Source organism: Halomonas gemina, from assembly GCF_023554995.1.
Taxonomy (GTDB): Bacteria; Pseudomonadota; Gammaproteobacteria; order Pseudomonadales; family Halomonadaceae; genus Halomonas; species Halomonas gemina.
Map to the genome: position 1 here is coordinate 275,980 of NZ_JAMJPK010000001.1, position 112,484 is coordinate 388,463.

Annotated in this window: 105 protein-coding genes, 1 tRNA gene and 1 pseudogene (2 of these 107 only partly in view); 64 read left to right on the top strand and 43 right to left on the bottom strand. The window is 67.0% G+C overall.

The annotated features are described in order from the left end of the window. From M8009_RS01395 to M8009_RS01485, 19 genes are all read left to right on the top strand, one after another. Positions 1–178: the 3' portion of a phage tail protein gene (locus tag M8009_RS01395; protein ID WP_250058980.1), read on the top strand. 335 nt of this gene lie to the left of the window's left edge; the window shows 178 of its 513 coding nt (coding positions 336–513); its start codon lies beyond the left edge, outside the window; the stop codon is at positions 176–178. A 6-nt stretch (positions 179–184) separates the two neighbouring features. Next, positions 185–1,003, top strand: a complete 819-nt coding sequence (locus M8009_RS01400) for a hypothetical protein (protein ID WP_250058981.1) — start codon at positions 185–187, stop codon at positions 1,001–1,003. Then, positions 1,000–1,839, top strand: coding sequence for a hypothetical protein (locus tag M8009_RS01405; RefSeq protein ID WP_250058982.1), 840 nt, complete (start codon positions 1,000–1,002; stop codon positions 1,837–1,839). Before M8009_RS01400 ends, M8009_RS01405 begins: the two co-directional genes overlap by 4 nt. Before the next feature lie 4 nt (positions 1,840–1,843). Further along, complete coding sequence (locus tag M8009_RS01410; protein ID WP_250058983.1) at positions 1,844–2,866, top strand: Pvc16 family protein; 1,023 nt, start codon at positions 1,844–1,846, stop codon at positions 2,864–2,866. A 7-nt stretch (positions 2,867–2,873) separates the two neighbouring features. Further along, positions 2,874–4,247 carry an ATP-binding protein gene (locus M8009_RS01415; RefSeq protein ID WP_250058984.1) on the top strand — a complete coding sequence of 458 codons (1,374 nt, stop codon included), beginning with the start codon at positions 2,874–2,876 and terminating at the stop codon, positions 4,245–4,247. Then, positions 4,244–4,462 carry a hypothetical protein gene (locus M8009_RS01420; protein ID WP_250058985.1) on the top strand — a complete coding sequence of 73 codons (219 nt, stop codon included), beginning with the start codon at positions 4,244–4,246 and terminating at the stop codon, positions 4,460–4,462. The genes M8009_RS01415 and M8009_RS01420 overlap by 4 nt, the downstream gene beginning before the upstream one ends. Further along, the gene (locus M8009_RS01425; protein ID WP_250058986.1) at positions 4,462–5,085 is read left to right on the top strand and encodes a hypothetical protein; all 624 of its coding nucleotides are present in this window, start codon (positions 4,462–4,464) and stop codon (positions 5,083–5,085) included. The genes M8009_RS01420 and M8009_RS01425 overlap by 1 nt, the downstream gene beginning before the upstream one ends. Before the next feature lie 12 nt (positions 5,086–5,097). Then, positions 5,098–5,466, top strand: a complete 369-nt coding sequence (locus M8009_RS01430) for a hypothetical protein (RefSeq protein ID WP_250058987.1) — start codon at positions 5,098–5,100, stop codon at positions 5,464–5,466. Further along, positions 5,466–6,641: a phage late control D family protein gene (locus M8009_RS01435; protein ID WP_250058988.1), complete on the top strand. Its 1,176-nt coding sequence runs from the start codon at positions 5,466–5,468 to the stop codon at positions 6,639–6,641. Before M8009_RS01430 ends, M8009_RS01435 begins: the two co-directional genes overlap by 1 nt. Positions 6,642–6,651: 10 nt before the next feature. Further along, a complete protein-coding gene (locus M8009_RS01440) occupies positions 6,652–7,470 on the top strand; it encodes a phage baseplate assembly protein V (RefSeq protein ID WP_250058989.1) in 819 nt (272 codons plus the stop codon). Continuing rightward, the gene (locus M8009_RS01445) at positions 7,467–7,865 is read left to right on the top strand and encodes a GPW/gp25 family protein (RefSeq protein ID WP_250058990.1); all 399 of its coding nucleotides are present in this window, start codon (positions 7,467–7,469) and stop codon (positions 7,863–7,865) included. Before M8009_RS01440 ends, M8009_RS01445 begins: the two co-directional genes overlap by 4 nt. Positions 7,866–7,881: 16 nt before the next feature. Continuing rightward, positions 7,882–9,081, top strand: coding sequence for a baseplate J/gp47 family protein (locus tag M8009_RS01450; RefSeq protein WP_250058991.1), 1,200 nt, complete (start codon positions 7,882–7,884; stop codon positions 9,079–9,081). After that, positions 9,078–12,065, top strand: a complete 2,988-nt coding sequence (locus tag M8009_RS01455; RefSeq protein ID WP_250058992.1) for a baseplate J/gp47 family protein — start codon at positions 9,078–9,080, stop codon at positions 12,063–12,065. Before M8009_RS01450 ends, M8009_RS01455 begins: the two co-directional genes overlap by 4 nt. Then, positions 12,062–13,717, top strand: coding sequence for a hypothetical protein (locus M8009_RS01460; protein WP_250058993.1), 1,656 nt, complete (start codon positions 12,062–12,064; stop codon positions 13,715–13,717). The genes M8009_RS01455 and M8009_RS01460 overlap by 4 nt, the downstream gene beginning before the upstream one ends. Before the next feature lie 15 nt (positions 13,718–13,732). Beyond that, entirely contained in the window at positions 13,733–17,200 is a 3,468-nt protein-coding gene (locus M8009_RS01465) for a DUF6519 domain-containing protein (protein WP_250058994.1), read from the top strand. Between the two features lie 10 nt (positions 17,201–17,210). Next, positions 17,211–18,545 carry an eCIS core domain-containing protein gene (locus M8009_RS01470; RefSeq protein ID WP_250058995.1) on the top strand — a complete coding sequence of 445 codons (1,335 nt, stop codon included), beginning with the start codon at positions 17,211–17,213 and terminating at the stop codon, positions 18,543–18,545. Positions 18,546–18,554: 9 nt separating this feature from the next. Continuing rightward, the gene (locus M8009_RS01475; protein ID WP_250058996.1) at positions 18,555–22,505 is read left to right on the top strand and encodes an eCIS core domain-containing protein; all 3,951 of its coding nucleotides are present in this window, start codon (positions 18,555–18,557) and stop codon (positions 22,503–22,505) included. Positions 22,506–23,180: 675 nt separating this feature from the next. After that, positions 23,181–24,230 carry a calcium/sodium antiporter gene (locus M8009_RS01480; RefSeq protein ID WP_250058997.1) on the top strand — a complete coding sequence of 350 codons (1,050 nt, stop codon included), beginning with the start codon at positions 23,181–23,183 and terminating at the stop codon, positions 24,228–24,230. A 92-nt stretch (positions 24,231–24,322) separates the two neighbouring features. Then, positions 24,323–25,177, top strand: coding sequence for a mechanosensitive ion channel family protein (locus M8009_RS01485; RefSeq protein WP_250058998.1), 855 nt, complete (start codon positions 24,323–24,325; stop codon positions 25,175–25,177). 212 nt (positions 25,178–25,389) lie between these two features. Here M8009_RS01485 and M8009_RS01490 read toward each other — a convergent pair whose 3' ends face one another. The 17 genes and pseudogenes from M8009_RS01490 to M8009_RS01570 form a co-directional block, all read right to left on the bottom strand. Then, positions 25,390–25,884: a hypothetical protein gene (locus tag M8009_RS01490; protein ID WP_250058999.1), complete on the bottom strand. Its 495-nt coding sequence runs from the start codon at positions 25,882–25,884 to the stop codon at positions 25,390–25,392. Positions 25,885–25,941: 57 nt separating this feature from the next. After that, on the bottom strand, positions 25,942–26,544 hold the full coding sequence (locus M8009_RS01495) for a class I SAM-dependent methyltransferase (RefSeq protein WP_250059000.1): 603 nt from the start codon (positions 26,542–26,544) through the stop codon (positions 25,942–25,944). After that, a complete protein-coding gene (locus M8009_RS01500; RefSeq protein ID WP_250059001.1) occupies positions 26,541–26,768 on the bottom strand; it encodes an SHOCT domain-containing protein in 228 nt (75 codons plus the stop codon). The genes M8009_RS01495 and M8009_RS01500 overlap by 4 nt, the downstream gene beginning before the upstream one ends. Positions 26,769–27,417: 649 nt before the next feature. Further along, positions 27,418–29,736, bottom strand: a complete 2,319-nt coding sequence (locus tag M8009_RS01505; protein ID WP_250059002.1) for a heavy metal translocating P-type ATPase — start codon at positions 29,734–29,736, stop codon at positions 27,418–27,420. After that, positions 29,733–31,097 (bottom strand): APC family permease, encoded by a 1,365-nt coding sequence (locus M8009_RS01510; RefSeq protein WP_250059003.1) that lies wholly within the window; start codon positions 31,095–31,097, stop codon positions 29,733–29,735. The genes M8009_RS01505 and M8009_RS01510 overlap by 4 nt, the downstream gene beginning before the upstream one ends. A gap of 110 nt (positions 31,098–31,207) precedes the next feature. Then, a complete protein-coding gene (locus M8009_RS01515) occupies positions 31,208–31,420 on the bottom strand; it encodes a hypothetical protein (protein WP_250059004.1) in 213 nt (70 codons plus the stop codon). Between the two features lie 309 nt (positions 31,421–31,729). Further along, positions 31,730–32,068, bottom strand: coding sequence for a cation transporter (locus M8009_RS01520; protein ID WP_250059005.1), 339 nt, complete (start codon positions 32,066–32,068; stop codon positions 31,730–31,732). A gap of 222 nt (positions 32,069–32,290) precedes the next feature. Next, positions 32,291–33,061 carry a copper resistance protein B gene (locus M8009_RS01525; protein ID WP_250059006.1) on the bottom strand — a complete coding sequence of 257 codons (771 nt, stop codon included), beginning with the start codon at positions 33,059–33,061 and terminating at the stop codon, positions 32,291–32,293. Positions 33,062–33,070: 9 nt separating this feature from the next. Continuing rightward, the gene (locus M8009_RS01530; protein WP_250059007.1) at positions 33,071–34,882 is read right to left on the bottom strand and encodes a copper resistance system multicopper oxidase; all 1,812 of its coding nucleotides are present in this window, start codon (positions 34,880–34,882) and stop codon (positions 33,071–33,073) included. Positions 34,883–34,953: 71 nt separating this feature from the next. Then, positions 34,954–36,285, bottom strand: coding sequence for a sensor histidine kinase (locus M8009_RS01535; RefSeq protein ID WP_250059008.1), 1,332 nt, complete (start codon positions 36,283–36,285; stop codon positions 34,954–34,956). Further along, positions 36,266–36,931: a response regulator transcription factor gene (locus tag M8009_RS01540; RefSeq protein WP_250059009.1), complete on the bottom strand. Its 666-nt coding sequence runs from the start codon at positions 36,929–36,931 to the stop codon at positions 36,266–36,268. Before M8009_RS01540 ends, M8009_RS01535 begins: the two co-directional genes overlap by 20 nt. A gap of 9 nt (positions 36,932–36,940) precedes the next feature. Next, positions 36,941–37,438, bottom strand: a complete 498-nt coding sequence (locus M8009_RS01545) for a cupredoxin domain-containing protein (protein ID WP_250059010.1) — start codon at positions 37,436–37,438, stop codon at positions 36,941–36,943. A gap of 233 nt (positions 37,439–37,671) precedes the next feature. Continuing rightward, positions 37,672–37,761, bottom strand: a pseudogene (locus tag M8009_RS01550) (haloacid dehalogenase); the annotation flags it as partial. Then, positions 37,758–38,738: a 2-hydroxyacid dehydrogenase gene (locus M8009_RS01555; protein ID WP_250059011.1), complete on the bottom strand. Its 981-nt coding sequence runs from the start codon at positions 38,736–38,738 to the stop codon at positions 37,758–37,760. The pseudogene M8009_RS01550 and the gene M8009_RS01555, both read right to left, overlap by 4 nt. Before the next feature lie 34 nt (positions 38,739–38,772). Continuing rightward, a complete protein-coding gene (locus tag M8009_RS01560) occupies positions 38,773–39,756 on the bottom strand; it encodes a sugar kinase (RefSeq protein ID WP_250059012.1) in 984 nt (327 codons plus the stop codon). Positions 39,757–39,812: 56 nt separating this feature from the next. Then, on the bottom strand, positions 39,813–40,010 hold the full coding sequence (locus M8009_RS01565) for a hypothetical protein (RefSeq protein WP_250059013.1): 198 nt from the start codon (positions 40,008–40,010) through the stop codon (positions 39,813–39,815). Between the two features lie 350 nt (positions 40,011–40,360). Beyond that, positions 40,361–40,437: transfer RNA gene (locus M8009_RS01570), tRNA-Pro, on the bottom strand. 208 nt (positions 40,438–40,645) lie between these two features. Between M8009_RS01570 and M8009_RS01575 the strand changes: the two genes are divergently transcribed. Both M8009_RS01575 and M8009_RS01580 read left to right on the top strand, forming a co-directional pair. Then, positions 40,646–41,023: a CidA/LrgA family protein gene (locus M8009_RS01575; protein WP_250059014.1), complete on the top strand. Its 378-nt coding sequence runs from the start codon at positions 40,646–40,648 to the stop codon at positions 41,021–41,023. Then, positions 41,020–41,751 carry an LrgB family protein gene (locus M8009_RS01580; protein ID WP_250059015.1) on the top strand — a complete coding sequence of 244 codons (732 nt, stop codon included), beginning with the start codon at positions 41,020–41,022 and terminating at the stop codon, positions 41,749–41,751. Before M8009_RS01575 ends, M8009_RS01580 begins: the two co-directional genes overlap by 4 nt. Positions 41,752–42,063: 312 nt before the next feature. Here M8009_RS01580 and M8009_RS01585 read toward each other — a convergent pair whose 3' ends face one another. Further along, positions 42,064–42,420: a hypothetical protein gene (locus M8009_RS01585; RefSeq protein ID WP_250059016.1), complete on the bottom strand. Its 357-nt coding sequence runs from the start codon at positions 42,418–42,420 to the stop codon at positions 42,064–42,066. A gap of 206 nt (positions 42,421–42,626) precedes the next feature. Between M8009_RS01585 and M8009_RS01590 the strand changes: the two genes are divergently transcribed. The 5 genes from M8009_RS01590 (at position 42,627) to M8009_RS01610 (ending at position 47,211) form a co-directional block, all read left to right on the top strand. Further along, the gene (locus tag M8009_RS01590) at positions 42,627–42,800 is read left to right on the top strand and encodes a DUF2970 domain-containing protein (RefSeq protein ID WP_106230980.1); all 174 of its coding nucleotides are present in this window, start codon (positions 42,627–42,629) and stop codon (positions 42,798–42,800) included. Between the two features lie 120 nt (positions 42,801–42,920). Beyond that, positions 42,921–44,045 (top strand): cytochrome c oxidase subunit II, encoded by a 1,125-nt coding sequence (gene coxB / locus M8009_RS01595; protein ID WP_250059017.1) that lies wholly within the window; start codon positions 42,921–42,923, stop codon positions 44,043–44,045. Between the two features lie 47 nt (positions 44,046–44,092). After that, positions 44,093–45,724 carry a cytochrome c oxidase subunit I gene (gene ctaD / locus M8009_RS01600; protein WP_250059018.1) on the top strand — a complete coding sequence of 544 codons (1,632 nt, stop codon included), beginning with the start codon at positions 44,093–44,095 and terminating at the stop codon, positions 45,722–45,724. A gap of 30 nt (positions 45,725–45,754) precedes the next feature. After that, positions 45,755–46,351, top strand: a complete 597-nt coding sequence (locus M8009_RS01605; protein WP_250059019.1) for a cytochrome c oxidase assembly protein — start codon at positions 45,755–45,757, stop codon at positions 46,349–46,351. Continuing rightward, entirely contained in the window at positions 46,348–47,211 is an 864-nt protein-coding gene (locus tag M8009_RS01610) for a cytochrome c oxidase subunit 3 (RefSeq protein ID WP_250059020.1), read from the top strand. Before M8009_RS01605 ends, M8009_RS01610 begins: the two co-directional genes overlap by 4 nt. 41 nt (positions 47,212–47,252) lie before the next feature. On the opposite strand, the gene M8009_RS01615 is transcribed toward M8009_RS01610, so the two are convergent. Then, positions 47,253–47,447, bottom strand: coding sequence for a DUF2909 family protein (locus M8009_RS01615; RefSeq protein ID WP_250059021.1), 195 nt, complete (start codon positions 47,445–47,447; stop codon positions 47,253–47,255). Positions 47,448–47,499: 52 nt separating this feature from the next. Between M8009_RS01615 and M8009_RS01620 the strand changes: the two genes are divergently transcribed. From M8009_RS01620 to M8009_RS01635, 4 genes are read left to right on the top strand one after another with little or no spacing between them, the layout of a single operon-like run. Beyond that, positions 47,500–48,192 carry an SURF1 family protein gene (locus tag M8009_RS01620; RefSeq protein ID WP_250059022.1) on the top strand — a complete coding sequence of 231 codons (693 nt, stop codon included), beginning with the start codon at positions 47,500–47,502 and terminating at the stop codon, positions 48,190–48,192. Further along, positions 48,189–48,749: a hypothetical protein gene (locus tag M8009_RS01625; protein ID WP_250059023.1), complete on the top strand. Its 561-nt coding sequence runs from the start codon at positions 48,189–48,191 to the stop codon at positions 48,747–48,749. The genes M8009_RS01620 and M8009_RS01625 overlap by 4 nt, the downstream gene beginning before the upstream one ends. Beyond that, complete coding sequence (locus M8009_RS01630; protein ID WP_430886878.1) at positions 48,733–49,821, top strand: COX15/CtaA family protein; 1,089 nt, start codon at positions 48,733–48,735, stop codon at positions 49,819–49,821. The genes M8009_RS01625 and M8009_RS01630 overlap by 17 nt, the downstream gene beginning before the upstream one ends. Further along, a complete protein-coding gene (locus tag M8009_RS01635) occupies positions 49,814–50,734 on the top strand; it encodes a heme o synthase (protein WP_250059024.1) in 921 nt (306 codons plus the stop codon). The genes M8009_RS01630 and M8009_RS01635 overlap by 8 nt, the downstream gene beginning before the upstream one ends. Positions 50,735–50,820: 86 nt before the next feature. Here the strand turns inward: M8009_RS01635 and M8009_RS01640 are convergent, their stop codons facing one another. After that, complete coding sequence (locus tag M8009_RS01640) at positions 50,821–52,278, bottom strand: SLC13 family permease (RefSeq protein WP_430886879.1); 1,458 nt, start codon at positions 52,276–52,278, stop codon at positions 50,821–50,823. Between the two features lie 180 nt (positions 52,279–52,458). On the opposite strand from M8009_RS01640, the gene M8009_RS01645 reads away from it, so the two are divergent. The 9 genes from M8009_RS01645 to ihfA all read left to right on the top strand — a co-directional run bounded on the left by M8009_RS01645 (position 52,459) and on the right by ihfA (position 61,345). Then, on the top strand, positions 52,459–52,926 hold the full coding sequence (locus M8009_RS01645) for a DUF2489 domain-containing protein (protein WP_250059026.1): 468 nt from the start codon (positions 52,459–52,461) through the stop codon (positions 52,924–52,926). Between the two features lie 300 nt (positions 52,927–53,226). Beyond that, positions 53,227–54,039: an OmpA family protein gene (locus M8009_RS01650; RefSeq protein ID WP_250059027.1), complete on the top strand. Its 813-nt coding sequence runs from the start codon at positions 53,227–53,229 to the stop codon at positions 54,037–54,039. Positions 54,040–54,258: 219 nt separating this feature from the next. Continuing rightward, positions 54,259–56,160, top strand: a complete 1,902-nt coding sequence (thrS, locus tag M8009_RS01655; protein WP_250059028.1) for a threonine--tRNA ligase — start codon at positions 54,259–54,261, stop codon at positions 56,158–56,160. Positions 56,161–56,194: 34 nt separating this feature from the next. Further along, positions 56,195–56,737: a translation initiation factor IF-3 gene (gene infC / locus M8009_RS01660; protein ID WP_347709824.1), complete on the top strand. Its 543-nt coding sequence runs from the start codon at positions 56,195–56,197 to the stop codon at positions 56,735–56,737. 105 nt (positions 56,738–56,842) lie between these two features. Beyond that, positions 56,843–57,037, top strand: coding sequence for a 50S ribosomal protein L35 (gene rpmI, locus M8009_RS01665; RefSeq protein ID WP_016854829.1), 195 nt, complete (start codon positions 56,843–56,845; stop codon positions 57,035–57,037). A gap of 37 nt (positions 57,038–57,074) precedes the next feature. Continuing rightward, positions 57,075–57,428: a 50S ribosomal protein L20 gene (rplT, locus tag M8009_RS01670; protein WP_013332273.1), complete on the top strand. Its 354-nt coding sequence runs from the start codon at positions 57,075–57,077 to the stop codon at positions 57,426–57,428. Between the two features lie 131 nt (positions 57,429–57,559). Then, positions 57,560–58,579: a phenylalanine--tRNA ligase subunit alpha gene (gene pheS / locus M8009_RS01675; protein ID WP_250059030.1), complete on the top strand. Its 1,020-nt coding sequence runs from the start codon at positions 57,560–57,562 to the stop codon at positions 58,577–58,579. 34 nt (positions 58,580–58,613) lie between these two features. After that, complete coding sequence (gene pheT / locus M8009_RS01680; RefSeq protein ID WP_250059031.1) at positions 58,614–60,992, top strand: phenylalanine--tRNA ligase subunit beta; 2,379 nt, start codon at positions 58,614–58,616, stop codon at positions 60,990–60,992. 50 nt (positions 60,993–61,042) lie between these two features. Further along, complete coding sequence (gene ihfA, locus M8009_RS01685; protein ID WP_106230963.1) at positions 61,043–61,345, top strand: integration host factor subunit alpha; 303 nt, start codon at positions 61,043–61,045, stop codon at positions 61,343–61,345. Between the two features lie 73 nt (positions 61,346–61,418). On the opposite strand, the gene M8009_RS01690 is transcribed toward ihfA, so the two are convergent. Further along, positions 61,419–61,628, bottom strand: a complete 210-nt coding sequence (locus M8009_RS01690; RefSeq protein WP_250059032.1) for a DUF2788 domain-containing protein — start codon at positions 61,626–61,628, stop codon at positions 61,419–61,421. Positions 61,629–61,761: 133 nt separating this feature from the next. Here M8009_RS01690 and M8009_RS01695 point away from each other — a divergent pair, with 133 nt between their 5' ends. Both M8009_RS01695 and M8009_RS01700 read left to right on the top strand, forming a co-directional pair. Further along, positions 61,762–62,226, top strand: coding sequence for a flavodoxin (locus M8009_RS01695; RefSeq protein WP_250059033.1), 465 nt, complete (start codon positions 61,762–61,764; stop codon positions 62,224–62,226). 1 nt (position 62,227) lies between these two features. Next, the gene (locus M8009_RS01700) at positions 62,228–62,593 is read left to right on the top strand and encodes a hypothetical protein (protein WP_250059034.1); all 366 of its coding nucleotides are present in this window, start codon (positions 62,228–62,230) and stop codon (positions 62,591–62,593) included. A gap of 190 nt (positions 62,594–62,783) precedes the next feature. On the opposite strand, the gene ppnN is transcribed toward M8009_RS01700, so the two are convergent. Then, positions 62,784–64,145, bottom strand: a complete 1,362-nt coding sequence (ppnN, locus tag M8009_RS01705; RefSeq protein WP_284047676.1) for a nucleotide 5'-monophosphate nucleosidase PpnN — start codon at positions 64,143–64,145, stop codon at positions 62,784–62,786. Between the two features lie 140 nt (positions 64,146–64,285). Here ppnN and M8009_RS01710 point away from each other — a divergent pair, with 140 nt between their 5' ends. Next, entirely contained in the window at positions 64,286–65,203 is a 918-nt protein-coding gene (locus M8009_RS01710; protein WP_250059035.1) for a LysR family transcriptional regulator, read from the top strand. Positions 65,204–65,284: 81 nt separating this feature from the next. Here the strand turns inward: M8009_RS01710 and gcvP are convergent, their stop codons facing one another. Next, positions 65,285–68,179, bottom strand: coding sequence for an aminomethyl-transferring glycine dehydrogenase (gene gcvP / locus M8009_RS01715; protein ID WP_250059036.1), 2,895 nt, complete (start codon positions 68,177–68,179; stop codon positions 65,285–65,287). 144 nt (positions 68,180–68,323) lie between these two features. Further along, positions 68,324–68,716 carry a glycine cleavage system protein GcvH gene (gene gcvH / locus M8009_RS01720; protein ID WP_250059037.1) on the bottom strand — a complete coding sequence of 131 codons (393 nt, stop codon included), beginning with the start codon at positions 68,714–68,716 and terminating at the stop codon, positions 68,324–68,326. Between the two features lie 540 nt (positions 68,717–69,256). Here gcvH and M8009_RS01725 point away from each other — a divergent pair. Further along, positions 69,257–70,654: an alanine/glycine:cation symporter family protein gene (locus M8009_RS01725; protein WP_284047696.1), complete on the top strand. Its 1,398-nt coding sequence runs from the start codon at positions 69,257–69,259 to the stop codon at positions 70,652–70,654. A 75-nt stretch (positions 70,655–70,729) separates the two neighbouring features. Beyond that, positions 70,730–71,839 (top strand): glycine cleavage system aminomethyltransferase GcvT, encoded by a 1,110-nt coding sequence (gene gcvT, locus M8009_RS01730; protein WP_250059038.1) that lies wholly within the window; start codon positions 70,730–70,732, stop codon positions 71,837–71,839. 108 nt (positions 71,840–71,947) lie between these two features. Here gcvT and M8009_RS01735 read toward each other — a convergent pair whose 3' ends face one another. The 6 genes from M8009_RS01735 to M8009_RS01760 all read right to left on the bottom strand — a co-directional run bounded on the left by M8009_RS01735 (position 71,948) and on the right by M8009_RS01760 (position 77,173). Then, positions 71,948–72,577, bottom strand: coding sequence for an alpha-ketoglutarate-dependent dioxygenase AlkB family protein (locus M8009_RS01735; RefSeq protein WP_250059039.1), 630 nt, complete (start codon positions 72,575–72,577; stop codon positions 71,948–71,950). 38 nt (positions 72,578–72,615) lie between these two features. Beyond that, positions 72,616–73,158: a phosphatase PAP2 family protein gene (locus tag M8009_RS01740; RefSeq protein ID WP_250059040.1), complete on the bottom strand. Its 543-nt coding sequence runs from the start codon at positions 73,156–73,158 to the stop codon at positions 72,616–72,618. After that, on the bottom strand, positions 73,130–74,290 hold the full coding sequence (locus M8009_RS01745) for a glycosyltransferase family 4 protein (protein WP_250059041.1): 1,161 nt from the start codon (positions 74,288–74,290) through the stop codon (positions 73,130–73,132). The genes M8009_RS01740 and M8009_RS01745 overlap by 29 nt, the downstream gene beginning before the upstream one ends. 139 nt (positions 74,291–74,429) lie before the next feature. Next, positions 74,430–75,377: a M23 family metallopeptidase gene (locus tag M8009_RS01750; protein ID WP_250059042.1), complete on the bottom strand. Its 948-nt coding sequence runs from the start codon at positions 75,375–75,377 to the stop codon at positions 74,430–74,432. Continuing rightward, positions 75,323–76,195 (bottom strand): 1-acylglycerol-3-phosphate O-acyltransferase, YihG family, encoded by an 873-nt coding sequence (gene yihG, locus M8009_RS01755; protein WP_250059043.1) that lies wholly within the window; start codon positions 76,193–76,195, stop codon positions 75,323–75,325. The genes M8009_RS01750 and yihG overlap by 55 nt, the downstream gene beginning before the upstream one ends. A 72-nt stretch (positions 76,196–76,267) precedes the next feature. Beyond that, positions 76,268–77,173: a LysR family transcriptional regulator gene (locus M8009_RS01760; protein WP_250059044.1), complete on the bottom strand. Its 906-nt coding sequence runs from the start codon at positions 77,171–77,173 to the stop codon at positions 76,268–76,270. Positions 77,174–77,356: 183 nt separating this feature from the next. Here M8009_RS01760 and M8009_RS01765 point away from each other — a divergent pair, with 183 nt between their 5' ends. After that, complete coding sequence (locus tag M8009_RS01765) at positions 77,357–78,058, top strand: CoA transferase subunit A (RefSeq protein WP_250059045.1); 702 nt, start codon at positions 77,357–77,359, stop codon at positions 78,056–78,058. 84 nt (positions 78,059–78,142) lie between these two features. Beyond that, entirely contained in the window at positions 78,143–78,805 is a 663-nt protein-coding gene (locus M8009_RS01770) for a CoA transferase subunit B (protein WP_250059046.1), read from the top strand. A 183-nt stretch (positions 78,806–78,988) separates the two neighbouring features. On the opposite strand, the gene M8009_RS01775 is transcribed toward M8009_RS01770, so the two are convergent. The 5 genes from M8009_RS01775 to M8009_RS01795 form a co-directional block, all read right to left on the bottom strand. Then, on the bottom strand, positions 78,989–79,756 hold the full coding sequence (locus M8009_RS01775) for a VOC family protein (RefSeq protein ID WP_250059047.1): 768 nt from the start codon (positions 79,754–79,756) through the stop codon (positions 78,989–78,991). 106 nt (positions 79,757–79,862) lie between these two features. Beyond that, the gene (locus M8009_RS01780; RefSeq protein WP_250059048.1) at positions 79,863–80,039 is read right to left on the bottom strand and encodes a hypothetical protein; all 177 of its coding nucleotides are present in this window, start codon (positions 80,037–80,039) and stop codon (positions 79,863–79,865) included. Further along, positions 80,036–81,007 carry a bifunctional enoyl-CoA hydratase/phosphate acetyltransferase gene (locus M8009_RS01785; protein ID WP_250059049.1) on the bottom strand — a complete coding sequence of 324 codons (972 nt, stop codon included), beginning with the start codon at positions 81,005–81,007 and terminating at the stop codon, positions 80,036–80,038. The genes M8009_RS01780 and M8009_RS01785 overlap by 4 nt, the downstream gene beginning before the upstream one ends. A 103-nt stretch (positions 81,008–81,110) precedes the next feature. After that, positions 81,111–81,380 carry a GrxA family glutaredoxin gene (locus tag M8009_RS01790; RefSeq protein WP_250059050.1) on the bottom strand — a complete coding sequence of 90 codons (270 nt, stop codon included), beginning with the start codon at positions 81,378–81,380 and terminating at the stop codon, positions 81,111–81,113. Positions 81,381–81,513: 133 nt separating this feature from the next. Beyond that, the gene (locus tag M8009_RS01795) at positions 81,514–82,332 is read right to left on the bottom strand and encodes an inositol monophosphatase family protein (protein WP_250059051.1); all 819 of its coding nucleotides are present in this window, start codon (positions 82,330–82,332) and stop codon (positions 81,514–81,516) included. Positions 82,333–82,454: 122 nt separating this feature from the next. Here M8009_RS01795 and hybE point away from each other — a divergent pair, with 122 nt between their 5' ends. Together hybE and M8009_RS01805 are read left to right on the top strand one after the other, a co-directional pair. Continuing rightward, complete coding sequence (hybE, locus tag M8009_RS01800) at positions 82,455–82,889, top strand: [NiFe]-hydrogenase assembly chaperone HybE (protein ID WP_250059052.1); 435 nt, start codon at positions 82,455–82,457, stop codon at positions 82,887–82,889. Between the two features lie 122 nt (positions 82,890–83,011). Continuing rightward, entirely contained in the window at positions 83,012–83,782 is a 771-nt protein-coding gene (locus M8009_RS01805) for a 3-hydroxybutyrate dehydrogenase (protein WP_250059053.1), read from the top strand. A gap of 99 nt (positions 83,783–83,881) precedes the next feature. On the opposite strand, the gene M8009_RS01810 is transcribed toward M8009_RS01805, so the two are convergent. Next, a complete protein-coding gene (locus M8009_RS01810) occupies positions 83,882–84,421 on the bottom strand; it encodes a response regulator transcription factor (RefSeq protein WP_250059054.1) in 540 nt (179 codons plus the stop codon). Positions 84,422–84,464: 43 nt separating this feature from the next. Then, complete coding sequence (locus tag M8009_RS01815; protein ID WP_250059055.1) at positions 84,465–85,736, bottom strand: ATP-binding protein; 1,272 nt, start codon at positions 85,734–85,736, stop codon at positions 84,465–84,467. Positions 85,737–85,903: 167 nt separating this feature from the next. Between M8009_RS01815 and M8009_RS01820 the strand changes: the two genes are divergently transcribed. The 3 genes from M8009_RS01820 to M8009_RS01830 all read left to right on the top strand — a co-directional run bounded on the left by M8009_RS01820 (position 85,904) and on the right by M8009_RS01830 (position 91,662). Beyond that, positions 85,904–87,142: an efflux RND transporter periplasmic adaptor subunit gene (locus M8009_RS01820; RefSeq protein WP_250059056.1), complete on the top strand. Its 1,239-nt coding sequence runs from the start codon at positions 85,904–85,906 to the stop codon at positions 87,140–87,142. After that, the gene (locus M8009_RS01825) at positions 87,139–90,267 is read left to right on the top strand and encodes an efflux RND transporter permease subunit (RefSeq protein ID WP_250059057.1); all 3,129 of its coding nucleotides are present in this window, start codon (positions 87,139–87,141) and stop codon (positions 90,265–90,267) included. Before M8009_RS01820 ends, M8009_RS01825 begins: the two co-directional genes overlap by 4 nt. A 72-nt stretch (positions 90,268–90,339) precedes the next feature. Further along, complete coding sequence (locus M8009_RS01830) at positions 90,340–91,662, top strand: erythromycin esterase family protein (RefSeq protein WP_250059058.1); 1,323 nt, start codon at positions 90,340–90,342, stop codon at positions 91,660–91,662. Positions 91,663–91,682: 20 nt separating this feature from the next. Here the strand turns inward: M8009_RS01830 and ftsH are convergent, their stop codons facing one another. Continuing rightward, on the bottom strand, positions 91,683–93,521 hold the full coding sequence (ftsH, locus tag M8009_RS01835; RefSeq protein ID WP_250059059.1) for an ATP-dependent zinc metalloprotease FtsH: 1,839 nt from the start codon (positions 93,519–93,521) through the stop codon (positions 91,683–91,685). A 180-nt stretch (positions 93,522–93,701) separates the two neighbouring features. Here ftsH and dkgB point away from each other — a divergent pair, with 180 nt between their 5' ends. From dkgB to M8009_RS01855, 4 genes are all read left to right on the top strand, one after another. After that, a complete protein-coding gene (gene dkgB / locus M8009_RS01840; RefSeq protein WP_250059060.1) occupies positions 93,702–94,511 on the top strand; it encodes a 2,5-didehydrogluconate reductase DkgB in 810 nt (269 codons plus the stop codon). Between the two features lie 145 nt (positions 94,512–94,656). Continuing rightward, entirely contained in the window at positions 94,657–95,265 is a 609-nt protein-coding gene (locus M8009_RS01845) for a DUF6647 family protein (RefSeq protein ID WP_250059061.1), read from the top strand. A gap of 116 nt (positions 95,266–95,381) precedes the next feature. Continuing rightward, entirely contained in the window at positions 95,382–96,971 is a 1,590-nt protein-coding gene (gene prfC / locus M8009_RS01850; protein ID WP_250059062.1) for a peptide chain release factor 3, read from the top strand. A 183-nt stretch (positions 96,972–97,154) separates the two neighbouring features. Continuing rightward, positions 97,155–97,913, top strand: a complete 759-nt coding sequence (locus M8009_RS01855; protein ID WP_250059063.1) for a TatD family hydrolase — start codon at positions 97,155–97,157, stop codon at positions 97,911–97,913. Position 97,914: 1 nt separating this feature from the next. On the opposite strand, the gene ygfZ is transcribed toward M8009_RS01855, so the two are convergent. Further along, a complete protein-coding gene (gene ygfZ / locus M8009_RS01860; RefSeq protein ID WP_250059064.1) occupies positions 97,915–98,952 on the bottom strand; it encodes a CAF17-like 4Fe-4S cluster assembly/insertion protein YgfZ in 1,038 nt (345 codons plus the stop codon). 146 nt (positions 98,953–99,098) lie between these two features. On the opposite strand from ygfZ, the gene M8009_RS01865 reads away from it, so the two are divergent. The 7 genes from M8009_RS01865 to M8009_RS01895 all read left to right on the top strand — a co-directional run bounded on the left by M8009_RS01865 (position 99,099) and on the right by M8009_RS01895 (position 106,884). Beyond that, complete coding sequence (locus tag M8009_RS01865) at positions 99,099–99,296, top strand: hypothetical protein (RefSeq protein WP_250059065.1); 198 nt, start codon at positions 99,099–99,101, stop codon at positions 99,294–99,296. Continuing rightward, positions 99,296–99,721, top strand: a complete 426-nt coding sequence (locus M8009_RS01870) for an OsmC family protein (protein WP_250059066.1) — start codon at positions 99,296–99,298, stop codon at positions 99,719–99,721. Before M8009_RS01865 ends, M8009_RS01870 begins: the two co-directional genes overlap by 1 nt. A 67-nt stretch (positions 99,722–99,788) precedes the next feature. Next, a complete protein-coding gene (uvrB, locus tag M8009_RS01875; protein ID WP_250059067.1) occupies positions 99,789–101,813 on the top strand; it encodes an excinuclease ABC subunit UvrB in 2,025 nt (674 codons plus the stop codon). Positions 101,814–101,825: 12 nt separating this feature from the next. Further along, positions 101,826–102,650, top strand: coding sequence for an endonuclease VIII (gene nei / locus M8009_RS01880; RefSeq protein WP_250059068.1), 825 nt, complete (start codon positions 101,826–101,828; stop codon positions 102,648–102,650). A 180-nt stretch (positions 102,651–102,830) separates the two neighbouring features. Beyond that, positions 102,831–104,336 carry a fumarate hydratase gene (locus M8009_RS01885; RefSeq protein ID WP_250059069.1) on the top strand — a complete coding sequence of 502 codons (1,506 nt, stop codon included), beginning with the start codon at positions 102,831–102,833 and terminating at the stop codon, positions 104,334–104,336. Positions 104,337–104,453: 117 nt separating this feature from the next. Then, the gene (cls, locus tag M8009_RS01890; RefSeq protein WP_250059070.1) at positions 104,454–105,872 is read left to right on the top strand and encodes a cardiolipin synthase; all 1,419 of its coding nucleotides are present in this window, start codon (positions 104,454–104,456) and stop codon (positions 105,870–105,872) included. 94 nt (positions 105,873–105,966) lie between these two features. Further along, positions 105,967–106,884, top strand: coding sequence for a LysR substrate-binding domain-containing protein (locus M8009_RS01895; protein ID WP_250059071.1), 918 nt, complete (start codon positions 105,967–105,969; stop codon positions 106,882–106,884). 68 nt (positions 106,885–106,952) lie between these two features. On the opposite strand, the gene M8009_RS01900 is transcribed toward M8009_RS01895, so the two are convergent. Beyond that, positions 106,953–108,044 (bottom strand): bifunctional nicotinamide-nucleotide adenylyltransferase/Nudix hydroxylase, encoded by a 1,092-nt coding sequence (locus M8009_RS01900; RefSeq protein WP_250059072.1) that lies wholly within the window; start codon positions 108,042–108,044, stop codon positions 106,953–106,955. A gap of 142 nt (positions 108,045–108,186) precedes the next feature. Between M8009_RS01900 and M8009_RS01905 the strand changes: the two genes are divergently transcribed. Beyond that, positions 108,187–109,113 (top strand): YihY/virulence factor BrkB family protein, encoded by a 927-nt coding sequence (locus tag M8009_RS01905; RefSeq protein WP_250059073.1) that lies wholly within the window; start codon positions 108,187–108,189, stop codon positions 109,111–109,113. A gap of 79 nt (positions 109,114–109,192) precedes the next feature. Here M8009_RS01905 and M8009_RS01910 read toward each other — a convergent pair whose 3' ends face one another. After that, entirely contained in the window at positions 109,193–110,239 is a 1,047-nt protein-coding gene (locus tag M8009_RS01910; RefSeq protein ID WP_250059074.1) for a Glu/Leu/Phe/Val family dehydrogenase, read from the bottom strand. Between the two features lie 214 nt (positions 110,240–110,453). Here M8009_RS01910 and M8009_RS01915 point away from each other — a divergent pair, with 214 nt between their 5' ends. Further along, positions 110,454–110,726 carry an acylphosphatase gene (locus tag M8009_RS01915; protein ID WP_250059075.1) on the top strand — a complete coding sequence of 91 codons (273 nt, stop codon included), beginning with the start codon at positions 110,454–110,456 and terminating at the stop codon, positions 110,724–110,726. A 57-nt stretch (positions 110,727–110,783) separates the two neighbouring features. Here the strand turns inward: M8009_RS01915 and M8009_RS01920 are convergent, their stop codons facing one another. Continuing rightward, positions 110,784–111,725: a nucleoside hydrolase gene (locus M8009_RS01920; protein WP_250059076.1), complete on the bottom strand. Its 942-nt coding sequence runs from the start codon at positions 111,723–111,725 to the stop codon at positions 110,784–110,786. Beyond that, positions 111,722–112,484, bottom strand: partial view of a ribokinase gene (locus tag M8009_RS01925; RefSeq protein ID WP_250059077.1) — the 3' portion only. It continues 170 nt past the right edge of the window; only the last 763 of its 933 coding nucleotides appear in the window; its start codon lies off the right edge, out of view; it ends in the stop codon at positions 111,722–111,724. Before M8009_RS01925 ends, M8009_RS01920 begins: the two co-directional genes overlap by 4 nt.

A 112,484-nucleotide genomic window follows, 5' to 3' on the forward strand; every position in this document is an offset into this window, starting at 1 on the left:
GAACCTGCAGGGCGTACCGGCGATCAGCTACCAGCTGCGCCGGGCCTGGGTGTCTGAGTTCCAGGCGCTGCCCGAGTTCGATGCCAACAACATGAACACCGTGGGTATCCAGACCATCACGTTGCAGCATGAAGGTTTCGTCCGGGACGAGGCCGTGGCCGAGCCGTCAGAGACCTGATCTGTCATGGACCGGGCCCCCGAAACCCTGGCCAGGGCATATCCGCCAGCGCGCTATCGCGCGCTGGACGGGCATGCCGAACTCGCCGTGGCCGAGGCGGCGAGCAGCGCAGCTTCGCGACCGGCGCGGGTTACGACGATCCTGGCGGCGCTCTGTGCCGGGTTCGGGGAGGTCTCCGCGGATCGGGGAACGGCGCGACGGGTCTCAGCGGCGGGGCGGGAATGGCTGCTCCAGCGCGCGGCCCTGATGTTCCGTGGCCAGTGGGAATGGTATGAAGCACCGTGCGATGTCTGCGGCGCGCGTTTCGACCTGCGTCTTTCCCTGACCGACATCCCGCGCGCCGATGCGGGGCCGGGCTTCCCCGTCGCGGAGGTTTCCACGAGTCTCGGGCAGCGCCGTTTCGAGGCCCCGAATGGCGGCCACGAGGAGGCGCAGGCGGGCATGTGCGACGTCGAGGATCCGCGCCGGGTCTTTGCTGCGCTCTGTGGGCTGTCGGAGGCGGCAGAGGCCGAGGCGATCCGGTTCGACCTTCACGACCTTGCACGGATCGACGCAGCACTGGAGGCGGTCTCGCCCGATGTCGCGGATAGCGTCGACGCGGTTTGTCCCTATTGCGGGTCGGCCAGTCACGCCCGGATCGATCCGTTGACCTTCGCGTTTCCGGGTGTCGAGACGCCCCTGCGCGAGGTTCACTTGATCGCGTCCGCCTATCGCTGGACTGAACCCGAGATCCTTGATCTTCCGGTTGCCCGCCGCCGTGCCTATGCCGAGCTGATCCGCGCCGAACGGGGCACGCCGCCGTCACGAGGGAGGCGAGTCTCATGAGCTTCCTGGCCCGTCTCGCCGCCCGGTCCGCCCCGGCCCGCACCGGCATTGCGCCCAAGGGCATCGTTCGCCGTGCGGCGGCCGCGGAGGAAGAGGACGAGATGCAGACCCTGCGCCGGCAGCCGGAGGAAGAGAACGAGATGCAGACCCTGCGCCGGCAGCCGGAGGAAGAGGAGGAGATGCAGGCCCTGCGCCGGCAGCCGGAGGAAGAGGAGGAGATGCAGGCCCTGCGCCGTCAGCCGAAGGAAGAGGAGGAGATGCAGGCCCTGCGCCGTCAGCCGGAGGAAGAGGAGGAGATGCAGGCCCTGCGCCGTCAGCCGGAGGAAGAGGAGGAGATGCAGGCCCTGCGCCGACAGCCGGAGGAAGAGGAGGAGATGCAGGCCCTGCGCCGGCAGCCGGAGGAAGAGGAGGAGATGCAGGCCCTGCGCCGGCAGTCGGAGGAAGAGGAGGAGATGCAGGCCCTGCGCCGGCAGCCGGAGAAAGAAGAGCCCGTTCAGATGCTCCGCCGTGCCGGATCGCGGCTTGGGCTCGACCCGGAGACTGCGCCCTTCCCCGAGGAGATGCGCGACGAGGAGGAGCCTTCCACCCTTACCGCGCTGCGCCGAGAGGATGCGGTGGCGGACGGGACGCCGCCGGCGCTGCCACCGGCCTTCGATCCCGTCGCGATGCCGGGAACGCCGCCGACCGAACCACCACACGGTGACCGCTTCAAGCGCCCCGATGTCCATATCGATCAGCTCGACGTGCTGATCCACGAACCCGCCGCCGCGCCCGGCGCGGGGCGTAACGCCGACCGCAGCCGCGCCATCCGCGCGCGTTACCTCAGGAGGCTCTGACCCGATGCCGGTTCCAGTCTCGTCCCTCTCGGTCGCGGTGCAGGGCATCGCCGATTTTCTCGACAGTCATTTCGGGGAGGAGGTGACGATCACGGTGGCGCATCCGCTGCGCGCCTCGGAGATCGCGCGCGGGGCAGGGGTGACGGCCCATGTCCTGAACATCTTCGCCTATCGGGTGGCGCCCTCGGGCTTCCACGCCGATCTCGGTGCCGACCAGACTCAGTTCATCCGCATCAACACGCTGCTGACCCCATTCCCGGCGGATATCGACAACGCCGCCGACGATGCCGACATGCGGATCCTCGGCCATGCCATCCGGGCCCTGCAAAGCCATCCCGTCCTGCCGATCGCCACCGAGGAGCCGCTGCCCGGCGCGGCGATCACCGCGCCGCACGACCGCAAGGCGTATCGGCTCGAGGCGATCATGCTGGCCCCGCCGATGGAGGAGATCAACCATATCTGGACGACGCAAGGGGGCGAGCTGGCCTATCGGTTGTCGGCTGTCTACGAGTTCGCCCTGATCCCGATCGAGCCGCTGGAGCCCAGGGTCGAGGCCGCGCCGCCCGAGACGCTGATCATCGACACTCTGCCGAACTTAGCGGGGGCGCGGGCGGGTTTCCAGGATCTGGGGCCCGATAGCCACGTCGCCCCAGTGGGGGATGGCGTGACGCCGCCGCCGGTGAACTGGGCGCCGGTGCAGATGTTCGTCCTGGGGGGCACGCTGATCAATGCGATCTCGGTGCCCGGCACGGCGACCGAGGCGACCGTGGCCGTGGCAGGACCGGCTGGGGGCGAGGCGGCGCTGCAGGTGATCTGGCGGCTGGGTGACGACAGCGAGAGCCCGCAGGCAGTGCAGATCATTCCCGTCGGCGCTCCCCTTCTCGACAACCCGGAGGCACAGGCGGTGCTGACGCTGGCGGTCCCGGCCAGCGCGGTCACCGGGACGGTGCGGGCACAGCCGGCGGCCAGCGGGGCGCCCGTGCCAGATAGTCCCTTCGGTAACGCCTTGACCCTGACCGTGACGTGAGGTGGCGATGACCTGTCAACAGGAAAGCACGGAATTCGACCTTCGCGGCCTCGACATGGAATGGGCCCGGATCGGCATGATGCTGACGCTGGCGGAGGCGATGCGCAGCGGGGCCGAGATCGGCGAGGCGTTCTCGAAGGGGTTTGCCGAGGCCGGCGCGGCCGTGGCGGAGAACCGAGGGCGCGGCGTCTGGGCCGGTCTCGCCTCGCTGGTCGACCCCGGCCTGCTGCGTGGCTTCCTGCAGTTCGACCTCGATCTCCTGGCGCTGGCGCTGGCCCCGGTGGCGCGCCCGGCTTACGGCCCCCGCCTGCAATCGCTGCAGCCGCAGGTGAACGCGCCCTGGCCGAGTCTCGCCCTGGCGCAGGAAGTGCTGATGCTCGATGACGGGGCCGAGATTGGCGTGCTCTATAGCCGGCTGGACGCGACCGCGCCGCTCGTTGCCGCGGGGCTCGTGCGGGTCACCGGCGAGGGCCCCTATCAGATGATCCAGCCGACGCCCGTCGCGCAGCGTGCCGTGCTGACGCGCTCGGGCGAGGTCACAGCGCCGCCGGGGGCCAATCTGGAAACCCGCAGGGGGCGATGGCCAGATCTTGTCCTTCCCGAGAAAACCATGCGGTCCCTGCGCGACTTCACCGCCTGGCTGAAGCGACGCGACCAGATCGCCGGCTGGGGAGGCCGTGCGGTGGGTGGGCCGCTGGCGCTGTTTTCCGGCGCGTCGGGGACGGGCAAGAGCTTCGCCGCCTTGGTTATCGCCGGGGAACTTGCCGAGGCGACGGGCAGCCCCTGGGCGCTCTACACGCTCGACCTGGGCCGGATCATGTCGAAATATGTGGGCGAGACGGAAGAGAACCTGAACCGCCTGCTCGACGCGCTGGACGGCAAGTGCGCGATCCTGCAGATCGACGAGGCCGACGGGTTGCTGGGCAAGCGCGGCGAGGTCACCGATGCCCGCGACCGCTACGCCAACCTGGAGGTCAGCCACCTGCTGTCGCGCTTCGAGCGGCATGCGGGACCGGTAATCCTGACGACCAACCTGCGCGCCAATATCGATCCGGCCTTCCTGCGTCGCTTCCAGATGGTGATCGATTTCCCGTCGCCGGACGCGGACGCGCGTGCGGCGCTGTGGTCCACGCTGCTGCCGCCGGGGGCGCCGCGCTGCGCGACGCTGGACGTGGAGATGCTGGCGGGGGCCACACGGCTGTCGGGCGGCGCGATCCAGAACGCGGCGCACTATGCGGCCGTCCTGGCCGCCGAGCAGGACGCGCCCATCGCCCCCTGTCACCTCGCCCGCGCCGTCTGGGCGGAATTGGGCAAGGAGAACCGCCAGATCCGCCGCAGCGAGATCGGCGCGCTGGCCGCACACCTGGAGGAGGACGCATGACCCGCATCCGCCGCATGACCGTCACCCTGCCGCCGCGCCTGCGCCACTTGGCGGAGCACGAGGCAAGGCGCATCGCACGCGAGGCGGCTGCGCAACTGGGTGACGACGCGCCGCGCCGCCTGTCGGTCACGGTCGAGGGGCGCGGCACCTCGGGCTATGGGCTCGCCACCGCCGTCGGGCGGAGCGTTGCCACCAGCACCAAGGGGAGAGGCTGATGGCTGTGGCGACCAAGGGCGTGCTGTTCGAATACGGGCTGTCGATCCCTCCGCTGGCGCTGGTCTTCGACTTCAACCCGCAGTCGATCTCGCGTTCGCGCACGGTGACGATCAAGACCGGCGACGCGCCCGGCAACCGCACCGGCTACGACTTCCTTTCGCCGCTGGAGACCACACGCGTTGCGCAGGGCGTCGAACTGGCCGCCGAGGGGTTTTCCGTCGATATCCTGCTCGACGCCACCGACAGGATGGACGCGGGCGACGACGTGGCCGCGATGTTCGGGGTGCAGCCGCAGATCGACACGCTACGCTCGATGGTGGAGCCGAAATCGCAGGGACCTGGGGGCCTGCAGACCCTGTCCAGCCTCGGGATCGGCGGCGCGCGCGCTTTCGAGCGGCAGGAAACGGCTTCGGTCCTGATCTTCGCCTGGGGCTTGCAACTGCTGCCCGTCTTCCTGACTGGCGTTACCCAGAAGGAGGCGCTGCATCTGCCGAACCTGATGCCCTACCGCGCGGAGATGGGCCTGACGATGCAGGTCATCGAGAGTAACAATCCCTTCACCATGGCCGACAAGGTGCGTCAGACCGCGATGACTGCCCTGAACGCCGCGACCGGGTTCTGATGGAGGCGGGGCATGGCTTTCTTCAAGGGATCGGACTACGAGTTCACCCCGCTATTCGAGCGGTCGGAAACAGGTGCGGAGATCTTCCGCGGCCTGCGCGCCCGACGCATACGACATCCCGATCCGGTCCTCGAGCATACCGTGTCGCTGAAGGAGCGGCTCGATAGCGTGGCGCATGAGTATTACTCGGAAAGCCGGGACTGGCGCTGGCTGGTGGAGGCGAATCCCGACATCCTGTTTCCCGAGGACCTCTTGTGGGACACGCGCCCGCGGGCCTATGACGAGGACGGCGACATGACCGATCGGGGTACGACGGATGAGAACGGCCGCGAACGTATCGGCCAGGTCATCATCGTGCCCAGGCGCGGGGAGGCGGGCTGATGGTTTCGCTCTCTGCCATCGGCGGGCTTCTTGATCCAGGCTTCCGCAACCCGGCCTCCTGCCTGATCGAGGCGGGGGCGGGCTATCAGAACATCGGCGCCATCGCGCCCCTCGTGGCGACGGTCGATCTGCAGATGAGCCGCGAAGAGGCCGGGACAGGCACCATCGTCATCGAGGACCGCCGTGGCAGCGACGGCAAATGGGTGGCGTCCGATAGCGGGCTATTTACCCGTTGGGCGCCGATCCGAATCAGCGCCGATTTCGGCACGCGCCAGGACGTGATCCTGACCGGCTACATCCTGCGGCTGAGCCCCGAATATCCCGGCAACGCCGCGGAGGCCAAGCTGACATTGGAGGTGCAGGACGAAAGCGCGATCCTGTCACGCGAACAGATGCGCCGGGTCTGGGGCGAGGACACGCCCATGCCTGACCTCGAGATCCTGCGCGAGCTGGCCTCGGGCGTCGATCTGGCTGTCGATCCGATGTCGGGGCAGGGGCAGTCCAGCCGCGCGCTGTCGCAGGAGGGAACCCCGATCCAGTTTCTGCGCGAACGCGCGCGGGCCAACGGGTATGAACTGATCTTCCGCGAGGGCCAGGTCTATTTCGGCCCCAAGCGGCTGGATGGCACGCCTCAGGCACCGATCATGGTCTATGCCGGCCGGGACACGAATTGCCGGACCTTCAACCTGGGTGATGCCGGGGACAGTCCCGACCAGGTCCGCGCCGACCAGGCCCCGCGCGAGGAGGGTGCGACGCCCGAGGTCATCACGCTGATTCCGAACGAGCCTGTTCTGGGGACGACGCCCGCCGGGGCGGAGGGCGCCGGTCTGGGCGCGCCGTCGGTCTGGCGGGTGGGGGCGGAAGGCGACGAGACGGTCGAGGAACGCACCGCCCGCGCCCAGGCGCTGGTCAACGAGCATGCCTTCAAGCTGCGCGGCTCGGGCGAGTTGGACGGCTCGCTCTATGGCCATGTCCTTCTTCCCGGCGCGCTGGTGACCATTGACGGGCCGGGAACGCGATACGGCGGCCTCTATTACGTCGACACGGTTTCCCATGCCTTCAACACCGAGGGCTATACCCAGACTTTCGAAGTGATGCGCAACGCCACCGGCGAAAGCGCCGCGCCAACCAGCCCGCTGAGCGGCGCGGTCTCGGCCCTGAGTGGCCTGTTCTGAGGAGAGTGCGATGGATGAATTTCAGCTTCTCGAAGATGTCGCTCGCAGGCAGGCCACGAAATACTGGGGCAAGTACCGTGGCTTCGTGACGAATACCCAGGATCCGGAAAACCGGGGCCGGGTGAAGGTGACGGTGCCGTCCGTGCTGGGCGAGAGCGAATCGCAATGGGCGGAACCGGCCTTCCCCTATGGCGGGGGCGCGGCCTTCGGCTTCGTCGCGGTGCCGCCGGTCGACAGCGCGGTCCTGGTCGAATTTCTCGAAGGCGACGCCTCGGCGCCGATCTGGACGGGGGCGCTGTGGCGCACGGCCGCCGAGGTTCCCGAAGAACATGCCGGTCAGGAAACCAAGGTCTGGAAGACGGAAAGCGGCCATCGGCTGGTCTTTGATGATACGGACGGAGCGGAGAAGGTCACGCTCCATTCCGCCGCCGATGCAGTGGTTGAGTTGAACCACGAGGGATCCTTGGCCCTTACCGACGCCTCAGGCGCCCATGTCACCATCGACGCGGCGGCGGGCGAGATCGTCATCGAGGACGCCAACGGCAACTCGATCACGCTGTCATCGTCGGGCATCGCCTGCGCCGACGCGGCCGGGAACGAGATCGTCACGACGGCGGGCGGCATCGAGGTCAAGGGCACCACCGTCAAGATCGAGGGACAGTCGGTCAGCCTGGGCGGGGCGGGCGGCGAGCCGCTGATCAAGGGGCAGACCTTCATGGCGATGTTCAACTCGCACACGCATCCCTGCACGGCGCCCGGTTCACCCTCGGGCCCGCCGCTGGTGCCGCTGACGCCTGCCGCGCTGACCATCAAGACGGTGGCGTCATGACGATGCAGCACGAAACCCGGCTGCCGCGCGTGGCCTACATGAAGTTTCCGTTCCGGCTGGAGCGCGAGGGTCCGGCCATATCGACGCGGATGGACCATATCCGTGAGCAGGTGATGCAGGTGTTGTTCACCAGTCCCGGCGAGCGTGTCTTCCGCCCCGAGTTCGGCTTTGGCGCGCGCAGGCATGTGTTCGAACCCAACGCTGCGCCCTTGTGGGAACTGGCGCGCAACCGGCTGTTCGGATCGCTGGCCGAGGCGCTGGCGGGCGAAGTCGATCCCAAGACGTTGAAGGTGGAGGTGGGGCCGGGTCCCAACGAGCCCGAGGTCCTTCTGGTCACCATCACCTACACCATCGCCGCGTTGCAGAAGGAGGAAAGCCTCAGCTTCACCTTGTGAAGCGGGCATCAAGATCATGGCAGAGCTTCCCCCCCCCAAGCTCGAATTCGATCGCGGTTGCCCCGATTGTGGCGAGCGTCGCGCTGTGCTTCCGCCGCTGCTGCCCGGCGTTCCGGACGATTTCGACTGGAAGGCCCGCGACTACGACAGCCTGCGGCTTTTCCTGATGCAGGAACTGGCGCATCGCTTCCCGGCCCGCCGCCGCTGGACGCCGGCCGACATGGAAGTGGTCATCGTCGAGCTTCTGGCCGCCGCCTTCGACCGCGCCTCGCACGCGCTGGATGCGGTGCAGGGCGAAAGGTACTTGGCCACGGCGCGGCGACCGCAATCGGTCCGCAGGCTTCTGAAGCTGATCGGCTACGACGCCGCCGAACGGGTGCGCGACGAGGTGCTGGACCGCCTGCCGCCCCCGCCCGAGGGGGTGACCGAGACACGCGAGGAACAGCTGGAACGTCTGTGGCGGCTGGAGCCGGGGGTGATGGAGGCCGCGCGCGCCGAAGGTCCGCGCCTGATCGCCGAACAGCGCCGGATGGTGACGCTCGACGACCATGAGGCAGCGATTTCCGCACATCCGCTCGTCTCCCGCGCCCAGGCGCGGCTTGTCTGGACGGGGGCGTGGAACACCATCCTCGTCTCCGCCCTGCTGGAGGCCGACCGTCGCCTGGACGAGCCGCTGCCGCTTCCGGAGGAGGGCGGGGAGGCCGACCTCCTCTGGCGGCGGATCGAGGATTTTCACCATGACCAAAACATCCCCCTGCCGCCTGCCGGCGGGCCCGTCTCGCCCCGGCATCTCCTGCGGTCGCTGATCGAATTGCGCAGGATGATCGGGGCGGAGGTGTTCCTGGAAGATGCAAAACCGGCCGCCATCACCCTCACCCTCTCTATCCGCGCCAAGCCCGGCTACTTCCGCTCGGAGATGAAGCAGGCGCTGGCCGATGTCTTTTCCGCGGATGAAGGCGGCTTCTTCGAGCCCGGGCGGCTCGATTTCGGCGATGACCTGTTTGCCTCCGACATCATCGAGGCGGCCATGGCCGTCGATGGCGTTGCGGTGGCCTGTCTCAACCGGTTCAAGCGTGTGGGTTCCGGCTGGCCCGACCGCAGCGCGCAGGGCTTCATACCGGTCGAGGCCGATGAATATGTCCGCTGCCTGAACATCCGCGGTGAGCCGGAGAAGGGCTATTTCCGCCTGATCGTAAATGGGGGAGAGACCGGATGAACGGCAACCCAGACCGCCTGAACAAGCTTGCGGATCTCACGCGCTGGAACAGGGCGGGGCTACCGCGGTTCGAGTATGTCGATGGGGACGCGGCGGTCTGGCTCGAAGAGCTCCGGATCGCCATGATGGGTCTGGTCGCCCGTGGCGCGGAGATGGAGGAGCGCCTCCCCGACACCTGGCGCGGCCGCTTCTCCCTGGACATGGACCAATGGCCCGATTCGGCAGAACGAGAGGCCTTCGTAGAGGCGCTCGTCTGGAAGACCCTGGCCCGTGCGTTCCCCGACCGGCCCGAGACCGCGCGGCGGCGCAATGCCAGGCTACTCGACCAATATGCGTTGAACAGCGGTGAGTACGGCTGGGAGATCATGCGCGCGGCGGCACGGGCGTCCCATGTGCTGCTCGGTCATCTGAATGCTTACGCGAACGAGGGGTATCTGCCGACCGCTACCCAGTGGGAGAACCTCGTGAGGCTGGCCTCGATGGTCAATTACCAGCCGGCGCCGCCGACCTCGGCCGTGACCACGGTGGGATTGATCGTCGATCCGACGGATGGCGGAAAACCCGTGGAAATCGGCCGCGGGCTGGCGATGAAATATACGCCGCCCGAGGGTGGGGCACCCGTCCTCTTCGAGACGCTGGAGCCGATCAAGGTACACCCCGATCTGAACGCTGCCCGGGCGGTCGGCTGGAACAGCGACCCCGAGACGCTGAGCAATCCCGACCAGTGGATCGACGATCCCGAGGCGGAGATTGCGCCCGGCGCAGTCGCAGTCCTTCGGGGGTCGACCGGGGCGAAGGAAGCGACGATCCGCGAGGCGGCGCGCGACGAGGAAACGGGCATCGCGGTGATCCGCCTGACCGTGGACGGCACCCTGCCCACACGCGGCAGCGCCGTCCTGCACCTGGGCGCCAAGGCCGTGAAACGCGGTGCGCCCCGAACCACCGAGGGCGTGCTTGTCCTGAAGATCGCGACCGCCTCGAACTATCCGATCAACTCCGTGATCCGGCTCCATCACGACGGCACGAGCGCGGAATACCGGATCATAGGGAACGCCGACGGGCATCTGAAGCTGGACATGGGCACGGCGCTGGCGCTTGCCCACGGTCAGGAGGTCACCGTCGAGACACTGGTGCCCGTATCGAATACCGGCGGCGGCAATCTCGCGCCCGCATCGGTCGGGCTGACGGCCTTCTACATCAACACGCATGGCGTGCTGGATTTCGGGGACGGGACATTCAAGTATGCCGAGGATGAGGACGGCAACGAGCTGGACGATTATCTCGGTGTCGATTTCAGCGTGATCGCCGACGCTGTAGGCAGTTTCTATGTCCCAACCGAAGGGGCCAAGCGCGAAAGCGCGACCGTCGTGATGCTGCCAGATCCCGTCGTCCCGGTAAGCGATGCCCAACAGCGGATGGTCAGCTTCCACGGCAAGCCGCCCAAGTCGCTTGCCGTGGGCTCGGTCTACTACCGGCGGGCCCGGAAGAGGACGGGCGATCCGGAAGATCACGGAGTATCCGGGTTTGACGCGCCGCTGACGGTTGCCGGTGTCGCAGAGACGGCCGACGGCTACACGGTCCAGTTCTCGGAGTTGGTGGCGGACGATCTCGATCTTTTCCGGCCGGATGCGCATGACTTTCACGGCCCGATGATGCGCAGCCTTCGCCCGGTGGACCACGATCGTAACCCAAACCCGGCCTTCGAAGGGGCCGAGATCATGCTCCTGCCCGTGGCCGCCACCGCACGGGAACTGATCCGGCTGGGCAAACCCTGCCTGGTGGAGGACGAGCGCCACCTGATTCCGCCGGTTCGCGCCGTCCTGGTCGAAGCGGTGGAGGTCTCGGGGGCGTTGCAACTGTTGTTCGAGCCTGCCGACGGCCTGTCAGGTTTTCTCAAGGGCTGGACCACCCTGAACCTCAATGCGGTCGAGTGCAGCCACGGTGAAACGAAGAGTCCCAAGGTTCTTGGATCGGGTGACGCCGAGAAGGCCGCGCAGCGTTTCGTCCTCGGTGCGCGCGAGGTCAGTTTCATACCCTCGACGGTGGCGGAAACCGGCGTGGCGCCGGACATGGACATCTCCGTTGACGGAGTGCGTTGGTCCTATCGCGACCTGATCGACCCGACGGCGGACGGCACCGAAAGTTACGCGGTGTCGATGACGGAGGAAGGGCGGCTCGTGGTCCATTTCCGCCGCCGCCTGCCCACGGGCACGGACAATGTCGTCGTCAGCCGCTATCGCACCGGGGTCGGCCCCAAGGGGGCAGTTCCGGCGCGGGCCTTCGCCAAACCGATGAAGAAGCATCGCTACGTGCGCGCCCTGACGCAGCCCTTCGCGGCGACGGGCGGCGCGGATCGCGAACCGGTCGGCGATCTGCGTGTCAATGCGCCGGCGCGACTGGCCGCGAATGGCCGGGCAGTGTCGCTGAAGGATTTCGAGCGGCTCTGCCGACGCCGTTCGGACGTCTGGCAGGCCTGGGCGCGGCCGGTGGTTCAGCCGGGCGCCGGACGCCGCGTGGCCATCGTCATCGTGCCGGCGAATGGCGGGGCCATCGGCCCCACCTTGCGAGAGGTCCTGACGGAGTTCGCCGAGGCGCGCGCCTTGCCCGGTATTCGGGTCGATCTGGAGGCTTACGGCGCAATCCGCCTGGTCGTCACCGCCAGGATCCGTGTCGATATCGAGAAGTTCGACAAGACGGAGATACAGGCGGCGGCTCAGAGCGCGCTGATCGCCGAGTTCGCGCTTGAGCGCCGGGCTCTCGGCCAGCCCGCCTATATCTCCGAGGTGGCCGCGGCGCTGGAGCGGGTCGCGGGGGTGGAGACGGCAACCGTTCCCGGCTTCGCCGTCCAGCCCGCAACCGCCATCCGCCGCACGGCGATGACCGGCGGTGCGCCCTCGGCCTTCTTCCCCTTCGAGAACCAGGTCATCTTCGCCGCGCCGGAAACCGCCGGCGCCGACATGACCGTGCAGGTGGAGCCGATATGATGGAACCGTCGGATCTCAAATCCCGCGCGGGCCAGCTTCTCTACCGCGAATTGCCCGAGGAGTATCGCTACCGGGACCCGGCCCCCGAACCCGGCGAGTTGGGTGATCTGGAAGCCTATCTCCACGGTTTCGGTCACCTGCTTGACCTGATCCGCGCTACGACCGAACAGGCCTATGCCGATGCCTTCGCCGAACCCGCGGATAACGGCCGCGAGATCCAGGCCTGGCTGGTCCCATACCTCGCCGAACTGGTGGGCGCGGAGCTCCGCGCGCCCGACCCGTCGGCGCGGCGGCGGGAATTGAACGAGACGGTCGGCTGGTACAAGTCCAAGGGAACGCTGACCTCCATCGACGAGATTTCGGACGTGATCAGTGGGGCCGAGGCCGTGGTGGTCGAGGGCTGGCGCCGCACCCTGACCACGCCGCGCATGACCCTGCCGCCCTTCACCGTACCGGCCGCCTCGATGGGCGACGGCAGCCCGATGGCCGCCCCCGGCCTGCCGCAGGGGACACCGGATATCCGCTACGCGAACCGTGCGGTGATCGACGCGGATGGCGCCAATCCGCTCTACGCGTTCCGGGTGCCGCAGCGCGACGATTTCGGCCGCGAGATCGAGCCCCTCATCCTTCATTGGCGGCCCCGGAATCGGCGCGGAGTGCCCTGCTTCCCAGGCGCCTACGACGATACCTCGCTGCGCTCGCCCGACCTGCGCGCACCCACGGTCCGCGACGTCGGACCCCATCCGAACCGCACCATCGTCCATGTCCGCCCGCCCGAGGGGGTTTTCGCCAGCGGGCTGAACGGCAGCGACGTCGCGCCCACGGTGAACGATATCCAGATCGACCCGAACGAGACCGCGCAGCAACCCTTCGGACCGCAACAGGTCTTCGAGGCGCTCGGGTTGCTGGACGACGAAACGGCTGGGGCCCTGATGATCGACGGCGAGATCGTCTTGCCCGACAGGCTGGTGGTAGAGGGCAACCTGACGATTCCGGCGGGCAGCGACATCCTGTTCCATGACCTGATCTTCACCGGCGCGCTGACGCTGGATGGTCCGGAAACCCGCCTGACCATGCATCGCTGCGCCGCAGAGCGGGTGGTGCTGAATCACCCGACGGATGCCCCGGCGCTCTCCGCAACCGACTGCCTGTTCAACACGCTTCGGGGCGGAGTGGGATTTGCCCAGCTCATCTACTGCACGGTGATGGAGAGCACGGAGTTGGAGCGGCTCTGGGCGTCGGACTGCATCTTCAACGGGCCGATGGTGGATCTGGATTGTTCGGGCGACGACACCTGCATCCGCTACTCGCGCGTGCCGAGCCTGACCGAACTCGGTGATTGCGGCGCCGACAAGTCGCCCACGAACACCGATGACGATCCGAACTTCATCCGGCTGTGGTTCGAGGCGGGCGACGACTGCGTCTTGCGACCCGCGCTTTACGGCGAGCCGGGGGCCGGGGTGCTGGACCTGACCTCCTCGGACCGGCTGCGTGCCGAGGACGAGGGCGAGATGGGCGCCCATCATCACATGTTCCACGTCGCATCCGTCCACGCACTCGAACTGAAGCTGACCGATTACCTGCCGCTGGGGCAGGAGATCTCGGTCCGATATGACCCGTATCTTTCGCGCCCGCCGGTCCGGGCCGAATAGCCAGGAGGCCGACCGATGAAAGGCAATATCTCGCGTGACAGCCACCGTCCGGGGAAACGCTATTCCGGGGTCTTCCAGGTTCAGGGCGGCATGGTCACCGATGCCGATCTGGGCGAGCAGGCGAGGATCGCCCGCGGGCGCACCGACGGGCTGGGCCATGACGTCGCCGGCAGCGGCGTTCCGGTGGATGGCGGCGCGGTGGAGCTGGAGGGCCCGCGGCTGGTTCCCGGTGTCGTCTATGCGCAGGGGCGGTGCGGCGAGGTGCAGGCAGCCGGGGAGGTGTCTGGCCCATTGGAACTGTATGGCGTGCAGGTCGATTTCCCGCATGCCCCGCCGATGCCCGAGGACGGCGAACAGATCGTCTATGCCGATATCTGGGACCGGATGGTCAGCCGGTTGGAGGAGCCGCTGCTGTCCGATCCCGGCCTCCATGGGGCAGAGACGGCCTTCCGTGCACGCACGATGGCCCAGATCAAGTTTGCCCCGCTGGATCAGGCCGACGCGCTCGGTCAGCCGGACGGCCCGATCCCCGAAATTGGCACGGGCGAGATGACCGTCACCCCGGCTGACCCCGACACCATCGCCGACGAGTGCGACCCTTGCGCCGACACCGTGGCGGCCGAGCAGAGCGTGGCCAATGCGCTGTTCCGGATCGAGGTCGTGCATGTCTTCGGCGATCCTCAGAACCCGGACAGCATGCGCATCGCCTGGTCGGCGGAAAACGCTGCCGCCATCGCGCCGGCCACCGTCAACAGCGAGGATTTCGGGCGGGCAGGCGCGGTCTACGAGTTCTATTCCACCGTCACCGAATGTCATCTGGGTGTCCATGAGCAGAACGGAGATATGGCACGGTCGAGCTTCGCCACCAGTCTGACCGAAGGACCCGAAGACCCGGCCCCGCCGGAGGGTGGCGACTGGCCCTTCGTCCGTCGCTGGGACGGAATGGCGGTGATCGATTTTGCCAACGGCAATGTCGAGGACGAGGGCAACGGAACCGTCAGCCTGTCGGGCGGCACGGTCAGGCTGACCAATGACATCTTCACCGCGGAGATCGACTTTGACGGACGTGCGATCGTCACGGGCGACTACTGGCTGATCGAGTTGCGCCGCTTCGCCGATGAACCCGTGCGCGCCGTGCAGGCTCTGCCCGTCGGAATCCGCCACAGCTACTGCCCGCTGTTCCGGGTCACGGACGCTGCGATCGAACCACTGACGGACACTGAAACCCGCCGCTTGTCCTTCCCGGCGCTGGCGGACCTGCCGGCTACACATGTCGGATTCGTCAACAACTGTCCGACGCTATACGACGCCGCCGAGAACGTGCAGGAGGCGCTGAATAACCTGTGCTCGATCGAGGCGGCCGATATCGCCTTCGATCCCGCGGACTGCCCGCGCCTCTATGACGAGGTGGACAATGTTCAGGACGCGCTGATCAACCTCTGCCGCGTCGATTTCGGCAACGAACGACTTCTGCGACTCCTGCATGATTGGGGCGTGGTCTGCGGGGTGATCCCCCGACGGGTCGCGCAAGGCCCGGCGATGGTTGCCATCTCGGGAGGCGCGATCCTCGACCGGGATGGCGTGCTGGGCGATGTAGGGGCGCAGACGGTGGAGCTCAACGACATCCTGCGCAGCGACAGCTTCCATTTCGACGGGATCGAGGCCTTCCAGCGCGCGCTCCGTCAGCGCGACGTGTGCCTTGCCTTGTCCATCGGCGAGGGCGGCGTGATCCGCATCCATCTGGCGCCGCGCTCCCGTGCCTTCGGGCCGAGCGATCCGACCTTCATGTCTGTCCTCGCCCAGTGCCGCCAGACCCGGCCGCCCTTCGACATCAAGGATGACCTGACCAGTCGTAGCGAGGCCGAGCGCGCGACCCTCGACAAAGTGTTCTACGGTGCGGCCTATTCCAGGATGGCTGCCACGCAGCGGCTGAATTCCCGCGAACAGCAGATCGCGCGCGCCTATAACAACGCTCTCGTGGAACGCTACAGGTCTCACCTGAACGACGAGGCGGAGGCGGCGCAGCTCGACCGGAAAATCGCCGCGATCGACGAGGAGGTCCGCCCCGAGGAGGCCGATGGCGAGGTGCGCGAGACGCGTTTCATGATGCGCGAGGCGCTGGTCTACCGTGCCGTGCAGGAAACCGAGGCCGAACGCTTGCGCCGCTGCCTGTGTGACGCGCTGATCCCGCGCTGCCCGGAACCCGGCGAGCGCCCGTATCTAGTGCCCATCGCCTGCGTTGAGGGCTCGATGGAAGGCAATACGTTCTTCCTGAGCGATATCTGTGTCTGGTGCTGTCGGAAACAGGCAATGTCCTGGCGCATGGTTCAGTACTTCATCTCGGAGACGCGCGACCGGTTCGCCGGGAAACTGCGCGAGCTGTGCTGTCCGGAGAAAGATGATGGCGGCGTGGATTTCGAACGGCCGAACGATTTCGTGGCGGTGGCCGAACTTGACCGGCGACTGACGCCCGAGCGCGCCTGGATGGATGTGGAACGCGGGGCGCGGATCCTGACCGGTCGCAATCCGCCAAGCGACTACGCCGTCCAGCCCGATATCGGCAATCTCGGGCTCGACCGGGCACGGGGGGAGCTGGCCGGCAACGGCATCGAGGTGGCCGAGACCATCGATGCCGGCGATGCCGAAGCCATCGCCAAGATCAGGGGCGCGACCGTGGGGCTCGACGCCCGCGACCTGGTGGCCGACCGCGGCGAGTTGATGCCCGGGGACAAGGTCGCACTGATCATGCAAGAGGGCGTCGCCATCGACTACGTCAAGGTCGAGACGGGCGGCGGAAAGTTCATCTTCGAGCGTCCGGCGGCGCGCGGCGCGGATTTCAATCTTTCGGAGGAGGTCCTGGCCCAGGCCGCCGCCCTGGACGAACGCCTGTCGGGACGCATATCCGAGGCTGAAACCGCCGCCTCGGACCTGGAATCCGAGTGGATCGCCGCCTCGGCCAGCCGAAACGAGGAACTGGCCGCGCTGACGGCCGAAGCCGAGCGCGGCCTTGACACCGTGCGCACGGAGCATGCGGAGCTGTCCGGCCAGGTCGAGGCGTTGCGCGGGGAGCTTCAGCTGCTCGAAAGCGACCGCCTGACCGCGCAGGCGCAGATCGAGGCGGCGCGTGCGGATCTCCGGCAGATCGAGGCCGACCGGCAGACCGCACTTACACAGATTGGAACCGCGCGCGCTGATCTGGCCGCTTTCGAGCGGGAACAGCGGGTGCTGCTGGATCAGACGTCGCAGGAGCGCGATACGATCCTGACCGCGCTGCGCCGGGAGATGCCCGTCTCGGCGGTCGTGGGTGAAGAGACGAACTTCATCGCCGCCCTGACGCGCAGCGGTGTAACGAATGTCGCCGGGTTTGCCGAAATGTCCGATACGCAGCTTCGCGAGGTCGCCGGCAGTGCCGGGCTGAACCTGAACACCGCTCGACGGTTGCAGCGCGAAGCGGCGGTGATACTGGAGGGCAGGCCGAGATAGGAGGCGGATCATGAAGACCAGACTGCGCAGACGCATCGCTCGGCGTTCCGGTGCCGGAAAGCCCCGCCGTCATGCCGCGCCCGGAACCGCGGCCGCGCGAACGGAGGCCAAGAAGGGCGCGCAGGTTGAGGGCGACATACGGATCGGCGGTATCCAGGATCCGGCGGAGAAGGTCGCCGACCGGATGGCCGCGCAGGCCTTGGAAGGGGGGCCGGTTCTCTCCTCTCCTGCGTCCGCGCCATCAGTGCGTCGGAAATGTGCCGAATGCGAGGCCGAGGACAAGGAGAAGGCAAAGCGCAGTGCCGCCCCCGGCGCCGCCATCGCGTCCGGCCGCGCGACCGCGCCAGCCGGGCCGGCGGCCAGCCACGCGATTCGATCCCTGGGGGCGGGAGATCCCTTGTCGCCCGTGTCGCGCGCGTTCTTCGAACCGCGCTTTGGCAGGGATCTCTCGGGTATCCGCGTCCACGATGGCGCCGCCGCCGACAGGGCCGCGACCGCCATCGGCGCGAGGGCCTTCTCCTATGGCAGGGACATCGCCTTTGCCAAGGGCGAGCGAGAGAAGGGCGGCGCACCGCTCATGGCGCACGAACTTGCCCATGTCGCGCAGGCCGAACGCCAGGCACGCCGCGCTGTCCGGCGCGCGACACTTGCGGCATCTGACGGCACCGGCGACTACAAGGCGGTTCCCGCCGTGCATCACGCCCGGGTCAACGCCGCCCTGGACCTGATCGACAACGCTTTGAATGCAAGACGTTGCAGAGATTTCTTCGAGGACAATTGCACGGGTGGCGTCGCCACTTCGGCGCGTGACACCTTCAATGCCGCCACGGTCTACTACCTCGACGATCACAGCGAGCGTTTCGGTCTCAGCGATATCCGCAGCGTCGCCGCAGATCCCCATGTCGTGGCCTATAACGACTACGCCTACGATATCAGCCACTGGGAAATCGCCTCGACGCTGCTGCACGAGCTGTTCCACACTTGCGACATGGTCGAGGACAACCTCGACGAGGTGCTGGCCGAAACCTCGACCGAGACTTGCGGTTTCTACAGCCCATGGATCTTGGAAGCCAGCCCGACGCAACTCGACGTGGGTGACACGATGAACCTGCGCGGCTTCCAGTTCGGCCTGAAGCAAGACTCAAACCACCATATCGAGATGGGTGGGGTCGACATTGCGTCCTACGACCGGTGGGAATTCGACCGGAGTGCCTCTTGGGTCAATGTCGAGTTCGAGGTTCCCGAGGCCGTGAACACCAACCTCTTCTGGTCCAAGGATGTGGATCTGGTTGCGGTGAACCATGGGACGCGCAGCAACACCAAGACGATCAATGTAGACCCGTGAGGCGCGGCAATGGGCGACGTAAGCGCAACCATCCGCACGAAGAAGCCCGCAGGCCCCGCCAGGACCTCCAGGGTTCCGGTGCGTCGTCCGTCGCCGGCGGTTGTTCACCGGCAGGAGGCAGCCCGGGTCCAGCCCGCGCTGAAGGTCGGTGCCGCGAACGATCCCATGGAACACGAGGCCGAGGCCACGGCCGAACGCATCGTCACGATGTCCGCGCCCAGCCACGATACCGCGCCCCCGCCTGCTCAGGACGGCCTGCCCGCCGAGGCGCGGCGTTTCCCCAAGGTGGATCAGGAGAGCCAGCCTGACACCGACGCCTTCGAAAGCGAGCCCGCGATCCCCGCCGATCACCAGGATCCGGATGTCCCGTCGGGCGAGGATGTCGATACCGCTGGGCTTGCGAACGACGAGTTCGCCGAGATCGAGTCAGGCGAGCCGGACGATCCCGAAGGCGCGGCCCGGATGGCCCCGGGCGAGGCCGCGGCGGTAGGACCGCAGGGTGGCGACGCGCCTGCCAGTGTGACGCGCGCGGTTGCCCAGCCGGGGGCGGGTGGCCCGCTGCCCGCCTCTGTCCGCAGCTTCATGGAGCCGCGTTTCGGTGTCGATTTCTCCGATGTCCGTATCCATGATGCGCCCTCCGATCGCCGCGCGGCGGACCGGATCGGGGCCCGCGCCTTCACCCACCGCCATCATATCTGGATGGGCCAGGGCGAGAGCGTCGATAACCGCCGCCTGATGGCACATGAACTGACTCATGTCGTGCAGCAGACGCGTCGTGAGCCGGTCCGTGCCCCTGAGCGGCCAGAGATCGAGGGCGAGGACACCCATCCGAGCCTTCAGCGTGGCTGGGTCGCAGACAAGGCCGAGAAGATTGCCCGCAATGTGCCGGGTTACACGCTGCTCACGGTAATCCTCGGCAAGAGCCCCATCACCGGCAACCGAGTGGAACGCAATGCCGAGAACCTGATCGGCGGGTTCCTGGGACTTCTTCCGGGCGGCAACCTGATCTTCGAGCGGCTGAAGGAAACCCGCGCGCTGGAAAGGGCCTTCGAGTGGGTGTCGACGCGGTTGTCGGAACTCGACATCACCTGGAGCCGGATAAAGGGGCTGGTCTCGGACTTCATCGACGAGATGCCCGCCTGGTCGCCGCTGAAGATCGCCAGGCGCATCTTCAAGCCGCTCGTGGACGACATCATCACCTTCATCTCCGAGATAAAGGACAAGATCCTCGAATTCATCATCCGTGGCGCGCTGAAGCTGGCCGGACCTTACGGCGAAAAGGTCTGGGCCGTGATCGAGAAGGTCCGCGACGTGATCTCGCTGATCCTCAGCGATCCGCTGGGCTTCGCCAAGAATCTTGTCCGCGCGGTGGTGAACGGCTTCAAGCAGTTCGGCAACAATATCTGGCAACATCTGAAGAAGGGCCTGATGGGCTGGCTCTTCGGAACGCTTCAGGGGATGGAGATCGAACTGCCCGCGAAGCTCGACTTCAAGGGCATCATCAACATCTCACTGCAGATCCTTGGCCTGACCTATGCCAATTTCCGCAAGACGCTGGTCAATCGCCTCGGCCGCGGCGGTGAGAAGAAAGTGGCCTTCCTCGAAAAGTCCGTGGAGGTGGTGAAGATCCTCGTGAAGGAGGGCTTCCTGGGCATCTGGCAGCGGGTGATGGAGATGATCGAGGGATTCAAGACCACGGTCATTGACGGAATCCGCGACTTCGTCATCAACACGATCGTCATGGGCGCGGTCTCCTGGATTGCCGGGTTGTCGAATCCGGTGGGTGCCATCGTCAAGGTCGCTCTGTCGATCTACAACATGATCAAGACCTTCCTCGAACGTCTCGATCAGATCATGGCGATCGCGAATTCGATCTTTTCCTCCATCGGCGCTATCGCCAAGGGAATGGTCAAGGACGCCGCCGGCTTTATCGAGAAGACGATAGCGGGGGCCATTCCCGTCTTCCTTGCCTTCGTCGCGGCGCTGATCCCTGTAACGGGGATCACAAAGACGATCCGCACCATCATCAAGAAGCTGCAGGCGCCGGTGAAGAAGGCGATGAACAAGATGGTGAGCTTCTTGGTCAAGAAGGCAAAAAAACTGTTCTCCAAGATCCTTGGAAAGATCAACCGCAAGCGCAAGCTTCCTGAGGCGGGATTTGTCGTGGGCAAGGAGCCGCACAAGCTGAAGCCCGAGAAGAAGGGCAACACGTTCACGCTCAAGATCGCCTCGGACAACCCGCGCCCTGCCGACCAGGTTCAGGCGGAGATGAACAACGAAGGCAGGAAGGCCGCCGATTTCGGCGACGATTCCAAATGCGTGAACGCGTTCGTGAAGGCTTTCAAGACCGAGATCGACGAGGCGGAGACCGCGCTGGCGAAGGTCAAGCCCGAGCAGCAGAAGAGCTCGACCAAGAGGACCGGGGACAAGGCCGATGCCGAGGTGAAGGATGCGGGCGCAAAACTGGCAAAGCTCGGACCCTGCATCGCCGACAACCCGTTCCTGGAGGACGAGCCACAGGACGGCGCGATCATCCGCGCGCGCGAGCCTCGCCTGCCGGAGATCGAGGGCGATACCGGTTTGTATGCGGATCGGGGCAAGATCACCTCGCAATCCATTGATGCGGTGTCCGAAAAGGCGGGGCTGGGACCCAAGGGAAAGCAGCGCCTGTCGAACTATTACGAGAATGATCACATTCCCGAAAAGAGTCTCGGCTTCGAGGTGCAGACTTACGTTCAGGGCAGGATGAACGAGGAGATCGCCGAGGGCCAGCGCGACGGCAAGGCGATTCCCGATCCTCTGCTGGGCGAGATCGACACCCGTGTTACCGGCAAGGCGGGTCAGCAACTGCCCGCGATCACGATCTATCGCCCCGCGCACCGGCAGAAGACGGCGAAGGACGCGGGCCGGCGCAATCACGGCAAGATCATCTCGGATGCCAGCGCCGAGACTACGGCGGCCGACAAGATTGCCAAGCTCCGCGCCGGGATCAATGCCGAGATGCAGGCGGAGCTGGAAAACATCGCCGGGCTCTACAGCAGCGATCCGGCAGCGACGAAGGCGATCCGGGGCAAGATCCGCAAGGGAATACGCGCGCTCGGCGATCTCAACAAGTCGCTATACGGTTTCGAGCCCGGCAAGGCGCCCACCGTCAAGCGCGGCACGGACGGTGCGGAAGGCTCCGACTTGCCCATGGAGGGCGATCCCGCCAGCGGTCTGCCTGATTTCGCCAAGCTCGAGGGGGCGTACGCGAACTACAAGGCCAAGCCCAAGGGCGTTGGCAACTACCTGGAATACGACCATGTCGTCGAGGCCACGCTTGCCGAGAAGGCGCGCGATCTGACCCTCTCCGCCCCTGCATTCTCCGGCGGGCTGGAGGACGCGATAGCGGCGGGCGCCAAGGCTCGCGCCGATACCGCCGAGGCGGATGCCGGAGCGCCGCCGGAGCCCGGGACGGAATCTGCCAGTAGGGCACGGCCTAAGACCACGGAGCAGATCACAAAGGACGCGATGGCCCGCCTATCCGGTTTGTCTGGTCCGGCCTTTCCGGGAAAGGGAGTCGCTGGCTACGACCGCGAAACGGCGGGCACCGTCGCGCTCTACCGCCCGGTTCACCGCGAGGTCACGGCCCAGCAATCGGGGGTTCGGGGCAGCATCCTCGAAGGTGTCGACCTGACCCAGGCGCGCGAAAAGCTGGTGACCTGGGTGCTGTCGGATCCGGAGGATCGAGCCCAGAGAGAAGGCGCGATCTCAGATCTTCAAGCCGGTATCCGCAAGCGCTTCACCGGCGAGATCGAGGCTCATGCCGGGCATATCCGGGATGCCTATCAGATCGAGCTGAAGGAGTTCATGGCGATCAACCGCTCAAAACAGGCCGCCGCGAAGATGGGCGCGGTGAACGAGCGGGTCGGGGCAAGTTTGCGGACACTGCGGCAGGAATCGCTGTCGCTGATCCAATGAACGAGGTGACGGCGACCCCGGGAGCGGCAGGTGGAGGCGTGCCTTGTCTGAACTAGAAGCGAGCACAACGAAAAACCGCCACTCGGCATGATCCGTAAGTGGCAATTTCTCTTGATGTTTCTGGTCGGAGCGACAGGATTGGAACCTTCGACCTTTGCAAACCAATGCAAAAGCCTGCCATGACTGACGACGACATGGCCGAGAAAGCAGCCAAGCGTCGCTATCTGGACGCCGAGGAGGTCGAGGCGCTGTTTGCTGGCCTGGAAGCGTATCAGGAGAAGCGTCGACAGCAGCGGCGTAGTAGTCTCGTTAATGGAAAGGCCGAAAGGGGAGGGCAGAGGGGCGCCGGCTTGGGCGCGAGAAGCAGATCGATGATCGGGCTGTTGCTCTTTGGCGCTGGGAGCACAGTGAGACGATCAACAAGACAGCCGAGCACTTCGGCATCTCGACGCCCTCAGTCAAGCGAGCGTGGTGACGAGCAAGACAGGAGGGATGGTTAGAGTCGGGAGAGCGCTTGGTGAGCTGATTCGCTTGATGTTGAAGGGTCAGCTCGCCAGCGTTGGTGAGCATGACCCAAGATATGGTATCTGGAAGGGGCTACCGACGGCGGCCAAGGATGAGAAGCGGACGATACAGCCGTCGAGTCGCTTCACTCTTTGCAAAGGGGATACGGGCATGACCATCGCCGCTTTCGTGGTTGGGCTAGTGCTATTGATTGTTGGAGCCGAGGGGCTGGTCCGGGGGGCTTCCCGACTTGCCGCCCGCCTGGGCATCTCTTCACTGATCATCGGCCTGACGGTCGTTGCTTTCGGCACTAGCTCACCGGAGCTAGCGGTCAGCCTCAAGGCTGCCATCGACGACAAGGCCGGTCTCGCCATGGGCAACGTGGTGGGCAGTAACGTGTTCAACGTTTTGTTCATCCTCGGCCTCTCGGCGCTGATCGTGCCGCTGGCGGTCGCTCAGCAACTGGTGCGCTTCGACATCCCCCTTATGATCGTCCTCTCGGGGCTGGTGCTGTTGATGGCGCTAGACGAGGCCATCGGGCGCTTCGACGGTCTGGTGCTGGTATCCTGTCTTGTCGCCTACACGACCTTCCTGCTGCGTCACGGCAAGCGTGCCGCCAGTCCTGAATCCCCCGCCGGGACCTCACCGCCCTGGGGTATTGACCTGCTGCTGGTGGCGGGTGGCCTGGGCCTGTTGGTGCTCGGTTCGCGCTGGTTTGTCGAGGGCGCAGTGGTCTTCGCCGCCTACCTGGGCGTCAGTGATCAGGTGATCGGCCTGACCATCATCGCCGCGGGCACATCGCTGCCGGAGTTGGTGACCTCGATCATCGCGGCCCTGCGAGGTGAACGCGACATCGCCGTGGGCAACGTGGTAGGCAGCAATGTGTTCAACTTACTAGGCGTGCTTGGTCTCACCGGTCTCCTGGCCCCCACGGGCATCGCCCTCTCGCCGGCCATGATCGGTTTCGATCTGCCGGTGATGATAGCGGTGGCCCTTGCGTGCCTGCCGATCTGTTTTACCGGCGGCCAGATCAGTCGCTGGGAAGGCGGGGTGTTTTTCGGCTACTACGTGGCCTATACCCTCTACCTGATCCTGGCGGCGGCACGCCACGACGCCCTGCCCGGATTCGGCATGGCGATGCTTTACTTCGTATTACCGATCACAGCGCTGACGCTGGCTCTGCTAGCGTTCCGTGACCTGCGGTGGCCCCGAACACGCTGAAGGCGCTGCCGGTTCCGCCGATCGACGCCGCAGCGTCGCTATGCCAAGGTCATGTCTGACCATTGATCTGCAAGGAGGAGAGCCAAACCGCCATGCCTGAGGATTCCTACTGGATGGAACTGCTGAGCAACCGTGGGGTGAGTTCGGTAGCGCTGGTGGCTGTTCTTGTCACGTTGCGCATCCTCGCGGTGCGCGTCATACGCGGCCGGAAAGAGATTCTGTCCGATTCCCGCCGCGCGTGGCTGGCCCGCATTCGTAACGCCACCGTGGTCTTCGCCCTGGCCGGCCTGGTGCTGATCTGGCTGCCTTCCCTACACGCCTTCGCGTTGTCCATCACCGCCTTCGCCGTAGCATTGGTGATCGCCACCAAGGAGCTGATCCTTTGTCTGTCGGGTACCGTTCTCCGCGTCGTCAACCAGCCTTTCGAGATCGGAGACTGGATCGAGATTGGCAACCTGCGCGGCCAGGTGGTCGATGAGACCATGCTGGCAACGACCCTGCAGGAAATCGGCGGTCCCGTGGGACGCTTCGAATACTCAGGCAAGACCATCGTGGTTCCCAACAGCGTTTTCCTGACCACCCCGATCCAGAACCAGAACTTCTTCAAGAAGTGGGTGTATCTCGAAGTTTGCGTCGTCCTGGACCCCGACGTGGACATGCGATCGGTGCTGCCGGAACTGGAGCAGGAAGTAGCAACATTGCATGTCCCTCATACCGAGTTGGCCCAACGCTACAGTTCCCTGATTAGGAAGCGCACCGGCATCGATATCGCCGAGCCCCACCCTCGCGTGACCCTTGCCACCACGGACATCGGCAAACAGCGTGTCGGGGTCACGTTGTTCTGCCCCACACCCAGCGCCTTCGAGCTGGAGCAGGCCATCAACGATGCCGTGCTGCGCCGTTACTGGCGCCTGCGCAATATGGCGAGCGCCTCAGCAGGGGCATGACTAGAAACCTTCAGGCTTCTGTTGACGCAGGGTATATCTTCAGGATCTGCACACAATCCCTCGAGATGTGCACCTACCGTCACAGAAACTGAGCCTCTGCGGTAGATGGGCTCAACGGCCCGTTAGACCACAATGCTGCGTGGTTCTATAAGGTTCGGTGCATCGGGACGTGCCCCGACAGCACGTCAAAACGGACTCCAGGATAACGGGGTTCAAGGCTCACCCTTTCCGGTGGCGCGAACGCTCAGACTTACCTTTCCCTTGCCGGCAAGGTGCGCCATAAGATGGATTGCGCTTGCCTCGCTGATGTTGAGCTTGGTCGACAGGGCAGCTGCATCTGTTTCAACTTGTTCGTCCAGTGCCGCGAGCGCCTGACGTTCCAGGCTTTCCATCCACTCGCCGAACAGGGTGTGAAGTTCGGGCGTAGAAAAGACGGCCATCGAATTGGTCCTGTGGATGGCCGTCAGCATTTCTGAGCACATGCCCATGCACATTCCCATCATCTGCTGCATGGGGTTACTAGCCTCGCCGCTGGGCTGACTTCCCATCTGCCCCATCATCTTCTGCATCATGGCCATGGGATCTTCGCCGCCCGAGCCCATCTGATCCATCATCTTCTTCATCATGCCCATCATCATCGGGTTGGAAGCGCTGTGTTCGGACTGCGAGTCGTTGCTTGCATTGGTGTCTTGATCTTTGGGTTCCATGTTGAATCTCCTGGAGAATGATTTGTGGGGATTGGTCGGCGATGGCTCACTTTTGAATCAGTGGGTAAGGATGAAAACTGCCCCGTAATGGTAGGGCGGCAGTTCGACCAGCATTTCCAGCTTGAAGCCCGCCGGCTCGACCACCGTTCGGGTTTGTTCCGGCGACATACGCATTTCTGTCTTGGGGCCTCGTGGCTGGCCGAAAACGGTCGTTTCTTCACGGGGTAGGGGATACCAATTGACGATGGAGAGGCGGCCGCTTGGCTTTAAAGCCGCAGCGACCTCTCGAGCCAGCGCCGTCTTGTTCGGCGCACCGTGGAAGGTGTTGGCGATCAGTACATAGTCTGCCGGCGCATTCAGCAGACGGCTCAGCGCCATGGCGTCTCCGAGCAGCCAGTCGCAATTCGGCATCCCCTCACACGCCGCTTGCGCTTGCTCCAGCATCACCGGATCGAGGTCGAAACCGATGACGCGCCCTGAAGACAGCCGTCGAGCGATGGCGGCGGTGAAATAACCATCTCCACAGCCCAGATCGACGACCGTCAACCCTTGCCCGATGCGCAAGGCCCTGACGACGCCATCAGGATCGGGCCACAGGGCGTGCCACCAGTCCCTGTCCGGCATGACAGTAGAGGGGAATAAGCGGTCTTGGGGCGTCATTCGAGGTCCTTCTTCATTCGTTGGTACTCCTCCCGGCCGATCTCGCCGCGGGCGTAACGCCGGTCGAGAATTTCTTTTGCGCTTTCCTCTCTGTCGCGCATCCCGCGCCTGCCGCACATCGGTCGGCCCGGTCCGCGAAAGAGGAAGAGCAGCATCACGACAAGGAAGAGCAGCGGAAATATCCACATCAGCGGAAACCATTCCAACGGTCCATGCGGCCACATGATTACAGCACCTCTCGGATTCTTGCCCCCGCCGAATGGCACTTGGTCGATTGGCTGGGCGGATTGGGCTCTCCTAGCTGTCGGGCGTCCTGCTATTGCTAGAGGTCGTGCAGGATGCGAGGCAACTCGGTGTCGGCAAGGCAGGATTAGATGAACGGCCTGCGACGTTCAGCGAGGACGAATCCCGCTTAGCGTAGCACGCCCAAGTGGCACGAGACGTTGATTTGTCTCAAGCTCTTCGTGTTGATGACGTCCGTCACCGGGCAGCATTCAAGTCCCAGTTCACATAGGATGCGCAGGCGGTTTTCTTCCCCGACCACCTTGAGTGCCGAACAAATGCACGCATATAAATTCACACTCATATCTTAGGCCGAATTAGATCGATGTGAAACGTATCCTGTTGAGGCATAGTTCTACGCCACTATATAAAAAACGAAGACTTCCTTTCGATGTGATGGAGCAGGCAGGCACGAAAGCAGCCGTAACCAACGTCGTGGTGTGTCAACGATAACCGTCGTTTCTGATCAGATCCCGAACTCCGAATGCGTAGGCCCCGTAGCGATGTTGCCAACGGGGCACTCAATTGCCTCATCAGCTTCTGGGCAGCTGTCGACTCACCCTAAGGAGAAGCTAGCGATGTCGCAGGCCGTCAGTTAGGAGATTTTAGCTTCACCAGCCTGAGGCGCAGGGCATTGGCGATTACGCTGACCGAGGAGAGCGACATCGCCGCGGCGGCGATGATCGGTGACAGCAGCATGCCGGTGAAGGGATAGAGGATGCCGGCGGCGATCGGCACCCCCGCGGCGTTGTAGACGAAGGCGAAGAAGAGATTCTGGCGGATGTTGCGCATGGTGGCCCGCGATAGCCGGTGCGCCTCGACGATGCCCGTCAGGTCACCGCGCAACAGGGTCACGCCGGCGCTCTCGATGGCCACGTCGGTGCCCGTGCCCATGGCGATGCCCACGTCGGCGGTCGCCAGGGCGGGGGCGTCGTTGACGCCGTCGCCGGCCATCACCACCACACGCCCCTCGTCACGCAGGCGCTGCACCACGCGCCCCTTGTCTTCGGGCAGCACCTCGGCCTCCACCTCGTCGATCCCCAGCCGGCGCGCCACGGCCTGGGCCGAGGTGCGATTGTCGCCGGTGAGCATGACCACCCGGATACCGTCCGCCTGCAGGGCGCGAATGGCCGCCTCGGTAGTCTCCTTGACCGGGTCGGCGATCGCCAGCAGGCCCGCCAGGCGGCCGTCCACGGCGGCGAAGATTACCGTGGCGCCGTCGCCGCGCAGCCGCTCGGCCTCGTCTTCCTGCTCGGCCAGGTCCACGCTCTCGCTTTCCATCAGCAGGCGGTTGCCCAGGGCGATGCGCCGGCCGTCGACTCGGCCCACCACGCCCTTGCCGTTGGGGGCGTCGAAATCAGCGGCCTCCGTCAGCTCGATGCCATCTTCCTTGGCCTTGTCGACGATCGCCTGGGCCAGGGGATGCTCGCTGCCGCGCTCCACTCCCGCGGCCAGGCGCAGCATTTCCTGCTCATCGAAGCCCTGCGCGGCGACCAGCTCGGTCACCCGCGGCTTGCCTTCGGTCAGGGTGCCGGTCTTGTCGACGACCACGGTGTCGACCTTCTCCAGGCGCTCCAGCGCCTCGGCGTCGCGGATCAGCACCCCGGCCTGGGCGCCGCGGCCCACCCCCACCATGATCGACATCGGCGTCGCCAGCCCCAGCGCACAGGGACAGGCGATGATCAGCACGCTGACCGCGGCGATCAGGCCGAAGGCCATGGGCGGCGCCGGCCCCCACAGCGACCAGGCGATGAAGGCCAAGACCGCGACCAGGATCACCGCCGGCACGAAGACGCCGGCGACCCTGTCGGCTAGCCCCTGGATGGGCGCGCGGCTGCGCTGGGCGCTGGCCACCATCTGCACGATCTGCGACAGCATGGTGTCGCGACCCACCTTGTCGGCACGCATGATGAACGAGCCCTGGCCGTTGATGCTGCCGCCGATGACTCCGTCGCCGGCCTCCTTGCGCACCGCCAGCGGTTCGCCGGTGACCATCGACTCGTCGATGTTGGAGCGCCCCTCCAGCACCTCGCCATCCAGCGGCACCTTGTCGCCGGGGCGCACGCGTAGGCGATCGCCCACCTGGACCCGGTCGAGGGAGACCTCCTCCTCCTGCCCCTGGTCGTCAATGCGCCGAGCGGTGGCCGGGGCCAGGTCGAGCAGCGCGCGGATCGCCCCGGAGGTCTTCTCCCGGGCACGCAGTTCCAGGACCTGCCCGAGCAGCACAAGCACCACGATCACCGCCGCCGCCTCGAAGTAGACGGCCACCGAGCCATCGGCCTGGCGAAAGGCCTCGGGGAAGATGCCCGGTACGATCGTCGCCAGCAGGCTATAGACCAGCGCCGCGCCGGTGCCAATGGCGATCAGGGTGAACATGTTGAGGCTGCGCCGCACGATGGAGCGCCAGCCACGCACGAAGAAGGGCCAGCCGGCCCAGGCCACCACCGGGGTGGCGAGCAGCAGCTGGATCCAGTTCGAGACCTGGGGGGCGATCAGGTGATCGAGGCCAAACACATGGCCGCCCATCTCCAGTACCAGCACCGGCAGCGCCAGGACCAGCCCGATCCAGAAGCGCCGTGTCATGTCCTTCAGCTCCTCGGAAGGCCCAGTGTCGGCGGAGATCGTCTCGGGCTCCAGTGCCATGCCGCAGATCGGGCAGTCGCCTGGGCCTTCCTGGCGGACCTCGGGGTGCATCGGGCAGGTGTAGATCGTGCCGGGCGGCGCCGGCTCGGTGGGAGAGTCGTAGCCCTGCAGGTACGCGTTAGGGTCCCCTTCGAACTTCTGCCGGCACCTGGCCGAGCAGAAGTACCAGGTCTTTCCCGAGTGGGAGGCACGGTGTTCGGTTTTGTGAGGATCGACCTTCATCCCGCAGACGGGATCCGTCACCTCATGGACGTGTTCCTGGGTCATTCTTCTTCCTCCTTGCTGCTGCTTCCCTTCGCATCATGCAAATGGGCATGGTGGTCGGCGTCTTGCGCGGGGCGCCTGGAAAGGAACGCGTACTCCGCAAGCAGGATGACGACCATCGCCGCGGCGGCAACGTACAGCACCAGCGGGTCTGTGGTGGCCTTGACCCAGAGGAAGCCCGCCAGCACCACCAGGTCGAGAGCGATCGCGGTCAGCAGGATTGCCGGGCGTGCCGCCACGGCATCCCGAAGATGGCGCAACACGCCCCAGTGGATGGCGATATCCATCACCAGGTAGAAGATGATGCCCAGGGCGGCGATGCGACTCAGGTCGAAGAACGCCGTCAACAGCAGGCCGAGGACGATGGTATAGACCAGGGTATGCTTCTGGATGCTGCCCGGCATGTGGAAATGGCGATGGGGGACCAGCTTCATCTCGGTCAGCATCGCCAGCATGCGTGAGACCGCGAATACGCTGGCGATGATGCCGCCTGCCGTGGCCAGCATGGCGAGGAGCACGGTGAACCAGACAGCGGCTTCCCCCAGGGCGGGGCGAGCGGCCGCGGCCAGGGAGTAATCCTGCGTTGTGATGATCTCCGTCAGCGACAGGTTGCTGGCGACGGCGAGGCCCACCAGCGCGTAGATCACCACGCACAGGGCGATCGAGACGATGATGGCCCGGCCGACGTTACGGTGCGGATCATGGATCTCGGCGCCGCTGTTGGTGATAGTGGTGAATCCCTTGAAGGCCAGGATGCCGAGCGCGGTAGCCCCCAGGAACCCGGGGACGCTGGGCGCCGGTGCCTCGGCCGTTGCCCGGATACCGATGGTGTCGGCGGCCAGCACGCCCACCACGCCGAACAGGATGATGCCTCCGATCTTGATGACCCCTAACACCGACGCTACCCCCTGGATCAGCCTGTTGGCGGAGAGGTTGATCAGGAAGGCAGCGGTCAGCAGGCCGACACCCAGCGACGGCACCACGAGCGACCGGTTACCGCCATCGAACAACTCCAGGGTGTAGGAGCCGAAGGTTCTCGCCAGGAAGCTCTGGGCGATCACCATGGAGAAATACATCAGCAGCGCATGGAAGGCAGTGGGCAGCGTGGGCCCGTAGGCCTTCTGCAGGTACATGCCGATGCCGCCGGCCGACGGGTAGGCGTTGGACATCTTGACGTAGGAGTAGGCGCTGAAGCCGACGATCACGGCCGCCGAGAGGAAGGCCAGGGGAAACAGCTCGCCGGTCATCTCGGCCATCTGACCAGTCAGCGCGAATATGCCGGCGCCGATCATAACCCCGGTCCCCAGGGCGATGGCCCCGACAAGGGACAGGCTGTTCTTCTGGTACTGCGGCGATCTGTCCATGCATCTCCTTGCGTTTCGACGGTGGGGGATGGGGGCAGTGATATGCCGGGTCCGGTTTGCCAAGGGCAATCGGTTTCTCTTCATCCTAGAACCCTTGTGTTACCCAAGGGTCAATCGACGCCTTTCATGAGGGCGGCGGTGCCGATGAAGTGGCGAGAGGCGATCCACAGAATCAGCGGGGGGAGCACCAGCCACTGCAGCAGGGGCATGGGGCCGGTCCCCAGCCAGGGCAGGGTGGGCATCATCGGAGCGTAGCCCCAGCGCTGGGCAATGACGGTGGCGTGCCACTCCAGTCCCACCGTGATCATCAACCCTGTCAGCACGACGGCGACGCACTCCTTGTGCCCATAGCGCCGAAGTCAGTCACGGTGCCGCCGCCATAGCACTACTCCCCAATAGGCAGCCAAACCGATCACCGCATCGCCGGCCGCCGCTTGCATGCAGGCATTTACCGCGGCTCAGTGCGGCATCGAGGGCATGCCCAGGTACAGTGGCACCTGCAGGAATTCCCAGGGCACGTTCAGCAGAAACGTGAACAAGACCACATGCCACTCCGGCCACAAGAGCCATCGCCTCGGCCAGCGAACACGCGTCATGTCGCGTTCCTGCTCAACGACTCGCCTTCGTGGATATCAGTGACAGCTCCAGGGTTTCTGCCTGGCATTGTCCTTCACGTTCTGGTCGATGAAGCGGTAGTAGTCCTCCTTGATCCGGTTCCAGTGTCCCGGACTGATGTCGACGCCATGCCGGGCCAATATCGCCTCGATATCATCGATGCCCAACTTCTTGGCATCGTAGGCCAGGTGGAGCTTGCGGTGGCCAGGGTCGTAGGACACGCCGTCGAGGCCTGACAGCGTGTCGATCTCGCTCACCGCCGCCGAGATCTGCACTGCGGCGCCGGGCATTACCTTCAGCTTGCGAGTGACCAGGGACGCTTCCGAAACGCCGGGGCGATGATCGTGATGAGACATGGTCAACCTCCATTCTCGGCTAGTAGTTATTCAGTCATCGTCGCTGCGATCCTGCCTGCCACCGTGGTGGCGATGCAGGAAGAGGTGCAAGTGTGGCGGCGCTATCTGAATCCTGGCTGAACGGCGTAGCCGAGGCGGTTGACCCGGATCAATCCATGCGCCGATCGCCAGAGACGACGACGCCACCGGGTGGTGGCGTCGTGGGCGAGACGAGTCAGCGGGTCAGAACATCAGCCTGGCGCCGGCGACGACGCCGGTATCCTCGGTGGGGTCGCCATGATGGCGGGCGATGTCAGCGGTATCGCCATATTGCTTCTCCCAGTAAGTCCCGACGTAGGGGGCGAAGCGGCGGGTCACCTCGTAACCCAAACGCATGCCGACGCGCACCGAGTTGAGCCCCTCACCCACGCCAAACTCTTCAACCTCGCTGGCGGCCACGGCAATCTCGGTGCGCGGCTGCAAATAAAGGCGTTGCGTCAGGCGCAGGTCGTACTCGCCCTCGAAACTGGCCGAGACGTCGCCTTCGTCGCTGACCTGTAGCGCCACGTCGGTCTCGATGCCGTAGGGCATGACGCCCTGCAGGCCGATCACCCCGTAGCCGCGTTCGGCGTGGTCGTCGGAGAAGACGCCGCCCTGGTAGCCGACGCCGCCCTGAAGCTCCCAGAAGTCGGCGATGAGGCGGCTGTAGAGCAGCTCCAGCGATTCGAACTCGGCATCCTCGCCATCTCCCTGGACGTTCTCGCCCTCGGACTTCAGGTAGACTCGGTTGACGTCCCCGCCGAACCAGGCCTGGAAGTCCCAGACCAGCTCCTCGTGGCCCTTGTCGGGCGCGGCGTATTCGAGTCGGTCGAACAGCGCCATGGCCATGTTGTGCTCGGCCATGGGGGCGGGCCAGCCCTCCGGGGCATCATAGCCGTCCTGGGCCTGGGCGACGGAGAGCGTGGCCGTGGCCAGCAGGACACCGGCGGCGGTCAATGGGATTCTGTTATTCATGCCTTCTCCTTACGAAACCTTGACGACCCGGAACATGCCGGCATCCATGTGGTAGAGCAGGTGGCAGTGGAAGGCCCAGCTGCCCTCGGCGTCGGCGGTAATCAGCGCGGAGACACGCTCGCCGGGCTTGACGTTGAGGGTGTGCTTGCGGGGAATCAGCTCGCCCTGGCCGTTTTCCAGCTCCATCCACATGCCGTGGAGGTGAACAGGGTGCTCCATCATGGTGTCGTTGATCAGGATCAGGCGCAGGCGCTCGTCCTTCTCGAAGTGGATGGGGCCCGTTACCTCGCTGAACTTCTTGCCGTCGAACGACCACATGTAGCGTTCCATGTTGCCGGTGAGGTGAAGCTCCAGTTCACGCTGCGGCTCACGGCGGTCCGGCCAGGGGGTGAAGGCCTTGAGGTCGCGATAGACCAGCACCCGGCGCGCGTCAGAATCGATGCCGATACCGGCCTGGTTGTAGCGAGAGCCTGGCTGCGCCGCCCCTGCCGCCAGCATGCCATTGGCGTTCATCCTGTTCTGTTCACCTGACATGCCCCGCATGTTGGCGTGGTCCATTCCCTCCATGTCCGAGCCGTTCATGTCGGAATGATCCATGCCCTGCATGTTGCTGTGGTCCATGCCCTGCATGTCTGAGCCGCCCATCCCGGAGTGGTCCATGCCGCCCATGCCGTGGGCCCCCATGGCTTCCATGCCACGGTCGGCGATCTGGCGACGTTCAGGAATCTCCGCGGCCATGCCCTCGCGGGGAGCCAGGGTGGCCCGGGCGTAGCCGCTGCGATCCATGGCCTCGGCGAAGATGGTGTAGGCGGTGTCGTCCTCGGGGGTCACCAGGACGTCATAGGTCTCGGCCACGCCGATGCGAAACTCGTCGACAGGCACCGGCTGCACCGGCTGGCCATCTGCGGCTACCACGGTCATCTTGAGCCCCGGGATGCGCACGTCGAAGTAGGACATGGCCGAGCCGTTGATCACCCTCAGGCGAACCCGCTCCCCGGCCTTGAACAGTGCCGTCCAGTTCTCCTCGGGCGACTGGCCGTTGAGCAGGTAGGTGTAGGTACTTCCTGTGACGTCGGCGATATCGCGCGAGCTCATGCGCATCTTCGCCCACATGCCGCGCATCTCGGCGGTGGCGGCAAAGCCCTTCTCACGCACGTCGGCGAAGTAGTCGGCGATGGTGCGCTCCTGAAAGTTGTAGTAGCCCTCGGCGGTCTTGAGGTTGCGAAACACCGACATCGGATCCTCATAGGTCCAGTCGGTGAGCAGCAGCACATTTTCGCGGTCGTAGCGAAAGGGCTCACGCTCGGCGGCATCGATGATCAGCGGGCCGGCATGGCCAAGCTGCTCCTGGAGGCCGGAGTGGCTGTGATACCAATAGGTACCGTTCTGGTGCACCGGAAACCGGTAGGTGAAGGTCTCGCCCGGGGCGATGCCGGGGAAGCTCACCCCTGGCACGCCGTCCATCTCGGGCGGCAGGATCAGGCCATGCCAGTGGATGGACGTGGGCTCATCGAGCAGGTTGGTGACCTTAAGCACCGCATTCTGGCCTTCCTTGAGGCGGATCATCGGCCCAGGACTGGTACCGTTGATACTGATTGGCCGCGCTTCCTTACCGTCGATCAGGATCGACTCCCGGCGGATGGCCAGCGACACCTCGGGGCCCTCTTCGACTCCCTTGGAATAGACATTGGTCTGGCCCCAAGGGTTGGCCCAGGCAGGGCGCAGGCCAAGGGCGGCTGCCGAGCCGATGCCCAATGCGGCCCCACCCTTGAGCAACTGTCGTCGCGACAGTGGATGCGTAGTGACGCTGGAACGTGCCATGTGTGACTCCCGTCGATGTCTGAATGCGGCAGCATGACGGGGCAAGCTGAATCACGCCTGAAAATGCCAGGTTACGGCGCTTCCTTTGCGAAGGGCACGTGAATCTCCACGCTCAGGCCGCCCAAGGGGCTGCGCCCGAACTGGACCTTCCCGGCATAGCGTTTCAAGAGCTGGGTCAGGATCGAAAGGCCCAATCCATAGCCGGAACGTGACTCGTCCAGGCGCCACCCTCGCTCACCAAGACGGGCGAGATCATCATCTGCCACTCCGGGGCCGTCATCCTCGACCCGCAGGCTAAGGCCATCCTCCAGGGCTATCTCGCAGTGAACCTCCTCGGTCGCCCATTTGCCGGCGTTGTCCAGCACGATACCGATCATCTCCGAGAGGTCCTGCGACTCGATGGGGATGCAGTGGCCAGTGCCCTCAGACATCTCCAAGATGAAACGCTTGTTCGGGTAAAGGGTGCAGAACATCTCGATCAGTCGGTGGGCTTCCCGACAGGGATCGGCAAGGCGTCCGGCATTGGGACCCGCGATGCGCGAGCGGCGAAGCTCGACATCGAGCTGAGCGTGAATGTCCTCCAGGCGCTCCACCAGACGTTGGCGACGCGAGGCATCGATAGGGCGAGAGCCGCGCAGCACCTGAATGACCGCCGCCAGGGGCGTTTTCAAGGCGTGAGAGAGGTTGGCGACCGAATCCCGGGAGCGTTGCAGGCGGCCATCGATCTCGTCCATGAAGCGGTTGAGTTGGCCGACCAGACTGTCGAGCTCCGAGGGGATGTCCAGAGAGAGACGATCGCGCTCACCGGCTCGCAGCTCACTGAGCTGGTCGCGCAGCCGTGATAGCGGCACCATGCCGCGGCTGACAGCCAGCAGGTTGAGCACCACCAGCAATAGCAGCAGGCTGGCGGCGATGCCACCGACCCACCAGTGCAGACGATGGAGGCCGGCCTCCACCTGGGAGAAATCCTCCCCGATCAGCAGTACCCCCTGTTCGTTGTCGAGGGTGAAGGGCTGGCGAAAGACCAGCAGATGCTGACCTGCCTCGCGCACCTCGACCAGCGATTCGTCACTGTCCAGCAGTGACAGCAGCGCCTCCTGCCAGCGTGGATGAGAGGCCGAGACCTCATCGCCCAGACGCAGCACATAGAGGTGATGGAAAATCTCGAAACCGCGGCTGGCAGAATCCAGGACTCGGGCGGTGGCCAGGTGGTCGCGGCGCAGTTGCTCGATGGCGTGATTGGCCTCGCGCTCAAGCCGTTCCCCCAGGAAGTCCCGAGCCAGGTCGTTGAGCAAGATGCCGTGAAGTAGCCAGGTCAACCCGGTGACTAGCAGGGCGATTCCCGACAGCCACGCCAGCAATCGGATGCGCAGGCTGCGACGATCAATCCGCAACGAAGACATAGCCCTGGCCGCGACGGGTCTGGATGCTCGACTTGCCCAAGTAGCGGCGGAGCCGCGCGATGTAGACCTCGATGAGGTTGGGCGCCGCGGCATCCTGCGCCAGGGCGTAGAGCTGGTTGAGGAGGTGCTCCTTGGAGAGCACCCGCCCCGGATGATGCATGAAGTAGCGCAGCAGCACGAACTCGGTTCCCGTCAGGGGGTGCCAGGAGCCATCGGCCACCCGGACGCATTGGTTGGCCTCGTCCAAGGAAACGCCCCCCAGCGTGAGCTCACCGGAGAGTCGCCCCGACTTGCGGCGCAGCAGCGCCTTGACCCGGGCGATGAGCTCGGCTTCATGGAAGGGTTTGGTCAAGTAGTCATCCGCGCCGCCTTCAAGCCCGACGACCTTGTCTTCCCAGGTATCCCGAGCCGTCAGGATCAGCACTGGCAGGTCCCGGCCTGATTGGCGCCACCGCTTGAGCAGGTCGAGACCTGAGCCATCGGGAAGGCCCAAGTCCATGATCGCCAGCGCGTAGGTCTCGGTGCCCGTGAACGCCTCGGCTGCTCTCAGGGACGTGGCCAGGTCGACCCGGTAACCGTTGTCCTTGAGGGATTCGGCGAGACTCTCGGCCAGCAAGTCGTCATCTTCGAGCAGCAAGAGTTTCATGCGTCAGGCTCACCCGCCCAGGTTGATCTCCCCGAACATCCCGGATTCGTAATGGCCCGGGATGTTGCAGGCATAGACGAGCGTATCCACGTCAGCGGGAGCGGTCCAGATCAGCTCCGTGGTTTCGCCAGGCGCCAGGGTAATGGACGGCATCTGGCTGCCATGCGCGCCTTCCGCCATGTCATGCCCGCCGTGACCATCGTGCCCATCGCCATGACTATTTCCCATCGCCTGCATCATCTCTCGATGCTCTTCCTGCGCCTCGGCATCGCCGATCACGAACTCGTGTTGCAGGTTGCCGGTATTGGCGACCTCGAAGCGTACGGTCTCTCCGGCGGTGATGCTGAGTTCCTCGCGGTCGAACCACATGTCGCCGGCTTCGATCTGAATGGTGCGGTCGACCTCGGCCTCAGGCGTGGCCGAGTGCGAGCCGCCATGCTCACCGGCGGCAAGGGCGGAAGCGGTAGCCAGGCTAAGCGCCATGGCCAACAGTGACTTGTGCATCATGGAACCTCTTGGATCGTATCAGGTGAACCCTGGTTATACCGCAGGAACCTGAAATGAGACTGAACTCGAAACCCCTTGACCCTTGGGTTACGCGTAGATTTAGGGTCCCGGGTAATTAATCATCCCGGACTCGTCAGCTTTCGGTGTTCCTTTTCTATTCCATTTCGGCGGGGTTTTTACACCAATCCCTTGCAGTGCGGCCTGCCGAGTCAGAGATCTAGTGGGATGTGCCTCAGGATGTCGCCCATCACCTCGGCGAGCAGGATCTCGCTGTCGACCAGGGTGCCATCGGAATCGAAGAGCAGGCAAAGCGGTGGGGTCATGCAGGCCTCCGGGCGGTCTCGTTGACCAGGTTGATGGGGTGCTCGCCCCTGAGTGCCAGAAGGAGGTTGTCCACGGCGCGCTGGGCCATGGCGGTACGTGTCTCATGGGTCGCCGAGCCGATGTGCGGCAGGGCCACCACGTTGGTCATGTGCGGTAGCGGCGACTCCGGCGACAGCGGCTCCTGCTCGAAGACGTCCAGGCCGGCGGCGCGGATGCGGCCCATCTCCAGCGCCTCGATGAGCGCCGCCTCGTTGACGACCTTGCCGCGGGCGATGTTGACGAAGATCGCCGACGGCTTCATCAGGGCAAACTCTCGCTCGCCGATCAGGTGCTCGGTCTCGGCGGTGAGGGGCACGGTGACGCACACGAAGTCAGACTCTTCGAGCAGCTCGTCGAGTTCGCGGCGCTCGGCGCCCAGCTCGGCTTCCAGGAGCGGCTTGGGTGAGGCCATGGCATAGCGCACCTTCATGCCGAAGCCCAGGGCCCCGCGCCGGGCCACGGCGGCGCCTATACGCCCGAAGCCGATTAGCCCCAAGGTCTTGCCGTGCACGTCGCTGCCGAAGTGCTCGGGACCGATCCCGGCTTGCCAGTCACCGCGCTTGACCATTTCGGCAAGCTCCACGGCGCGCCGGGCGGCGGCCATGATCAGCAGGAAGCCGGTGTCGGCGGTGGTCTCGGTGAGCACGTCCGGGGTGTTGCACAGCAGGATGCCGCGACGGGTGAGCGCCTCGACGGGGTAGTTGTCGTAGCCCACCGAGATGGTGGCGATGGCTTCGAGCTTGGGCGCGGCGTCGAGCAGCTCGGGCGTGATGGCCAGGCTGGCGCCGATCAGCCCGTGGGCGTCGGATAGCGCGGCCCGGAAGGCAGGGTCGTCGGCGGAAGCCAGGCCGGGAAAGGCCTGGACCTCGAAGTCCTGGCCAAGCTGGGCCAGCTGGTCGTCGTTCAGGCGGCCATAGGCCAGGATGCGCTTCTTCATGGTTCAGGCTCCTTTGAGGCGAAGGGCGGGGTGTCTATTGGGCCGGCAGCTCGGCTTCAAGCGCCGTGAGACGGGCGCGACCGGGTAGCCCCTCCATGTCGCCCACCACCTGCACCGCCAGCGAACCGATCAGGTTACCGCGGCGGACCGCTTCTCGGGGCGAGCGGCCATCGAGCAGGGCGCTGACCACGCCCACCGCGAAGCCGTCGCCGGCCCCTACCGTATCCACCACCTCGGCCACTGCAAAGCCCGGCAGGGTAAAGCTTTCCTGCCGGCCCCCCAGGATGCCGCGATAGAAGCTGCCCTCGGGTCCCAGCTTGATGATGACGGCGTGGGCACCGCGCTCCAGGTAGAAGTCGGCGATGGCCTCGGGGCTGTCCCGGCCGGTGAGCCGGCGTCCCTCGGCCAGGCCGGGCAGCACCCAGTCGCTATGGGTGGCCAGTTCGTTCAGGGTGTCGCGCATCTCGGTCTCGCTCGGCCACAGGCTGGGGCGCAGATTGGGGTCGAAGGAAACACTGGCGCCGGCTTCGCGGGCTTGGGTGAGCATATATCGCGACAGCGCCCGGGCACTGGGCGAGAGCGCGGGCGGGATGCCGGTGGCGTGCAGGTGGCGCAAGGCCGGGAAGTCGACGGCCTCCGCATCGGCGGGGGCCAGGTGGCTGGCGGCGCTGCCGCGACGGAAGTAGGTGACCCTGGGATCGACCCCCGCCAGCGCGCGCTCCTTGAACAGCAGGCCGGTGGGGTGGTCGGGGTCACTGCTCAGATGCCGGCAGTCCAGTCCCTCGGCCTCCAGGGTGCGACGAATGAAGGTGCCGAAGCCGTCGTCGCCGACCCGGCTCAACCAGCCGACGTGAAAGCCCAGGCGGGCCAGGCCGATGGCGACGTTGGTGTCGGCACCGGCGATGCGACGCTGAAAGTGTTCGACCTCGGCCAACTCGCCCGGGCTCTCGGCAACGAACATGGCCATGGCCTCGCCGAAGGTGAGGAGCTCGGGGGCGTGAGAAACATGGGCGGGCATGGAGTACCTCGCAGTCAGTTGACTAGTGGCTGGCGTGTCATTGCCGGGAGCTGAGACTAGCTCATGGCGGCGGACGTCGGGTCGAACCGCGGATAGGAGGGTTTGATCTGGATGAGTGGGGAGGGCCAGTAGTCGCCGCCTCCGTATTCGCTGTCCAGGAAGGCGTTGATGTCATCCGCCTTGGGCTGGATGAAAGAGCGAGTGAAGTCGCGGTAATCCCCGGCCAGCTTGTCCCTGAACTCGAAAACGTCCATGTGCCCCCCCCCCCCCCACGGATCTGCGTGTTGCTGCGACAGACTGCCAGCTTCTTGTGGCTGGCTATTGCCTGGCCTTGGAGCTTAGCACCCTAAGTCTACCAAGGAGGAGACGAGTACAGTGGAGACGTTTCGGTTTTGTCAGTAGGTTGGGTGAAGTGGTCGGGGGCAGACACAGAGCTGGCGACGGGGAGATGATACTGGGGGCGAGCGACTGGATGGGTAGGTGAGGGTGCTCAGCGTTGCTGGCTGTTTCCGACGCGTGTCACCTATATGTCACCAAACGGCGGGCGCAACGAAAAACGGCCACCTGCTCTGTGAGCTAAGTGGCCGTTTTTACTGTATTTTTTTGGTCGGAGCGACAGGATTCGAACCTGCGACCTTTGCAACCCCATTGCAACGCGCTACCAAGCTGCGCCACGCTCCGATGATGTTTTCGGGTTAGTAGGCCGTCGGCCCTTGTCCCGAGAACGAGGCGTATACTAGCGCGTCGCGGGGCAAATGAAAAGTCCCTTTTGCGCTTCCGTATCAATTGCTTGGCCGGTTGTCGCGGCGAGGTCCCGAATTCCGCCGCTTCTGTCACACTGTCTGCAACCAGAAGCTGCTCCCCGGGGAGCAGCGAGAGGAGGGCGGAGATGCCGTTGATCATGGGAATGAGCATGCTGCTGGCCTGCCAGTTTGCCGGCGAGCTGGTGGCGCGGGGACTCACGCTGCCGATCCCGGGGCCGGTGATCGGCATGGTGATCCTGCTGGGAGCGTTGATGATCCGCGGCAAGGTACCGTCGAGCCTGCGCCTGACCGGGGAGGGACTGCTGCGCTACCTGACGCTGCTGTTCGTGCCTGCCGGGGTGGGTCTGATGGTGCACTTCGAGTTGATTGGTGCCGACCTCTGGCCGATCGCGGTGACTCTGGTGGCATCCACGGCGGTGACCCTGGCCGTGACGGCCTGGGTGCTGGAGCGTCTGCAACAAGGCCATGCCCGGCGCAATGATCGACCGAGGGGCAGGGCATGAACGTTGCCACCCTCGACCAGCTGTGGGTCTATCTCTCGGGCAATCCGCTGCTCTCGCTGCTGGCGACCCTGCTGGCCTTTGCCCTGGCGGTGCGGATCAACCGCGCCGTGGGCGGTACCCCGCTGTTGCACCCGGTCACGCTCTCCATCTTCATGCTGATCACCCTGCTGCTGGTGGTGGACATGGACTACCGCACCTACTTCGAGGGGGCCCAGTTCATCCACTTCCTTCTGGGGCCGGCCACGGTGGCCCTGGCCATCCCTCTTTATGACCATCGTGAGCGGGTGCGTCGCCTGCTTTGGCCGCTGCTGCTGGCCTGCGGGGCGGGAATCGTCACGGCGGTGGCGTCCACCCTGGGGTTGGCCATGCTGCTCGGGGCGCGCACCGAGACGCTGCTGTCACTGGCACCGCGCTCGGTCACCTCGCCGATCGCCATGGGCATCGCCGAGCAGATCGGCGGCATTCCCTCGCTGGCTGCCGGCCTGGTGCTGTTGACCGGCTCGATCGGCTGCGCCCTGGGGCCCTGGATCTTTCGCCTACTGCGGATCAAGGACCCGGTGGTACAGGGCTTCACGCTGGGGCTGGCAGCCCATGGCTTCGGTACCGCCCACGCCTTCGCTCGGCTGGGCGCCGTGGCCGGTGCCTTCTCCGGCCTGGCAATGGGGCTGACGGGCCTGCTGACCGCCTTCCTGCTGCCGCTGATGACCCGGCTCTTCGGATTCGGCTGAGGCAGGTGTCAAGGGGGTTGCAGCAGGGCTACAGGATAATCACCTGCCAAGATCGTCTGACCGATCCATGACTTAGCGAAAGAGGTGGTCGATGCCCAGGGTGCGCGGATCCACAGGGCGACTCGGCTGCTCAAGGAGTTCCGTCAGCGCCTCGGGGAAGAGATCTGCTGACGTCTCATCTCATTTCATCACGTGGCGTCGGCCGCGCCACCAATGGTGTGGCACGACAGGGAGCTTCCTGCCGTGCCGTCCACCTCCCTGAACGCTTCGTAGCGTCCCAGCGCATCGCGCCCGGTTGGCATCGGGAATCGCTCAGATCTCTTCCCAGAGACGCTTTCGGAAGTCATGGGTGAGCTCTGCCGCCTTCTGCATCCTTTCCATCTGGGCTTCGGTGACCTCCTTGATAAGCTGCTGGTAACGCTCCTGCATCTCGGCAGGCGTCTGTGGGGTCTCGCCATCGAAGGACTGGGCAATCTTCTGGCCGCTCTCGGCGAGAGCCTGGAGAAACTGGGCCTCGAACTGCATGGTCTCGGCCATGCTCTGCATCCAGGCCAGCTGCATGCGCGCCATCGGCGTAGTGCCCTGAGTGAACTGTTGCTGCCACCACTCCATCATCGGCTGGGCCGCGGCCAGGGCGGGGTTGGCCGTGGTGTCTTTGGACTTGGTCATTGTCGATCTCCTTCGAGTCCCTGGCGGGATGTTGGGTCAGGTTTGGCTCTCGTCTTGAGTATAGAAGATGAATGCGGTCTTGTGCGTTGCAGCGAAAATGGGCCGTCGCCTGGGTTGCCCGGCGTGGAATGCGTCCACGGGTCGATCCCGGAAGCTTGGTCTAGGGTGGATGGAAGCCCGACGCCAATGCACGGAGGAGAGACGGGATGTGGCAAGCGATCAAGTCAGTGCTGGCGGCCTTCCTGGGGGTGCAGAAGGATGCACGGCGGCGTGAGGATTTCGCCTCCAATCGCCCGGGTACCTTCATCGCAGCGGGCCTGCTCATGGGCGTGGTGTTCGTGGTGCTGGTGGCCCTCGTGGCGGTGCTGGCCGCCCGCTGAGCGCCCCTGCGTTGACGAGGCCGTTTACCTGCCGCTAGACGGCAGGCGTGACGTACTGTCGCACTCTTCTATACTGCTGCAAGCGCTCGCTAATACAACAATGACCCTGAGGAGGCGCCGATGCGCACGTCGCTCGTGTGGATGGCGGGGGGGCTGACCTCCGCAGCCTTGACCCCGACCGCGCTGGCCAGTGGCTGGAACATGCCGGTCGGCGTCACGGCACTCAGCCGTGACATCTACTCCCTGCACATGATCATCTTCTGGATCTGCGTGATCATCGGGGTCATCGTGTTCGGTGCGATGTTCTACTCGCTGTTTCGCTATCGCCATTCCCGTGGTGCCAAGGCGGCCACCTTCCATGAGCACACCAGCGTTGAAGTGATCTGGACGGCGATCCCGTTGCTGATCCTGGTAGGCATGGCGGTGCCCGCCACCGCTACCCTCAAGAACATGTACGACACCTCCGAGGCCGATCTCGACATCATGGTGACCGGGCAGCAGTGGCGCTGGCGCTACGAGTACCTGGGCGAGGAGGTCGCCTTCACCTCCAACCTGGGCACACCCCGCGAGCAGATCAGTGGTACCGACGAGAAAGGGGAGCACTACCTGCTCGAGGTGGACGAGCCGCTGGTGCTGCCGGTGGGACAGAAGGTCCGCCTGCTGCTGACCTCCGACGACGTCATCCACTCCTGGTGGGTGCCCGACCTGGCGGTCAAGCAGGACGCCATTCCCGGCTTCGTCAACGAGAACTGGGTGCGTATCGAGGAGCCCGGCATCTATCGCGGCCAGTGCGCGGAACTGTGCGGCAAGGACCACGCCTTCATGCCGGTGGTGGTCGAGGCCGTCGAGCAGGAGCGCTTCGAGGAGTGGCTGGCCGAGCGCAAGGAGGCCGCCGCCCAGGAGGCCCAGGGCGTCGATCGCGAGTGGGGCATGGACGAGCTGATGGAGCGAGGCGAACAGGTCTACGGCTCGGTGTGTGCCTCCTGCCACCAGCCGGACGGTCAGGGCAACCCGCCGGCCTTCCCGGCGCTGGCCGGCAACCAGCAGATGCTCGATGACCGCGACTGGCACGTCGATACCGTGGTCAACGGCGTGTCGGGTGCGGCGATGCCGGCCTTCCGTAGCACGCTGAACCCGGTGGAGATTGCCGCCGTGGTCACCTTTGAGCGCAATGCCTGGGGCAACGAGTCCGGCGACAGCGTGCAACCGTCGGAAATCGCCGAGCTGCTCGAAAAAGACGAGTAGCCGACGGCTTTCCGTTTCTCTACCGCGACGTCACAGGGAGATTTCCGATGGCTTCGACACTGCCCCCCAAGCCGACCCCCGAGCACAGCACGGCCACCGCCGGTGGCATGGCCGAGGTCGGCCATGCCCGGCCCCGCGGGCTGATGCGCTGGCTGCTGACCACCAACCACAAGGAGATCGGCAGCCTCTACCTGATCTTCTCGCTGAGCATGTTCTTCATCGGCGGGATCTTCGCCCTGGTGGTGCGGGCCGAGCTGTTCCAGCCCGGCCTGCAGCTGGTGCAGCCCGAGTTCTTCAACCAGATGACCACCATGCACGGACTGATCATGGTGTTCGGTGCGATCATGCCGGCCTTCGTGGGCCTGGCGAACTGGATGGTGCCGTTGCAGATCGGCGCCCCGGACATGGCGCTGCCGCGCCTGAACAACTTCAGCTTCTGGCTGCTGCCGGTGGCCTTCGCCCTGCTGCTCAGCACCCTACTTATGCCGGGCGGCGGGCCCAACTTCGGCTGGACCTTCTACGCGCCGCTCTCTACCACCTACGCGCCGCCGTCCACCACCTTCTTCATCCTCTCGCTGCATATCGCCGGTATCAGTTCGATCCTCGGTGCCATCAACATCATCGCCACCATCCTCAACCTGCGCGCCCCGGGGATGCGCATGATGGACATGCCGCTGTTTGTCTGGACCTGGCTGATCACCGCCTTCCTGCTGATCGCGGTGATGCCGGTGCTGGCCGGGGTGATCACCATGATGCTGATGGACATCAACTTCGGCACCAGCTTCTTCAACGCGGCCGGCGGCGGTGACCCGGTGCTGTTCCAGCACCTGTTCTGGTTCTTCGGGCATCCCGAGGTCTACATCATGATCCTGCCGGCCTTCGGCATCGTCTCGGCGATCATCCCGACCTTCTCCCGCAAGCGGTTGTTTGGCTATGCCTCCATGGTCTATGCCACGGCGGCCATCGCCATCCTCTCCTTCCTGGTCTGGGCCCACCACATGTTCGTGGTGGGGCTGCCGCTGGTGGCCGAGCTGTTCTTCATGTACACCACCATGCTGATCGCGGTGCCCACCGGGGTGAAGGTCTTCAACTGGGTGGCGACGATGTTCCGCGGCTCCATCAGCTTCGAGCCTCCGATGCTGTTCGCCCTGGCCTTCGTGGTGCAGTTCACGGTTGGCGGCTTTTCGGGGCTGATGCTGGCCATCTCGCCGGCCGACTTCCAGTATCACGACACCTACTTCGTGGTGGCGCACTTCCACTATGTGCTGGTGCCCGGTGCGCTCTTCGCGATCCTGGCCGGCGCCTACTACTGGCTGCCCAAGTGGACCGGTCACTACCCACACCTGCGGCTGTCCCAGTGGCACTTCTGGCTGTCGGTGATCGGCGTCAACCTGACCTTCTTCCCGATGCACTTCTCGGGGCTCGCCGGCATGCCGCGACGCATCCCCGACTATGCCCTTCAGTTCGCCGACTTCAATGTGGCCTCGAGCCTGGGCGCCTTCCTGTTCGGTGCCTCCCAGCTGCTCTTCGTGCTGGTGATCATCAAGTGCGTGCGCGGCGGCGAGAAGGCTCCGGCCAAGGCCTGGGAGGGCGCCGAGGACCTGGAGTGGAGCGTTCCTAGCCCGGCTCCGCTGCACACCTTCGAGACGCCCCCGGACTTCCATCCCCATCGGCACTGAGTGGCGTCGGCAGCGACGCGGGAGGCAGGCATGTCCAGACAAGAACAGCAGGCAAGGGGCCGGGAAGGGGTGCGACGGACGGTGAGTCGCACGCTGGTGGTGCTGGCCGGCATGTTCGCCTTCGCCTTCGCCCTGGTACCGCTCTACGACGTCTTCTGCGAGGTCACCGGCCTCAACGGCAAGACCAGCAACAGTGCCCAGATGCTGGTGCACGAGGAGGTGGACACCTCGCGGATGGTGACCGTGCAGTTCATCACCCGGGCGAGCGCCGGCTTGCCCTGGGAGCTCGACGTTCAGACGCGTCAGGTCCGGGTTCATCCGGGGCAGAGCAACGAGGTGTTCTTCACCTTCCGCAACCGGGGGGGAGATGCCAGCCAGGCCAGGGCGGTACCCAGCGTCTCGCCTTCGGAGGCCTCGGTGCACCTGCGCAAGCTCAGCTGCTTCTGCTTCCAGGAGCAGCGCCTGGAGGGCGGTGAGCGCCTGGAGGCGCCGCTGGTCTTCCAGCTGACCCGGGACCTGCCGGCCGACATCAAGACGGTGACCCTGGTCTACACCCTCTATCCCGTGCAGCCGGCGCAGGCAGCGGTGTCGCCCCGCAGGCCGAGAAAAGAAGGAGACAGCGCATGAGTGGTGGCAGCTACTATGTTCCCGAGTCCAGCAAGTGGCCCATCCTGGCGTCGCTGGCGCTGGGGGCGATGATGATCGGTACCGGCACGGTGCTGGTGCATGGTACGGCTGGCATGCCGGTCATGGCGCTCGGCCTGGTCGGCGTGCTGGCGGTAATGGCGCTGTGGTTCCGTGATGTCGTCCTCGAGTCGCGGGGCGGGCTCTACGACGACCAGATGGACCGCTCCTTCCGCTGGGGGATGGGCTGGTTCATCTTCTCGGAGGTGATGTTCTTCGCCGCCTTCTTCGGCGCGCTCTTCTACGTGCGGACCTTTGCGTTGCCATGGCTCGACGGCGAGGGCGCCAAGGGGGTGGCGGCGCTGCTGTGGCCGGATTTCACCGCCAGCTGGCCGCTGCTCAATCCGCCTGACGCTTCCATCGAGGGGCCGACGGAGACCTTCAGCCCCTGGCACCTGCCGCTGGTCAATACCCTGATCCTGGTCTCCTCCAGCATTACCCTGACCATCGCCCACGAGGGCATCAAGGAAGGCTTCCGCGACAGCGCCCGCTTCTGGCTCTCGGTGACCGTGCTGCTGGGGCTGTGCTTCATCATCATCCAGGGGGTGGAGTACTACGAGGCCTATGCCCATTACGGCATCACCCTGCAGGCGGGCATCTATGGCGCCACCTTCTTCCTGCTCACCGGCTTCCACGGGCTGCACGTGATCATCGGCACCATCATCCTGGCGGTGATGCTGTGGCGAGTGTTCCGCGGGCACTTCACGGCCGACGACCACTTCGGCTTCGAGGCGGCGGCCTGGTACTGGCACTTCGTCGACGTGGTATGGATCGGGCTGTTCATCTTCGTCTATGTGTTTTGAAACCCGGTGTGTTCTTAAACACCGGGGCGGCCGGATCGTGATCAGCCGCCGAGGTCGCCGAGATAGAAACCGTAGCCGAGCAGGGCGAGCAGGGTGGCGGCCAGGGCCACGCGGACCTTCAGGGAGACCAGCACGCGCCGTGAGTGGCTGCCGTCCCGGATCAGGAAACCGGCACCCACGGCCAGGCTCGTGACCATGGCCAGAAAGACAAGGGCAATCAATATCTTGAGTAACATTCACGGCTCCAGGAAAGGGTCAACGTCCGGCGCGCATGGCGGGCCTTCGGCGATGCGTCGGGTGGGCTGGTGGGGGTTCTGGTCCTGCCTGGTGGTGCTGGGCCTCGCACTGGGACTATGGCAGTGGGAGCGTGCCGCCGACAAGCGCGACTACCTGGCTCGCCTGGCGGACGCACCGCGAATCGAGGCGCCGGCAGAGGCGCCGCCGACCGGTTCGCAGCTGGTGCTGCAGGGCGAATACCTCGCCGAGCAGACCCTGTTCCTCGACAACCGCACCCATGAGGGGCGCCTGGGGGTGGCCCCCCTGACGCCATTTCGCGACGTCAACGGACGGATCTGGCTGGTCCAGCGTGGCTTCCTGGCGACCGGCCCCAGTCGAGCGGCTCCCTCGGTGGAGACGCCCGGCGGCGTGGTCACCCTGGAAGGCCGCTGGCAGCCGGAGGGCGAGTCAGCACCGCTGTTCGGCCCCAATCGGGAGGGGGCTCGCCTGCAGCGCATCGACCTCTCGGCCTGGGAGCTGGAGCCGGCATTCGCGCACCCCGGCTGGCTGCACCTCGAGCAGGGGCCGGGCCATCTCGAGTCCTGGTGGCAGCCCAGCGTGGTGCCGCCGGAGCGTCACCTGGGCTACGCCCTGCAGTGGTGGGGGCTGGCCCTGGCCGCCCTGGTGATCATGCTGGTGGGGGCGCGACGCCAGGCACGCCACCCCGAACTGAAGTCCCTACCGCCCAAGGAGATGCCTCGATGACTCACGCCGGACGTCAGCGCCTCAAGCTGTTGGCCTTCTTCGCGATCTTCGCCCTGCCGGTGGCCGTGGCCTGGGGCATGGTGGAGTGGCGGATCGGGATTCCCGAGAGCCGCACCGCCCATGGCGAGCTGCAACCCTCGCTCCCTGTCCTTTCACAGTGGCCGTTGACGGCGGTGGAGAAGGACGGAGAGAGCGACTGGCTGCTGGCCTTCGATTGCCCCGAGGCATGTGACGCCAATGCCGATCGCTGGTGGCGCCTGCATCGCGCCCTGGGCCGCGACGCCGCCCGGGTCAGTCGCCTGCGCATCGGCGGGGGCGGCGAACCCCTTCCCGGTGCGGCCCTGGCGCAGTGGACGACCGAGGTCGACTGGCGCACCCCCCATCGCCTCTGGATCCTCGATCCCGAGGGGCGGCCCGTGCTCGGCTATGCCCCGGAGGTCGACACCGCCGACGTGTTGGATGACCTGCGCCGCCTGCTGCGCATGAATCCCGAGCCACCCATGGCGCGTTACGACCATGCCTCGAGCGTGGTGGGGGGTGATGGCGATGACGAGTAGCGCCTTGGCCTGCGGCGAGGAGAGTCGCCGCCGTTGGCTGGTGGGGCTGAGCCTGGCAGGGGTCGTCTTCACCGCCGTGGTGGTGCTGGTGGGGGCCTGGACGCGGCTGGTGGATGCCGGCCTGGGGTGTCCCGACTGGCCGGGCTGCTACGGGGCCCTGGTGGTGCCGGACGCAGATCGCGCCCTGGCGCACTCTCCGGAGGTGCCGCTGGAGTCCGCCAAGGCCTGGGTGGAGATGGTGCACCGCTACCTGGCCTCGACCCTGGGGCTGGTGGTCATCGCCCTGGTGGTGCTCGGCGCGCGCTGGCGTCGTGAGGCCGGGTATCCCTGGGCTATCAGCCTGGCGCTGCTGGCAGTGATCCTGCTGCAGGGCGCCTTCGGGGCCTTTACGGTGACCCTCAAGCTATGGCCCCAGGTGGTGACGCTGCACCTGCTGGGAGGCCTGACGGTGATGGTGCTGTTCCTGTGGCTGCATCTGCGGCTGCGTCGGTTCACGAGCGGCGTGGGCAGGGTGATGCCGACGCGTCGCCTGACGCCACTGTGGGGGCTGGCCGTGATCTTGCTGGTGGGGCAGCTGGCGCTGGGCGGCTGGACCTCGAGCAACTACGCGGGGATCGCCTGCCAGGGCTTCCCCACCTGCAACGGCCAGTGGTGGCCGGCGATGGACTGGAGCGAGGGCTTCCACCTGACCCAGACGGTGGGCCCCAACTACCTGCATGGCCTGCTGCATGCCGAGGCGCGCAGTGCCATCCAGGTCGGGCATCGCCTCGGCGCCCTGGCCCTGGGCCTGAGCCTGCTGCTGCTCGGCATGCGCCACTTGCGGTCAGCGGGGATGCGTCCCTGGCTGGCGTTGCTGGGCGGGACCTATGGCATTCAGGTGGTGATCGGCATCGCCAACGTGCTGGCCTGGCTGCCGCTGTGGCTGGCCCTGCTGCACACCGCCGGCGCGGTGCTGCTGGTGGTGGCCATGACGTTGGCGCTGTGGCATTGGCGCTGGTCGACGCTGCCGGTGGCTTTAAGGCCACCGGGCCCCCGGGATACTGCAACGAAGGAGGAGTTGGCTCATGTCTGAAGTCATGATGGAGCGTGGGACGGTCGGCCATCTCGCCGGCTGGGGCTGGCGAGACCTCTACACGCTGTGCAAGCCCCGGGTCGTGGCGGTGATGCTGGTCTGCACCCTGGTCGGAATGCTGCTGGCGGCGCCGCTGCCGGACCCCGGGGCCGTGGTCTTCGGCTTGATCGGCATCGGCCTGGCCGCTGGTGGGGCCGCGGCCTTCAACCACGTTGTCGACCGTCGCCTGGATGCGCTGATGCTGCGCACCGCCCGCCGGCCGCTGGCCACCCAGCGCATGCCGACGCCGCTGGCCCTGGCCTGGGCGACCCTGCTCTCGACCTGCGGCATCGGGCTGCTGGCCTGGCAGGTCAACCTGCTGACGGCCTGGCTGACCCTGGGGTCGCTGATCGGCTATGCCCTTATCTACACCGCCTTCCTCAAGCATGCCACACCGCAGAACATCGTCATCGGCGGGGTGGCGGGGGCCGCACCGCCGCTGCTGGGCTGGACGGCGGTCACCGGGCAGCTGGGCCCCGAGCCGCTGCTGTTGATGCTGATCATCTTCGCCTGGACGCCGCCGCACTTCTGGGCGCTGGCGATCCACAAGCGCGACGAATACGCCCGTGCCGGGGTGCCGATGCTGCCGGTCACCCATGGCGAGGCCTTCACCCGGCTGCAGGTGTGGCTGTATGGCTGGCTGACCGTGGCGGTGACCCTGCTTCCCTTCACCATCGGCATGAGCGGGGGGCTCTACCTGGTGGGGGTGATGGCGCTCAACCTGCGCTTCATGGTGTGGAACTGGCGGGTCTGGCGCGGCCATGACCCCCAGGCCCCCCTGGCGGCCTTCTGGTTCTCCATCCGCTACATCCTGGGCGTCTTCGGCGTGCTGCTGCTGGACCACTACGGCGCCGCCTGGATGATGGCCGCCTGAGGCCTGGCCGGGCGGCTGATCGTCAGCCCTCCATGCAACGAGCCCGGCCATCTGGCCGGGCTCGTTGCTTCATGGTCATCGTCGGATCACCAGAGCGTGATGATCAGGAAGTAGGCCATCAGGGTCACCAGCACCGTGCTGATCAGGTTGAGCACGAAGCCGGCACGGATCATCGACTGGATCTTCATGTGGCCGGTGGCGAAGACGATCGCGTTGGGAGGCGTGGCCACCGGCATCATGAAGGCGCAGCTGGCGGCAATGGCGGCCGGCACCGTGATCAGCAGCGGCGAGATGTCCAGCGACAGGGCCAGGGCCCCGAGCAGCGGCAGGAAGGCGGCGGCGGTAGCGGTATTGGAGGTCACCTCGGTGAGGAAGATGATCACCAGCACCACCACACCGACCATCGCCAGCAGCGGGAAGGTGCCGAACACGCCGAGTTGCTGGGCGATCCACTCCGCCAGGCCCGAGCGACTGATGGAGCCGGCCAGGGCCAGGCCACCACCGAACAGCAGCAGGATGCCCCAGGGCAGCTCGCGCGCCGATTCCCAGTCCATCAGGCGCACGCCGGGCTCGCGGCCGGCCGGTACCAGGAAGAGTGCGATGCCGGCGATGATGGCGATGCCCGTGTCGGAGAGCCAGTCGAGACCCGCGTCATTGAGCAGCGGACGCAGTATCCAGGCCACCGCGGCGAGCACGAAGACGATGCCCACGCGTCGCTCGGCGGGGCTGGTCCGCCCGAGCTTGGCCAGCTCATCGCGGACCATGCCGGCACTGTCCTCGCCGGCGTCCAGGGCGAAGCCGCTTCGGGTCAGCCACCACCAGGCGCTGACCATCATGGCGACACTGATCGGCAGGCCGATCATCATCCACTGGGCGAAACCGATGTCGATGCCGCGGTCCTCGGCCAGGTAGCCGGCCAGCAGAGCATTGGGCGGCGTGCCGATCAGGGTGGCCACACCGCCGATGCTGGCGGAATAGGCGATGGCCAGCAGCAGCGCCGTGGCGTAGCGGCGCAGTTCTTCCGGGTCGCTGTCGTCCAGCAGGCTGACCACCGACATGCCGATGGGCAGCATCATGATGGCCGTGGCCGTGTTGGACACCCACATGCTGAGAAAGCCCGTGGCCAGCATGAAGCCGCCGATCTGCTGGCGAGGCTTGTGGCCGACCACTCGCAGCACGTGAAGGGCGATGCGCTTGTGCAGATTCCAGCGCTGCATGGCGATGCCGAGCAGGAAGCCGCCGAGGAACAGGTAGATGATCGGGTTGGCGTAGCTGGCGGCCGTCTCGCTCATGCCGCCGATTCCCAGCGCCGGCACCAGGGCCAGCGGCAGCAGCGAGGTGGCGGGGATCGGGATCGCTTCGGTGGACCACCAGGTGGCCATCAGCAGGGCGAGGCCCACGCAGGCCCAGGCCGGCTCGGCCATGCCGGCTGGAGCGGGGAGTAACAGGGTCATCAGCACCCAGAGCGGGCCCAGCCACAGGCCGATGCGTGCGGACAGGGGAGGTGCCGAGGGCTTGCCATGAGAGTCGTCGGTGGGGGACATCATCGCTCCTTGCCGGGGTGGGAGGGGACGAGATAAAACGTAAGATGCACGCGTCTTGCAGGGCAATGTGTCCGGCCGAGTTTCTTCAGTTCGGTCACAACCAGCACTGCTGTTAAGATGGAAAGTTACATTTATCGTGTATAATCTTTGTACATGTCATGAACCGACTGGGATACGCCCATGACCAATACCCTGGCACTGATGCTTCTCGGCCTGGCCCTGGCCACCATCGCCGGCCTAGGGGCCTACGCCTATACCCTCTGGAAGGAGGTGCAGCGGCGCAAGGCCTTCCGCGAGGAGGAACTCCAGCGCGCCCATCGCAACTGCCTGGAGAATCTCGAGATGGTGGCCTCGGCGCTGGTGCAGGAGCAGGTCGATATCACCGAGGGTAGCTGGCGCTGCAAGGTGCTGCTGGAGATCCTCGACCAGAAGCTGACCGAGCGCCCCGACTTCCAGGCCTTCGACGAGGTGCATCGCCGCACCCGCCACCTGCATACCCACTCCGCCCGCCAGGCGCTCAGTCCCCGCGACCGATTCCGTGAGGATCGCGAGCGCCTGGCCGTGGAAGAGGAGTTCAGGGAGCCCGTGCTCAAGGCGGCAGCGGCGGTGGTGGAATTTCGCCGCGGCTGGCCGGGTAGCCTGCACTGATCGCCTCGCCACAGCCTGCGCAGGACCGAGTCGCTCCAGTTGCGTGTGGTAACGCACCATCCTTTCATTGCAACCATCCAGGGTCTGCTGCAAGCTTGGCAAGTCTCGTAGATGGCTGATATGTGGCTGGAGGCCACGGCCATCGGAGGACCGCACTGGCCGAGACAGCATTTACGTGCTTTCTTTGTAAGTGCGGAAAGCGGGTCGGGGACCGCTTTCCTCGGGTCATTCCTCGGAACCCCGGGCGATCAAGGCATTGGCCTGTCGTGCCGGGATGATGTCAAGAAGAAGGAGTCTTACATGAAAAAATCCACGACTGGCTTGTTGCTCGGTTCCGCGCTGGTGGTCGGCCTGTCCGGCTGTGCCAGCTCTGCTTCCCAATCCAGCACGGCGTCTGGCGCCTCTGCTGATTCCTGGTACCAGCATCCCTTCGTCTGCGGCCTGGCCGGCGGCCTGATCGGCGGCGGCATTGGCTATGCTTCCAGCGGCGAGTCCGACGAGGACCAGGGGGCTGCCATCGGCACCACTGCCGGTGCCACCATCGGTGCCATGCTGTGTGCGGACACTTCACCGGCACCTGCCCAGCCGGCGCCCCGCGATACCGACGGTGACGGCGTGATCGATGCCGATGACCAGTGCCCGGGAACCCCGGCCGGCGTGGCCGTGGATGCCGTGGGTTGCCCGCTGGACTCCGACAACGACGGCGTGCCGGACTACCAGGATCAGTGCCCGGGAACCCCGGCCGGTGCCGAGGTCAATGCCCTGGGCTGCGAAGAGGACCTGGTGCTGCGTGACGTCAACTTCGAGTTCGACTCCGCGACCCTGACCATGGGTGCCGAGCAGATCCTTGCCGACGTCGCAGAGAAGCTGCGCGCCAACGAGAACGTCCGCGTGCGCATCGAGGGTCACACTGACTCCGTGGGCAGCGCTGCCTACAATCAGCAGCTGTCCCAGGAGCGCGCCGACTCCGTGGCCGACTACCTGGCCAGCCAGGGCGTCGCGCGTGACCGCATGCAGACCACCGGTTACGGTGAGTCCCAGCCGGTGGCCACCAACGATACCGATGCGGGTCGTGCCGAGAACCGTCGTGTGGAACTGGGCGAGTGGGAGTGATCCTGCCCTGACCCCTTCCATCGTCCCGGGCGTGTCCCGGGGCCGACGGCAGAACGAGAGAAGGCGCCTTAGGGCGCCTTCTCTCGTGTCAGGCGGCATGCACCGCCATGGCGCCGCAGGGTGCGCTTCTGCTAGGCTAGGCGTCGTTTTTTCCACGACCATTCTGCTGGCGACACGTGATCCCTGGTATGGATCACCACTGCGCACAAGGAACCCTTCATGCCCATCGTGACCCTGCCCGACGGCAGTCAGAGATCCTTCGACGCCCCCCTCACCGTGATGCAACTGGCCGAAAGCATCGGCCCCGGCCTCGCCAAGGCCTGCGTGGCCGGCAAGATCGATGGTGTCCAGGTGGACGCTGCCGATGTCATCGACCGCGACGCCGAGGTGGCGATCCTCACCGCCCGCGACCCGGAAGGCCTGGAGGTCATTCGCCACTCCTGCGCCCACCTCATCGGCCACGCCGTCAAGCAGCTCTATCCCGAGGCCAAGATGGCCATCGGCCCGGTGATCGAGGACGGCTTTTACTATGACGTCGACTTCGGGCGTTCGGTGACGCCCGATGACCTCGAGACGATCGAGGCGCGAATGAAGGCGCTGATCGACCATGAGTACGACGTGGTGCGCGAGTACGTCGACCGGGACAAGGCGATGCTGACCTTCCTGCATCGCGAGGAACCCTACAAGCAGGAGATCGTGCGCGAGATTCCCGAGGGGGAGACCATCCGTCTCTACCACCACGAGGAGTACGTGGACATGTGCCGGGGCCCGCACGTCCCCAATACCCGGCATCTGAAGGCCTTCAAGCTGACCAAGCTGGCCGGTGCCTACTGGCGCGGCAACGCCGAGAACCCGATGCTGACGCGCATCTACGGCACGGCCTGGCCCGACAAGAAGCAGCTCAAGGCCTACCTCACGCGGCTCGAGGAGGCCGAGAAGCGCGACCATCGCAAGCTGGCCAAGCGGATGGACCTCTTCCACCTCCAGGAGGAGGCACCTGGCATGGTCTTCTGGCATCCCAATGGCTGGACCATCTACCAGGCCCTGGAACAGTACATGCGCCGGGTACAGGTCGAGAACGGCTACCAGGAGATCAAGACGCCGCAGATCGTCGACCTCTCGCTGTGGAAGGCTTCCGGTCACTGGGGACACTACAGTGACATGATGTTCACCACCGAGTCGGAGAAGCGCGACTACGCGGTCAAACCGATGAACTGTCCGTGCCACGTGCAGGTGTTCAACCAGGGGCTGAAGAGCTACCGTGACCTGCCACTGCGTCTGGCCGAGTTCGGCAGTTGCCACCGCAACGAGCCCTCTGGCGCGCTGCACGGCCTGATGCGGGTGCGCGGCTTCACCCAGGACGATGCGCATATCTTCTGCACCGAGGGCCAGATCCAGGCCGAGGCCGAGGCCTTCATCGCCCTGACCATGAAGGTCTACCGTGAGCTGGGCTTCGATGACGTGGAGCTCAAGCTCTCCACGCGACCCGAAGACGACTTCCTGGGGGAACCGGAGCTCTGGGACCGCGCCGAGGCCGGTCTCGAGGCCGCGCTCGACGCCACCGGGCTCGAATGGGAGCTGCAGCCGGGGGAGGGGGCCTTCTACGGGCCCAAGATCGAGTTCTCGCTGCGTGACTGCCTCAACCGGGTCTGGCAGTGCGGCACCCTGCAGCTCGACTTCAACCTGCCGGGGCGGCTGGGGGCCCAGTTCGTCGACGAAGACGGCGTGCGCAAGACGCCGGTGATGCTGCACCGGGCGATCCTGGGCTCCTTCGAGCGCTTCCTGGGGATTCTCATCGAGCACTATGCCGGGGCCATGCCACTCTGGCTGGCACCGCAGCAGGTGGTGGTCATGACCATCACCGATGCGCAGCGCGACCATGCCGTGTCGCTGGTGGAGCGTTTGCAGAAAGTCGGCCTGCGCGTCAAGTCGGACTTGAGGAACGAGAAGATCGGCTTTAAAATCCGCGAGCATACGTTGCAGAAGGTCCCCTATCTCCTAGTGGTGGGAGATAAGGAAGTCGAGTCCGACTCGGTGGCCGTGCGTACGCGCAGTGGCGAGAATCTTGGTACGATGGGGGTGGATGCCTTCATCGACCGTGTTCGGGCCGAGCGGCAATAGCGACATCTTCCCAAGCTGAAGTGGAGACGGAACCATCAAGCGAAGCAACCCAAGAGGGCGCGTTCAAGACAAGCGCCCCCCCATGAACGAGCGGATTACCGAGGATCAGGTTCGCCTGATCGACAGCGACGGCGAGCAGCTGGGCGTAGTGCCCACCGGCGAGGCGCTGGAGCGAGCCGAAGCGGCCGGCATGGACCTCGTGCAGATTTCCAACGCCGATCCGATCGTCTGCAAGATCATGGATTACGGCAAGTTCGTCTTCGAGCAGAAGAAGCAGAAGTCTGCCCAGAAGAAGAAGACGAAGCAGATTCAGGTCAAGGAAGTGAAATTCCGGCCTGGCACCGACGAGGGTGACTATCAGGTCAAGATGAAGAACCTGATCCGTTTCCTCGAAGGTGGCGACAAGGGCAAGGTCACGCTGCGCTTCCGCGGTCGCGAGATGGCGCACCAGGACATCGGTCGCAAGCTGATGGAGCGGATCGCCGCCGATCTCGAGGAGATTGGTACCGTGGAGTCCTTCCCCAAGATGGAAGGGCGCCAGATGATCATGATCATTGCCCCCAAGAAGAAGCAGTAAGCAGCAGAGAAGAAGTGATCCGATGGCCAGTCCAACGGGTGGAAGGCGACAGGTCCTTCCGTCGGCCACGGGTTTTCTGAAGAAACCTCGAGCGGAGTTAACCTCATGCCGAAAATCAAGAGCAACAGCGGCGCTGCCAAGCGCTTCAAGAAGACGGCCAACGGCTTCAAGCACAAGCAGTCGTTTCGCAGCCACATCCTGACCAAGAAGTCCACCAAGCGGAAGCGTCAGCTGCGTGGGATGAAGCAGATCCACGACGCCGACAAACAGCTCGTGCAGCGCATGCTGCCGAATCTGTAACGCCCCGGGTGAACCCCTCTAACGTCAGGAGAAAGCCATGACTCGTGTCAAGCGTGGTGTCGTCGCTCGTCGTCGTCACAAGAAGATTCTCAAGCAGGCCAAGGGTTACTACGGTGCCCGTTCGCGCGTCTTCCGCGTGGCCAAGCAGGCCGTCATCAAGGCCGGTCAGTACGCGTACCGTGACCGCCGCCAGCGCAAGCGCCAGTTCCGCGCCCTGTGGATCCAGCGCATCAATGCCGGTGCCCGTCAGCACGGCCTCTCCTACAGCCGCTTCGTCGGTGGCCTGAAGAAAGCCGGTATCGAGATCGACCGCAAGGTGCTGGCCGATCTGGCCGTCAACGAGAAGGCTGCCTTTGCCGCCATCGTCGAGAAGGCCAAGGCTGCCCAGTAAGGGACGTCGACCCTTGGCCGGCCGCGGCATGCGCCGTGTCGCCGGACCATGATCGTCGCAGGGGAAGAGCAGCCGCTCTTCCCCTGTTTTTTTGAAAGACCGCTTTCTTGAAAGACTTCGGAGCTCAACGGATGGACCACCTTCCCACTCTGGTTGCCGAGGCCCGCGACGCCATCCACGCCGCCGACAGCCTGGCCGCGCTGGACGAGCTGCGCGTCCGCTATCTCGGCAAGAAGGGCGAGATCACCGCGCTGCTCAAGGGGCTCGGCAAGCTGCCCGGCGAGGAGCGCCCGGCCGCGGGCGAGCGCATTAACCAGGCCAAGCAGGACCTTGGCAAGGAACTGGACGAGCGGCGTCAGGCGCTGGAGAAGGCGGCCCTCGAGGCGCGCCTGGCCGCCGAGCGACTCGACGTGACCCTGCCGGGGCGCGGCCAGCCCAGCGGTGGCCTGCACCCGGTGACCTTGACGCTGGAGCGCATCGAGGGGCTCTTCACCCGCATCGGCTATGACGTGGCGGTCGGTCCCGAGATCGAGGACGACTACCACAACTTCGAGGCGCTCAATATCCCCGCCCATCACCCGGCGCGGGGCATGGCCGATACCTTCTACTTCGATGCCACCCGGCTGCTGAGGACCCATACCTCGCCGGTGCAGGTGCGCACCATGAAGGAGGCCGAGCCCCCGATCCGCATCGTCTGTCCCGGACGTGTCTATCGCAGCGATTCCGACCTGACCCACACCCCCATGTTCCATCAGGTCGAGGGGCTGCTGGTCGACGAGGACGTCAGCTTCGCTGACCTCAAGGGCACCATCCAGGACTTCCTGCACGCCTTCTTCGAGCGTGATGACCTCTCGGTGCGCTTCCGGCCCTCCTACTTCCCCTTCACCGAGCCCTCGGCGGAGGTCGACATCCAGTGCGTGATGTGTGGTGGCGATGGCTGTCGGGTCTGCTCCCACAGCGGCTGGCTGGAAGTGATGGGCTGCGGGATGGTGCATCCCGAGGTGTTCCGCCACTCCGGCATCGACGCCGAGCGCTACACGGGCTTTGCCTTCGGCATGGGCGCCGAACGCTTGGCCATGCTGCGCTACGGCGTCAACGACCTGCGGCTGTTCTTCGACAACGACCTGCGCTTCCTGAGGCAGTTCGCCTGATCGACCATCGGATAAGCAGAACACAGGATACGTCATGAAATTTTCCGAACAGTGGCTGCGTGACTGGGTCTCGCCGGCGCTCTCCACCCAGGCGCTGGCCGACCAGATCACCATGGCCGGGCTTGAGGTCGATGCCGTGGAACCGGTGGCCGCCGCCTTCAACGAGGTCGTGGTGGCCGAGGTGGTCGGCAAGGCGCCGCATCCCGATGCCGACAAGCTCAACGTCTGCCAGGTCGACGACGGCAGCGGCGAGTCCATCCAGGTGGTATGCGGGGCGCCCAATGTGGCCGTGGGGCAGAAGGTGCCCTTCGCCCGGGTGGGTGCGGTGCTGCCCGGTGACTTCACGATCAAGCAGGCTCGTCTGCGCGGGGTCGAATCCCGCGGCATGATCTGCTCGGCCTCCGAGCTGGGCCTCGAGGAGGAGACCTCCGCCGGGATCCTCGTGCTGCCGGCCGGCGCGCCGGTAGGCGAGGGGTTCCGTGACTTCATGGGCCTGGACGACCACACCATCGAGGTGGACCTGACGCCGAACCGCGGGGACTGCCTGAGCCTCAAGGGGCTGGCACGCGAGGTCGGGGTGCTCAATCGGTTGGCCGTCTCGGGCCCCGAGCTGGCCCCCGTGGCCCCCACCGTTGATGAGACCTTCCCGGTGCGCGTCGAGGATATCGAGCGTTGTCCGCGCTACATCGGGCGCCTGATCAAGGGTGTCGACGTCACCGCCGAGACCCCGCTGTGGATGGTCGAACGGCTGCGCCGCAGCGGCATCCGCACCATCGACCCGGTAGTCGATGTCACCAACTACGTGATGCTCGAGCTCGGCCAGCCGCTGCATGCCTTCGACCGCGCCAACCTGCACGGCAGCGTGGTCGTGCGACTGGCACGGGAGGGCGAGCGCCTGGTGCTGCTCGACGGCCAGGAGATCGCCCTGGCGGGCGACACGCTGGTCATCGCCGACGAACGTGGCCCGCTGGCCATCGCCGGCGTCATGGGCGGCGAGCACTCCGGGGTGAGCCCCGAGACGCGAGACATCTTCCTGGAGTCGGCCTTCTTCTCGCCGCTGGCGGTCGCCGGCCAGGCGCGCACCTACGGCCTGCACACCGATGCCTCGCACCGCTTCGAGCGCGGTGTCGACCCGCGCCTGCCCCGCGAGGCCGCCGAACGGGCCACCGCCCTGCTGCTGGCAATCACCGGTGGCGAGCCGGGGCCGCTGGTGGAGGTGGCAAGCGAGGCGCACCTGCCGCACGGCCGCGAGGCGACCCTGAGGGCGTCGCGGCTGGAGCAGGCGCTGGGCAAGTCACTGCCCGGTGACGAGGTCACCGAGATCCTCGAGCGCCTCGGCCTGGAGGTCGAGGCCTCCGGCCAGGGGTGGACCGTGCAGGTGCCGAGCTGGCGCTTCGATATCGCCATCGAGGAGGACCTGATCGAGGAGGTGGCGCGCATCCATGGCTACAACCGCCTGCCGGTACGGCGTCCCCAGGTCCGCCTGGCCCTGCGCCCGGCCCACGAGGCGCACACGCCCCTGGCGCGGCTGCGTCGCCAGATGGTCGCCCGCGGCTACCAGGAGGCGGTGACCTACAGCTTCGTCGCTCCCGAGCTGCAGCAGGCGCTGCATCCCGAGGCGATATCGCCGACGCTGGCCAACCCCATCTCCAGCGACCTCTCGGTGATGCGTGCGAGCCTCTTTCCCGGGCTGGTACGGGCCCTGCAGCATAACCTCAATCGCCAGCAGGACCGGGTACGGCTGTTCGAGACGGGCCTTACCTTCCGCGGCGAGCTCGACCACCTGCACCAGACCCCGATGCTCGGGGCGCTGGTCTGCGGGTCTCGCGAGCCGGAGGGCTGGAGCGGCGGCAGGGAGCCGGTCGACTTCTTCGACCTCAAGGGCGATCTGGAGAGCCTGCTGGTCCTCGGCGAGCCCGAGGCGTGGCGCTTCGAGCCCGGCGAGCATCCGGCCCTGCATCCCGGCCAGTGCGCCCGCATCCTGCATCGCGGCGAGGAGGCCGGCTGGATCGGTACCCTGCACCCGGCCGTTCGCGCCAGGCTCGGCCTGAAGGTCGACGCGCTGCTCTTCGAGGTGCGCCTCGATGCGCTGACCCAGGGCCGGGTGCCGGCCTTCACGCCGCTGTCGCGTCATCCCGAGGTGCGTCGCGACCTGGCCTTCCTGGTGGACGAGCAGCTGCCGGTGCAGTCGCTGCTCGACACCATCCGGGCCCAGGCCGGCGAGTGGCTGGTGGAGTCTCACCTGTTCGATGTCTACCAGGGCAAGGGGGTGCCAGAGGGTCTCAAGAGCGTGGCCCTGGGCTTGACCTGGCAGCATCCATCGCGCACGCTTAATGACGAGGAAATCAATCAGTTGGTTGATGCCATCGTCGCGGAGTCACGTCAGCACCTAGGGGCGGAGTTGCGCGCATGAGGCCCGAGCGTCTCGGCGATCGGCAGGACCAGCGCCACGAGGACGACAACATGGGTGCGTTGACCAAGGCGGAACTGGCCGAACATCTGCACGCCGAGCTTGGCCTCTCCAAGCGTGAGGCCAAGTCCATGGTGGAGGCCTTCTTCGAGGAGATACGCGGCTGCCTGCGCGAGAACGAGCAGGTCAAGCTCTCGGGCTTCGGCAACTTCGACCTGCGTGACAAGCGTGAACGACCCGGTCGCAACCCCAAGACCGGCGAGGAGATCCCGATCTCCGCGCGGCGGGTGGTCACCTTCCGGCCCGGTCAGAAGCTCAAGAGCCAGGTCGAGGGATACCGCGGCGAGGCGCACTGATCGTCCGGCTGCCGGCCATGAAGAACGCCACTCCGAGGAGTGGCGTTTTTCGTGGTCGAGGCTCGGCGTGTCGTCAGACGCCGTTGCCGTTCTCCAGCATCCAGGTGATCACCACCTTGAACACATAGCCCAGCATCCCGGCACCCAGTACCACGAAGAGCATGATGGTGCCGAAGTGGCCGGCCTGGGACTTCTTCGCCAGATCCCAGATGATGAAGCACATGAAGAGGATCAGGCCACCGATCATGATCGGGGTGATCCAGGTCTCGAAGGTCTGCTGCACGATGCCTCCCAGCGTGCTGTGTGGAAACCCGACCATTGTACTCGGGTATCAGCGTCGCCGCAGGCGCCAAGGCGTGGCCCCATGCCGCACCCCATGTTAATATCCGAGTGAAATTCTCAGGTAAATCCATGACATGCCCATGCTCAAGATCTTCGTAGGTACCATGTATGGCGGGGCCCTGGACGTCGCCGAGCAGGTCAAGCCGCTGTTCGAGGAGGCCGGCTACGAGGTGGCCATCTTCGACCAGCCGACCCTCGACGACCTCATCGGCACGCCCACCGACCTGGCGCTGTTCTGCGTCTCGACCACCGGCAGCGGCGACCTGCCCGGCAATATCGTGCCCTTCGCCCGCGACCTAGAGGAGCAGAGTCCCGGCCTCGCCGGTCTTCGCTACGGCCTTATCGCCCTGGGCGACAGCTCCTACGGCGACACCTTCTGTGGTGCCGGTCGCTACCTCGATGCGCTGCTCGAGGGGCAGGGGGCCCAGCGTCTCGGTGAGCGTCTCGAGGTGGATGCCATGGAGACCTTCATGGCGGACGACGAGGCCCTGCCATGGGTCGAGCAGTGGATCGATGCCCAGCAGTTGAAGGTGGCCTGACATGGGCGCGACGCCGACAGCGGAGCGCCTCAGCCTGCTGCTGGGACTCGGGGTGCTGATGCTGGGGACCCTGCCACGCTACCTGGTCGGCGGGCACGAGACGCGTCTGTCGCTGATGCTGATGGCGCTGGCGGTGGTGGCCGTGGTGAGCGTGCTGCAGTGGCGGCTGCTCCCCGGCGAGGCGCGTTCGCGCCTTCCCGCGCTGCTGCGCCGGCTGGGGCTCTGCCTTGTCGCGGGGCTGGTCGTGATGGCGGCGTGGCATGCCCTGACCAGCGACTTCTTCGGCTGGGAGCTGCTGGTCTCCCACGGCGCCACCCTGGGGCTGCTGCTGCATGCCCTGGGGCTGTGGGTGAGAGCGCCCGGTTGAGCTCTTCGGGCAGCGCCAAGCAGCCAAGCATAACCTTCAGCAGCGTCATTTGCTGGAGGTTTTTCTTTGTTGCCATAGGGCTTCACGAGCACCATCCTGCTCGGCGCTCGGCGCTCGGCGCTCGGCGCTCGGCGCTCGGCGCTCGGCGCTCGGCGCTCGGCGCTCGGCGCTCGGCGCTCGGCGCTCGGCGCTACCCCAGCGTATAGCAGGGCACGTAGTCCCCGGCGAGCTTCATGCGGCCCTGGGCGACGAAGGAGGCCAGCAGCGCGTCGAGGCGGGCCATCAGCTCCGGCTCGGCACTCAGCCGGAAGGGGCCATGGGCCTCTATCGCGCGGATGCCCTTCTCCTTGACGTTGCCGGCAACGATGCCCGAGAAGGCGCGGCGCAGGTTGGCGGCCAGCTCGTGGACGGGCTGCTCGCGGTGGAGCGCCAGGCCGGCCATGGCCTCGTGGGTGGGCTCGAAGGTTTCCTGGAAGTCCCGGGCCACGGTTAGGCGCCAGTTGTAGTAGAAGGCGTCCTGGCGGCTGCGGCGATACTCGGTCACCGCATCGATGTTCTTGCGCATGGTGCGGGCGACCTCGACGGCGTCGTCGACGACGATGCGGTAGCGCTGGCGCACCTCCTCGCCCAGGGTGTAGACCAGGAACTCGTCGATGCGCCTGAAGTAGTCGGCAGAGTCGGCGGGACCGGTGAGGATCACCGGCAGCGCCATGTCGGCATTGTCCGGGTGCAGCAGGATCCCCAGCAGGTAGAGGATCTCCTCGGCGGTGCCCACGCCGCCGGGGAAGACGATGATCCCGTGTCCCAGTCGCACGAACGCCTCGAGGCGCTTCTCGATGTCGGGCATCACCACCAGCTCGTTGACGATGGGGTTGGGCGCCTCGGCGGCGATGATCCCGGGCTCCGAGACCCCCAGGTAGCGCCCCTGGGTGCGACGCTGCTTGGCATGGGCGACGTTGGCGCCCTTCATGGGCCCCTTCATGGCGCCAGGCCCGCAGCCGGTGCAGATGTCCAGCTCGCGAAGCCCCAGGTGGTAGCCGACGGACTTGGTGTAGTCGTACTCCTCGCGGGATATCGAGTGGCCGCCCCAGCAGACGACCAGGCTGGGGTCGCGTCCCGGCTTGAGGGTCCCGGCCTTGCGCAGGATATGGAAGACCGCGTTGGTGGTGCCCTCGGCGGTCTGCAGGTCGAAGCGATGGCGGGTCTGGATCTCGTTGTAGACGTAGACGATGTCGCGCAGCACCGCGGAGAGGTGCTCGCGGATGCCGCGGATCATCTTGCCGTCGACGAAGGCCTCCGCGGGGGCATTGGTGATCTTGAGGCGTACCCCGCGGTCCTGCTGCAGCACCTCGATGTCGAAGTCGCGATAGGTCTCGAGCAGGGCCAGGCCGTCATCGGTGGGGTTGCCGCAGTTGAGTACTGCCAGCGAGCAGCTGCGCAGCAGGTCGTGCAGGCCGCTCTTCGAGGTGTCGTGAAGGCGCTCGACCTCCTGCTGCGAGAGGATCTCGAGGCTGCCTTCAGGCGAGATGGTAGTGGAAATGGTGTCGGGCATCCTTGGCGTTCCCTGTCGTCTTGGCGGCATTGCTCGTCCCTCGATGCTACCATGTCGCGCCTCTGCGGGCATCGCTGCGGCCCTGGTGGCGAGCTGGTAGAATCCGGTCTGCCCGGCCACTGCCCGCGACGTGACGCCCCATGTTCAACGCCCGATACTTCCGCACCTTCATCACCCTGGTCGAGACCGGCAGCTTCACGCGCACCGCCCATCGCCTGGAGATGACCCAGCCCGGGGTCAGCCAGCACGTGCGCAAGCTCGAGGAGTACCTCGGCAAGCCGCTGCTGGATCGTCAGGGGCGGCGCCTCGTGCTCACCGAGAGCGGGCGGCGTGCCTACGACTACGCGCTCAAGCTGTTCGCCGAGCATGAGCAGTTCCGCCACTCCCTGGACAACGATAGCCTTGAGAGTGGCGAGTGCCGCCTCGCCTCGCCGGGCAGTGTCGGCCTGATGCTCTATCCCTTCATCCTCGGCCAGCAGCAGATGCAGCCCGGGCTCACGGTGAGCTACAGCTTCGCCTTCAACGCCGAGATCGTCGCTGACGTGCTGGGCGGGCGTCATGACCTGGGGATCATCACCGAGGCCGTGCGCCATCCCGATCTCGACTGCAAGGCCTGGCACCAGGAGCCGCTCTGCCTGGTGGTGCCGGCGGACTTCGCCGGCAACGGCCTGGCCGACCTGATGGGGATCGGCTTCATCAGCTACTCGGGCGGGGAGGACCACGCGGTTGCCTTGCTGAAGGCCAACTTTCCCGACTTCCGCTCCATGAGCCACTTCCCGCGCCAGGGCTTTACCAACGAGGTGAGCATGGTGCTGGATGCCGTGGCGCGCGGGCTCGGCTTCACGGTGGTCTCGCGGGTGGTGCTGGAGACCTCGCCCTGGCAGCGTCAGGTCAAGGAGCTCTCCCTGCCCCAGCCGGTCCACGAGACCCTGCACCTGGTCATGCGGGCCGGCGAGCAGATGCCGCGGCGCTACGTGCGGCTGCTCGAGGGCTATTGCGAGCAGCGCCGTCACGAACGCTTCGGCTTCGGCGAGGGGCCGGAGCGCCACGAGGCCTGAACGCAGCAGGCCCCGACGTGGCGGGGCCTGCTGCCGCGCGTCGGCGCACGCGGGGATGCCGCATGCCCGTCAGTCGCGTCCTCAATCACGATACTCGTCGATGCTCGGGCAGGAGCAGATCAGCTGCCGGTCGCCGAAGACGTTGTCGACGCGGTTCACTGCCGGCCAGTACTTCGCCGCCTTGACCGCCTCCGAGGGGAAGGCGCCGAGCTCGCGGGTATAGGGGCGCTCCCAGGTGTCGTCCATCAGGTCGGCCATGGTGTGCGGGGCATTGACCAGCGGATTGTCGTCCGCCGGCCAGTCGCCGCGCTGCACGGAGGCGATCTCCTCGCGGATACGGATCATGGCGTCACAGAAGCGGTCGATCTCGTAGCGCGACTCCGACTCGGTGGGCTCGATCATCAGCGTGCCGGGCACCGGGAAGGACATGGTCGGCGCATGGAACCCGTAGTCCATCAGGCGCTTGGCGATGTCCTCCTCGCTGATGCCCGACTCGGCCTTGAGCGGCCGGATGTCGATGATGCACTCGTGGGCCACGGTGCCGTTGCGGCCCTTGTAGAGCACCGGGTAGTGGCCCTCGAGCCGCGCCGCCACATAGTTGGCGTTGAGGATCGCCAGCTCGGTGGCCTCGCGCAGCCCGCGGGCTCCCATCATCTTGATGTAGGCCCAGGATATCGGCAGGATCGAGGCCGAGCCGAAGGGCGCCGCCGAGACCGCGCCGCAGCTCGCCTCGACGCCCTCCAGCGGCGTTACCACGTGGTTGGAGACGAAGGGCGCCAGGTGGGCCTTGACCCCGATCGGGCCCATGCCCGGGCCGCCGCCGCCGTGGGGAATGCAGAAGGTCTTGTGCAGGTTGAGGTGGCTGACGTCGCCGCCGAAGTCGCCGGGGCGGGTCAGGCCCACCTGGGCATTCATGTTGGCGCCATCGATGTACACCTGGCCGCCGTGCCCATGCACGATGTCGCACACCTCACGCACGCTCTCCTCGAAGACCCCGTGGGTGGAGGGGTAGGTGATCATGATCGCCGAGAGGGCGTCACGGTGCCGCTCGGCCTTGGCGCGCAGGTCGTCGATGTCGATGTTGCCGTCGCTGTCGCACTCCACCACCACCACCTTCATCCGCGCCATGGCGGCGGAGGCCGGGTTGGTGCCGTGGGCGGAGCTCGGGATCAGGCAGACGTCGCGGTGGCCCTCGCCCTCGGCGGCCTGGTAGCGGCGGATCGCCACCAGACCGGCGTACTCGCCCTGGGCGCCGGAGTTGGGCTGCATGGAGATATGGTCGTAGCCGGTGACCTCCACCAGGAAGGCGGCCAGCTCGTCGATCATCTGCCGGTAGCCGGCCACCTGGTCGCGGGGCGCGAAGGGGTGGATGCGCGCGAACTCCGGCCAGGTGATGGGCATCATCTCGCTGGTGGCATTGAGCTTCATGGTGCAGGAGCCCAGCGGAATCATCGCATGGGCCAGCGACAGGTCCTTGTTCTCCAGGCGCTTGAGGTAGCGCAGCATCTCCGTCTCGCTGTGGTAGCGGCGGAAGGTCGGGTGAGTCAGGAAGTCCGTCTCGCGCCGGCAGGCCGCCGGGATGCCGCTGGTGCCGGCTGTGACCACGCGGTCGTCGAGCTCGCGCACCGAGAGGCCGTGCTCCTCGCCGAGCAGCACGTCGAACAGCACGTCCAGGTCATGGGCGGTGGTGGTCTCGTCGAGGCTCAGGCCCACGTCGCCGCCCGCGAAGTAGCGCAGGTTGAGGTCGTGGGTCATGGCCCGGCCGTGGAGCTTGCCGGCATCCACGCCGGTCAGGCGCAGGGTGTCGAACCAGCTGTCGTGGACCAGGGCGACGCCCTTGGCCTTGAGCCCCTCGGCGAGGATCGTGGTCAGGCGATGGATGCGCGAGGCGATGGTGCGAAGCCCCTCGGCGCCGTGGTAGACGGCGTAGAAGCCGGCGATGTTGGCCAGCAGCGCCTGGGCGGTGCAGATGTTGGAGGTGGCCTTCTCGCGGCGGATGTGCTGCTCGCGGGTCTGCATGGCCATGCGCAGCGCGGTGTTGCCGCGGCTGTCCCGGGAGACGCCGATGATGCGGCCCGGGATCGAGCGCTTGAGCTTGTCCGTGGTGGCGAAGAAGGCGGCATGCGGGCCGCCATAGCCCATGGGCACGCCGAAGCGCTGCGAGGAGCCCACCACCATGTCGGCGCCGAGCGCCCCCGGCTCCTTGAGCAGCACCAGGCCCATGATATCGGCCACCACGCAGGTCATCACGCCGCGCTCGTGGGCCGCCTTGATCAGCGGCGCCAGATCGCGGACTCGGCCACTGTCGCCCGGATACTGCAGCAGGGCACCGAAGACCTCATGCTCGGCGAGCTCCTCGGCCGGCGCCACCACCAGCTCGAAGCCGAACCAGGCGGCGCGGGTGCGCACCACGTCGAGGGTCTGCGGGAAGACGTCCTCGGCGACGAAGAAGGTATCGCTTTTCGCCTTCTTGTTGGCGCGCCGGCAAAGCGCCATGGCCTCGGCGGCGGCCGTCGCCTCGTCGAGCAGCGAGGCGTTGGCCAGCTCCATGCCGGTGAGGTCCATGACCATCTGCTGGAAGTTGAGCAGGCCCTCCAGGCGGCCCTGGGAGATCTCCGGCTGGTAGGGCGTGTAGGCGGTGTACCAGCCCGGGTTCTCCAGCACGTTGCGCTGGATCACCGTCGGCAGGTGGGTGTCGTAGTAGCCCTGCCCGATGTAGCTCTTGACGACCCGGTTCTGGCGGGCCAGGCGCCGCAGGTAGTCCAGGGCCTCGGCCTCGCTCTTCGGCGGGTCGAGGTCCAGCTCACGCCCCAGGCGGATGCCGGCGGGCACGGTGGCCTCGATCAGCGAGGGCAGGCTCTCCATGCCGAGGGGGGTGAGCATGCCGTCCACATCGGCGCCGGCCGGTCCGTTGTGGCGCTGGAGGAAGGCATCGTGAGCGGCCAGATCGGCCAGACGGCGGTTGTCGAAAGCCATGGATCACCCTGTGTGCGTGACGGGGCCTCGCCCCGGGAATCGTCGAAATGGGCCGGCCCCGTCATGAACGAGGCCGGGCGTGGCGCCCCATGGCATCAGTGGCCGACATGAACTTACCGGCCCGACGGGGCGCCGGAGTGAGGATCACTCCTCGGCGGCGGCCACTGCCTGGTAGGCGTCGGCATCGAGCAGGTCATCGAGGACACTGGCGTCCTCGAGGCGAACCTTCATGATCCAGCCATCCTCGTAGGGCGACTCGTTGACGGTCTCGGGGCCATCCTCGAGGGCCTCGTTGACCTCGAGGATCTCGCCGGCCACCGGCGCGTAGAGGTCTGAGGCGGCCTTGACTGACTCGATGACGCCGAACTCGTCGCCCACGGCCAGGGTGCGGCCCACCTCGGGAAGTTCGACGAAGACCACGTCGCCCAGCGCTTCCTGGGCATGGTCGGTGATGCCGATGGTCACGGTGCCGTCGCCATTGTCGAGGACCCATTCATGGCTTTCGGCATAGCGCAGGTTGGCGGGGATAGAGCTCATCGTGATTTCCTATACGAAAAAGGTTTTCGGATCCGCGAATGCTAACGCCATTGTCGGCATTTGGCGAGTCCTCCCGGTGGGTCGGTTCGGCAGCTGGCGCTCCTCGACCCGTTCACAGGGTGGTCCGCCGGGCCCTGTTCGTCCAGTGCCACTCCTGGCGAGAGGCCCGCTGCCAGCGGGGTGACGGGGTGCTGGCGAGCCGCACGGGGCGTCGTGGGCGGGATCCGGGCCGCGGGAGGCGGCCGGATGCTGCCAGGCGCCATCCCCTTGCTCCCTGGCGTTGCCGACAGTAGGCTTGCCGCGTTTCCGATCGGAAACAGGTGGCGTCATCGTGACCGATGCCGCTGAGGTGGCTCTCCCGGCTCATCGGGCTGGTGCATCAGTGGCAGGATCCGCTATCGTGAAGGCGTTCGTCCTACCGATCTTTCGTCGAAGCCTGGCCCGTCCATGCCATTTCGTCTTTCCGTCGGTCAGGCGTCCCGGTGAATGGCGGGTCACAACAACAAGCGTCAATCTAGGGAGACTCTCGTGGAAGCATTAATGACATTCTTGAGCTCGGTGGAGGGCATCGTATGGGGTGTTCCCATGCTGATCCTTCTGTTGGGAGTCGGTATCTACTTGCAGGCCGGTCTGAAGCTGATGCCAATCCGCAAGCTGGGCACCGGCTTCAAGCTGATGTGGCAGGGGCGTGACCGCAAGCCGTTACCGGGCGAGAAAAAGAAGACCAAGGAAGAAGAGGGTGAGATCTCGCCCTTCAATGCACTGATGACGGCGCTTTCCGCCACCATCGGCACCGGCAATATTGCCGGCGTGGCGACCGCCATCTTCCTGGGTGGCCCGGGGGCGGTGTTCTGGATGTGGATCACGGCGCTGGTGGGCATGGCGACGAAATTCGCCGAGGCGGTGCTGGCGGTGCGCTACCGCGAGACCGACAGCACCGGCTACCACGTCGGCGGGCCGATGTTCTACATCAAGAATGGCCTGGGCAGGAAATGGCTTTGGTTGGGCGGCGCCTTCGCCTTCTTCGGCGCGGTGGCGGCCTTCGGCATCGGCAACACCGTGCAGTCCAATTCGGTGGCTGAGGGACTGAGTGAGTCGCTGGGAATGCCTCACTGGCTAACGGGCTTGATCCTGATGGTACTGGCCGGGGCTGTCATCCTCGGCGGTATCAAACGTATCGCTAAGGTCGCGGGCAAGCTGGTGCCGATCATGGGGATCGCCTATGTGCTGGCCGGCCTGATCGTGCTGATTCTTAACGCAGGCCAGATCGGCGAGGCGTTTAGCATGATCTTCTACCATGCCTTCAATCCCATCGCGGCGGCAGGGGGGTTCGCCGGTGCCGGGGTGGCCATGGCAATCCAGTTCGGTGTGGCGCGCGGTATCTTCTCCAACGAGGCCGGCCTTGGCAGCGCGCCCATCGCCCACGCCGCGGCGCAGACCAAGAATCCGGTCCGCCAGGGCCTGATCGCCATGCTGGGCACCTTCATCGATACCATTATCGTCTGCTCCATCACCGCCTTGGTGATTCTCACCAGTGTCGAGTGGAGCGGAGGCGAGACCGGTGCGCGTTTGACCGCGGTTTCCTTCGACCTGGCACTGCCGGGTGTCGGCGAGTATGTGGTGACCTTTGCCTTGGCGGTCTTCGCCTTTACCACGATTCTGGGCTGGTCCTTCTACGGCGAGAAATGCTTCCAGTTCCTGTTCGGTACCCGCTCGATCATGCTCTACCGGGTGCTGTTCATTATCGCGATCCCGCTCGGGGCCATGGCGAACCTGGATCTTGTCTGGGTGCTGGCAAGCGTGTTCAATGCCATGATGGCCATTCCCAACCTGATCGCCCTGGCGCTGCTGTCGCCGGTGGTCTTCAAGCTGGCCCGTGACTACTTCGACGGCAAGGAGATACTGCCGGGCGAGGAGCTGGACCACGATAAATCCTGAGGGTGTGTCACGCCGGAGAGGTGTCCCGAGGGACACCTCTCTTGCGTTGGCCCCCACGCCATGAGTGATGACGACATGAGTGAACTCAAGCATATCCCCTTGCACGCCCTGCACGTGGAGCTGGGGGGCAAGATGGTGCCCTTCGCCGGCTACGACATGCCGGTACAGTACCCGCTGGGGGTCAAGCGCGAGCACGAGCACACCCGCCGTGCCTGCGGGCTCTTCGATGTCTCCCACATGGGGCAGATCCTGCTGCGCGGCCCTGCGCCCGCCGAGGCGCTGGAGACCCTGGTGCCGGCGGACATCGTCGGGCTGGCCGAGGGCATGCAGCGCTATGCGCTGTTCACCGCCGAGGAGGGCGGCATCCTTGACGACCTGATGGTGGTCAACGCCGGCGACCATCTCTACCTGGTGGTCAATGCCGCCTGTCGGGAACAGGATATCGCCCACCTGCGCCGCGGCCTGCCCGACCACGAGGTGGAGGAGGTCGACCGCGGCCTGCTGGCGTTGCAGGGGCCGGCGGCGGCCGAGGTGATGCAGCGCCTGTGCCCCGAGGCCTGCGAGATGGTCTTCATGCAGCATGGCCACTTCACCATCGAGGGCATCGAGGTGTGGGCCAGCCGCAGCGGCTACACCGGCGAGGACGGCTTCGAGATCTCGGTGGCCGCCGAGGACACCGAGGCCCTGGCGCGCCGGCTGCTGGCGGAGGAGGAGGTCGAAGCGATCGGGCTGGGGGCCCGGGACTCGCTGCGTCTCGAGGCGGGCCTGTGCCTCTATGGCCACGATATCGATACCTCGACGACCCCGGTGGAAGCGGGGCTGATCTGGGCCATCGGCAAGCCGCGGCGCCGCGGCGGCGAGCGCGCCGGCGGCTTCCCCGGCGCCGACCTGATCCTGCACCAGGTGGCGGAGAAGGACCATCGCCGCAAGCGGGTGGGCCTGCTTGGCGAGGGCCGCGCCCCGGTCCGCGAGGGGGCCGAGCTCTATGATGCCGAGGACAACCTGCTGGGCCAGGTGACCTCGGGGGGCTTCGGTCCCAGCGTCGGCCGGCCGGTGGCGATGGGCTACGTGGCCATCGAGGCCAGCGAGGTCGGCACCACGGTGTATGCCGAGGTGCGCGGCAAGCGCCTGCCGATGACGGTGAGCAAGATGCCCTTCGTCACGCCCGGCTACCACCGGGGGTAATGCCGGCTCGTCTTCTTATACCGTTATCTACCTCAAGACCCATCAGCGGCCATCCCGATCCGGGGTGGCCGTTCCGTGTGATGGACCGCAATCGGGGGCTGCCGCGTGTCAGGCAGGCGACGACGCCGGGTACACCAGGCGGAACGTCAGGCTGATGCGCAGCCCGGACAGGCGTCGTGGCAACAGGGCATGCTGCAGGCTGTCCTGCACGCCGGAGCCCATGATCAGCAGACTGTCATGAGGTAGCCAGACGTTGAACGCCTCGCGCGAGCGGTCCTTCCAGCGGAAGCGCAACGGTCGCTCGACCCCCAGGCTCAGCGCGGCGATCAGCGGGTCGGGGCCGAGTTCGGATTCGTCGTCGCTATGCCAGCCCATCCGCTCCTCGCCGCCGGCATAGCGGTTGAGCAGCACGCTGTTGAAGCGGGCCGGGGTGCCGGCCTCTGCCAGGGCGCTGATCACTCGGTCCCGCAGCGCCGCCACCGCAGGATGCCAGGGCTCGGGCAGGAAGTCCCGCCCCGAGTAGCGGTAGCGAGCGTCGGGGTCGCCCATCCAGAGCTGGCGGCGCGGGATCGGGTGCTCGCGTCCGTAGAGGCGCAATGTCGGGCGTTGCCACGCCAGCCCCCGATCGAGCTGGGTCAGCAGCCGGCTCGCTTCGGGCTCACCGAGCAGGCCGGTGAGTAGGGTCAGGGAAGGCGAGTCGAGCAGGGGCTCGCCCGGCAGGTCACGAGACGAAGACATTTCGTCAGGATGCCATCGCCACCGGGTGGCGGCCAGCCTCAGCCAGCCAGCTGCAGGCTGGCCAGGGCAAAACCCATCCCCAGCAGGGCGCCGGCGGCCACGTCACTGATGTAGTGCAGCCCCAGGCCCACCCGCGACACGGCGATCAGCAGGGCGACGGGGACCAGCCCCGGCAGCAGCCAGGGGCTATGGGCGGCGGTCAGCACACAGAACAGCACCGCATGCATGGTATGGCCGCTGGGAAAGCTGTAGCGGTCCCGGGCGGGCTCACTGCAGCGAATGATGCCGCGGAAGGTGATGAAGGGGCGCTCGCGACACAGGCGGGTCTTGAGCAGCCGGTAGATGCCGATGGCCACCAGGGCCGTGACGGTGTACTGGGCCATCCGCTGGCCGCTGCCGGGGGCGTGGAGCAGCGGCTGGGCGAGGATCAGTGCGACCCACAGCGGCCAGTCCCCCAGCCTGCTGGAAAGCCGCAGCAGGGCCAGCCAGGGCGGGTGGACGTTGAAGCCGGCCAGGCGCCGGCAGAGCTGCCACTCGATGAGGTCGAGGCGTTCAAACACGGCAGGTGGATGCGGCTTCATCGTGGCTCTCCCGGGGTTGGGCCAGGGCAGCGAGGAAGGTATCGGCAATCGTCGACCAGCGGTATGCCAAGGCGCGCTCCCTGGCGGCCCGACCCAGACGGGCATAGCGGGCCGGCTCTTGGCAGAGGGTCGCGGCGGCCTCCCGGAAGCCGGCCTCGTCGCCCACCGCCAGGCTGACGCCGGTGAGGTCGTCCTCGATCAGCTCGGCGCCGGCTGCATGGCGGAAGGCCACCACGGCCAGGCCACTGGCCATGGCCTCGAGCACCACGTTGCCCCAGGTCTCTGAGACGGAGGGGAAGACGAAGAGATCGGCACTGGCGTAGTGACGCACCAGGCTTTCCCGGTCGACGAAACCGGCGAAGTGGGCCTGGGGCAGGGCACGCTGCAGTGCGGCCCGCCCCGGGCCGTCGCCGACCACCACCAGGGTGATATCCGGGCGGGCGGCGAGCATCGCCGTGAAGGTGTCGCGCAGCAGGTCGAGGTTCTTCTCGGCGGCGAGGCGTCCGACATAGAGCGCTACCGGGCGATGGGCATCGCTGCCCCAGGCGGCGCGCAGGGTCGGGTCACGATGGACCGGCGAGAAGCGTTCGCCGTCGATGCCGCGCGCCATGACCCGCACGCTGGTGAAGCCGCGGCCGGCAAGCGCCTCGGCCTGGGCCCGGGTCGGCACCAGGGTGGCGACCGTGCGGTTGTGGAAGTGGCGCAGGCGTCGCAGCACCAGCGGCGCCAGCCAGGGCAGGCCATAGTCGCGGCAGTAGTGGTCGAAGTTGGTGTGCCAGCCGCTGACCACCGGGATGCTCAGCCGCTCTGCAGCGCGCAGGGCCGACCAGCCCAGTGGCCCCTGGGTGGCGAGGTAGACGGCCGTCGGGCGCTGCTGGCGCCACAGGCGCTGGATGGCCGCCGTGGCCGGCAGGCCGATGCGCACCTGGCGATAGCCGGGCAGGCCCAGCCCGCGCACCCGAAGCTCCGTCTCCATCCCCTCGACACGCGGCGCGGCGCCGTTTGCCGGCCGGGGACGGATCAGCTGAAGAGCCACGCCGCGTCGACGCAGCTCCGTGCTGAGCTGGTCGAGGGTATGGGCGACGCCGTTGATCTCGGGGGACCAGGTTTCACTGACCAGGCAGATGCGCATGGGGCTCCTCGTGCGGTGGCAGGCCCACAGGGGGCTGACACCGCACGAGGATGCCGGGTGGCCATGACAGCGGCGCGTCACGGCGATGAAGAAGACATGACGGCGGAACGGCCATCCGTCGCCAGGCAGCGTGCCTCCGTCAGCGCAGCACCCGGGCAGGATCGATGGGCTTGCCGCCATGGCGCATGTCGAATAGCAGCCGCGGATGGCCATCCTGCTGGCCGACCTCGCACACCGGCACCCCGCGGGTTACCGCGTCGCCGCTGGCCACCAGCGGTCTTGCGCAGAGGGCATAGACGCTCTGCAGGTTGTCGGCATGGTGGACGATCACCACCTGGCCGAGCTGTCGCATGCTGTCCGCGAAGCGCACCTCGCCATCGGCTACCGCGCGGGCCCGGCTTCCTCGCCCGGTGGCCAGCAGCATGGGCTGCAGGGTGCCGCGCCCGTCGGCACCGAAGGCACGCTCGACCCGGTACTCCTCCAGCGGCCAGGGCCAGCCCCGTGCGGAGGGGGGCAGGTTCCCGGGGTCCGGCAGGCGCTTTCCCGCCGGCGGGTTGGATGGGCGATTGCTGGCCGTATCGCGCTTTCCAGTGCCGCCTTCCCGGGTGCCCGTGGAGGCGGCCTGCCGGCCCCCCAGCGGCACCTGCAGCAGCTGGCCGACCTTGAGGCTGGTGGGCGTAATGCCGGGGTTTGCCGCCTGGATCCGGTCAGCGCGACCGCCGAAGCGCCGGGCAATGGCGCTGTAGGTGTCTCCCGGGCGTACCCGGTAGCGGTAGGGGCCGCCGGAGGGGGCCCGCTCGTCACGTCCGGGGACCAGCAGGCGCTGGCCCACCGCCAGGTGCCGGGCATCGACGCCGGGGTTGAAGCGCTCCAGGCGCACCAGGGGCACCTCGGCGCGGCGGGCGATTTCGCCCAGGGTGTCGCCGCGCTGGATGGTGATCCACTCGCCGGCGATCTCCTCGCCCGTTCGGCCCTCGCCACCGCGTCCGGCACAGCCGGCCAGCAGCAGTGCCAGGCTGACCAGCAACAGGCTCAGGGCGATGCGTCGAGACGGCGATCCTTGTCCTGCCACAGGGCGTTGAGCCATGACTGGAAGCGTTCCTTGTAGTCCGTGTCGTCGTGATAGTCGCCCTCGAGCATCCAGGCTGGCACCGCCAGGCGCCGGGCCTCCAGCCGCACCCGTCCCTCGCGGCCGCAGAGGAAGCCCCAGAAGCTGGGGTCGGGATTCTCGTAGTGCAGGGTGACATCCAGGATGCCGCCGAGGCGGTCGCCGAGCAGGCCCACCACCTGGGCGATGCCGCCGGCGCGGGGCCTCAGCAGGTGGCGATAGGGGGCGTCCTGGGCGGCCTGCTTGGCGGGGGTGAAGCGGGTGCCCTCGACGAAGTTGTAGATGGCGATGGGGCGCTCCCGGGCGTGGCGGCACATGCGCTCGGTGGCCTCGCGGTCGCGGCGCGCCAGTTGGGGGTTGCGCTCCCGCTGTTCACGGGTCAGGCGGCGCAGCATGGGGAACTCCATGGCCCAGAAGGCCAGGCCGACGATGGGGATCCAGATCAGTTGACGCTTGACGAAGAAGTGGGGCATCGGAATGCGCCGGTGCAGGGCGAAGAACAGCAGGAAGATATCGGTCCAGCTGCGATGGTTCGAGAGCACCAGCCACCACTGGTCACGGGAGAGCTCCTCGGGCAGCGTCATCTCGAGCCGCGGCCTCAGCCAGCGGCGCATCCACCAGAGGTTGCTGCCCACCCAGTTGAGGGCGACCCCGTTGAGGGCCGTCAGCACCCGCCGACGCAGCCGGCGCCCCGGAGTCACCAGCTTGACCAGGGTAAGCAGGATCAGCGGGACCCCCCAGGCGAGGGTGGTGAGAGTCAGCAGCAGGATGCTGACGAGCCCCCTGAGGGTCGGCATGCCTGTCTCCTTGGCCGGATTCACGAGCGGCCCATGCTAATGGATCGGCCGCGGGCTGCCCAGCGGTCGAGGTCAACGTGTCGCGGCGAGACCGGGGGTGCGTATGGTCTCGGCAAGTACCTTCTTGAGCGCTCGGGCCGCCACCGACAGCTCGTGGGTGTTCCATGTCAGCACGCCGACATCGCGCTCGATCACCGGGTCATCGAGGGGCACGCAGACGGCGCCGAGCTCCTGCATCTGGGCAATGCACAGCGACGGGACCGCGCTGACGCCCAGGCCACTGGCGACCATGCGCCCCACGGTAGCCAGCTGGTGGCACTCGAAGGCGGCGGGCAGGGTCAGGCCGCGACTCTCCAGTGCCTGTTCGAGCAGCCGGCGCACCATGGAGGGGCGCTGCAGGGCGATGAAGTCGCGGGTCATCAGCGTCGGCCAGCCGAGCCGCGCTCGCTCGGCGAGGCGCGAGTCGGCCGGCACCACGGCAACGAAGCGGTCGCGGAACAGGGGGGTGAAGGAGAGGCTGCCGGTGGCCTCCGGTTCGAACACCAGCCCCAGCTCGACCCGACGGGCGCGCACCATCTCGATTACCTGCTCGTTGATCACGTCATGTACCGTGACATTGACCCGCGGATGGCGCTGGCGGAAGACCCGCAGGGCGGGGGGCAGCAGGTTGCTGGCAAAGGAAGGCATGGTGGCCACCGCCAGGCGGCCGAGCTGCAGGGTGAAACGCTGGCGCAGCAGCTCCTCGGTGTTGTCCCACTCGGCGATCAGGCGCTTGGCCAGGGGCACCAGCGATTCGCCCTCCGGGGTGAGCCGTACGCTGCGGGTGCTGCGGATCAGCAGGCGACCGCCCAGGCTCTCCTCGAGTCCCTTGATCGCCAGGCTGAGGGCCGGCTGGGAGATGTGAAGGTGCTCGCAGGCCTGGGTGAAACTCAGGGTCCGGGCCACGGCGAGGAAGGCGCGCAGTTGCTTGACGGTCATGGCATGCTACCAAGGTCAAATTTATCAGCGAAACGGATCAATCGATAAATAAAACAAACTTAACAAATATATTGGCAGCGGCAACACTGGCCTGACATTCTGCCCACTCACTCCATAACTCACTCCATAACTCACTCCACAATTCACTCCACAATTCACTCCACAACAACGCGAGGCGCCACTATGGCTGGATTCGACAAGCGTGTGTACTCCTACGAAGAGGCAATGGACGGCATCGAGAGCGGCATGACCGTGATCGCTGGCGGCTTCGGCCTCTGCGGCATTCCCGAGAACCTGATCGCCGAGATCAAGCGACGCGGGGTCAAGGACCTGACGGTGTGGTCCAACAACTGCGGCGTCGATGGCTTCGGTCTAGGGGTGCTACTGGAGGACAAGCAGATCCGCCGCATCCATGCCTCCTACGTCGGCGAGAACGCGCTCTTCGAGAAGCAGATGCTCAACGACGAGATCGAGGTGGTCCTCACCCCCCAGGGCACCCTGGCGGAGAAGATGCGTGCCGGCGGGGCCGGTATCCCGGCTTTCTACACCGCCACCGGCTATGGCACGCCGATCGGCGAAGGCAAGGAGGTGCGCGAGTTCAATGGTCGCCACTATATCCTCGAGGAGTCGGTGGTGGGGGATTTCGCCATCGTCAAGGGCTGGAAGGCCGATCGCTACGGCAACGTCGTCTATCGCGACACCGCCCAGAACTTCAACCCGATGGCGGCCACCGCGGGCAAGATCACCGTGGTCGAGGTCGAGGAGATCGTCGAACCGGGCGAGCTCAAGCCCGACCAGATCCACACCCCGGGGATCTACGTCGACCGCATCATCCAGGGCACCTTCGAGAAGCGCATCGAGAAGCGCACCGTGCGCGAGGGGTGAACGCGCTTTGGGTCCGTGATGACCGGTAACCACCCGCCGGCGCTTCCTGCAACCGCTTCTCCACCGACCACAAGAGGCAACAAGATGGCACTCACTCGCGAACAGATGGCAATGCGCGTGGCGCGCGAACTCGAAGATGGCTTCTACGTCAACCTGGGCATCGGCATCCCCACGCTGGTGGCCAACTACATCCCCGACGGCATCGATGTGATGCTGCAGTCCGAGAACGGCCTGTTGGGCATGGGGCGCTATCCCTCCGAGGAGGAGGTCGACCCGGACATGATCAACGCCGGCAAGGAGACGGTCACGGCGCGTCCGGGGGCGGCGATCTTCTCCTCGGCCGAGTCCTTCGCCATGATCCGCGGCGGCCACGTGGACCTGACCGTGCTGGGGGCCTTCGAGGTCGACCAGAACGGCAACATCGCCTCCTGGATGATCCCCGGCAAGCTGATCAAGGGCATGGGCGGCGCCATGGACCTGGTGGCCGGCGCCGAGAACATCATCTGTACCATGACCCATGCCTCCAAGCACGGCGAGTCCAAGCTGCTCGAGTCCTGCAACCTGCCGCTGACCGGCGCGGGCTGCATCAACCGGGTGCTGACCGACCTCGCCTACCTGGAGATCAAGGATGGCGCCTTCCACCTCAAGGAGCGCGCCCCGGGCGTCTCCGTGGAGGAGATCAAGTCGCTGACCGCGGGTAAGCTCGTGGTACCCGACCACGTCCCGGAGATGACCTTCGAGGCCTGATCTCCCCGTTGTCGGCAAGGCCTGCGGCCCGGACTCGTGTCCGGGCCGCTCTCGTCTGGGCGGCGGCAAGTGGGCTGTCGAAAAACTGACCATTCCGGGCCAGGCCCCCTGGTCGCCCGCCCGGGATGCCCTTCAATGGGGATGATGCACAGCGTTATCCACAGATTCTGTGGATGAACGGGCTCAGGAGAGCTCGCAGCGCGTGTGGTGGGGCAACAGGAGCTCGGCGGCACGCTCCTGGTTGGCGCTAACCTGCTTCTGGACGAGAGCGAGCCCGCCGAGCCCGATGCGATGCTCGTCGCCTTCGGCGAAGGCCAGGCGCCTCGAGCTGGTGGCATAGAAGCGGTAGTCGAGCAGCGGCGAGACGGGAAAGAGGCCATGGTGGCGGTCGCTGCTGCCGGTGAGGCCGGCCTGACGCAGCTGGTCGTCCAGCACGACGATGTCGTGACCCAGGCGCTGGCAGTCGAAGCCGGCGTGATGCATCCGTGGCCCCATCACCGCGAGCCATCCGGCCAGGGGATGGGCCTGGTGCAGGGCCTGATAGGTGGCCCAGTCAGGCATCGGCCAGGGGCGGCCGTGGCAGAGCAGCGCCTGGCTGCGGGCCTCGCGCGGGTCGGCGTTGCCGACCAGCTGCTGCAGGCGCTCACGGGGCTGGCGCGACAGGGTGCCGAGCTGGAGTTCGGCGAGCACTACCCAGGCCCCGTCGTCCGGAGCGGTGAGCAGGGTGGCCAGCAGGCCGCGATCGGCCATGGCGTAGCGCTGGTGCGGCCGATAGCCGTAGCGTGCCAGGGTCGGCAGCAGGGCCTCCATGGCCCAGGGGCCATGGTTCAGGGTCAGGAGCGCCAGGTACTCCGCCGGCGCCTCCAAGGGCCAGAGCCGCAGTCCTCCCACGTCCGGATGCTGGTGGATATAGTCCAGCCACAGCTGCTGGACGAACTCGTCCCGTTGCATCGTGCCTTGTCCCTCTGTCGAGATGCCCTGTGCGCCTGCACGCCGCAGTATAGGCAGCGGGTCCGCTGCGGCATTCAACGCGGGGAAGACGTTCGTGGTGGCGCGCTCATCCCGAGCCGAGGCAGGCTCGGATGCCGTCGCCGTAGAGCGCGCCGCTGACCAGCCGCAACGCCGGGGCGTTGCCGATGCGCTCCACCACGCCGCGCAGCCGGCACTCCGCCTCCTCGTAGAGCCCGAACTTGAGGGTCGCCGAGCCGGCATTGAGCACCAGGACCCGGCTCATGGGGCGGCCCCTTCACCCTGACGGCGCACCAGCAGCTGGGCCAGGGCGGCGGAGGCCAGCCGCGTGTCCACGTCGTCGGCGCGGCTGGTGAGCATGATCGGCACCCGGGCGCCCGCCACCAGGCCCGCGGCCTGGGCGCCGGCCAGGTGGATCAGCAGCTTGGCGATCATGTTGGCGGCCTCGAGGTCCGGGGCAATCAGGATGTCGGCCTGGCCGGCCACGAGGGAGTCGAGCCCCTTCTGGCGGGCGGCGCTCAGGGAGACGGCGTTGTCGATGGCCAGCGGGCCGTCGAGCACGCCGCCCTGGATCTGGCCACGCTCGGCCATCTTGCACAGCGCTGCGGCCTCGATGGTGGAGGGCAGGGTAGCGCGTACCGTCTCCACCGCCGAGAGCACGGCCACCCGGGGGCGGTCGATGCCGATGGCCCGGGCCAGGTCGATGGCGTTCTGGATGATGTCGGCCTTGGTGGCCAGGTCCGGCGTGATGTGCAGCGCGGCGTCGGAGATCAGCAGCGGCCGCGGGTAGCTGGGGACGTCGAGGGCATAGACATGGCTCATCTGGCGTTCGGTTCGCAGCCCCGCCTGCCGGGCGACCGCCGCACTCATCAGCTCGTCGGTATGCAGGGCCCCCTTCATCAATGCCTCCGCCTCCCCGTCGGCGGCCAGGCGTACGGCCCGCTCCGCCGAGGCATGGCTGTGGGGCGTGTCGATCAGCCGCAACGCCTCGAGGGTCTCGCCGAGCTCCGCGGCGGTGGCCTCGATGCGGGCCCGGGGGCCGACCAGCAGCGGCTCGATCAGCCCCTCGCGCCAGGCGGCCAGGGCACCGGCCAGCGACGGCGCGTCACAGGGGTGGACCACCGCGGTACGCAGCGGTGACAGGTCGCGGGTGGCCTCGATGAGCCGGCGGTGCTGGGCGCCGGTCTGGTGCCAGTGGCGGTCGGGGTCGGATGCGGTGAGGGGATGGTCCATGGTCGGCTCCGGGGCAGGGGGACTGCTCCAAGGGTAGCACCGCGGCAAACGACGACGCCGCCACCCGGGTGGGCGGCGGCGTCGGGGGCGTTGGGCTGGCGGCTCAGCCGGAGACGGTCAGCAGGGCCTGGTCACGCACGTAGCGGTCGAACTCGGTGAAGCCGCCGACATGGGCCTGGTCGACGAAGATCTGCGGCACGGTATGCACCGGCTTGCCGATGGTCTTCTCCAGGTCGGCCTTGGAGATGCCTTCGGCATGGATATCGACGTAGCGGTGACCCTCGATGGCGCCGGCACTCTCGAGCCGGGCGGCGAGGGCCTTGGCACGGTCGCAGAAGGGGCAGGCGGGGCGACCGAAGATGACGACGAACATGCAGTGACTCCTTGCACGGCAGGGTGCGTGAAGAGGGATTCGGGGAAAAAATCGCCGCTAGTGTGACGCAGCAGGCGACGATTCGCCAATAGTCGCCCTCTGATGCGGTGATGGCGCCCCGCTATCGCGGCATTCAGGGCTCGACCTCCCCGGCGTCGGCCCGGCGCAGCAGGTCGCCGAGCGCGGCATGCAGGCCGGGACTGGTCACCAGCAGGTTCTCGCCGTAGAGGTCCTCGGGAATTCCAGCCGGGCCGGGATAGAGGTGCCCGGTGCGGGCGCCCGCTTCCCGGGCGATCAGCCAGCCGGCGGCGCAATCCCAGGGGGAGACGCTCTCGTAGTAGGCATCCAGTCGGCCGCAGGCCACGTCACACAGGTCCAGGGCCGCCGAGCCGTTGCGACGCACGTCCTGACAGTGGGCCAGCACGGCGCTGAGGCGACGCATCAGCGGCGGCCGGCTATCGCGGCGGTAGGGGAAGCCGGTGCCGACCAGGGCGTGGGCGATCTCGGTGGTGCGGCTGGCATGTATCGCCTCGCCGTTGCACCGGGCGCCCTGGCCGTCGAGTGCGGTGAAGGTCTCGCCCAGGAAGGGCGCATGTACCACCCCCAGGCGGGTGCGGCCCTGGCTGGCCCAGCCGATGGACACCGCCACATGGCGCAGGCCATGGGCGAAGTTGACCGTGCCGTCGATGGGATCCACCACCCATAGCGCCCGGGGGCTGGCCAGCGCCGTCCGGTCCGGGGCCAGCTCCTCGCTGAGGCGCGCCTCACCGGCGAAGTGCTCCTCGAGGCGCTCGCCGATGCGCGTATCCACCTCGACATCGGTATCGGTGACCAGCTCGTGGCCATGCTTGTAGCGATGGCCGAAGACCTGGCGCTCACGGGCCTCGACGATCATCCGGCCGGCCTCGTGGGCGATGTCGACGGCGATCTCCAGTCGCTGGGCGGGGGTCATGGTGGCTCCTCGGCAGGGAATCGGCCCTTCATGCTAGCAGCTCGCCATGCCCCTGCCGAATGCCTGGTGCGAAGGTAACAGTGCGGCGGCTATACTGGCGCCCCGTCGCCCTGGAGGACACCATGCAGGCACTGACTGCCGACCAGTATGCCCGGCTGCGCCAGCTGGCCGAGGCCTGGCGCCACTGCCACCTGAAGGCCGCCAAGCGCGAGCCCCGCTTCAACCCGCGGCTGGGCGTGGATGCCCTCTGCTTCCAGCCTCACCCGCTCGAGGACGGTCGCCGCGGGTTGCTCGGGGCCCTGATCACGCCCGTCTCGCTCTCGCTGGCCCTGGTGCTCGACGAAGCGTCCGTGTCGCGGCCCGCAGCGACGCACTTGACGCTGGCACTGCCCTCCGGCCGCTATCCCTTCGTGCTCGAACCCCTGGGCGAGGCCGACTGGTGGTGGCGCTGCGAGCTGCTCGACGACCTCTCCGACGTCGGCTCCCTGCAGGCCGGCAGCCGTCTCGCCCAGCAGCTGATGGAGCGGGTCATGACGCCGGATCCACCGACCTCCTGAGCGGATGACGCGCTGCGTCATCCGCCTTATGCTGGTGGCGGAGATCGACAATCCCACCCCGGGCCCCTGAGGGGCCTGCCCGGCGCCCTCACGGCCCGGTTCACAGGACAGAGGAGTCACGCATGACCGCCAACGCTTCCACCCCCCGCATCGCCCTGGTCACCGGCACCAGCAGCGGCATCGGCGAGGCCGTGGTCCGCCACTTCTGCGAGCAGGGCCACCAGGTGCTGGCCGTGGACTTCAACCCGGCAGGCAAGGAGGTCGCCGAGCAGGCGGGTGCCGCCTTCTTCGAGGCCGACCTGACCGACGGCGAGGCCTGCAAGGCGGCGGTGGCCGAGGTGATCAAGCGCTTCGGACGTGTCGACATCCTGGTCAACAACGCCGGCATCCAGCACGTCTCGCCCATCGAGGAGTTCCCCGAAGCCAAGTGGCGCCAGATCATCGACCTGATGCTCACCGCGCCCTTCCTGCTCACCCAGGCTGCCTGGCCTTCCATGCGCGAGAACGGCTGGGGGCGCATCGTCAACATCGCCTCGGTTCATGCCCAGGTGGCCTCGCCGGGCAAGTCGGCCTACATCAGTGCCAAGCACGGCATGATCGGCCTGACCAAGACCGCGGCGCTGGAGGGCGGCAGCCAGGGCATCACCGCCAATGCCATCTGTCCCGCCTACGTCAAGACGCCGCTGGTGGACAACCAGATCGCCGACCAGGCCAAGATGCACGGCATGGAGGAGCAGGAGGTGATCGAGCAGATCATGCTCAAGAATGCGGCCGTGAAGCGCCTTATCGAACCCCAGGAGGTGGCCGAACTGGTCGGCTACCTGGCCTCCGACCTCGCCGGGGCCGTCACCGGGGCCAGCTGGAATATCGACCTGGGGTGGACGGCCCAATAAGCGCCGAGCTACAAGCGCCAAGCTACAAGCAAACCCCGAGGCCGTGGCCTCGGGGTTTGCTTTTTTGGGAGCAACACACACTGATGGCCGCTTGCAGCGTTAGCGCCGCACCGGTCGCTTCTGCAGCTTGCGCTGCAGGGTGCGGCGGTGCATTCCCAGCGCCCGGGCGGTGGCGGAGATGTTGCCGTCGTGCTCCTGCAGCACCTTCTGGATGTGCTCCCAGGTGATGCGGTTGATTGACGGCGGATTGTCGGCCACCTCGGTCTCCGGGTCGCCCTCCGCCCGCGACAGCGCCATCAGCACCTCGTCGGCATCCGCCGGCTTGCAGAGGTAGTTCACCGCTCCCAGCTTGATCGCCTCCACCGCGGTGGCGATGCTCGAGTAGCCGGTCAGCACCACCACCCGGCACTCCGGCACGATCTCCAGCAGTTCCGGCAGCAGCTTCAGTCCCGATTCGTGTTCCAGCTTGAGGTCCAGGGTGGCCAGCTGGGGCTGGTGGCGTCGCGCCAGGGAGAGGGCCTGGGCGGCGTCATGGGCCACCAGCACCTCGAAGCCCCGGCGGCTCAGCGCACGATTGAGCACGTGGCAGAACATCTCGTCGTCGTCGATGATCAGCAGGCGTTCGGCGGTCTCTTGCATGTTGTCCTCGCAGGGGGTCACGGGGTCCGGCAACCGTCGTGGGTCAGGGCTCGGGCTGGCTGCGTGGCAGGGTCACCTCGGTCAGGGTGCCGCCCTCGGGGTGATTGTACAGGCTCACGCCGCCCCCGAAGCGGTTGATGGTGGCGTGGGTCAGGAAGAGGCCGATGCCCAGCCCCTTGCTCTTGGTGGAGACGAAGGTCTCGCCCAGCTGGTCGGCGATGGACATCGCCACCCCGGGGCCGTGGTCGCGGATGTCGATGATCACCTCGTCGCCGTTCCAGTCGAGTCGGATGGTGACGTCGTCCGGGTTGGCGTCGGCGGCGTTGTTGAGCAGGTTGGTCAGTGCCTGGTCGAGGGTGGCATCCACCGCCAGCCAGGGGTGGCCACGTCGCTCGGCGACCTCCAGGTGGTGGCTGACATCGGGGCGCAGCACCAGCCAGCGCTGGACCACCCCGGCCAGCCAGACCTGGGCATCGTGGACTTCCGGCTCGGCCATGCGTCGGCGGTCGGCACTCTCCACCAGGTGGCGCAGCCGCGACTTGCAGGTATCGACCTGCTGGCGCAGCAGCTCGATGTCGCGGAGCAATGCCGGCTGCTCCCTGGCGTCCTCGCGCATCTCGCTGAGCAGCACCGCCATGGTGGAGAGCGGCGTGCCCAGCTCGTGGGCGGTCCCCGCCGCCTGGGTGGCCACGGCCAGCACCTGCTCGTTGCGCAGGGCGGCCTCGCGGGTGCGCGAGAGCGCCTGGTCGCGACTGCGCAGGGCGCGGGCCATCTTGTAGATGAAGAAGGTGACCAGTCCCGCCGAGAGGGCGAAGTTGAGCCACATGCCCAGCACGTGAAGGCTGAGGCTCGCCCCGCCGTGGCCCTGGGCGAATTGCGGTACCGGCTGATAGGCCACCATCAGGAAGCTGTAGGCCGCCATGGAGGCGGCGGCGATCACCCAGGCATGCCGCCAGGGGAGGGTCGCCGCGGCGATGGTGACCGGCACCAGGTAGTAGTTGATGAAGGGGTTGTGGGAGCCGCCGGTGAAATAGAAGAGTAATGTCAGACCCGTCACGTCGATCAGCAGGTGGACCAGGTACTCGCCGTGGGTCACCGCTCGCGGGCGGCCCATGCGCCACCAGGTGGCGATGTTGATTCCCCCCATGGCGACGATCACCGCGATCACCGCGGGCACCTCCAGCGAGAAGCCCAGCAGCTCGATGCCGAAGATGATCGCGGCCAGGAAGCCGGTCCAGGTGATGCCGCGCACGATGGTCAGCCGCACCAGGTTGCGGTTGGGCGTGGAGAGTGGCAGGGGCAGGGCGGCTGGCATGGTGACTCCGTGGGATGCGTTGGCCCGATGATACCCGATTCGCAGGACGCTGGGCCCGGGCTGTCCCCCCTGAGGCACAGTGTCGCCCGTCGCCCTGGGGCGCGGACAACTCCCTGCCGATGGCGGTATATTGGGGACTATTGATATTACCATTGGAACTTGGTTCGATGCTTAGACGCCTGCTTCCCCTGCTGATCCTGGTCCTCGGCGTGGCGGCCTTCCTGTGGCTGCGGGCCACCCGGCCGGAGAGTGCCAGCGTCACCCCGGAGGAGCGCAGCTGGCGGGTCGAGACCCTGGTCGCCATGCCCGGTCGTCATGCCCCGGTCCTGCCGCTCTATGGCGAGGTGACGGCCCCCGAGATGCTCACCGTCACCGCGCCGCTGGCCGGACGGATCGCCGAGCGGCCGGTGCGCGAGGGGCAGCGGGTCGCCCGTGGCGAGCGGCTGGTGGCCCTGGACGAGGCAGACGTCCGCCCGCCGCTGGCGCAGGCCGAGGCCGAGGTGGCCGATCGCCGGGCCCAGCTGGCGAGCGAGCGGGTGCGCCACGACAGCGACCTCTCCACCCTGGAGCGCGAGCGGGAGCTGCTCGCAACCGCCAATCGCCAGCTCGAGCGCACCCGCTCCCTGGTGGGGCGCAACCTCGCCTCCCAGTCTGACCTGGATGCGGCCCGCAACGAGCTGGCCCGGGCCCGGGTGACGGTGGCGGCCCGGGAGCGCGCCATCGCCGAGCACCCCGCCCGCCTCGAGGGCCTGGAGGCCGGCCTGGCGCGTGCCTCGGCCGCCCTGGCCGCCGCGCGTCGCGATGCCGAACGCAGCCGCGTCGAGGCACCCTTCGACGGCATCGTCACGCGCATCCGGGTGGCCCCGGGCGATCAGGTGGCCGCCCGCAGCGAGCTGCTCAGCGTCTATCCCGAGGAGGGGCTGGAGCTGCGGGCACTCATCCCCCGGCGTCACCAGGCCGAGCTGCTCGATGCCCTGGCCGGTGACGTGCCGCTCGAGGCCAGTGGCGAGTACGGCTCCCGCTTCGTGCTTGTCGGGCTGGCGGGGGAGAGTGACCCCGCCGGCACCGAGGCGATCTTCCGCCTCGCGGCCGGCGGGGCCGAGTTGCGTCCCGGCAGCCTGCTGGCCGTGTCGCTGGGAAGGCCCCCGGTGCCCGATAGCGTACCGGTGCCCGACAGCGCCCTCTATGGCAACGATGCCCTCTACCTGATGGACGACGCGGGCCGGATGCGTCGCCTGACGGTGACCCGTCATGGCGAGGTCCTCCGCGATGACGGGGAGCGCTGGGCGCTGGTCAGCGGCGAGGCCCTCGGTGAGGGCGACCGGGTGATCACCACCCACCTGCCCAATGCCATCCAGGGCCTGAGGGTCGAGGCCGCCGAGACCGGCGACGGGGAGCGGCCATGAGCCGTCGGCGCGGCCTGATCGGCTTCTTCGTCCACCATCGGGTCGCGGCCAACCTGGTCATGCTGGTGATGCTGCTCGGCGGGGTGCTGGGCCTGTCGCGCATGAACATCCAGTTCTTCCCCAGCTTCGCCCTGGACGTGGTGAGCGTGCGCACGGTGTGGAGCGGCGCCTCGGCGGAGGACATCGAGCAGGGCATCACCGTGCCCCTCGAGCAGCGCCTGCGCAGCCTCGATGGTCTCAAGCGGATGACCTCCACCTCGGCCCAGGGGGTCTCCAGCATCACCCTGGAGTTCACCGAGGGCAGCGACCCGGTCCTGGCCCTGGACGACGTCCGCCAGCAGGTCGACGAGTTCACCAGCCTGCCGGCCGATGCCGAGGCGCCGCGGGTCGCCCGGGCCGCCCGCTACGAGCCGGTAGCCCGGCTGCTGCTGCATGGCGACGTGAGCCACGAGGCGTTGCGTCACCTGGCCAACCGCTTCGAGGACGAGCTGCTGCAGCGCGGCATCGACCGGGTGGAGATCAGTGGCCTGCCCGAGCAGCAGATCAGCATCGAGGTACCCGCGGAACGCCTCCAGGGGCTGCAGCTGAGCCTTGCCCAGATCGCCGAGCGGGTCGAGGGCATGTCCCGGGACCTGCCGGCGGGGCTGCTCGGCCAGCAGGACAGCACCCGCGAGCTGCGTGCCGTGGAGCAGCGCCGCGATGAGCAGGCCTTCGCCGACCTGCCGGTGCTCAGTGGTGAGCGAGTACAATTGCGGCTGGGCGACATCGCCACCATTCGCCAGGAGTCCCGCGAGCAGCAGGTGACCCTGAGCCGAGATGGCGCCCCGGCGGTGGAGCTGATGCTGCAGCGAAGCGAGGATGGCCACTCCCTGGAGGCGGCCGAGGTGCTGGAGAGCTGGCTGGCAGAGACCCGTCCCCAGCTGCCGCCCACGGTGGAGCTCGAGGTCCATGACGAGACCTGGCAGCTGATCGCCGACCGTATCGGGCTACTGATCAGCAACGGCCTCGGTGGCCTGCTGCTGGTGCTGCTGCTGCTCTACTTCTTCCTGCCCGCCCGGGTGGCGCTATGGGTGGCCATCGGCATTCCCACCGCCTTCATGGCCGCCATGGCGGTGTTCTGGGGGATTGGCGGGTCGATCAACATGATGTCGCTGTTCGCGCTGATCATGGCCCTGGGGGTGATCGTCGACGACGCCATCGTGGTGGGCGAGGATGCCGACGCCCACTTTCGACTGGGCGAGCCTGCCCGGCACGCCTCCGAAGGGGCGGCCAAGCGCATGTTCTGGCCGGTGCTGGCCTCGTCGCTGACCACGGTGGCCGCCTTCATGCCGCTGCTGCTGGTGGGGGGCGTGATCGGCAACATCCTCGGCGATATCCCGGTGATCATGATCTGCGTGCTCATCGCCTCGCTGCTGGAGTGTTTCGTGGTGCTGCCGGCCCACCTGCGCAATGCCTTCGTGCCGGGCCGGACGCCGCGGCGCCACCCGCCCTCGCGCCCGCGCGAGCGCTTCGAGGCGGCCTTCGAGCACTTCCGCGAGGGGCCCTTCCGGCGCTTCTCGGCGCTGACCCTGCGCCACCGCGCCGCCACCCTGGCCTCGGCCGCGGCGGTGGTGCTCTTCACCCTGGGCCTGCTGGCCGGCGGGCGCCTGGCGTTCAACTTCTTCCCCACGCCCGAGCCCAACGTGCTCTACGCCAATGCCAGCTTCGTGTCAGGCACCGACAGCGCGCGCGTCGATGAGTTGCTTTCGCACATGCAGGCGGCCCTGGAGGAGACCGAGGAGGCCCTGGGGGGCGACCTGGTGCAGCACGTCGTGACCCGCCACGGGGCGACGCTCGCCAGCGGCAGGCAGGCGCGCAGCGGCGACAACCTCGGCTCGATGATGGTGGAGCTCACCCCCTCCGACGACCGCGACGTGCGCAATGCCGAGTTCATCCGCGCCTGGCGCTCGCGGCTGGCCGAGCCGGCGGGGCTGGAGAACCTGACCATCAACGAGCGTGCCGCGGGCCCGCCGGGCAAGGACGTCAATATCCGCCTGACCGGCGAGGAGGCGGGCGCCCTCAAGGCCGCCGCCGAGTCGCTCTCCCGTTCGCTGCGCGAGCTGCCCGGCGTGCTCGACACCGAGGACGACATGCCCTGGGGACGCGAACAGCTGATCTACCGCGTCAACGCCCAGGGCGAGGCCCTCGGGCTGACCACCGCCGACCTCGGCCGGCAGCTCCGGGATGCCTTCGACGGCCGGCTGGTACAGATCTACCAGGACGGCGCCGACGAGATCGAGGTGAGGGTGCTGCTGCCCCGGGCACAGCGCGAGCGCCTCTCGACCCTGTCGCGGCTCAGCGTGCGCGTCCCCGACGGGCGCTTCGTGCCACTCGACCAGATCATGGCCCTCGACCATCGCCAGGGTTTCGAGGCGCTGCGCCATGCCGACGGTCGCCTGGCGGTGGAGGTCACCGCTGAGCTCGACACCGAGACGACCTCCGCCGAGCGCGTGCTCGATGCCGTCTCCGCCGAGGTGCTGCCGAGCCTGGCCAGCACCCACCGCCTGCGCTACAGCTTCGAGGGGCGCGCCGCCGACCAGCGCGAGACCTTCGCCGACATGCGCACCGGGCTGATGATCGGCCTGGGGTTGATGTACGTGGTGCTGGCCTGGGTCTTCGCCTCCTGGAGCCTGCCGCTGATCGTCATGGCGATCATCCCGCTGGCGCTGGTCGGGGCCCTGCTGGGGCACTGGCTGCTGGGCCTCGACCTGACCATGCTCTCGCTGTTCGGGCTGTTCGGCCTCTCGGGCATCGTGGTCAACAATGCCATCATCCTGGTGGCCTTCTACCGCCACCAGCGTCATCAGGGGCTGGCCATCGAGGCGGCGCTCAACGAGGCGGTGGTGCAGCGCGTCCGCGCCGTTCTGCTCACCTCGCTGACGACCATCGGCGGACTGCTGCCGCTGCTCTTCGAGACCTCGCTGCAGGCGCAGTTCCTCATCCCCATGGCGGTCTCCATCGCCTTCGGCCTGGCCTTCTCGACCCTGCTGGTGCTCGCCGTGATCCCGGTGCTGCTCAGCTACCTGGAGCGGCTGCGCGAGCGACTCGGCCGCAGTGAAGACGTGCCCGATGAGCAGCAGGCATGAGGCTGTCGACCCGCGCCGCCGGGGCTAGACTTCGAGGGTAGGCCCCGATGCGTTCACCTGGAGGTGGCTGTCATGACGACCCCCCTTGCCTGTGTCCGTGAGCTCGCCCAGCGACTGGACGGCCGCGCCAGCGACCATGACGCCCTGCTGGAGCGGGTCGGCGAGCGCCCCTTCGTGCTGCTCGGCGAGGCCTCCCACGGCACGGCCGAGTTCTATCGCCTGCGCGCGGAGATCAGCCGTCGGCTGATCGAGGAGAAGGGCTTCGAGGCGGTGCTGGTGGAGGCCGACTGGCCCGATGCCCTGCGTCTCGACCGCCACGTGCGTGGCGCGGGCGAGGACTCCCTGGACGAGGCCTTCGCGGACTTCCAGCGTTTCCCCCACTGGATGTGGTGCAACCATGAGGTGCGCGACTTCATCGCCTGGCTGCGTCGGCACAACGCCCGCCAGCCGTTGGCGCAGAAGGCCGGCTTTTACGGGATGGACCTCTACAGCCTGCACCGCTCGGCCGAGGCGGTGATCGACTACCTGGCAGGCGTTGACCCCGAGCAGGCCGAGGTGGCCCGCCGCGGCTATGCCTGTCTCGACCATCGCGGCGATCCCTTCCACTACGGGCGCAACGTGGCTTTCGGCCTGAGCCCCTCCTGCGAGCGGGCTTCCGTGGGCCTGCAGGTCCGGCTGATGGAGCGTGCCGCCGCCTACCTGGAGGCGGATGGGCGCCGGGCCGTCGACGAGCAGTTCTTCGCCGAGCAGAACGCCCGGGTGGTGGTCAATGCCGAGGCCTACTACCGGGCCATGTTCGGCGCCCGGGTGGATACCTGGAACCTGCGCGACGACCACATGACCGAGACCCTCGCCGAGCTGCATGACCACCTGCGCCGACAGGGGGGACGTGGCAAGGTGGTGGTGTGGGCCCACAACTCCCACCTGGGCGACGCTCGGGCCACCGAGATGGGCTGGCGCCAAGGGCAGCACAACGTCGGCCAGCTGGCGCGCCGACGGTTCGGGGACGAGCAGGTGATGCTGGTGGGCTTCACCACCCATACCGGCCATGTCACGGCCGCCCGCGACTGGGACGGGCCCGCCGAGCACCGTTGGGTACGCCCCTCGCTAGAGGGCAGCGTCGAGCGGCTCTTCCACCACAGTGGGCTCGACCGCTTCTTCCTGCCCCTTTCGCCGGCGCGGGCCGAGCCCCTCTCGGCCAGCCTTCTGGAGCGGGCGATCGGGGTGATCTATCGCCCGGAGACCGAGCGTGCCAGCCACTATTTCCTCACCTGCCTGGCCGAGCAGTTCGATGCGCTCTACCACCTGGACGAGACCACCGCCGTCGAGCCGCTGGAGCCGGGACCCGGCTGGCAGCGCGAGGCCATCCCTGATACCTACCCCTTCGGCGTCTGAGGCGCTTGGCGCGGGGGGCGTCAAGGGTGTTCTTCGGAGGGAGAGCCGGCGGGCAGCGACGGCTTCATCGCCGGGAACTCGTCGGCGGTCAGCGTCTCCCGCTCGAGCAGCAGGGCGGCGCCAGCCTCGAGGTCCTGGCGACGGGCGGCCAGGGTCTCCCGGGCGAGGGTGTAGGCCTCGTCGACCAGCTGGCGCACGGCGAGGTCGATCTCCCGCGCGGTGGCCTCGGCGTAGTCATGTCGCTGGCTGGTGCCGTAGACGTCACCCAGAAAGGCCTGGCGGTCCTTCTCGTAGACCACCTGGCCGGCCTCGTCCGCCATGCCGAAGCGGGTCGCCATGTCACGGGCGATCTCGGTGACCTTGGCCAGGTCGTCGGCGGCGCCGGTGGAGATCTCGTCGAAGATTAGCCGTTCGGCGGCGCGGCCGCCCATCAGCACGGCCATGCGGTATTTCAGGTCGCTGACGGTCTGCAGGAAGCGGTCCTCGGTGGGCCGCTGGATGGTGTAGCCCAGTGCGCCGACGCCGCGGGGGATGATCGAGACCTTGTGCACAGGGTCCATGCCCGGCAGGGAGGCGGCCACCAGGGCGTGACCCATCTCGTGGTGGGCGACGACGGTGCGTTCGTGGTCGTTGAGCAGGCGGCTCTTCTTCTCGAGGCCCGCGACGATGCGCTCGATGGCGTTGGTGAAGTCCTCCATGGCCACCTCCTCGCTGTCCCGGCGGGTGGCGAGCAGGGCGGCCTCGTTGACCAGATTGGCGAGGTCGGCCCCGGTGAAGCCGGGGGTCAGCGAGGCGATATGGTCAAGGTCCACGTCGGCGGCCAGCGAGCGGATCCGGCCGATGTGCACCTCGAGGATCTGCAGGCGTCCCTTGCGTTCGGGGCGGTCGACCAGCACCTGGCGGTCGAAGCGGCCGGCACGCAGCAGGGCCGGGTCGAGGATCTCCGGCCGGTTGGTGGCGGCCAGCAGCACGATGCCCGTGGAGGGGTCGAAGCCGTCGAGCTCGGCGAGCAGCTGGTTGAGGGTCTGCTCCTTCTCGTCCTGGCCGCTCATCACGCTCGGTCCCCGGGCGCGGCCCAGGGCATCGAGCTCGTCGATGAAGATGATGCACGGCTTGGCCTTGCCGGCCTGCTCGAAGAGGTCGCGGACCCGCGCGGCCCCGACTCCGACGAACATCTCGACGAACTCCGAGCCGGAAATGGAGAAGAAGGGCACCCCGGCTTCCCCCGCCACGGCCCGCGCCAGCAGCGTCTTGCCGGTACCCGGTGGGCCGACCAGCAGGATGCCCTTGGGGATATGGGCACCCAGCCGGCCGTAGCGCTCGGGGTCGCGCAGGAAGGCCACCACCTCCTGGAGCTCGCTCTTGGCCTCGTCGACCCCGGCGACATCCTCGAAGGTCACCTTGGTGGAAGTCTCCACGTAGACCTTGGCCTTGGACTTGCCGATGGACATCATCCCGCCGATCCCGCCGCCACCGGTCATCCGGCGGATCAGCAACGACCAGATCGCGAACAACAGCACCAGCGGCAGGAACCAGGAGAGCAGGACGGTCAGGAAGGGGCTCTTCGGCCTGCCGTTGAAGGTGACGTCATGCTGCGCCAGCTGGTCGGCCAGGTCAGGCGCGACGCGATTGGTGGTGAAGGCGGTGCGGCCGTCGGGCTGAGGGGCGGTGAAGGTGCCGGTGATTCGGTCGTCGCCGACCTGCACCTCGGCGATCCGACCCTCCTCCAGCAGCCGGGTGAATTCCGAGTAGGGGATGGGTTCGGTGGTCTGCCAGTTCTGGTATACGTTCTGGAAGGTCAGGAAGAGCATCACGGCGATGATCGCGTAGATCACGTTGAAGCGGTGATTGGGTTCCATGCCGGCTCCTCGTCCCATGGCCGTGGCGGAGGGCACCGTGATGCCCCGATGATGGCCTTCAGTGTAGGTCACGCCCGGCAGGCGGGGTGGTCCCGGAACATGCCGGCCCTTGAAGTCGGGCATCGACCGCAGCACTTAAGGGGAAGACGCAATGACAACATGGCACGCGAAGGAGATCCCATGAGCACCTCGACACTGCCCAATCCCGGCCTCGGTACCTTCCGCCTCAAGGGCGACACCCTCAAGCGGGTGATCCACGAAGCGCTGGCGCTGGGGTTCCGCCACATCGACACCGCCCAGATGTACGACAACGAGCAGGACGTGGGTGCCGCCCTCGCCGAGAGCGAGGTGCCCCGGGAGGATCTCTTCCTCACCACCAAGGTGTGGCACGACCGCCTCGCGCCCGCGTCCCTCAAGGCCAGCGTCCGGGAGAGCCTGGAGAAGCTCGGCACCGATTACGTCGACCTGCTGCTGATCCACTGGCCCTCGCCGGACGACGCCGTGCCCATGGCCGACTACCTGACGGCCCTGCGCGAGGTGCAGCAGGCCGGCCAGGCCCGCCACATCGGCGTCTCCAACTTCACCAACGCCCAGCTCGACCGAGCCCTGGAGATCCTCGGCCCGGAGGCGCTGCTGACCAACCAGGTCGAGGTCCACCCCTTCCTGCAGAACCGTGCGGTGGTCGAGCACTGCCAGGCGCGCGGCCTGACCGTGACCGGCTACATGCCGCTGGCCGTGGGCAGGGTGCTGGAGGATGCGACCCTGAAGCGTATCGCCGAGACCCATGGCGCGACGCCGGCCCAGGTGGCCCTGGCCTGGACCCGGGCCCGCGGGGTGGTGACCATCCCGTCCTCCACGAAGCGGGATCACTTGGCGGGCAACCTGGCGGCCCTCGACCTCGAGCTCAGTGACGGTGAGCTCGAGGCCATCGCAGGCCTGGAACGCGACGAGCGCATCGCCGACCCGGACTTCGCCCCGGCATGGGACTGAGCCCCGCCCACCGTCCGCTGGTAGCCTGGCAAATGCCGGGGAGATCATCGCCGTAGGCGTTCGCTGGGCGGGGGGGGCCAGCAGGCGGCTAGACTGCAGGAATGTCCCGGCAGGCTTTCTGTCGTTCAGGCCGAAGAGGGTGGGTATGTCGCGTTCATTCACGGCGGTTGCTCTGGCACCGCGCCGGCGACCCGGGCTCGAGCGCTGGATACCTTCCTCGTGGCGATGCCGGCGTGCGAGCCGGCTGCTTTGCGCCATGCTGCTGCTGGCCGTTCCCCTCCCTGCGCCGGCGGCACCCGCTCTCCCCGATGCCAGGCCGCCCCCTTCCCTCGAGCCCCTGGTCAGGGAGTTGAGTGGCTGGCTCGCCGCGCGAACGGCCTACCGCGAACCACCGATACCCGGGATCCTGTTCGAGAGCCAGTCACGGCTTCAGCAGCGATGCTTTCCCGATTTCCCCGAGCCACTGGCCACCCTGCTCAAGGGGGCCTATGATCCTGCCGAGGGCATCCTCTACCTTGATATCGATTTCGATAGTGACGATCTGGTCGACCGGAGCTATCTGCTTCACGAGCTGGTCCACCATTTCCAGGTCCACAATCGGGAAGATACCGGCGTCCGGAGCCGGGGCCTCCTCGAGGGGGAAGCCTACCGGCTGCAACTGCGCTGGCTCGCCGAAGCAGGGGTCCAGGATCCCCTGGTGACGCTGGGTATCGATGAAAAGACCCTGCTCATCATCGAACGTTGCCCCAGATAGGGGGGCGAGTGCTGAGGCCGTGTCCACGGGCTGAACGGGATGCAGAGCCACGGGCTGACGCGGTATCATGTCGACCTTTCGAGATCCCATTCGAGTCCTGACCAGGCACCGCATTGATGTCAAACCCCACCCTGGCCCGTGAAGTCGGGCTTCGACGTACCTTCGCGATCATCTCGCACCCCGACGCCGGCAAGACCACCATCACCGAGAAGATGCTGCTGTTCGGCAATGCCATCCAGATGGCCGGCTCGGTGAAGAGCAAGCGCAACGACCGCCATGCCACCTCCGACTGGATGAAGATGGAGCAGGAACGCGGTATCTCGGTGACCACCTCGGTGATGCAGTTCCCCTATGGCGGGCGCATCGTCAACCTGCTCGACACCCCCGGCCACGAGGACTTCTCTGAGGATACCTACCGCACCCTGACCGCGGTGGACTCGGCGCTGATGGTGATCGACGGCGCCAAGGGTGTCGAGGCGCGGACCATCAAGCTGATGGAGGTGTGTCGCCTGCGCACCACGCCGATCCTCACCTTCATCAACAAGATGGACCGCGACGTCCGCGACCCCGTCGAGGTGATGGACGAGGTCGAGGAGGTGCTCGACATCCAGTGTGCCCCCATGACCTGGCCGATCGGCATGGGCCGTCACTTCAAGGGCGTCTACCATCTCTACAACGACGTGATCCACCTCTATACCCAGGGGCAGGGCAGCCGGATCCCCGATGACCGGCGCATCGAGGGGCTCGACAATCCCGAGGTAGATGCGGTGCTCGGCGAGGAGCAGGCCGAGGAGCTGCGCATGGAGGTTGAACTGGTGCGGGGCGCCTCCCACGAATTCGACCACGACGCCTACCTGCGGGGCGAGCTGTCACCGGTCTACTTCGGGACCGCCATGGGCAACTTCGGGGTGCGCGAGATGCTCGACGGCTTCGTCGAGTATGCGCCCCCGCCCCAGCCGCGCGAGACCGACACCCGCACCGTCGAGCCGGATGACGAGCGCCTCACCGGTTTCGTCTTCAAGATCCAGGCCAACATGGACCCCAACCACCGCGACCGCATCGCCTTCCTGCGGGTCTGCTCGGGCAAGTACGAGAAGAACATGAAGATGCGCCACGTGCGCATCGGCAAGGACGTCAAGATCGCCGATGCCCTGACCTTCATGGCGTCGGATCGCTCCCAGGTGGAGGAGGCCTGGCCCGGCGACATCATCGGCCTGCACAACCACGGCACCATCCAGATCGGCGACACCTTCACCCAGGGTGAGGACATGCGCTTCACCGGCATCCCGCACTTCGCCCCGGAGCTGTTCAAGCGGGTGCGCCTCAAGGACCCGCTGAAGATGAAGGCGCTGCAGAAGGGCCTTCAGCAGCTCTCCGAGGAGGGCGCCACCCAGGTGTTCATGCCGCTGGACAACAACGATCTTATCCTCGGTGCCGTGGGTACCCTGCAGTTCGACGTGGTGGCCCACCGCCTCAAGGAGGAGTACAAGGTGGAGGCAGTCTACGAGGGGGTGAACGTCAACACCGCCCGCTGGATCTACTGCGAGGATGCCAGGAAGCTCGAGGAGTTCAAGCGCAAGGCGAGCACCAACCTGGCGATCGACGGCGGTGGCTACCTGACCTACATAGCGCCGACCCGGGTCAACCTGCAGATGACCCAGGAGCGCTGGCCGGAGATCCGCTTCCAGCCCACCCGCGAGCACTGATCACCAAGCAGAATGGCACCCGGCCGAGCGGCGCCGGGGATAGCCCGAAGCGGAGGTCCTATGCCAGGGATGGCATCGGTAGCGTCCAGGGAGGGATTCACAGCGCCTCCGCGATGGTCCGGCACCCCGGGGGCTGTCGCCGGGAAAGCCGCGACTCGAAGCCTGCCAGCGGAGTAGCTATCGATGCTGATCGATGCCCACTGCCATCTGGACTTCCCCGACTTCGATGCCGACCGCGAGGCGGTGATCGAACGGGCCAGGGTGGCGGGCGTCGTCCGTTTCGTCGTGCCGGGAACGACACGAGAGCGCTGGCCCACTGTGCTGGCGCTGGGCGAGCGCGACGACGTCAGCGTCTGCCTGGGGCTGCATCCCTACTTCATGGAGACGCATCGCGACGCGGACACTGAGGCCCTGGCGCGCGCGCTGGACGCGCATCCTGACGTGGTGGCGGTAGGCGAGTGCGGCATCGATGCACGCTTCGCCGAGACCCTCGGTGCCCAGTGGTCGCTCTTCGATGCCCAGCTCAGGCTGGCCAAGGAGCGCGAACTGCCGGTGGTGATCCACTGCGTGCGCGCCAACGACCAGCTGGCCAAGCGCCTTCGCCAGCTGGCGCTCCCCGCTGGCGGGCTGATCCATGCCTTCGCCGGCTCCCCCGAGCAGGCCCGGAAGTTCCTCGATCTCGGCTTCGTCGTCGGCCTGGGTGGCGCCGCCACCCATGAACGGGCGAAACGCCTGCAGCGGGCGGTGAAGAGCCTGCCCGATGACGGCTATGTGCTGGAGACCGACAGCCCCGACATGCCGCTGGCCGGCCACCGGGGCGAGCGCAACGAGCCGGCTCGGGTCGCCGAGGTCTGCCGGGTGGTGGCAGCGCTGCGAGGTCAGGCGGTGGAGCGGGTGGCCGAGGCAAGCACTACCACGGCCACCCGCCTGTTCGGCGGGTAGGCTATTCCCTGGCCGCAAGGCTCTCCGGGTCCAGTCGCTCGACGGGGTAGGGCAGCTTGAGCGGCTTGAGCTTCTGGCCGGCGCAGCGCAGCGGCAGGGCGGGTTCCCGGGTGCTCATCACCGCCAGTACCTCGGCCTCGCCGTAGGCGTCCAGTTCGGCGCAGAGCACCTCGCCGAGCCGCCGGTCGTCGGCGTCCTCGATGGCGCTACCAGCCTCCGGCAGCAGGCCACCGTCGAGCTGGGCGCGCACTAGGCGCTTCTTGACCTGGCCGCGAAAGTGCGCCCGGGCAACCACTTCCTGACCGGTATAGCACCCCTTCTTGAAGCTGATGCCGCCGAGCGCCTCCCAGTTGAGCATCTGCGGCAGATAGGTGTCGCGCTGCTCGGCCTCGAGCCAGGCCAGGCCCGACTGGATGTCGTGCAACCGCCACACGGCGTTGTCGACCGGCGTGGCATGCGTCTTCAGCCACTGCCACGCCTGCTCGACTTGCTCGACCGGCAGGCAGATCAACAGGCGCGGTCGCGGCCCGGGATGGGCCAGCACCTGATGCTGCGCATCGCCGGCCTGGTGCCAGGGCCGGGGCGGCAGGAGATCGAAGCGTACCTCGGCGAGGGCGGCGGCTTCGTGGCCGATCAGCCCCAGCAGGGCCAGGTCGTCGCGTTCGCGTAGTTCGACCTTGTAGAAGGGGGCGAACTTCTTCAGGTGCTCGGCCAACGGGGCCACCAGGCTGGCGTGCATCAGCAGGCGGTAGTGTGTCGGGGCGACGCGCAGCAGCTGGGCGTTGGCCAGCATCCGCCCCTTGGGCGTGCAGAAGCAGGTCAGGGGGGCGAACTCGCCGTCGGCCAGCGAGACCTGGGCGCTGGTCTGGCCCTGCAGGAAGCTCTCGGCATCGGGACCCTCGACGTCGAGCACCCCGAGATGGGCAAGCGGCGTTATCACGGTGGCATCCAGGGCGAGGCGCGGCGCGTCAGCGGTGTCGAACGTCACCCGGTATGCGGCCTCCTGCCGACCGCCGGTGGCAGCGATCCAATCCATCATCTCCGGGCTCCTCGTGGTTCGGCGTCAGGCATGGTCATATCCTCAAGGTGCGGGCGGGCAGGCGGCATTGCAAGCGCTGCCCGGCGCTCGGGTGGCATGCTAGACTCGGGCCTTCGCTCTCATTCATGCCGCGTCAGGAGCCGCCCATGGCCCACCAGTCACTGAGCTTTCAGGGCGTCGAGAACGCCGATCAGGTCAATCGCATCACCACCGCGCTGATGATGCTGGACGGCGTCGACAGTGTCGAGGTCGGTCGCCACGGGGCCGAGGTGGAGGGGCGCGCCAGGCGTGAGGCGCTGATCGAGGCGGTGCAATCTCTCAATCAGGGTATCGAGGTCAAGTGATGAAGAAGACCATTGAAGTCGTCAGTGAGCGCAACCATATCTATCGCCAGCGGGTCGAGCTGGACGGCTTCGACGACCTCTTCGTCGACGTGCCCGAGGCCTACGGCGGCGAGGGCAGCGCCCCGGACCCCCATGACTACTTCGACCTCTCGCTGGGCGCCTGCAAGGCGATCACCTCCATGATGTACGCCCGGCGCAAGAAGTGGCCGCTGACCGGCATCAGTGTCACGGTCAACCGGGACGACAGCCAGGAGCGTCACGGGACCTATCGGCTGGACGTGGCGATGACCTTCCATGGCATCGAGGACCCCGAGCAGCGGGACCGCCTGGAGGAGATCAGCCACAAGTGCCCGATCCACCGGCTGATGACCACGTCCACGGTGGAGGTGACCACCCGCACCGTCGACAGCACCGCCGAGGCCTGATCCCGGGTCAGAGCGCGTTTCACTCTCCGGGCGCCGTGCAGGCGCCCGCCTCGTCATCGGAGCCGACATGAGCAAGCCCTTCCGCCTGCAGTCCAAGTTCCAGCCCGCCGGCGACCAGCCTACCGCCATCCGGCAGCTGGTCAGCGGGCTGGAGTCGGGACTGGCGCACCAGACGCTGCTGGGGGTGACCGGCTCCGGCAAGACCTTCACCATGGCCAACGTGGTGGAGCGCCTGCAGCGCCCGACCATCGTCATGGCGCCCAACAAGACCCTGGCGGCGCAGCTCTACGGCGAGTTCAAGGCGTTCTTTCCCGACAACGCCGTCGAGTACTTCGTTTCCTACTATGACTACTACCAGCCCGAGGCCTATGTGCCCTCGTCGGACACCTTCATCGAGAAGGATGCCTCGATCAACGACCATATCGAGCAGATGCGGCTCTCGGCGACCAAGGCGCTGCTGGAGCGCCGCGACGCCATCATCGTGGTCTCGGTGTCGGCGATCTACGGCCTCGGCGATCCCGACCAGTACCTCAAGATGCGCCTGCACTTCACCCGCGGCGAGCTGATCGACCAGCGCAACTTCCTGCGCCGCCTGGCGGAGCTGCAGTACACGCGCAACGACATGGACTTCAAGCGCGGCACCTATCGGGTGCGCGGTGACGTCATCGACATCTTCCCGGCCGACGCCGAGGACGAGGCGGTACGCGTCGAGCTGTTCGACGACGAGATCGACACCATCAGCCTCTTCGACCCGCTCACCGGCGAGGTGCGGGGCCGGGTGCCGCGCATGACCATCTACCCCAAGTCCCACTATGTCACGCCCCGGGAGACCATCCTCGGTGCCATCGACGACATCAAGGCCGAGCTGGTCGAGCGGCTGGACTGGCTGCGCAGGCACGACAGGCTGGTCGAGGCGCAGCGCCTGGAGCAGCGCACCCTCTACGACATCGAGATGATGCTCGAGCTCGGCTACTGCAACGGCATCGAGAACTACTCGCGCTACCTTTCCGGGCGCAACCCGGGCGAGCCGCCGCCGACCTTCTTCGACTACCTGCCCAGTGATGCCCTGCTGTTCATCGACGAGAGCCACGTCAGCGTTCCCCAGGTGGGCGGCATGTACAAGGGCGACCGCTCGCGCAAGGAGACCCTCGTGGAGTACGGCTTCCGGCTGCCCTCGGCGCTGGATAACCGGCCGATGACCTTCCAGGAGTGGGAGCGCATCTGTCCGCAGACGATCTTCGTCTCAGCCACCCCGGGGCCCTACGAGGCCGAGCATGCCGGGCAGGTGGTCGAGCAGGTGGTGCGCCCCACCGGCCTGCTGGACCCCGAGATCGAGGTGCGTCCGGCCTCCACCCAGGTGGACGACCTGCTCTCGGAGATTCGCCTGCGCAGCGAGGTGAGTGAGCGGGTGCTGGTGACCACCCTGACCAAGCGCATGGCCGAGGACCTCACCGAGTATCTGGATGAGCACGATGTGCGGGTACGCTACCTGCACTCCGATATCGACACCGTGGAGCGGGTGGAGATTATCCGCGACCTGCGCCTGGGCAAGTTCGATGTCCTGGTGGGGATCAACCTGCTGCGCGAGGGGCTCGACATTCCCGAGGTGTCGCTGGTGGCGATCCTCGATGCCGACAAGGAGGGCTTCCTGCGCAACGAGCGCTCGCTGATTCAGACCATGGGCCGGGCGGCGCGCAACGCCCAGGGCAAGGCGATCCTCTACGGCGACCGGATCACCGACTCCATGCGCCGCGCGATGGACGAGACCCAGCGCCGTCGTGACAAGCAGATCGCCCATAACGCGGCCCACGGCATCACGCCGACCACGGTGACGCGCTCGGTGGCCGATATCATGGAGGCCGCCCAGACGCCCGGAAAGAAGAAGGGGCGCAAGGGCGAGCGCAAGGTGGCCGAGCGCGAGGCCCTCTACGACCCCGCCGAGCTGTCACCGAGCGAGCTGTTGAAGGAGATCTCGCGAACCGAGGACGGGATGCACGAGGCGGCGCAGAACCTCGAGTTCGAGGAAGCCGCCCGACTGCGTGACCGCCTGCACGAGCTCAAGGAGCGCCAGCTGCTCCTGGGCTCCGCCTGACGGGCGCCCGCCATGCCCGAGGGTCCCGAGATCCGTCGCGCCGCCGACCGGGTGCATCGCCAGCTCGCCGGTCGGCGTCTCGACGACGCCTGGTTCGCCTTCCCCGACCTGGCCGGACAGGCCGCCTCGCTGATCGGGCGCGAGGTCATCGCCGTGGACAGCTGGGGCAAGGCGCTGCTGACCCGCTTCGACGACGGCCGCGTGCTCTACTCCCACAACCAGCTCTACGGGGTCTGGAAGCTGCACGCTGCCGACCGCGAGCCGGACACCGGCCGTTCGCTGCGGGTTCGCCTGGTGGCGCAGGGCAGGGCGGCGAGCCTCTACAGCGCTTCGGACGTCTCGCTGTGGGAGGAGGGGAAACTCGGCGAGCACCCCTTCCTGTCGCGGCTCGGCCCCGATCTGCTGACGCACGGCGTGACGGTGGAGCAGGCCAGGGCAAGGCTTATCGCGCCGCACTTTCGGGGTCGCGGCCTGGGCGGGCTGCTGCTCGACCAGTCGCTGTTCGCCGGCATCGGCAACTATCTGCGCTCCGAGATCCTGTTCTTCGCCGGGCTGCATCATGCGGCGAGGCCGGTGGCGCTGGGGGAGACCGCCCTGGGGTGCCTGGCGGCCAGCCTGCTGGCGGTGACGCGTCAGGCCTACGACCAGGCGGGGGTGACCAATCGTGCCGACTGGGCCGCGGCCGACCGTGCCCGAGGGGCCAGTCGACGACGCTGGCGCTTCGCCGTGTTCGAGCGCGAGGGCCTGCCGTGCCACGCCTGCGGCACGCCCATCGTGCGGGGGATGGTGACCTCACGGCGGCTCTACTTCTGCCCCCGCTGCCAGCCGGCAGCCTGAGCAGTTACGACTTTATACCGTTATCTATCTTGCAGGTCGCTTCCATAACATCAGACCTTCGACCACAGCAATGTCGACAGCCGAGGGGGTAGGGTATAATGCCCGCCGTTCACGCCCGCCGCCGCGACCCCGGATCGCCTCGACGCGGGCATGCCGACAACGCCAAGGAGCTGCTTGCCCATGACCGTGATTCGCCAGGACGACCTGATCCAGAGCGTCGCCGATGCCCTGCAGTACATCTCCTACTACCACCCGAAGGACTTCATCGACGCCATGGCGGCGGCCTATGAGCGCGAGGAGAATCCGGCGGCCAAGGACGCCATCGCCCAGATCCTGATCAACTCGCGGATGTGCGCCTTCGGCAAGCGGCCGATCTGCCAGGACACCGGCATCGTCACGGTCTTCGTGCACGTGGGCATGAACGTACGCTTCGAGGCCGACATGAGCCTCGACGACATGATCAACGAGGGCGTGCGGCGCGCCTACCAGCTGCCCGACAACGTGCTGCGCGCATCGGTGCTGGCCGACCCGGACGGCGCCCGCAAGAACACCGGCGACAACACCCCGGCGGTCATCCACCACAAGCTGGTGCCGGGCGACAGCGTCGAGGTGCATGTGGCGGCCAAGGGCGGCGGCAGCGAGGCGAAGTCGAAGTTCGCCATGCTCAACCCCTCCGACAGCGTGGTCGACTGGGTGATGGAGCAGCTGCCCAAGATGGGCGCCGGCTGGTGTCCGCCGGGCATGCTCGGCATCGGCATCGGCGGCACCGCCGAGAAGGCCATGGAGATCGCCAAGGAGGCGCTGCTCGACCCCATCGATATCCAGGAGCTCCAGGCCCGCGGCCCCGCCAATCGTGCCGAGGAGCTGCGCCTGGAGCTGTTCGACAAGGTGAACAAGAGCGGCATAGGCGCCCAGGGCCTCGGCGGTCTGACCACGGTGCTCGACATCAAGGTCAGGGACTATCCGACCCACGCCGCCAACAAGCCGGTGGCGATCATTCCCAACTGTGCCGCCACCCGCCATGCCCACTTCACCCTCGACGGCTCCGGCCCCGCGGCACTGCCGGCGCCGAAGCTCGAGGACTGGCCGGAGATCACCCGGGAGGCCGGCGACAACGTCAAGCGCGTCGACCTCGACAGCGTGACCCCGGAAGAGGTGCGGACCTGGCAGCCCGGCGACACTCTGCTGCTAAACGGCAAGCTGCTCACCGGTCGCGATGCCGCGCACAAGCGCATGGTCGACATGATCGCCAAGGGCGAGCCGTTGCCCGTGGACATGAAGGGGCGCTTCATCTACTACGTGGGCCCGGTGGATCCGGTGCGTGACGAGGTGGTCGGGCCGGCCGGCCCGACCACGGCGACCCGCATGGACAAGTTCACCCGCACCATGCTCGAGGAGACCGGCCTGCTGGGCATGGTCGGCAAGGCCGAGCGGGGCGAGTCGGCCATCGAGGCGATCCGCGACAACCAGGCGGTCTACCTGATGGCCGTGGGCGGCTCCGCCTACCTGGTCGCCCAGGCGATCAAGAAGGCCCGGGTGGTGGGCTTCGAGGACCTGGGCATGGAAGCCATCTACGAGTTCGAGGTGGAGGACATGCCGGTGACCGTGGCCGTGGACAGCCAGGGCACCTCGGTGCACCAGACCGGTCCCGCCAAGTGGAAGGAGATCATCGCCGAGCGCGCCTGAGCGTCCCGTGCCGACGACGGCCCCGCCATCTGGTGGGGCCGTCGTCGTTGGGGGTATGCTGCAGGGGAGTGTTTTCCGGGCGGCGGCGCCGTCCTCCCACGGAACGGGGATCCGACCATGACCTCCTGGCTGATCGGCCTGGCGATCTTCCTGACCTACCTGCTGGGCTTCGTCTCGGCGGTGCTGGCCCTGATGTCCAGCCGCACCTCCCAGGGCGCCATCGCCTGGATCATCTCGCTGATTACCATGCCCTACGTGGCGGTGCCGGCCTACTGGATATTCGGCCGCCCGCGCTTCTACGGCTATGTCTCGGCCCGCGGCGAGCGCGATACCGTGCTGCGCCGCCTGCTGGAGCGCTACCGCGACCGCTTCGACCCCTACCTGCCCGATAGCGATGACGCGGACATCCGCGCCGTGGAACAGCTGGCGATGATGCCGTTGACCCGCGGCAACCGGGCGGCGCTGCTGATCGACGGCGAGGCGACCTTCGACAGCCTCTTCGCCGGGATCGAAGCGGCCGAGGAGTACATCCTCATCCAGTTCTTCATCGTCCGCGACGATGCCCTGGGCATCGAGCTCAAGCATCGGCTGCAGCGGGCCGCCGAACGGGACGTGCGTATCTACTTCCTCTACGACGAGATCGGCAGTCGCGGACTCGGTGACCGTTTCCTGCGTGACCTCGCCGAGACGGGCGTCGAGGTCAGTGCCTTCCGCTCCTCCCGAGGATTCAAGCACCGCTTCCAGCTCAACTTCCGCAACCACCGCAAGGTGCTGGTGGTCGATGGCCGGGAAGGGTGGCTGGGAGGCTTCAATGTCGGCACCGAATACCTCGGCCAGCATCCCCGCCATGGCCACTGGCGCGACACCCACCTCAAGCTCACCGGCCCCAGCGTGCTAGGGCTGCAGGAGGCCTTCTGGGAGGACTGGCACTGGGCCACCGGCGAGATGATCACGCTGACCTGGACGCCCCGTCCGAGCGAGGAGGCCAACCAGAACGTGGTCATCGTGCCCTCCGGGCCGGCGGACCCTCAGGAGACGGCAAGCCTGCTGGTGCAGCATGCGATCCACAGTGCCCACGAACGCTTCTGGGTCACCAGCCCCTATTTCGTGCCCGACCAGGGGGTGCAGGATGCCCTGCGCCTGGCGGCGATGCGCGGCGTGGACGTGCGCATCATGATGCCCGAACGCCCCGACCACCTGCTGGTCTTCCTCTCCGCCTTCTCCTTCCTGCCCGACATGCTGCGGGCCGGCGTCAGGGTCTACCGTTACCAGCCGGGGTTCCTGCACCAGAAAGTGATGCTGATCGACGATGCCGCCGCCAGTGTCGGCACGGTCAACCTGGACAACCGCTCCTTCCGCCTCAACTTCGAGATCACCGCCGTGGTGCCCGACCGGCAGTTCGCCGCCGAGGTGCGACTGATGCTCGAACACGACTTCACCGACTGCCGTCGCGTGGCCCTCGATGAGCTGACCCGTCGCCCCCTGTGGCGCAAGCTGCTCTCCCGGGCGGCCTACCTGCTCTCGCCGATCCAGTGAGGAGACTTGGGTCGCGACCGTCGCTGGGGTACATTAGCGGGCTTCGAAGGCTCCCCGGCGGGAGCCGTGCACGCAGACATCCTGGGGAGTCCTGGTGAACCTCGAGACCAAGTGGCTGGAAGACTTCGTCGCCCTGGCCAGTACGCGCAGCTTCTCCGCCTCGGCCCGTCAGCGGCATGTCACCCAGCCGGCCTTCAGCCGGCGCATTCGCTCCCTGGAGCAGGCGGTCGGCGTGACCCTGGTCGATCGCTCCACCACCCCGGTAGACCTGACGCCCGAAGGGCAGCTGTTCCTGGTCACCGCCCGCAATATCGTCGAGCAGCTCAACGAGAGCCTCGGCCACTTGCGCGGCCTGGCCATGGCCAACGAGGCGCTGGATATCGTCGCCGCCCACTCCCTGGCGCTGAGCTTCTATCCCCCGTGGATCTCCCGGCTACAGCAGGGGCTGGGCGAGCTGCCCACGCGGCTGGTGGCCATGAACGTGGGCGACGCGATCCATGTGCTGCGTGAGGGCAACTGTGACCTGATGCTGGCCTACTACGACCCCTACGCCAGCATGCAGCTCGATGCCGAGGTCTTTCCCTCCTTCTCCATCGGGCAGGTGAAGATGCTGCCGGTCTGCCTGCCCGACGAGCAGGGCCGGCCTCGCTTCCCGCTGGAGGGCCAGGAGTCGATTCCTTATCTGGCCTATACCCAGGGCGCCTTCCTGGGGCGCAGCGTGCGCATGCTGCTCAAGAACGACCCCTTGCGCATGCGGCTGAGAACCGTCTACGAGACGGCCATGGCTGAAGGGCTCAAGGGCATGGTGATGCAGGGCATGGGCATGGCTTGGATCCCCGACTTCTGCATTCGCCAGGAGCTCAAGGAGGGGCGCCTGGTGCGGGCCGGTGGCGAGCAGTGGGACGTGCCGCTAGAGATCCGTCTCTACCGCTGCTCGCTGGTGCACAAGCCGGGGGTCGAGAAGCTGTGGCGACAGATGATGAAGTTGCCGCGCGATTTCCTCCAGGCCTGAACAACCCATGATTTCCTACTTCGCTAGCCAGGCCTGACGTCGCTCGTGACGGAAATCCTTGGCTTGTTTCAATTCCCACCGAAGTCGGCGGGCAGTCCCAGGAAGTCCTGGATGATGAAGAAGTGGTCCTCGAACAGCCCCTCGGGGTCGAGGTCGGCCAGGGGGACCCAGCGCGCATGGTCACCGCCGCGTACCGGCTTGAGCTGGGGCAGCTGCTGCTCGGGACGCAGGGCGAAGTAGAAGGCCTCGGCCAGGGTGCGCCCCCGCCAGCTGCGGTGGGGTTCGTCGAACAGCCGCTGGCCGCGCAGCGAGCCCTTGAGCACTGCCTCGGGGACCTTGAGGCGGACACGCTCGCGAAGCTCCCTCAGGCAGGCGTCCATCAGCCGCTCATGGGGGCTGATGAAGCCGCCGGGCAGGGCATAGAGCCCCTTGCCGGGCGCGGCCGTGCGCCTGACCAGCAGCACGTGTCCGGACTGTACCACCACGGCATTCACGGTGACGAAGATCGGCGGGTAGGGAGCCTGGGCCCAGGCCTGCCGGTACTGGTCCAGCAGGTGCTGTTCCTCGACCAGCTGGTCGTAGGGCGCCTCCGTCAGGAAGTCGCATATCCGCGCCACCACCCCGGGGGGCAGGTCATGGGCGGCGTGGGTGCTCAGGTAGTCCTCCGCCGAAGAGGCGGAACGGAACAGTCGATCGCGGATGCGGCTCGCCGAGATCCCCTCCACCAGGGGCACGCTGACCGATTCCCACTGCGGGAAGAGCGCGAGGTAGTAGCTGGACTGGCCCCGACTGGCGCCGATCAGGCCGATGCGCGGAAGCCGGGCGTTGTCGGGTCTGGCGATGTCGCGCACCTTGCGCTGGACGTCGCGCACCCAGACATCGTTGTTGTAGAGGGCATCGAGCAGCGGCACGACCTCGAGCCGGGCATTCTCCTCCTCCTCGAAGGCGCTTCGCAGCATGTACAGGCGCTCATCGTAGCGCCAGGGGTTGCGCAGCGAACGTGCCTGCCAGGCGGAACCCACCAGCACGATGACCTGGCGCGCGTGGCGCAGGGCCTCGCGGATCACCGCCAGGTGCCCCAGGTGGGGAGGCTGGAAGCGGCCGATGAACACCAGGCAATCGAAGTCGGGCGGGCTGTCGGCGTCCGGTCGTGCGGTCATGGGGCGCTCCTGGCAGGGAGGGGCAGGGATGGGCGGAGCCCATTATGGTCAGGCCCATGGGCCGCTGCAATCGGGGGCGGCCTCGGCGCACCGGTTGCATTCGGGTATCCTGAAGGAAACGACAGGGACGAGGGGGAAGGGAATGATCAAGGCGAGCATGACGACCCTCAGGAACGCGGGGCTGTTTTGGGCGAAGGTGGTGCAGGGGGCCGCGACGTTGTGGCTGGAGCGCAACGCCTTCAGCTATGCCGGCTCGCTGGCCTTCTACACCCTCTTCTCCCTGGCGCCGACGATGATCATCGCCGTCACGGTGATCGGCGTGGTGCTCGGCGAGGAGGCCGCCCAAGGGCAGATCGTCGCCCAGCTGCAGGGCGCCATGGGCCACGACGCTGCCGCCGCCATCGAGCAGGCGGTGGCCCAGTCACGCATCGAAGAGTCCGGCCTGCTGCCGACCCTGCTCGGGGTGGGGGCCCTGCTGGTCGGTGCCACCACCGTCTTCGCCCAGATGCAGTTCTCGCTCAATACCCTCTGGGGCGTGACGGCCAGGCCCAGCAGCAACAGCGCCCTCAAGTTCCTCAAGAATCGCCTGCTGTCGCTGACCGTGGTGCTCGCCATCGGCTTCATCCTGCTGGTATCGCTGGTGCTCGGGGTGGTGATACGGGCCATGCTGCAGGCGGCCGACGACCTGCTGCCCTTCGTCGGGCTGCTGACCACCGGTGCCGAGTTCCTGGTCTCGCTGGCGGTGATCGCCGCGCTCTTCGCCACCATCTTCAAGGTGCTGCCGGACGTGGTGCTGCGCTGGCAGGACGTGCTGGTCGGCGCCGTGGTCACCGCCGTGCTGTTCGCCATCGGCCGCTGGGCGATCGCCATCTACCTGGCCTACACGGCCACGGCCTCCACCTACGGCGCGGCCGGGTCGGTGGTGATGATCCTGCTATGGGTCTACTACAGCTCGCTGATCCTGCTGTTCGGCGCCGCCTTCACCAAGTGCCACTTGCTGGCGTCGGGCAAGACGGTGGTGCCGCGCAACTCCGCGGTGCTGGTGCGCCACGAGCTGCTGGAGGAGTGAGCGAAGCGGCTTGGCGCGCCATGAAACGCAGGCCGGCGATGGCCGGCCTGCGGGGTGGCATCGCGACGCCTGGGGCACCTCAGCCGTCGGGGCGGAAGCGCTCCCGGGCCAGGTCGTCGGCCACGCTGGCGGGACTCAGGCCCTCGCGGTGGGCGCGGGCGAAGATCTCGTCCAGGGTGGCCCCGATCCCCTCGATATGCTCCATCACGGCCTCGCGGCGGTAGTCATCACGCCGCTGCCAGGCGATCTCGATCACCCCGCCGGCGTTGGCCACGTAGTCCGGGGTGTAGAGGATGCCGCGGGCCATCAGGCGCTCGGCGATTGCCGGGGTGGCCAGCTGGTTGTTGGCGGCACCGCAGACCACCCGGGCCTTCAGGCGGTCGACCACCGCTTCCGAGAGGGCGGCCCCCAGGGCGCAGGGCGCGAAGACGTCGACCTCGGCATCGGCGATCGCAGCCGGTGCCACGGCCTCGGCGCCGAGCTCCTCGGCGAGATGGGCCAGGGCCGCAGCGTCGACGTCGGTCAGCACCAGCCGGGCGCCGGCGGCATGGAGGTGGCGTGCCAGGTGGGCACCGACGTTGCCGACCCCCTGAACCGCCACCCGCACGCCGGCGAGGTCGTCGCGCCCCAGGCCATGGCGGACGGCGCTTCTCAGGGCGCAGAACACCCCCCAGGCCGTGAACGGCGAGGGGTCGCCCGAGGCTGCGCCATGGCGGGGCAGGCCGCCGACGTGCTCGGTGGCCTCGGCGATGCGGCGCATGTCGGCCTCGCTGCTGCCCGAGTCCTCGGCGGTGATGTAGGCACCGCCCAGGCCGTCGACGAGGCGGCCCATGGCGCGCAGCAGCTCGGGCGTCTTGTCGCGACGCGGGTCGGCGATGATCACCGCCTTGCCGCCCCCCAGCGGCAGGTCGGCCAGCGCCGACTTGTAGGTCATGCCGCGGGAGAGGCGCAGCACGTCGGTCAGTGCCTCGGCCTCACTGGCGTAGGGAAAGACGCGCAGGCCGCCCAGGGCCGGGCCGCGGGTGGTATCGTGGATGGCGATGATGGCGCGCAGGCCGCTTGCCTCGTCGCTGCCGAAGACGATCTGCTGGTGGTGGTCGAACTCGGGGTGGTCGAAGACCGGCATGGTGAAACTCCCTTTTGAGGATGATCATTGTGGTTGTGTCGGCCCGGGTAGGGCGATCCTCGGCCGCGGAGGGCTTGTGGCCGTTTGGCGTCCGGGGATAGTGACAAGACTAGGGCATCGGCCCCGGGACGGGAAGGCCCGAGGGCTGGCCCCCGGCCTGGCCCGGCTGGTAGAAAGGAGCCCGCCACCGATCGCGATGACAGAGGAGATGGCCATGGAGAAGTGCTGCGCGAAGGCGCTGGTGACGGGCAAGGTGCAGGGGGTCTGGTACCGCCGGGCGACCCAGGAGCAGGCCCTCAGGGCCGGGATCACCGGCCATGCGATCAACCTGCCGGACGGGCGGGTCGAGGTGCTGATGTGCGGCGAACGCGAGGCCGTCAAGCGGCTCGCCGAGTGGCTGTGGAAAGGGCCGGACGGGGCCCGCGTCACGCACGTGGAGTTCGAGGTGATCGAGACCCACGCGCCGGACGAGTTCCACGTCGGCTAGCCGAGGGGCGGAACCGGTGCGGCCCGTCGCTCGCGCCGCACCGGTGCTTGCCGGTCGTCAGGCCAGGGTGTCGGCGATCCAGTCACTGACGGCCTCACCGTCGACGCCCAGGCAGACCTCCACCAGCGGGGTGCGCGACCAGCGCGTCTCGATGAAGCCGCGCCCCTCGGGGGCGAAGATCGTCTGGCCCTCGGCATCACCGGACGTCGCCACGGTCAGGTGGCCGCGGCTCGTGGTGAAGAGCTCCGGGCGCAGCAGCCAGGCCAGGGCACAGCTGTCGTGGGGGCAGCAGCCATCGATGCCCAGGAACTCCCGATAGAAGTCCCGATAGAAGCCGTAGCTGCCTGCCAGCACCTTGCCGAGTGCGCCCTGGCCGGCCTCGATGCGCGCCATGTGCTCGCCGGTAAGCACGCAGCGGTGGGTGATGTCCAGCCCCACCAGGGTCAGCGGCCATCCGGCGGTGAGAACCCGGGCGGCGGCGTCCGGGTCATTGAACATGTTGGCCTCGGCCACCGGGGTGACGTTACCCCCCTCGCGGATCGAGCCACCCATGACCACCACCCGCTTGACCTTCCCGGTGATCGTCGGGTCGAGCTGCAGGGCCGCGGCGAGGTTGCCCACCGGACCCACCGAAACCAGCGTGACCTCGCCGGGACGGGCGTTCAGGGTGTCGACGATGAACTGCGCCGCGCTGCGGGGGTCGGCCTGGCCCCTGACCGGCGGCAGCTCGATATCGCCCAGGCCGTTAGTGCCATGGATATGGGCGGGCGGCGGATGACGCTCCTTGACCAGCGGTGCCGCGGCGCCCTGGGCCACGGGAATCTCTCGCCCGGCGAGCTCGGCGAGCAGCAGGGCATTGTGGGTGGCGATCTCCACGTCCACGTTGCCGTAGGTGGTGGTCAGCCCCAGCAGCTCGAGCTCGGGATGGCGCAGGGCGATGGCGATGGCCTGGGCGTCGTCGACGCCTGGGTCGGTATCGAAGATGATCGGATGGTTCACGGTGTCTCCTCGTCGTGGCGGTGGGGGGTGAGCAGGCCGTCGCGCAGGGCGCGCTCGACCGCCGTCGCCTCGGGGATGCTCTCGGCGGCGCCGGCGACCTGGACGCCCAGGGCAGCAGCGGTAGCGGCCCGTTGTAGGCAGTCGGTCACCGAGCGTCCCTGCTGCAGGGCGGCCAGGTAGTAGCCGATGAAGGTGTCGCCGGCGCCGGTGGTGTCCCGCGGCGTGACCGGCAGGGCCGGCTGGAAGTGGCGCTGGTCGCCACACTGGTACCAGGCGCCGTCACCGCCCAGGGTCAGCACCGTCTCGCCGCCGGGCAGGCGGCGGGCGAGGCCGTCGAGCAGCGCCTCGGGCGCAGCGGCCTCGTCCAGGCCGGCCAGCCAGGCCGCCTCGCCGCGATTGACGAACAGCAGCCGGCAGTGGGCCAGCGGCAGACCCAGCACCGCATCGCTCATCGGCGCCGGGTTGAAGGCGATGTTCAGGCCAGCCTCGACGGCGCGTTCCATCACCCGGGGCAGGGCATTGCACTCGTTCTGGGCCAGCAGCCAGTCCCCGGGCGAGGCCGCGGCGAAGTGCGTGTCGAGGTCCTGTTCCGTTGTGCCGTGGTTGGCGCCGGAAAAGAGGATGATGGCGTTCTCGCCCCGGTCGTCCACCTGGATGATGGCGTGGCCGCTGGGCTCGTCGACCAGGGCGATCGCCTCCACCTCCACTCCGGCACGCGCCAGGAGGTCACGGGCCCAGGCGTCCTGGCGCCCCAGGCGC

Excerpts from the sequence above, each read along its gene's own strand:
- M8009_RS01725 (WP_284047696.1), top strand. The coding sequence starts at position 69,257 with ATGACATTCTTGAGCTCGGTGGAGGGCATCGTATGGGGTGTTCCCATG.
- M8009_RS01440 (WP_250058989.1), top strand. The coding sequence starts at position 6,652 with ATGGATGAATTTCAGCTTCTCGAAGATGTCGCTCGCAGGCAGGCCACG.
- M8009_RS01795 (WP_250059051.1), bottom strand. The coding sequence starts at position 82,332 with ATGACCCCCGCCCAGCGACTGGAGATCGCCGTCGACATCGCCCACGAG.
- M8009_RS01410 (WP_250058983.1), top strand. The coding sequence starts at position 1,844 with ATGCCGGTTCCAGTCTCGTCCCTCTCGGTCGCGGTGCAGGGCATCGCC.
- M8009_RS01815 (WP_250059055.1), bottom strand. The coding sequence starts at position 85,736 with ATGCCAGCCGCCCTGCCCCTGCCACTCTCCACGCCCAACCGCAACCTG.
- M8009_RS01825 (WP_250059057.1), top strand. The coding sequence starts at position 87,139 with ATGAGCCGTCGGCGCGGCCTGATCGGCTTCTTCGTCCACCATCGGGTC.
- cls (WP_250059070.1), top strand. The coding sequence starts at position 104,454 with ATGACCTCCTGGCTGATCGGCCTGGCGATCTTCCTGACCTACCTGCTG.
- M8009_RS01650 (WP_250059027.1), top strand. The coding sequence starts at position 53,227 with ATGAAAAAATCCACGACTGGCTTGTTGCTCGGTTCCGCGCTGGTGGTC.
- M8009_RS01615 (WP_250059021.1), bottom strand. The coding sequence starts at position 47,447 with ATGTTACTCAAGATATTGATTGCCCTTGTCTTTCTGGCCATGGTCACG.
- M8009_RS01870 (WP_250059066.1), top strand. The coding sequence starts at position 99,296 with ATGAAGAAGACCATTGAAGTCGTCAGTGAGCGCAACCATATCTATCGC.
- M8009_RS01465 (WP_250058994.1), top strand. The coding sequence starts at position 13,733 with ATGAAAGGCAATATCTCGCGTGACAGCCACCGTCCGGGGAAACGCTAT.
- M8009_RS01770 (WP_250059046.1), top strand. The coding sequence starts at position 78,143 with ATGGCACTCACTCGCGAACAGATGGCAATGCGCGTGGCGCGCGAACTC.
- M8009_RS01775 (WP_250059047.1), bottom strand. The coding sequence starts at position 79,756 with ATGCAACGGGACGAGTTCGTCCAGCAGCTGTGGCTGGACTATATCCAC.
- M8009_RS01560 (WP_250059012.1), bottom strand. The coding sequence starts at position 39,756 with ATGCCCGCCCATGTTTCTCACGCCCCCGAGCTCCTCACCTTCGGCGAG.
- M8009_RS01565 (WP_250059013.1), bottom strand. The coding sequence starts at position 40,010 with ATGGACGTTTTCGAGTTCAGGGACAAGCTGGCCGGGGATTACCGCGAC.
- M8009_RS01525 (WP_250059006.1), bottom strand. The coding sequence starts at position 33,061 with ATGAATAACAGAATCCCATTGACCGCCGCCGGTGTCCTGCTGGCCACG.
- M8009_RS01580 (WP_250059015.1), top strand. The coding sequence starts at position 41,020 with ATGAACGTTGCCACCCTCGACCAGCTGTGGGTCTATCTCTCGGGCAAT.
- M8009_RS01760 (WP_250059044.1), bottom strand. The coding sequence starts at position 77,173 with ATGACCGTCAAGCAACTGCGCGCCTTCCTCGCCGTGGCCCGGACCCTG.
- M8009_RS01905 (WP_250059073.1), top strand. The coding sequence starts at position 108,187 with ATGATCAAGGCGAGCATGACGACCCTCAGGAACGCGGGGCTGTTTTGG.
- M8009_RS01445 (WP_250058990.1), top strand. The coding sequence starts at position 7,467 with ATGACGATGCAGCACGAAACCCGGCTGCCGCGCGTGGCCTACATGAAG.
- M8009_RS01460 (WP_250058993.1), top strand. The coding sequence starts at position 12,062 with ATGATGGAACCGTCGGATCTCAAATCCCGCGCGGGCCAGCTTCTCTAC.
- M8009_RS01405 (WP_250058982.1), top strand. The coding sequence starts at position 1,000 with ATGAGCTTCCTGGCCCGTCTCGCCGCCCGGTCCGCCCCGGCCCGCACC.
- M8009_RS01455 (WP_250058992.1), top strand. The coding sequence starts at position 9,078 with ATGAACGGCAACCCAGACCGCCTGAACAAGCTTGCGGATCTCACGCGC.
- M8009_RS01540 (WP_250059009.1), bottom strand. The coding sequence starts at position 36,931 with ATGAAACTCTTGCTGCTCGAAGATGACGACTTGCTGGCCGAGAGTCTC.
- M8009_RS01450 (WP_250058991.1), top strand. The coding sequence starts at position 7,882 with ATGGCAGAGCTTCCCCCCCCCAAGCTCGAATTCGATCGCGGTTGCCCC.
- M8009_RS01625 (WP_250059023.1), top strand. The coding sequence starts at position 48,189 with ATGACTCACGCCGGACGTCAGCGCCTCAAGCTGTTGGCCTTCTTCGCG.
- dkgB (WP_250059060.1), top strand. The coding sequence starts at position 93,702 with ATGAGCACCTCGACACTGCCCAATCCCGGCCTCGGTACCTTCCGCCTC.
- M8009_RS01900 (WP_250059072.1), bottom strand. The coding sequence starts at position 108,044 with ATGACCGCACGACCGGACGCCGACAGCCCGCCCGACTTCGATTGCCTG.
- M8009_RS01510 (WP_250059003.1), bottom strand. The coding sequence starts at position 31,097 with ATGGACAGATCGCCGCAGTACCAGAAGAACAGCCTGTCCCTTGTCGGG.
- M8009_RS01630 (WP_430886878.1), top strand. The coding sequence starts at position 48,733 with ATGGCGATGACGAGTAGCGCCTTGGCCTGCGGCGAGGAGAGTCGCCGC.
- M8009_RS01475 (WP_250058996.1), top strand. The coding sequence starts at position 18,555 with ATGGGCGACGTAAGCGCAACCATCCGCACGAAGAAGCCCGCAGGCCCC.
- coxB (WP_250059017.1), top strand. The coding sequence starts at position 42,921 with ATGCGCACGTCGCTCGTGTGGATGGCGGGGGGGCTGACCTCCGCAGCC.
- M8009_RS01810 (WP_250059054.1), bottom strand. The coding sequence starts at position 84,421 with ATGCAAGAGACCGCCGAACGCCTGCTGATCATCGACGACGACGAGATG.
- gcvT (WP_250059038.1), top strand. The coding sequence starts at position 70,730 with ATGAGTGAACTCAAGCATATCCCCTTGCACGCCCTGCACGTGGAGCTG.
- M8009_RS01490 (WP_250058999.1), bottom strand. The coding sequence starts at position 25,884 with ATGGAACCCAAAGATCAAGACACCAATGCAAGCAACGACTCGCAGTCC.
- M8009_RS01435 (WP_250058988.1), top strand. The coding sequence starts at position 5,466 with ATGGTTTCGCTCTCTGCCATCGGCGGGCTTCTTGATCCAGGCTTCCGC.
- M8009_RS01535 (WP_250059008.1), bottom strand. The coding sequence starts at position 36,285 with ATGTCTTCGTTGCGGATTGATCGTCGCAGCCTGCGCATCCGATTGCTG.
- M8009_RS01885 (WP_250059069.1), top strand. The coding sequence starts at position 102,831 with ATGACCGTGATTCGCCAGGACGACCTGATCCAGAGCGTCGCCGATGCC.
- M8009_RS01700 (WP_250059034.1), top strand. The coding sequence starts at position 62,228 with ATGGGCGCGACGCCGACAGCGGAGCGCCTCAGCCTGCTGCTGGGACTC.
- M8009_RS01610 (WP_250059020.1), top strand. The coding sequence starts at position 46,348 with ATGAGTGGTGGCAGCTACTATGTTCCCGAGTCCAGCAAGTGGCCCATC.
- M8009_RS01425 (WP_250058986.1), top strand. The coding sequence starts at position 4,462 with ATGGCTGTGGCGACCAAGGGCGTGCTGTTCGAATACGGGCTGTCGATC.
- M8009_RS01845 (WP_250059061.1), top strand. The coding sequence starts at position 94,657 with ATGTCGCGTTCATTCACGGCGGTTGCTCTGGCACCGCGCCGGCGACCC.
- ppnN (WP_284047676.1), bottom strand. The coding sequence starts at position 64,145 with ATGCCCGACACCATTTCCACTACCATCTCGCCTGAAGGCAGCCTCGAG.
- M8009_RS01790 (WP_250059050.1), bottom strand. The coding sequence starts at position 81,380 with ATGTTCGTCGTCATCTTCGGTCGCCCCGCCTGCCCCTTCTGCGACCGT.
- M8009_RS01805 (WP_250059053.1), top strand. The coding sequence starts at position 83,012 with ATGACCGCCAACGCTTCCACCCCCCGCATCGCCCTGGTCACCGGCACC.
- M8009_RS01735 (WP_250059039.1), bottom strand. The coding sequence starts at position 72,577 with ATGTCTTCGTCTCGTGACCTGCCGGGCGAGCCCCTGCTCGACTCGCCT.
- M8009_RS01750 (WP_250059042.1), bottom strand. The coding sequence starts at position 75,377 with ATGGCTCAACGCCCTGTGGCAGGACAAGGATCGCCGTCTCGACGCATC.
- thrS (WP_250059028.1), top strand. The coding sequence starts at position 54,259 with ATGCCCATCGTGACCCTGCCCGACGGCAGTCAGAGATCCTTCGACGCC.
- M8009_RS01830 (WP_250059058.1), top strand. The coding sequence starts at position 90,340 with ATGACGACCCCCCTTGCCTGTGTCCGTGAGCTCGCCCAGCGACTGGAC.
- rpmI (WP_016854829.1), top strand. The coding sequence starts at position 56,843 with ATGCCGAAAATCAAGAGCAACAGCGGCGCTGCCAAGCGCTTCAAGAAG.
- M8009_RS01555 (WP_250059011.1), bottom strand. The coding sequence starts at position 38,738 with ATGAAGAAGCGCATCCTGGCCTATGGCCGCCTGAACGACGACCAGCTG.
- M8009_RS01745 (WP_250059041.1), bottom strand. The coding sequence starts at position 74,290 with ATGCGCATCTGCCTGGTCAGTGAAACCTGGTCCCCCGAGATCAACGGC.
- uvrB (WP_250059067.1), top strand. The coding sequence starts at position 99,789 with ATGAGCAAGCCCTTCCGCCTGCAGTCCAAGTTCCAGCCCGCCGGCGAC.
- M8009_RS01820 (WP_250059056.1), top strand. The coding sequence starts at position 85,904 with ATGCTTAGACGCCTGCTTCCCCTGCTGATCCTGGTCCTCGGCGTGGCG.
- M8009_RS01545 (WP_250059010.1), bottom strand. The coding sequence starts at position 37,438 with ATGATGCACAAGTCACTGTTGGCCATGGCGCTTAGCCTGGCTACCGCT.
- M8009_RS01575 (WP_250059014.1), top strand. The coding sequence starts at position 40,646 with ATGCCGTTGATCATGGGAATGAGCATGCTGCTGGCCTGCCAGTTTGCC.
- hybE (WP_250059052.1), top strand. The coding sequence starts at position 82,455 with ATGCAGGCACTGACTGCCGACCAGTATGCCCGGCTGCGCCAGCTGGCC.
- nei (WP_250059068.1), top strand. The coding sequence starts at position 101,826 with ATGCCCGAGGGTCCCGAGATCCGTCGCGCCGCCGACCGGGTGCATCGC.
- M8009_RS01520 (WP_250059005.1), bottom strand. The coding sequence starts at position 32,068 with ATGTCTCATCACGATCATCGCCCCGGCGTTTCGGAAGCGTCCCTGGTC.
- M8009_RS01585 (WP_250059016.1), bottom strand. The coding sequence starts at position 42,420 with ATGACCAAGTCCAAAGACACCACGGCCAACCCCGCCCTGGCCGCGGCC.
- rplT (WP_013332273.1), top strand. The coding sequence starts at position 57,075 with ATGACTCGTGTCAAGCGTGGTGTCGTCGCTCGTCGTCGTCACAAGAAG.
- M8009_RS01910 (WP_250059074.1), bottom strand. The coding sequence starts at position 110,239 with ATGCCGGTCTTCGACCACCCCGAGTTCGACCACCACCAGCAGATCGTC.
- M8009_RS01420 (WP_250058985.1), top strand. The coding sequence starts at position 4,244 with ATGACCCGCATCCGCCGCATGACCGTCACCCTGCCGCCGCGCCTGCGC.
- ihfA (WP_106230963.1), top strand. The coding sequence starts at position 61,043 with ATGGGTGCGTTGACCAAGGCGGAACTGGCCGAACATCTGCACGCCGAG.
- yihG (WP_250059043.1), bottom strand. The coding sequence starts at position 76,195 with ATGCCGACCCTCAGGGGGCTCGTCAGCATCCTGCTGCTGACTCTCACC.
- M8009_RS01400 (WP_250058981.1), top strand. The coding sequence starts at position 185 with ATGGACCGGGCCCCCGAAACCCTGGCCAGGGCATATCCGCCAGCGCGC.
- M8009_RS01640 (WP_430886879.1), bottom strand. The coding sequence starts at position 52,278 with ATGTCCCCCACCGACGACTCTCATGGCAAGCCCTCGGCACCTCCCCTG.
- ctaD (WP_250059018.1), top strand. The coding sequence starts at position 44,093 with ATGGCTTCGACACTGCCCCCCAAGCCGACCCCCGAGCACAGCACGGCC.
- M8009_RS01785 (WP_250059049.1), bottom strand. The coding sequence starts at position 81,007 with ATGGACCATCCCCTCACCGCATCCGACCCCGACCGCCACTGGCACCAG.
- pheS (WP_250059030.1), top strand. The coding sequence starts at position 57,560 with ATGGACCACCTTCCCACTCTGGTTGCCGAGGCCCGCGACGCCATCCAC.
- M8009_RS01645 (WP_250059026.1), top strand. The coding sequence starts at position 52,459 with ATGACCAATACCCTGGCACTGATGCTTCTCGGCCTGGCCCTGGCCACC.
- M8009_RS01605 (WP_250059019.1), top strand. The coding sequence starts at position 45,755 with ATGTCCAGACAAGAACAGCAGGCAAGGGGCCGGGAAGGGGTGCGACGG.
- pheT (WP_250059031.1), top strand. The coding sequence starts at position 58,614 with ATGAAATTTTCCGAACAGTGGCTGCGTGACTGGGTCTCGCCGGCGCTC.
- M8009_RS01530 (WP_250059007.1), bottom strand. The coding sequence starts at position 34,882 with ATGGCACGTTCCAGCGTCACTACGCATCCACTGTCGCGACGACAGTTG.
- M8009_RS01765 (WP_250059045.1), top strand. The coding sequence starts at position 77,357 with ATGGCTGGATTCGACAAGCGTGTGTACTCCTACGAAGAGGCAATGGAC.
- M8009_RS01485 (WP_250058998.1), top strand. The coding sequence starts at position 24,323 with ATGCCTGAGGATTCCTACTGGATGGAACTGCTGAGCAACCGTGGGGTG.
- ygfZ (WP_250059064.1), bottom strand. The coding sequence starts at position 98,952 with ATGATGGATTGGATCGCTGCCACCGGCGGTCGGCAGGAGGCCGCATAC.
- M8009_RS01740 (WP_250059040.1), bottom strand. The coding sequence starts at position 73,158 with ATGAAGCCGCATCCACCTGCCGTGTTTGAACGCCTCGACCTCATCGAG.
- M8009_RS01915 (WP_250059075.1), top strand. The coding sequence starts at position 110,454 with ATGGAGAAGTGCTGCGCGAAGGCGCTGGTGACGGGCAAGGTGCAGGGG.
- prfC (WP_250059062.1), top strand. The coding sequence starts at position 95,382 with ATGTCAAACCCCACCCTGGCCCGTGAAGTCGGGCTTCGACGTACCTTC.
- M8009_RS01470 (WP_250058995.1), top strand. The coding sequence starts at position 17,211 with ATGAAGACCAGACTGCGCAGACGCATCGCTCGGCGTTCCGGTGCCGGA.
- M8009_RS01590 (WP_106230980.1), top strand. The coding sequence starts at position 42,627 with ATGTGGCAAGCGATCAAGTCAGTGCTGGCGGCCTTCCTGGGGGTGCAG.
- M8009_RS01780 (WP_250059048.1), bottom strand. The coding sequence starts at position 80,039 with ATGAGCCGGGTCCTGGTGCTCAATGCCGGCTCGGCGACCCTCAAGTTC.
- M8009_RS01635 (WP_250059024.1), top strand. The coding sequence starts at position 49,814 with ATGTCTGAAGTCATGATGGAGCGTGGGACGGTCGGCCATCTCGCCGGC.
- M8009_RS01505 (WP_250059002.1), bottom strand. The coding sequence starts at position 29,736 with ATGACCCAGGAACACGTCCATGAGGTGACGGATCCCGTCTGCGGGATG.
- M8009_RS01430 (WP_250058987.1), top strand. The coding sequence starts at position 5,098 with ATGGCTTTCTTCAAGGGATCGGACTACGAGTTCACCCCGCTATTCGAG.
- M8009_RS01480 (WP_250058997.1), top strand. The coding sequence starts at position 23,181 with ATGACCATCGCCGCTTTCGTGGTTGGGCTAGTGCTATTGATTGTTGGA.
- M8009_RS01495 (WP_250059000.1), bottom strand. The coding sequence starts at position 26,544 with ATGACGCCCCAAGACCGCTTATTCCCCTCTACTGTCATGCCGGACAGG.
- gcvP (WP_250059036.1), bottom strand. The coding sequence starts at position 68,179 with ATGGCTTTCGACAACCGCCGTCTGGCCGATCTGGCCGCTCACGATGCC.
- M8009_RS01865 (WP_250059065.1), top strand. The coding sequence starts at position 99,099 with ATGGCCCACCAGTCACTGAGCTTTCAGGGCGTCGAGAACGCCGATCAG.
- M8009_RS01695 (WP_250059033.1), top strand. The coding sequence starts at position 61,762 with ATGCCCATGCTCAAGATCTTCGTAGGTACCATGTATGGCGGGGCCCTG.
- M8009_RS01855 (WP_250059063.1), top strand. The coding sequence starts at position 97,155 with ATGCTGATCGATGCCCACTGCCATCTGGACTTCCCCGACTTCGATGCC.
- M8009_RS01620 (WP_250059022.1), top strand. The coding sequence starts at position 47,500 with ATGCGTCGGGTGGGCTGGTGGGGGTTCTGGTCCTGCCTGGTGGTGCTG.
- ftsH (WP_250059059.1), bottom strand. The coding sequence starts at position 93,521 with ATGGAACCCAATCACCGCTTCAACGTGATCTACGCGATCATCGCCGTG.
- M8009_RS01415 (WP_250058984.1), top strand. The coding sequence starts at position 2,874 with ATGACCTGTCAACAGGAAAGCACGGAATTCGACCTTCGCGGCCTCGAC.
- gcvH (WP_250059037.1), bottom strand. The coding sequence starts at position 68,716 with ATGAGCTCTATCCCCGCCAACCTGCGCTATGCCGAAAGCCATGAATGG.
- M8009_RS01710 (WP_250059035.1), top strand. The coding sequence starts at position 64,286 with ATGTTCAACGCCCGATACTTCCGCACCTTCATCACCCTGGTCGAGACC.
- M8009_RS01500 (WP_250059001.1), bottom strand. The coding sequence starts at position 26,768 with ATGTGGCCGCATGGACCGTTGGAATGGTTTCCGCTGATGTGGATATTT.